The sequence below is a fragment of the Paraburkholderia sp. D15 genome, from assembly GCF_029910215.1.
Taxonomy (GTDB): domain Bacteria; phylum Pseudomonadota; class Gammaproteobacteria; order Burkholderiales; family Burkholderiaceae; genus Paraburkholderia.
Genome location: NZ_CP110396.1, coordinates 2,863,841 through 2,979,183 on the forward strand (window position 1 = coordinate 2,863,841; position 115,343 = coordinate 2,979,183).

Genomic DNA, 115,343 nt, shown 5'->3' on the forward strand with positions numbered 1-115,343 from the left:
CGCGGACGTGGCGATCAACTACTGGGGCGACAACGACGCATCGTACGGACGCCGTTCCGCCGTCGCGGAAGTGGTCGAGCAGATCGAGGCGCTCGGGCGGCGCGTGATCGCGGTGGAAGGCAATGTCGCCGCCCGCGAGACGGGCCAGCAACTGGTGCGCCATGCGGTGGAAGCGTTCGGCAAGGTCGACGTGCTCGCGAGCAACGCGGGCATCTGTCCGTTCCACGCGTTTCTCGACATGCCGCCGGAGGTGCTGGAATCGACGGTCGCGGTCAATCTGAACGGCGCGTTCTATGTCACGCAAGCGGTCGCGCAGCAGATGAAGGCGCAGGGCAACGGCGGCGCGATCGTCGCGACCAGTTCGATCAGCGCGCTGGTGGGCGGCGGCATGCAGACGCATTACACGCCGACCAAGGCGGGCGTGCATTCGCTGATGCAGTCGTGCGCGGTTGCATTGGGGCCGTACGGCATTCGCTGCAACTCGGTCATGCCCGGCACCATCGCGACGGATCTGAATGCGGAAGATCTCGCCGACGAAGCGAAGAAAGCCTACTTCGAAAAGCGCATTCCGCTGGGGCGTCTCGGCCGTCCGGAAGATGTCGCCGATTGCGTGGTGTTTCTCGCGTCGGAGCGTGCGCGCTATGTGACCGGCGCCGCGTTGCTGGTGGACGGCGGTTTGTTCGTCAACCTGCAATAACCACACGACGACCGCGCGATGCCGCTGTCAATTCACCTGAGCGGAACTCGACGCGGCAACCGCCGCTGGTGCCGCTGCCGGCGCACTCGCGGCAGGCAACGCCGCATCGTCGCGCGCGAGCTTGCGCGAGAAACCGCGCAACAGGTCGATGAAACGCAGCGCCGGTTCGGCGAGCGCTTCTTCCTTGCGCGTGAGAATGCCGAAGCCCGCGAGACTTTTCCCGATTTCCAGCGGCAACGCGACCAGCAGCTTGCCGCGCAGATGATCGCGTACGACGGACTCCGGCAGCATCGCCACCGCGTCGTAATTCTCCAGCAATTGCAGCGTCGCGAAGATCGACGCGCATTCGGTCAGATTCACCGGCGTGGCCAGCCCCGCGCGTGCCAGTTCCTCTTCGAACAGCACGCGCGCCGGACTGGTCACCGGTTGCGCGACCCACGGCCAGTCGATCAGTTCGGCGAGCGTGATGCGCGTGCGCCCGGCCAGCGGATGCACGGCACGCACCACCAGCAGCAGGGTCTCGCGCGCCAGCGGCTCGAAACTGAAATCGTTGTGCTGGAGAGGATTGGTCAGACGCCCGAGCGCCAGATCGACTTCGCGGCGATGCAGCAACTGCACCACCTGGTCGCTGGTCTCGCCGAGAATGCGCACGTTCAGCAGCGGGCTCTCGGTTTTCAGCGCGGCGACCGACATGGCGAGCAGATCCGGCGCGGCGCCCATGATCGCGCCGACGGTCAACTGACCGTGTCCGCCGCGGCGTTTCACGTCGAGATCTTCGGCGAAGCGGGTCAACTCGGCGAGCGCGCGGCGCGCGTAGGCGAGGGTGACGACACCGAGCGGCGTGGGCGTCATGCCGCGCGCGTTGCGCTCGAACAGCAGGAAGCCGAAGGCCTCCTCGATGTCGCCGAGCATGCGGCTCGCGCTCGGCTGCGCGACGTTGACGGCCTCGGCGGCCTGGTGGAGATTGCGGGCGTCGTCGAGGGCGACGAGCAGGGCAAGATGCTTGAATTTGAGCCGGTTGACGAGTGCGACGGCAGCGGAGTGTTGGCTCATGGCTCGCTCGGTGCGATTCGGTTTGTGGATCGCCCAATCCCAACAACGGATTGATGCTATCGACGCAGGAATTATAGTCGCATCAGACGCTTGAACGCTTCGCAGCAAAAGCGCCCGACAGACGACGGGAGACAGGCCGCAATGGAGACAATCGCTTTCCGGATGGTGCTCAACCCCGGCATGCGCGAGGAATACGAACGACGTCATGCGCAAATCTGGCCGGAACTGGTTGACGCATTGCACAACGCCGGCGTGCGCGACTACCGGATCTTCTTCGACGAAGACTCGCATCATCTGTTCGCCGTGCTCACGCGCACGAGCGAGCACACCATGGATGAACTGCCGCGGCTCGACGTGATGCGCAAATGGTGGGATTACATGGCCGACATCATGCAGACCACGCCCGATCACACGCCGCGGCAACAGCCGCTCGAACCCGTGTTTCATCTGAACTCGATGAGCTGAACTCGATGAGCTGACGCGCGCGCGTCGTCCGACGCGCCCGCAACGATCTTCACCGGACGGAGGATGTCGCATGCAGGTGGTCGATTCACATATCCATTTGTGGGATCTGAAGACGCATCGCTATCCGTGGCTGGACAACCCCGGGGTGTCCTTCGTCGGCGATGCGCGCGACCTCAAGCACGACTATCTGCTCGACGATCTCCTGAACGAAGCGGGCGACATCGAGGTGCTGAAGCTGGTGCACGTCGAGGCCAATCACGATCCCGCCGATCCGGTCGAGGAAACCCGCTGGTTGCAATCCGTCGCGCAGCGCGCCGGGTCGCGCGGCATGCCGAACGCGATCGTCGCGGCGGTGGATCTGTCCGCGCCGGATGCGCCCGCGCTGCTCGAAGCGCACGCGGGATTCGCCAACACGCGCGGCATCCGCCAGATTCTCAATGTGCACGCCACCAGACTGTTCGATTACGTCGGCCGCCATTACATGCGCGAGCCGCGCTGGCGCGAGCATTTCGCGCTGCTGCGCCGCTACGGCATGTCGTTCGATCTGCAGCTTTATCCGTCGCAGATGGAAGAGGCCGCCGCGCTCGCACGCGCGCACGGCGACACGCTGCTGATCGTCAATCACGCGGGGATGTTCGTGGACCGCGACAGCGTCGCCGGTTATCGGGCGTGGCGCGACGGCATGCGCATGCTGGCCGCCTGCCCGAACGTGGCCGTCAAGATCAGCGGTCTCGCGATGTTCGATCATCGCTGGACGATAGAAAGCCTGCGTCCGTACGTGCTCGAAACGATCGACACATTCGGCGTTGAGCGCGCCATGTTCGCGTCGAACTTTCCGGTCGACCGGTTGTTCGGTTCGTACGCCGACCTGTGGCATGCGTATGCGGCGATCGTCGGTGGCGCGAGCGACGCGGAGAAGGACGCGCTGTTCCGGCGCAACGCGGAACGTTGCTACCGCATCTGACGCCGCGCGGTGTTGACGCAAGTGTTGTCGAAAAATCAGGGAGACACGCAGTGCAGGAATCTTCATCCGCGGTGCCGAGGCTCGAATTGCGGCGGGCGAGCAAATCGTTCGGGCGGGTTCGCGCGCTGTCCGAAGGCGATCTGTCGTTGTGGCCGGGCGAAGTGCATGCGCTGCTCGGCGAAAACGGCGCGGGCAAATCCACGCTCGTGAAGATCCTCGCCGGCGTGCATCAGCCCGACAGCGGCGAACTGCTGGTGGACGGCGTGGCGCGCCGCTTCGCGACACCCGCCGAGGCGCGCGATGCCGGACTCGCGGTGATCTATCAGGAACCCACGCTGTTCTTCGATCTGTCGATCGCCGAGAACATCTTCATGGGACGGCAGCCGGTGGACCGCATCGGCCGCATTCAGTACGACGCGATGCGCGGCGAGGTGGATGGGCTGCTCGCGTCGCTCGGTGTCGACTTGCGCGCCGACCAGCTGGTGCGCGGACTGTCGATCGCGGACCAGCAGGTGATCGAAATCGCCAAGGCGTTGTCGCTGAACGCGAACGTGCTGATCATGGACGAACCGACCGCCGCGTTGTCGCTGCCCGAAGTGGAGCGGCTGTTCGCGATCGTGCGCAAGCTGCGCGAACGCGATGTGGCGATCCTGTTCATCACGCACCGACTCGACGAAGTGTTTGCGCTGACGCAACGCGTGACGATCATGCGCGACGGCGCGAAAGTGTTCGACGGTCTGACCGCCGATCTCACCACCGAGGCGATCGTCGCGAAGATGGTGGGCCGCGATCTGGAGACCTTCTACCCGAAGGCCGACCGGCCGCCTGGCGAGGTGCGTCTGTCGGTACGCGGGTTGACGCGCGTCGGCGTATTCAAGGACATTTCCTTCGACGTACGGGCCGGCGAGATCGTCGCGCTCGCGGGTCTGGTGGGCGCGGGGCGCAGCGAGGTGGCGCGGGCGATCTTCGGCATCGATCCGCTCGATGCGGGCGAGATCTGGATCGCGGGTGAACGTCTTGCCGCGGGCCGGCCGGCCGCCGCGGTGCGCGCGGGTCTCGCGCTGGTGCCGGAAGATCGTCGTCAGCAAGGGCTCGCGCTGGAGCTGAGCATCGCGCGCAATGCCTCGATGACGGTGCTCGGTCGCCTCGTCAAACACGGGCTGATTTCGACGCGCAGCGAGACGCGGCTCGCCGAGCAATGGGGTTCGCGTCTGCGTCTGAAGGCGGGCGATCCGAATGCGCCGGTCGGCACGCTGTCGGGCGGCAACCAGCAGAAGGTCGTGCTCGGCAAATGGCTCGCCACCGGGCCGAAGGTGCTGATCATCGACGAACCCACGCGCGGCATCGACGTCGGCGCGAAGGCGGAGGTCTACGGCGCGCTCGCGGAACTGGTGCGCGACGGCATGGCGGTGTTGATGATTTCGAGCGAACTGCCGGAAGTGCTCGGCATGGCGGACCGTGTGCTGGTGATGCACGAAGGACGGATCAGCGCGGACATCGCGCGTGCCGATGCGGACGAGGAACGCATCATGGGCGCGGCGCTTGGCCAGATGGCGCCGCTGGGGAACGCAGCATGATGCGCCACTCGTCCACTCATCCCGCGCCGGTGCAGCCGGGCATCGTCAAACGCAACGGCGGCACGCCTGGCGGTTTCGTCGCGGGCCTTGCGAAGAGCCGCGAGACGACGCTGTTCGTCGTGCTGATTCTGCTGATCGCCGGTACCGGGCTCGCGAAGCCGCAGTTTCTGAATCTGCAGAATCTGCGCGACGTATTGCTCAACGTGTCGATCATCAGTCTGTTGACCGCCGGCATGACGGTCGTGATCCTGATGCGCCACATCGATCTCTCGGTGGGCTCGACGGTCGGCATCAGCGCGTACGCGGTCGGTAGTCTGTACGTCGCGTTTCCGCATATGCCGGTCGTCGTCGCGCTGGGCGCGGGTCTCGCGATCGGCCTCGTGGCGGGCAGCATCAATGCGCTGCTGGTCGCGGTGGGGCGTGTGCCGTCACTGGTCGCGACGCTCTCCACGCTGTACATCTTTCGCGGCGCCGACTATGCATGGGTGCACGGCGGCCAGATCAACGCCACCAGTCTGCCCGACGCCTACTCGCGGCTCGCGACCGGCACCTTGCTCGGCATACCGACGCTCGCGCTGATCGCGATCGTCGTGCTGCTCGGTCTCGCGATGTATCTGAAGCAGTTTCGCGGCGGCCGCGAGCATTACGCGATCGGTTCGAACCCGGAGGCGGCGCGGCTCGCCGGCGTGAATGTCGAGCGCCGTGTGATGGCCGGTTTTCTGCTGTCCGGCGCGATTGCCGGCTTCGCCGGCGCGCTGTGGCTCGCGCGTTTCGGCACCGTCGACGCGAGCACCGCGAAGGGCATCGAATTGCAGGTGGTCGCCGCGGCGGTGGTGGGCAGCGTCGCGATTACCGGCGGCGTGGGCACGATACTCGGCGCCACGCTCGGCGCGCTGGTGCTCGGCGTGATCAGCATCGCGCTGGTCGTGCTGCACGTGTCGCCGTTCTGGGAGCAGGCGATTCAAGGCGCGCTGATCGTCGCGGCGATTACCGCCGACACGCTGCTCGCGCGCTCCGTCGCCAAACGCATGATGAGGAAACGCGACCATGGCTAAACCCGATTCCGCGCTGCTCACGCGCAAACGCGAAACCCCGCTGCAGTGGGAAGTGCTGCTGGTGATCGTGCTGATTCTGTCGCTGGTGCTTGGCCGGGTGTTGTCGCCGGTGTTTCTGACGGGAGCGAACCTGAGCAACGTGCTTGCCGATCTGACCGAGATCGCGTTGATGGCATTGCCGATGACGTTGATCATCGTCGCGGCCGAGATCGATCTGTCGGTGGCGTCGGTGCTCGGCGCGTCGAGCGCGTTGATGGGCGTGCTGTGGCACATGGGTTTGCCGATGCCGGTGGTGATCGTGCTCGTGCTGATCGCGGGCGCGTTGGCCGGGTTGCTGAACGGGCTCGTGATCGTCAAGCTCAATCTCCCTTCGCTCGCGGTCACCATCGGCACGCTCGCGCTGTTTCGCGGGCTTGCCTATGTGCTGCTCGGCGATCAGGCGGTCGCGGATTTCCCGGCGGCGTACACGGCGTTCGGCATGGATACGGTCGGCGCGAGCTTCATTCCGTTGCCGTTCGCGATCGTGATCGTCGGCGCGGTTCTGTTTACCGTGCTGCTGCAGGCCACCGCGTTCGGCCGCAGCCTGTATGCGATCGGCGCGAATCCGACCGCCGCCGCGTTCTCCGGCATCGAAACCGCCAAACTGCGTTTGCGGCTCTTCGTGCTGTCCGGCGCGATGAGCGCGCTGGCCGGAGTCGTCTATACGCTGCGGTTCACCAGCGCGCGCGGCGACAACGGCGAGGGCTTCGAGTTGTCGGTGATCGCGGCGGTGCTGTTTGGCGGCGTCAGCATTTTCGGCGGACGCGGTTCGATGATCGGCGTGCTGCTGTCGCTGCTGATCATCGGCGTGCTGAAAAACGCGTTGACACTCGACGACGTGTCCAGCGAAACGCTGACCATCGTCACCGGCGTGCTGCTGCTGGCCTCGGTGCTGATTCCGAATCTGGTGGCGCGCTGGCGCGCGGCGCGCGACCGGCGCTTCATCGCGCGGTCCGCTTCTTCCGGTTAACGTTTTATCCCTGTCTGCGAAAACAACGTCTTACGACCGATAACCCGGACACCGTCACGTCCAACAACAAGCAGGAGACACGTCATGCTCAAACCTCTACGTCACACCGGCGCGGCCGCGCTTTGCGTCGCGCTGCTCGCGATCAGTTGCGCGGCCTCCGCCGCCGGGCTGAAGAGCAACCTGAAGATCGCCTTCGTGCCGAAGCAGATCAACAACCCGTACGAAGTGATCGCCGACGACGGCGGCATGGCCGCGATCAAGGAATTCGGCGGCGTGGGCAAGGTGGTGGGGCCGTCGGATGCGGGCGCGTCGTCGCAGGTGCAATACATCAACACGTTGATTACGCAACGGCAGGACGCGATCGTGATCGCGGCCAACGACGCGAATGCGGTCGTGCCGTATCTGAAGAAGGCGATGTCGCAAGGCATCAAGGTCGTCACCTTCGACTCGGACACGGCGCCGGAGGGACGCCAGCTGTTCGTCAATCAGGCGAACGCGGAGGGCATCGGCCGCGGGCAGATTCAGCTCGTGTCGAAACTGATGGGCGGCGAGGGCGAATTCGCGATTCTGTCGGCCACGCCGAACGCGACCAATCAGAACACCTGGATCAAGTGGATGCAGGAGGAACTGAAGAAGCCCGAGTACGCGAAGATCAAGCTCGTGAAGATCGCCTACGGCAATGACGACGATCAGAAATCCTTCGTGGAAACGCAGGGCTTGTTGCAGGCGTATCCGAACCTGAAGGCGATCGTCGCGCCGACCACGGTGGGGATCGCGGCGGCGGCGCGTTATATCTCGTCGTCGTCGAGCAAGGGCAAGGTCGCGGTGACGGGGCTCGGCACGCCGAACCAGATGCGGGCGTTCGTGAAGAACGGCACGGTGAAGGCGTTCCAGTTGTGGGACCCGAACCAGCTCGGCTATCTGGCGGCGTACGCGGCGGCGGCGTTGGCGTCGGGCACGATCACCGGCAAGGAAGGCGAATCGTTCGATGCGGGCAAGCTCGGCAAACGGACCATTGGCGCGCAAGGCGAAATCATTCTTGGACCGCCGACGACGTTCGATTCGAGCAATATCGACAACTTCAATTTCTGATGTCGGTGTGATGCGCTGAAGGGCAGGTTGCAAGACAAAGCGTGCCGGGCGAGAGACTGCCCGGCACGCTTTGTTCTTTCCGGAAAGACGATGCGCCGGCGGCGACGCGTGTCTCTCCCGTCGTCGCACGCCATCAGAACCGGTGCTGAATCCCCGCCGTCACGCCGGTCTGCGTATCCGCCGCGCCGGTCAGATCGCGCGACAGACTCACGGCATTGTCGTGCTTCGCCATCGCGTAGCCGCCCGCGACGTAAAGCACCGTCCGCTTGGACAACGCGTATTGCCCGCGCAACGAGAACAGCGTCGGATCGGCGTCGCTCGCGTCCTTGATGTCCTGGTGATACACCGCCGCGAACACCGAGATAAACGGCGTCACGTCGTACTGCCCGCCCAGCCAGTACATGTCGCTGCGCTGCGTCGGCGCGGCGCTGTGGAACGTGCGCCGGTAATTCCGGTACCCCGCCATCGCCTTGACCGCGCCGAAGTCGTAGCTCAAGCCGGCGTGAATCCCCTGAATGTAGTTCGTCGAATCGATCGGCGTGACGCTGTTGCCCGCGCCGTTTTGCCGGTCGAACGTGACGACGCCGGCAAACGGACCATTCTCGTAGCCGAGACCGAAGTCGTACTTCGAACTCGTCTTCATGCTGCCCGGCACATTGCCGAACCCATACATCGCGCCGATCTTCACGCCGGAGAACATGCCGTCGTAACGCACTGCATTCGACGAGCGCGAGAACAGGCCGTCCTTGCGGCCGCCGGTCGCGGTGGAGGAGCTGGCCCACGAATAATTCGGCGCGTAACCCATCGGGTCGAACTGCAGCATGTAGTCGTAGGTGGTGGTGAAATTGCGGCCCAGCGTGATCTGCCCGAAGCGGTTCTTCAGCCCGATCGTCGCGCGGCGGTCGAAGATCGCGCCGGCGCTGTCGTCGAACTGGCCGTTCGCGATGTTGATGCCGCTCTCCAGCTGGAAGATCGCCTTCAGTCCGCCGCCGAGATCTTCGACGCCGCGCAGGCCCCAGCGCGACGTGTTCTTGCCGCCCGACACCATCCGCGCCGCGCCGCCGTCGGCGCTCGCGTGGTTCACATATTCGACGCCCGCATCGACGATGCCGTACAAGGTCACGCTCGATTGCGCGTGAGCGTTCGCCGCGAAACCGGCCAGACCGGCTATTCCCGCCATACCCGCCAATCCGGCAAGGCTCGCGCGGGCCGCGCCGAACGTCGTCTTCCTGATACTCCACTTCATCAACAGTCTCCTGTGGTTGGTTTTCTGTGTTGCGGTCATGCGCGCGTTCGCGCGTTCGCGCGTTCGCACGTTCGCACGCGACCTGCGTGTCAGCTCGCCTGGGCGAATGCCCAGCAGTCGTTGGCGGGGAACTCGATCCAGTGACGGCCCGCCGCGCGCGGCACGTGGCCGAACGCGCGCAGGCGCAGATCGCCGCAATGGAACAGGTATTCCCAGCGGTCGCCGAGATACATCGAGGTGACGAGTTCGGCTTCGAGACGATTCGCGCCGGGACCGTCGGCGACCTGCACGCGCTCGAGCCGGATCACCGCCTGCGCGGCCTGCCCCGCGCTCAGCGTTTCGCGTGCGTGGGCCTGCAGTTGCCAGCCGTCGCCCGCGAGCGTCACGCGCTCGCCGTCCACCGACGCGACACGCGCGTCGATGCGGTTGTTGCTGCCCATGAATTCCGCGGTGTAGAGCGAGCGGGGCGCGCCGTAGAGTTCGGCCGGCGTGCCTTCCTGTTCGATGCGGCCGTTGCGCAACAACAGGATGCGGTCGGACATCGCCATCGCCTCGGTCTGGTCGTGCGTGACGCACAACGCGGACAGACCCAGCGACACGATCAGCTCGCGCAACCACGCACGCGCTTCCTCGCGCAGCTTGGCGTCGAGATTCGACAAGGGCTCGTCGAGCAGAATCACCGGCGGGTTGTAGACCAGCGCGCGCGCAATCGCGACGCGCTGTTGCTGTCCACCCGACAACTGATACGGATAGCGCGCGGCAAGATGACCGAGGCCGAGTTGATCGAGCGCATCCTGCACGCGCTTTTTCTGTTCGGCGGAGGAAACGCGCCGCAGCTTGAGCCCGTAACCGACGTTCTGCGCCACCGTGCGATGCGGCCACAGCGCGTACGACTGAAACACGAGCCCGAGCGAACGTTGCTCGACCGGCAGATCGACGCGCTGCGCGCCGTCGAAAAATGCCTTGCCGTCCAGCGTAATGCGCCCCGACGACGGCTGTTCGAGGCCGGCCACCGCGCGCAGCAACGTGGTCTTGCCGCTGCCGGACGCGCCAAGCAGACACACCACTTCGCCGGGATTCAGATCGAACGACACGCCCTTGAGAATCGGGTTGTCGCCATAGCTCAGAAAGAGGTTGTCGACCGAGAGCTTATCCATGCAATTTCACTCCGAAGCGCAGCGCGACGCCGAGTCCGGCGCCGACCATCGCGATGTTGATGACAGAAAGCGCCGCGACCTGATCGACCGCGCCGGTCGCCCACAGCGACACGAGCAGCGCGCCGATCACTTCGGTGCCGGGCGAGAGTAGATAGACGGCGGTCGAGTACTCGCGCTCGAAGATCATGAAGATCAGCAGCCATGCGGCGAGCAGACCGAAACGCACGAGCGGCAGCGTCACGTCGAGACTGACGCGCGAGCGCGTGGCGCCGACGCTGCGTCCCGCTTCCTCGAGTTCGGGGCCGACCTGCAGCAACGCGCTCTGAATCAGCCGCATGCCATACGCGAGCCACACCACCGTGTACGCGATCCAGATGCTCCACATCGAGTTCTTCAGTTCCTTCAGGCCGGGCACGAACAGGAAGATCCACAGGAACGCGAGACCGGCGAGCAGGCCCGGCACCGCGCGCGGCAGCAGCACGAGGTAATCGAGCAGACGGGTCGCCCAGTCGTTGCGGCGATGTCCCGCGAACGCCACCAGCGCATAGAAGCCCACCGCCAGCGCGCCTCCCAACACACCGATGCCGAGCGTGTTGAGAATCGCGCGCACCAGGTTGTCCTGCTCGAACAGCTCGGTGAAGTTGGCGAGCGTCAGCACGTCGGCGAGAGGCACGCCTTCGCCCCAGTGGGTGACGAACGCGCGCAGCGTGATGCCGGAGAGCGGCACGAACACGGTGAGCAGCAGCCACAGCGCGACGATCGCGAGCGCGACCCAGCGCCACGCGCCGAGCGGCAACACGGTTTGACGTCCCGCCTTGCCCTTGACGGTGACGAAGCGGTTCGCGCTTTTCAGCAGACGGCGTTGCAGCAGCACCAGCGGAAAAGTGATCGCGACGATGCACACCGCGACCGCGGCCATCAGGTGATACGAAGGCACGCCGAGCTTGTTGGTGAGCTTGTACAGATACGTGGCGAGCACGAGGTGCCCTTCGGGGTCGCCCAACACGAGCGGCAGGCCGAACACCTCGAAGCCGAGGAAGAACACCAGCACGCCGGCGAACAGCAGCGCGGGCAGGGTCATCGGCAGGCTGACGTCGAGCGCGACGCGCAACGGCCGCGCGCCGGCCACGCGCGCCGCTTCCTCCACGTCCGAGCCGAGATTGCGCAGCGCCGCCGACGAATACAGGTACACGTGCGGCACATGCGTGAGGCCGACGATCACCGTGATCGCGAGAATCGAGTAGACGGTCCACGGCGCCTCGGCCGTGCCGAACAGCTCCTTCCACCACACCGAGTAGAAGCCGACCGGTCCGGCCGCGACCACGTAGCCGAACGCGAGCACCATCGGCGACACGAACACGGGTGTGAGCAGCAGCGGTTCGAGCCAGCGGCGCCCGGGCAGGTCGGTGCGCACCATCAGGAACGCGAGAATGCCGCCGAGTGGAATCGAAATGAACAGCATCCCCGCCGCGATCACGAACGAGTTTTTCAGCGCGGACCAGAAATCCGGGTCGGTGAAAATGAATTCGAAACCGGCGAGGCCGAGCGTGCGTTTCGCGTCGAAGAACGGCGCGCTCAACACGCTTTGAAGCAGGATGAAGCCGAGCGGCAGCGCCACCGCGATGGTCAGTACCGCGACGACGAGCCAGCGCAGCAATCCCGCGAACGGTTGCAACGAAGCGCGCGGCAGCGTGCCGGTCGAGCGGCCGTCGGCCGCGCGCGTCGCGGCGTCGCGCGGCCCGGTTGCGCTAGTGGAAAGCATGAGTGTCCCCCTGCGGCTGAAGCGCCGCATATCGACAGGAAGTGATGGAAATGAACGCGGGCGCGGCGGCCGCGCGGGTCGGCGCGCCCGCGACGATCACGCGCGCGGGTTTAGCGCTTGATCGACTGCTGCCACTGCTTGAGGAATTCGAGCCGCTTGGACTGGTCGAGATAGACCAGCAGGCCGGCGCCGATCGGAATCGGTTTGAGCGAATCGCCGAGCTGTCTGGTCAGACCCGCCATCGAGGTTTCGCCGTCGACGTCCGAGCGGATCGAGAACAGCGCCGCCTGATTCGCGAGCAAGGTCTGGCCGCGTTGCGACAGCAGATAATCGACCCACAGCTTCGCGGCATTCGGGCTTTGCGCCTTCTTCGAAATCGTCACGAGACGGCTCACCACCAGCGTGTAGTCCTTCGGGTACACATAGCCGATCGACGGATCTTTCTTCGCCTTGGTGAGCGCGTACGAGCCGAGGATGTTGTAGCCGATCAGGTTCTCGCCCGACGAGATGCGCTCCATCATCGCGCCGGTGCTCGACTGCAGTTTCGGCCCGGTGGCGCCCATCGCCTTCACGAGATCCCACGTGACCTGCGGGTTCACGCGCGCGTCCTGCGTCAGATAGTTGAAGCCGACGCCCGACTTTTCGATGTCGTAGGTCGTGACCTTGCCCTTGAATTGCTCGGGCTTGCCTTGCAGCAGCTTGATCAGATCGGCGCGCGTTTGCGGCACTTCGCCGGCCGGCACGAGACGCTTGTTGTAGACGATCGCGAGCGGTTCGTAGGTCGTGCCGTAGGCCTGCTTCTGATACTGCGCCCATTGCGGCAGATGCTTCGCTTCGGGCGATTCGTACGAGGCCATCAAACCGTCGTTGACGAGCTTGACCTGCAGGTCCATCGCCGAGCTCCACAGCACGTCGGCGCTGGTGCTGCTCGCCGCGTTCTCGCTGATGTAGCGGTTGTACAGCTCGGTGCTGTTCATGTCGTTGTACTCGACCTTGATGCCGTACAGGCTTTCAAAATCCTTGATGAGCGGGCGCACCAGCGCGGTGTCCGTGACCGAGTAGACGATCAGCTTGCCTTCCTTTTTCGCGCCGTCGACGGTGCTCTGATAGTCGCCCGGGTAACCGGACGGAATGGCCGCCCAGGCTGCGTTTGCCGCGAACGCGGCGAATGGGATGGCAATGGCGAGCGCCTTGAATGGGTTGTGCACGTCTTCCTCCAGAAAACATCGTGTTGGTTTTGTGTAGGCGAATGGTAAGAGACGGGCGCTTTCTGAACGCTTTCATTTTTTAAGCGATTTGCGTCACAATGGCCGGATTCGCCTCATGGATTTCCCTGGGATTCTGGTCATGCGTGTGCTGCTCGTCGAAGACAATCCGGTTCTTTCCCGCTCGCTGACCGACGCGCTGACAGGCGCGAAACTCACGGTGGATTGCATGCACGACGGCGAATCCGCCGATCACGTGCTGCGCACCCAGGACTACGCGCTGGTGATTCTCGACATCGGCCTGCCCAAACTCGACGGTCTCGAAGTGCTGCGGCGTTTGCGCGCGCGGCGCAACGCCGTGCCGGTATTGATGCTGACCGCGCATGGGTCGGTGGAAGAGCGGGTGCGCGGTCTCGACCTCGGTGCGGACGACTATCTCGCCAAGCCGTTCGCGCTCACCGAACTCGAAGCGCGCGCCCGCGCGCTGCTGCGCCGCAGTCACGGGCAGGAACCGCAGCGCGCGCAGTGTGGCACCTTGCAGTACGACAGCGTGGATCGCGGCTTCACGCTCGACGGCGAAGCGCTCGCGCTCACGCCGCGCGAACGCTCGGTGCTGGAGGTGCTGATCCTGCGCAACGGCCGTGCGATCAACAAAGACACCTTGTCCGAGAAAATCTTCGGGCTCGACGAATCGGTGAACGCCGACGCGATCGAGATCTACGTGCACCGTCTGCGCAAGAAGCTCGAACGCAGTTCGGTCGGCATCGTCACGCTGCGCGGTCTCGGCTATCTGCTGGAGGCGCGCGGCGCATGACGCAGCCGAATCTGCGCGTTCGGGTGGCGTTGTGGTTGTTGCTGCCGCTGCTGCTGTTGCTCGCGCTCGACGCGTGGCTCACCTATCAACGCGCGATGAACGCCGCGCACGACGCGTTCGATCGCACGCTGGAGTTTTCGCTGCGCTCGATCCGCGACGGCATCCGCCTGCGCGACGGCGCGATCGAAGTGGATCTGCCGTATCTCGCGCTGGAGATGTTCGAATCGAACGGCGGCGGCAACATCTACTATCAGATTCGCGAGGAGGGCGGGCGCGTGGTAACCGGTTATCCCGATCTGCCGGAACCGCGCAAGCTGCCGGGCGAACCTTATAGCGTGCGCTTCTACGACGACGAGTTTCGCGGCCGGCCGCTGCGCGTCGCGATGCTGAGGCTGCCGGTGCACGACGTGCCGAGCGCGCAGACGCGGGTCGTGCTGGTGCGCGTCGGCGAAACGATCGAGCCGCGTCAGGCGCTCGCGCGCGAGATTCTGACCGGCTCGTTGCTGCAGGAAGGATTGCTGGTGGTGCTGGCGCTCGGCATCGTCTGGCTCGGTGTCGCACGGGGTTTGCGGCCGTTGAACCGCCTGTCGGCGAAAGTGGCGGCGCGTGCCGAGGACGATCCGATGCCGCTCGACACGGCCGGTCTGCCGAGCGAGGTCACGCCGCTGGTCGATGCGATCAATCAGTACATTGGCCGCACGCAGCTGATGCAGTCCTCGCGCAGGCGTTTCTTCAACGACGCCGCGCATCAATTGAAAACGCCGCTGGCGGTGATTCAGGCCGAGTCGGAACTGGCGTTGCGCGATATCGACGGCGGGGGCGAGCCGGAGCTCAGCGCCGGCCATCGCCGGCAAGGCGTGCATCTGCGGCGTCTGAACGGCGCGGTGCAGCAGGCGGTGCGCATCGTGCAGCAGTTGCTGTCGTTGTCGCGGCTCGACGCGGACAGCGGCTACACGGTCAGACACGCCGCGCTGCCGTTGCACAAGCTGGCGCGCAGCGTGACGCTCGACTGGTCGCCGGTGGCGCGCTCGCGCGGCATCGACCTGGGCTTCGAACAGGACACGCGCATCGAGGTGATGGGTCAGGTGGATCTGCTCGCGGAACTGGTGGGCAATCTGATCGACAACGCGATCCGTTATGCGGGCGACGGCGCGGTGATCACCGTGCGTATCGCGAGCGAAGGCGGGCAGGCGTTGCTGCAGGTGATCGATAACGGGCCGGGGATCGCGGTTGCCGAACGCGATGCGGTGTTCGAGCGCTTCTATCGCAGTGAAGCGACGCAGGCGGTGGAAGGCAGCGGGCTCGGTTTGTCGATCGTGCGGGAAATCGCGCGCGTGCATGGCGCGTTGATCGCGTTGAGCGATGCGCCCGGTGGCGGGCTGGTGGTCAGCGTGTTGTTTCCGCAAGCCGAGCGGATGCCGCAAGCTTCGCGCTTGCATGGCGAGCCGATGTGAGGTGCGGGGCGTGGCTGCCTACTTCGGCATGACGCGCCGCATTTCCGCCGACGGAATCGCAACGCCCACGCGCGCGGCGGCTTCGCGATACAACTGCGTTTGATTGATCTGCGCGGCGATGGCGTGATAGTCGGTGCGCGCGTCGATCATGCCCCAGCGTTCGAATTGTTCGAGGAACCACGCACCTTCGACAGGGTGGGGATAGTTCACCGCGCCGTCGTCGAAAAAACGCACGGGCAGTCGAGTCGAAGCAGACGCGGATTCACGCGCAAATGCAGACGCGGACGCGGATGCCCCACCATCGCCACCCAGCCGCGCGGCGATCAACGCCGCATCGATCCCGATGTAATCCGGCCGCGCAAGCCAGCGCGCAATCTCGTCGCGATGCCCCGCGCCGTCGAGCCAGCGGCTCGCTTCGAGCACGGTCTGCACGAGCGCACGCGCGGTATTCGGATAGCGGTCGACGAAATCGCGCCGGCACGCCAGCACTTTCTCCGGATGATCCGGCCAGACCTCGCTCGTATAAGCCACCGTTTCGCCGACGCCTTCGGCTTCCGCCTGCGTATTCCATGGCTCGCCGACGCACAGGCCGTCGAGTTTGTCGCCGGCGAGCGCGGCGACCATTTGCGGCGGCGGAATCGCGACGCTGTCGATATCGCGCAATGGGTCCACGCCCTGCGCGGCGAGCCAGTGATACAGCCACATCGCATGCGTGCCGGTCGGGAAGGTCTGCGCGAACACGGGTTTGCGGCCGAGCGTAGCGAGGGCTGCCGGCAGCGTGCGCTGTTCGGCGAGCGCGGCGGCGAGCCGCTTCGATAAGGTGATCGCCTGACCGTTGCGGTTGAGCACCATCAGCACGGCCATGTCGGTTCGCGGACCGCCCAGCCCCAGTTGCACGCCGTAGACGAGGCCGTACAGCGCATGGGCCGCGTCGAGATCGCCGGACAGCAGTTTGTCACGCACGGCGGCCCACGACGGCTGCCGGCAGAGTTCGAGCGTCAGTCCGTGCGCATGGCCGAATTCGAGCAGCTTCGCGGCGATCAGCGGCGCGGCGTCGGCAAGCGCGACGAAACCGAGCCGCAGATGCGTCTTCTCGAGAGCCGGCGACGCTGCGCCAGAAGGAAGGAGAGAGTTCATAGGCGGCGCTTCATTGGGACGTATCGGCCGACGCGAGCATCGCACGGGCGACCTCGGCGAGTTTGACGCCCTGATTCATCGCGCGTTTGCGCAGCGTGGCGTAGGCGGCGTGTTCGGTGAGGTTCTGCTGATCCATCAGCAGACGTTTGGCGCGGTCGATCAGCTTGCGTTCGGCCAGTTCGTTTTCGGCATGCGCGAGGCGCTCGCGTAATTGCGATTCCTGCGCGAAGCGCGCGAGCGCGACTTCGAGGATCGGCGCGAGCCGTTCGGTCGCGAGTCCTTCGACCAGATACGCGGTGACGCCCGCGCCGACCGCGTCGCGGATCAATTGCTGATTGGCGTCGTGACTGAACATCAGCACCGGACGCGGCGCGGTCGCGTTCATCACCGCGAGTTGTTCGAGCGTGTCGCGCGACGGCGATTCCGTATCGACGATGATCACGTCGGGCCGCTCGCTTTCCACCGCGCGATGCAGTGCTTGCGGCGTCGCCGTGCCGGCCAGCATCTGGTAGCCGAGGCGGGCAAGGGTGTCGCGGAGATCGCCTATCGGCTTATCGGTATCGGTGACGAGAAGAACACGCAGCATGGGGGAGGTTGGGCGACGACTGGTAGCTGTAAAGCAACTGGCATGCCAATGAGTGGGTGGTCGTGAAGCGGGTGCCGTTACGACGGCTTGGGTGTTTGCGATAGGGTTTGCGCCGGTTTTTTTGCTGCTGCCTGCCCTGTAGCTCGCGTTGCTGGCGGCCTCGGCGCTTGAGGCGCCTCAAGCGTATCGAGCGTATCGAGCGTATCGAGCGTATCGAGCGTATCGAGCGGGGCGTCCTGCGTTGTTGTCTGCACCTGCTCGGGGCATGCGGACGGCGTGCACCGAAGCGGCGCATCGCGCCACGCGTGAAGCGCTTCGATCACCTCGTCGATCACCGGCGCCCACGTGCCCGGTTCGCGCGCGCGGAACAGACGCATCGACGGATACCAGGGGCTGTCGCTGCGCCCCGCAAGCCAGCGCCATTCGCCGTACGCGGGTATCAGCGTCCACACCGGCAAACCGGCCGCGCCCGCCAGATGAGCGACCGAGGTGTCGACGGTGATCAGCAGATCGAGCGAATGCAGGATCGCGAGCGTGTCCGCGAAGTCGTGGATGACCGGCCCGAGCATGCACAGATGGCGATACGTGCAAGCCGTCATATCGTTTTCCTGTGGGCCTTTTTGCAGCGAGAACCACGCGACGTCGTCCACGCATTCGAAGAGCGGTTTCAACGTGTCAGGATGCAGCGAGCGAAAACGATCGAGCGGATGCGCGGCATTGCCGGCCCAGACAATCCCGATGCGTATGCGCCAGGCGTTCGTGCCGCGCGGCGCGATCGCTTCGAGACGTGTGTGCCACTTGCGCTGCTTGCGCGGATTCACGGCGATGTACGGCATCGCGATGGGCAGCATCGCGCATTCGAGTCGCATGCGCTGCGGCATTTTCAGCATGTGGCACCCGTAGTCGTACGGACCGGGCGGCAGCGTGGTGAAGACGGTCCGCACGCCGCTCATGCCCGACGCGAGCGCGGCGACCGGCTGACTGACCAGCACGTCGACCGTCGCGCCTTGCCGATGCAACCACGCGGCGAAACGCAGGCACTGGATCTCATCACCGCGTCCCTGTTCGCCGACGAGCAGGAAGCGGGTGCCGGCGACCGTCTCGCCTTGCCACTCGGGAAACGGCGCATGCACACGCTGGCGAGACGAACCGGGCAGCGCGTAGAACCATCGATACCGCTCCCAGCCCGCTGCGAAATCGCCGAGGCCGAGTTGTACGCCAGCCAGATGAAACTGCAGATGCGCGTTATCCGGCAACAGCCTGGCCGCTTCGAGACTGTGCGGCAACGCGTCGGCGAGTTCGCCGTGCATGCTGAGTGCGCTCGCCGCGTTGTGATGCAGCAGCGCGTGATGGGGATCGACGGCGAGTCCTTGTCTCGCGACGCTGAGCGCGTCGCGGAAACGGTCGTGATTGTTCAGCACGACCGCGAGCGATTTCAGCGACTCGGCGTCGCCGGCGAAACGAACGCGGAGCCGCGCGAGAACGTCGGCGAATTCGTTGTCGCGTTGCGCGTCGATCAGCGCCGCAACGAGGGCGAGGCCGTCTTGCGCCGCGGATGAATCGAGCGCCCATGCACGCAGCCAGTAGCCGGCGGCTTCGTCGTGCAGGCCAAGTTGCGTGCAGAGCCGCGCGGCGGCGCGTAACGAGTGATGCGCATGATGTGCGTGGTGCGCATGATTGGGGTGATGCGCATGGGTCAGGCGCGGTTCGATTTCGAGCGCTCGCCTGTAATGACCGAGCGCATCCGCAAGCTTCCCCGCGATACGCAAACTATCCGCGAGATTGCGATGCAGCGACGCTGTGTCGCCGCCTGCATGCAGCGCGCGTCGGTAATACAGTGCGGCGGTCGCGTGATCGTTTTGCAGCGCGGCGACGAGGCCCGCGTGTTCCCATGACGCGGCGCGTTCCGGCGCGGCGCTCAAGGCCCGCTCCAAAAAATAGCGCGCACGATCGAGCTCGCCGGTATGCACGCAAGCGAGGCCCATGCGATGCAACGCATGCGCGTAGCGCGGGAACAGGACCAGCACCTCCGCGTAGGCACGCATCGCCGCCTGCATGCGTTGCGCGGCGAAATGCGTGTCCGCGTTGGCGACCAGCGTGTCGAGTTTCAGTAGCGCTGCATCGTCGTGAACGGGAGAAATGCGTTGTTTCAACACGTCGTCTCCGTACTGCGTGAGTGCAGCTGTGGGATGAATGGCGATGGCGATCGACTGGTTCGGTTGCACGCGCATCGATCCCGTTCCCGCGTTTCTGCATCGCTGCATTTCTTCATGCGCGGGAACGGGATTCGATTCAGGCTCTTGCGGCGTGCAGCGTGCTTAGGGGAAGTAAGACTCCATGACCGCCTTGATCGACACGTTGCCGATCGGCGCCGGGGAACTGACCATCACGTAGTACGTGCCCGAAGTCGGCCGTGCCGCCGTGCAGACCGCCGCCTGTCCGCCCGCCATGACGGAGGTGCACGCCGGATTGACCATCGACGCGGTGCCGAACTTCATCGACAAGGTCGCGACGTCACGCGCGTTATCGGGCGCCAGCGTGAACGTGAGACTCTTCGCGCCCACCAGCACCATCTTGCTGAACGGCTGGGGCGGAACCGACACCGAGAAATACTGCTTGTCCGATGCATTCATCGGGAAACGCACGCTGTCGAAGGCGTCGGTGATGTCGGTCACCAGCATCGGCGCAACGTCGACGCGGCGGGTCACCTTGCTCACGAATCCGTTCGCGTCCGTTACCGTCAGCGTGAATTCATAGGTGCCCGGCTGCTCGAAATCGAGTTCGGGGTTGGTCGACTTCGTCGACGCGGTATCTCCGCCCGGTGCGCCGAAGTTCCAGACCCACGAACGGATCGGCGCGCCGCGCGCGCTGGACAGATCCGTGCAGGACACGTGCATCAGTTGACTGCTCTGCCTGCAACTGAAGTTCGCCGCGGCCGGAATCCGGCCTTGCCGGGCGGCGACGACGGCCGCGGTCGCGTCCAGAATGCCCGTGCCGATCGGCTGGTCCAGTTTGCCGATAAACGGCTGCACGTTCTGCGTGAGCAACGTTCGCAGTTCGGCGGGCGTCAGCGGCGTCGGCGCGACGGACTGGATCAGCGCGATCACGCCGCTTACCGCCGGCGCGGACATCGAGGTGCCCGAGGCGAACGCATAACCTTCGGTTCCAGGCGTGCGGGTGCCGTTGTTATACGTCGACCAGATCGAATCGCCGGGCGCGGCAAGATCGACCGTCGGCCCGAAGTTCGAATCGACCCAGCGCGACCCCCAGCGATTGCTGCCGCCGACGCTGATTACATTGCGGCAGTTGGCCGGCGAGAAGTTGGTCGCGCTGGTCGCGTTGTTGCCGGCTGCCGCGACCACGGTGACGCCACGCGAGGCGGCGAAGTCGAGCGCGTTCTGCAACGTGGTTTCGCAGCCGCCGAGGCCGCCCAGGCTCAGGTTGATGACCTTGGCCGGATTCGCGTTGACGGGCGCGCCGGACACCGTGCCGCCCGCCGCCCATACGATGCCGTCGGCAATGTCGGACGTGTAGCCGCGCCCGCACGCGTTCATCACGCGCACGGGCAGCACTTTCGCGTTCGGCGCGACCCCGGCGATGCCGTAGCCGTTGTTCGTCAGCGCGGCCGCAATGCCGGCAACGTGTGTGCCGTGCCAGTCGACCACGCAGGTTTCCGTGGTGACGCCGGGGTTGGTGCCGTTGCCGCCGCGATTGGGCGACAGGAAGTCGAAACCGGGCAGCATGTTCGGATTCAGATCGCCGTGGCTGGTCACGCCGTTATCGACGACCGCGATCACCGAGCCCGCGCCGTTGGCGAGATCCCATGCGCCTTCCGCGCGAATGCCGGGATAGCTGTTGCCGGCTTTCTGGTTCGAGCTCAGGCTCCATTGCTTCGTGTAGTCCGGATCGTTCGGCGCCATCGCGGTCGACATCTCGCGGTCCGCCTCGATATATTCGACGTTCGGGTCCGAGGCGATCGCGCGCATGAACGCTTTCGCGTCCTTCATGTTCAGCTTGCGTTCGGTGGTGAGCACATCGGCGCCGACGCCGGTGCGGCGCACATGCCGCGCCTTCGACGGAAAAGCCGCCGACAGCCGTTGCAAACGCGATTGCACCGCCGAGGTCGAGCCGCCTTCCGCACTGCCGCTGCGATACTTGACGATGAAACGGCCGTTGCTGGCATTGGTTTCGAGCCCGTCGGTGTTCATCTTCAGCGACAGCGCGAGCGGCACCGTGGCCGATTGCGCGGCGAGCGTCGCGGCCTCGACATCCGCGTGCGCCTCGGGCGAACTGGTTTCGACGCCGCTGTCGCTCGCTTCGCCGATGCTGCCGCCGCCGCACGCGCCGAGGGCGAGCGCGAGCGATAGCGATAGCGACAGCGCGGTGGCGCCGGCGAACGCCCGGCGTGGCGTGGTGATCGAGGTGATCGAGCCGATCATGGTGCTTGGACGCAGCGTGCGATGCGCTGCGTGGGTGTGGCGGATGGTCTCCCGCGCGTTCCGTTGTGTGTTGTCGTGCATCTGTCTTGAACCCCTGGTTACCGATGGCAATGCATGCGCTGCCCGACGTCTTCGCGATGTCATCGATTCGCGTGCACATCAGGATGGCTAACTAATCACTGCCGGTAACTTCCGCGACGGAGGCTCTCTTCAGTCTGCATGGAAGGTCACAGCGCGCAACGAAACAATCCGTTCGCGGTGACAGGAGGCCGTTGCAGGGAAGTCGCCAGGCAGTGGATGATTTAGCTTGATCAGGAGATTAAATTTCCTGGCGACGATAAGCAATCAGGCGTTTCTATTTGTGTGTAGGAGAAATCGCCGGATGTGTAGGAAGGCGCGTGATGCGCCCTCGCGAAGTCGAAACGGAGCCGGCCGATGCGTGCCGCTCAATGCCACCGCGTATAGCTGCGCGGCGAAAACACCAGGCTGAGCGCGAGCATCGCGACCACGCAGGCCGCGAGCATGATCCATGCGCCGCCGAAACCGCCGTTCCACGTGCGCACCATGCCGGCCACCATCGGCGCGAGCGCGGCGACCACGAACCCGACGCCTTGCGTGAAGGCGACCAGCTTGCCGGCCAGGCGATGGTCGGCGGCATGGTCCATCGCGGTGACGAGCGTCAGCGAAAACGTGCCGCCGAGCCCGGCGCCCGCGATGCCGACCCAGAACCACGCGGCCGTGTCGGGGCACAGGATCAGGCCGAGCAGCCCGGTCAACTGCGCGGACAGGCCGAGCGCGAGCCACGGACGACGGTCGCGGAACGGCGCGGCCGCCAGCGGCAGCAGCAAGGCCGCCGCGGCCTGGAACACCGTCATGCCGGCCAGCAACGCGCCGCTGGCCGCGACGCCGACGCCGCGCTGCTGATAGAACGCCGGCAGCCACGCGACCAGACTCGTGTATCCGCCGTTGACGATGCCGAAGAACAGCCCGAGCGTCCACGCGCGGCGCGTGCGCCAGAGCGGCACGGCAGCGTTGGCGCTGCTGTTCGCGCTGCTGTTGGCGCTGGCATTGACGCTGGTGTTGACGTGGGCAGGCGCCATCGTGGCCCGGTGCGGCGCCTGTCCCGCCTGCACCGGCAGGGTCCGGTTCAAGACCAGCCAGCCAATCAGCGCGACGATCGCGGGCAGCGCCCACACAGCGAGGCCCGCATGCCACGATCCCAGCGCGGCGCTGACGCGCGGGCTCACGCTCGCGCCGAGCCCGCCGCCGCCCATGATCGACGCGGAAAACACGCCCATCGCGAGCGGCACGCGTGCATGAAAACGCTGCTTCATCACGGCCGGCAGCAGCGCCTGTACCGCCGCGACGCCGATGCCCGCGAGCCCGGCCGTCATCAGCAGCGCGGCGCCGCTGGCGGTGGCCCAGCGCGCGCCGCAGGCCAGCGCGATCGCCAGCAGACCGAGCGCGACGCCGCGCGTCTCGCCGAGCACGCGGGTCAACACGCCCGCGCCGAATGCGCCGATGCCCATCGCGATCACCGGCAAACTGGTCAGCAGCGACGCGCCGTAAAAGCTCAAGCCGGTGGCGGCGCGGATCGTGCCCATCAACGGACTGATCGACGTCAGCAATGGCCGCAGATTCACGCCGATCACGACGATCGCGCCCAGCCACAGCAGATCCCGCAAGCTGAGCGCGCGGGCGGCGTCGTTCACGGGAGGGGAGGCGGGGGAGGCCGGGCGGCTGCGGGAGGGCGAATTCACGATGGACCTTGAACGGGGAGTGCGATTTTTGGTCAACCATATTAACTTAAAATGGTTAACCATTTTTGCAATGTCCGGTATAGCGCGAGGCATCGGCGAAAGACGCCGGCGAACGGTGCGGATGAATGGCGCGCGGCGCGCGCCGCCGCTAGAATGCCGGGCGATGCCTGTGCGTGTTTTCAGATGTTTTCAGGTGCTCGCACGCATCCGCGCGCTTACTCCCAGTCACGCACCACTCGAACCATGGCCTCACGCTCCCCGCGTTCTTCATCCCAGGGCACGTCAACGCCCGCACCCCGCAGCAGCCCGATCGACGACGACGGCGGCGTCGAGGCACGTATTTATGCGTCGATCACCGCGGCCTTGCTGCAGGGGCGTTTGCGGCCGGGCGCGCAACTCGTCGAACGGGATCTGGCGGCCGCGTTCGGCTGCACGCGCGGCGCGTTGCGCAAGGTGCTGGCGCGGCTGGGTTTCGAGGGCAAGCTGGTGCTGGAGGCGAATCGCGGCGCGTTCGTGCCGTCGCCGTCGGAGGACGACATCCGCCAGGTGTATCGGGCGCGGCAGATCGTCGAGGCGGGCATCGTCGCGGCGCTGTGTGGCGAGCTGAGCGCCGCGCACAAGCGTCGTCTGCGCGCGCACGTGCGCGCCGAGGAAAAGGCGTCGAAAACCGGCGCGGTCGATGAATCGGTGCGCCTGGCCGGCCAGTTTCACGTGCTGCTGACGGAACTGGCGGGCGGCACGGAACTGCTCGGGCTGGTCGGGCAACTCGTCGCGAAGACCGAGCTTTACAAGGCGCTGTTCGATCCGTCGAAGGGGTCGGCCTGTTCCGCGGACGAGCATCTGCGCATCATCGAGGCGCTCGACGCGGGCGATCTGCCGGTGGCGCTCGCCGCGATGCGCGAGCATCTGGCGGAACTGGAGGAGCGGGTAGTCGCGCAGGTGCGCAGAAGCGCCGCCGGTGACGATCTTGGGGCGGTGTTCGGGGAGTGAGGCAGTGCGGGCCGCATGAGCCGCATGAGCGAAGCGGCCGCGCGGAAATGCAAAACGCCGGTGCCGCTAAAAAACGGGACCACCGGCGAATCGGTAAAGCGGCAAATCGACGCGGTAAATCGATGCGGCAAATCAATGACGCGGGGACGTCAACGCCCCGTCAACCGTGCATCAACGCCGTATCAACGCCGACGAGCCTGTGCGGGACGTGCCCCGCCGCCGCCGCTTGCGCGTTCGTCTTTATGACGGAAGTTGATCCGGCCCTTGGTCAGATCGTAGACCGACAGTTCCAGCGTCACGCGGTCGCCTGCGAGGATACGAATGTGATTCTTGCGCATGCGTCCGGACGCGTAAGCGCCAACCACGACGCCGTTGTCGAGCGTCACGCGGTAACGGCTGTCCGGAAGTACTTCGTCGACGATACCGTCAAGTTCAAGCAGTTCTTCTTTCGCCATGCATAACTCCTGGTCGATGGGATAACGGTTGCTGGTCCACCGGCGACGCCGGGCGGCACAGCGGGAAATTCGGCGGCAGCTAACGCGTGGGTTCGCTGCCAGCGGCATCGGCATTCACGCCGATGACCGCGCTTACAGTCTTTACAGATCGGCGACGGACTGACCGTCCACGCGACCGTCGATCAATTGCTGGGCGTGGGCCATGCACGCGATGCGCGCCTTGCCCGTGCCGTCGAACGGAAACAGGTACTGCAGGCGGAACACCCGGCCGTCGGCCGCCGCATTGGCGCCCACGCGGCAGATGCGCACCGACGCGTCGTAGCCCGCATCCGCGTTCCGGCTCGTCTGGCCGTCCGCCGGACGGCGCGGATAGACGAGCGGATGAATTTCATAACCCTTGTACGTCTTGACAGCTGAAATCATGAGACACATGTCCTGTATTACGTGGCCGGCATGTCACGCGTGTTAAGCGCGGCATGGCGGGCCGGGCGGCGCAGCACCCTCGGGGCGCGCCGCCATGGAAAAAGGTTGGCACAGGCCCGGTGGCAAGGGCTTGAGCGCGCCGCGCAAAATCGCGGATTCGATGGAGAAGAAACGCGCTGATGTCGCTCAGACCGTGGGCGCGTAAAAGCTGAACACTCAGCTGCACAACTCGCGACGGCGAATGCAGGCGGCGCATTGCCGGAGTGACGGGATCGCCGGAAAGCGGCGGTCGAACAGTCGGGGGTGGTGCGGAGATACGGGGTTGAAACTGCCCGGGACTGCCTGATCTTGCCTCGGCCGATGCTGCCCGGGGTGCTATCTGGATGTGACCTGCGCTTGTTGCGCCGCGCACTGCATGGTATCGGCTACCGCTGCCACCGAACTTATAGGCCGCAGCTATTCCAATATGATGCCCTAAATGGGCCGGATTGGATAGCAAAAACTTCCGCGCGAAGGCAAGTGCCCCGTCTGGCGGGGCTTTGCGGGGATGCGGGGCAGTGCGCGCCAGGCGCCTTGCATGGACGGCACGCCGCATCGGGCGGGTTCGCCTCGTTGCGCACGAATCGCGGCCCAACGGGGCGCGCGCGGCACCGGTCTGCCCGGCGGCGCCTCAGCGTGACGATTCGGCCACGCGCTTCTGCAATTCGCGCGACGCCGCGAGCGGAATGCGGGCGTCGTCCCAGACGGCCAGCCATTCGACTTCCTTCGCGGTGAAAATCTGACCGTGGTTGCGCAGCGTGTACTGCAACGAATCGATGATGTGATTGCGGATGATTTCGGGCGTGCCTTCGTCGTCGAGCACGGCGCGAAACGCTTCGAGCGTGGCCATCGGTTGCTCCGTGAAATGGTAGAGCCTGTTATCGCACGAAAAAAATCGGCTTGCCACGCGGTCAAAAATCGCCGCCGGGGGAGGGCGGGGAGAGGGCGTTGAAAGGGCAATTCGCGGCCCCGGGGCCGGATGGCTACAATGGCGAGTTGCCGCGCGAGGCCGCCGGCCTTTTCCGTTCCTCAGCCACGTTTCCATGCGCAAGACAACCGAGTCTCCTGTCAAAGATCTGCTGCTGCAGCGCTACGCGCCCATCGCCGACGGCATTGCGGCGCTGTTCTATCCGTGCGCCGAGGTGGTGATCCACGATCTGCGCGATCAGACCATCGTGTATCTCGTGAACAATCTGTCGAAGCTGGAAGTCGGCGGTCCGTCGGTGCTCGACGAGGTGCACTACGCGGCGCGCGGCCAGACCATCGGGCCGTACGAGAAGCTGAACTGGGACGGGCGGCGCATGCGTTGCGTGAGCAACATCCTGTTCGACGACGCGGGCAAGCCCGCGGGCATGCTGTCCATCAACTTCAACATCGCCGTGTTCGAGGATGTGCGTTCGACGCTCGATCTGTTCATCAAGGGCGGCACGCTGAGCGACGCGCCGGCGGAAGATCTGTTCCGCGACGACTGGCAGGACCGCATCAACACGTATCTGCACACGTGGCTGCGCGAGCGGCAGATCGGCATCAATGCGCTCACGCGCGAGCACAAGCGCGAGATCGTCGAGGCGTTGCACGCGCAAGGCGCGTTTCGCGGACGCAGTTCCGCGAACTACGTGGCGGCCGTGCTGACGATGGGACGCGCTACCGTCTACAAGATTCTGAAGCAGATGAAAGAGGGCGGTTGAACCTCAGGCATGCGCCGCGCGGCCGGTAACGGCAAGCGGCCGGCAATCGTCAACCGGCAACATCAGATACCACACGCCAACAAGGAATCCCCGAACAATGCATTACCGGCACTACAAAGGCGGCCTCTACGAACGGGTCTGCGAGGCGACGCTGGAGTCCGATCCCAGCGTCACGATGATCGTGTACAAAGCGGCCAACGGCACGATCTGGACGCGTCCGGCGTCGGTGTTTTTCGAACTCGTCGAGGTCGACGGCGTGAAGGTGCCGCGCTTCGCGGCGATCGACTGAACGCGCGCCTTCATCGCGTCCTTCATCGCGCCCGTCGTCATGCTCGTCGTCATGCATCCCCCACGCTAATCGTTACCCGTCAACAAAAAAGGAATTCCGAATGCGTCTCCTGCTCGCCATCATCCTGCCGTGGTTCCAGTTCTTCACGATCGGCCGTCCCATCGCCGGGATCATCTGCCTGATTCTGCAGCTCACGGTGATCGGCTGGATTCCGGCCGCGATCTGGTCGGTCTATGCGCTGAGCCAGTACACCACCGACAAGAAAATCGCCGCGGCCATGCGCAATTCGCGCTAACGCGGCGTCGATTCGACCGCGTCGGGCACGTCGATCACCAGGTCGGTTTCCGCGATCGCCACGCACGGCAGGATGTAGCCCTCGGCCTTTTCCTCGCGGCTGAGGCCGGGCCATTCGATCGTGTAGCGCACGCGTCCGGCGGTCAGCCGGCACATGCACGTGCGGCACGTGCCGTTGCGGCACGAACGCGGCAGGCGCAGATTCGCGAAGCCGGCGGCTTCGAGGAGAGTCAGCGAATCGGGCGCTTCGAAACGTTGGCCGAGCGGTTCGACGAGCACCATCGGCGGGCGGGTTGAATCGGACATCGTGCGGGTCTGTGACGGGGTGCGTCACACTTTACACGGTGCGCGCGCCATGCAGCGCTTCGATGCGCGGTACTCGACGTGGCGCTTGAACGAACCGCTTCGGCGGATCGCTTCTGTAAGTCGGTTCAACGAAGCGCTTTAAAAACAGCGCCTCATTGAACCGTGCCGCCGCGTCGCAAATACCGGTACACCGTATTACGCGCCAATCCCAACTCGCGGGCGGCCGCCGACACGTTGCCGTCGAGCCGCGCGAGCGTCTGCGCGATCAACGTGGCCTGCCAGTCCTCCATCCTTCCAGGAGTCGTCGCCGCAGCCGCAGCCGCGGCAGACACCGGCGACACCGCATCGTCGCAATCCTGCAGAAAATCCTCGGGCAGATCGTCGAGTTCGATCTGCTCCGCGCCCTCGGCCATGATGCTCGCGGTACGCAGCACGTTGGCCATCTGCCGCAGATTGCCCGGCCAGCGGCATTGCGCGAAACGTTCGAGCACCGCCGCCGACACCCGCCGCGGCAAACGCTCCGCCTCCGGTTGCAAGGCGAGCATCCGCGCGACGAGGGCCGCGAGGTCGCTGCGCTCGCGCAGCGCCGGCAGCGTCACGACGAGTCCGTTGATCCGGTAGTACAGATCCTCGCGGAAGGTGCCCGCCTCGATCATCTCCCGCAGGTTGCGGTGGGTCGCGCAGACGATCCGCAGATCGACCGGAATCGCGCGTGTGCCGCCGAGCGGGACCACCGTGCGCTCCTGCAGCACGCGCATCAGCCGCACCTGCTGCGCCAGCGGCATGTCGCCGATTTCATCGAGAAATAGCGTGCCGCCGTCCGCCTGCACGATCTTGCCGACGCTGCCGCGTTTCTTCGCCCCCGTGAACGCGCCGTCTTCGTAACCGAACAGTTCCGCTTCGATCAGCGTATCCGGCAGCGACGCGCAATTCAGCGCGACGAACGGCGCGCTACGCCGCGGCGAATCGTGATGGATCGCACGTGCGAGCCACTCCTTGCCCGTGCCGGTTTTGCCGAGCACGAGAATCGGAATATCGCGGCCGCGCAGTTTGGCCACGCGGCGAAGGACCGCGGCCATCTGGGCGTCGCCGGTATCGAGCGTGTCGAGCGTCGCAAGGGGGGCGGGCGGAGCGGGTTCGCCGCGCGACTGCGCCAGCGCCGCAGCTGGCGAGCTCGACGACGCACCCGCGCCGGATCCGCGCGATGCGCCCAATCCCGCCGTCGCGACATCGTCCAGCGACCCCACATAGCGCGGCGCCGCATACTCGCCGCGCGCCACCACGCGCACGCCGCTCGGTAACGTCAGTTCGATGTTGTCGCCGGGCGCGCGCGTAATGCGCTGCATCAGCTTCGGGAACGCGATGCCGAACAGTGCGTCGATCGGCTGGCGTTGCAGTTCGGCCAGCGGCTGGCCGAATTGAAACAGCGCGCTGCGATTGGCCGACAGGAATGTGCCGTCCGGCGCGAACGCCGCGAGCCCTTCGAACAGCGTGCCGATGAATTCCGTGCGCGCGTGAAAATGGACGCGGATCGCATCGGCGAATTGATTGGAGAACAGATGATTCTCGATCATCTGCGCGGACATCCTGACGAGCGCCAGCGTGTGTTTGTGAAAGCCGCGCGTGTCGCCGCTCACGTCGAGCGCGCCGATCGCGCGGCCGAACGGATCGGCGATCGGCGCGCACGAGCAGGTGAGAATCCGGTTCGCATGCAGAAAGTGTTCGCCGCCGTGCACGACGGTCGGCTGACCGTCGACCAGCGCGGTGCCGATCGCATTGGTGCCGCGATCCGCCTCGGCCCATGACACGCCCGGACACAGCGCGACGCGATTGGCCTTCTCGACGAAGTCGCTGTCGCCGAGGCTATGCAGGATCACACCCTGGCTGTCGGTGAGCAGCACCATGCTCTGCGTGTCGACGATCTGCGCGTGCAGCGTCTCCATCACCGGCAACGCGTGCGTGTACAACGACTGATTGCGTTCGACCAGCTCACGCAACGCGAGCTGGCGCAGCGGATGGAAGTCCGGCGTTTCCGACGCGCGCAGCCCGATCTCGAGCGAGCGCGCGTGAGCTTGCGCGATGACGTCTGGCCGGCCGATGCTGGCCGGCGAGGCAGGGCGATGGGTCAAAGCTTGTCTCCGGTAATCGGATTCGACGGGTGCGTTGCCCGCGATCGGTGCCGCAACGCAACATGGCATGCCGCGGCTCAAGACCGATATTACAGGACGAAGCGGATTGCGCGCGGCGAAGAAAAACCTTGCACGGGCCGCGCGGCACACCGCAAAAAAACCGCGCCTCGCACCAGAAGCAGGCACGCGGCAGGCACGCAGCAGGCACGCGGCAAGCAAACGGCAACCTGACAACTAGCGCTCGATCAACCCAACGACAAGGAAAACTTGCGCCGCGCCAGAACTCGTCTAGAGTGAATCAAATCACCTTTCGCAAGCCGCGCAGCGCGCGGCGGACATCGTCAGGTGATCAGCCCGCGTCGCTCGCATTGGACAAGGAGGAAGCAGCGGCAGGCGCGATCAGTCGCAACCGGCATGCGCATAACCCGGCGATATTCATGCGCGGCGCCCAACCTTGCAGGTGACTCCCATGCAGATCCTGTTCCCGAACGAATCTCCCGAATATTCCGGCCGCGAACTCACGCTGGCTTTCCCGGCCATGGTCGATGGGCAAAGGGTGGAATGCATGATCACCGCTGAAGCGCTGGAGGACCATTTCGGCGCCGCATCGCCACGACTCGAAGACATGGTCGGCGCATTCGACGCGCATCGCGCGCGGATCGAAGCCGCCACGCGGCGTCTGCTGTCGGAAACGCGCGCGCAGTGCCTCGTGCTGAGAAGCGGCTACGTGCGCTTCTACGAGGCGAACTGGCGGAACTGAAGCCGGCCCTCGAAACCGGCGCCCGGAATCATCGCGGGAACGGGCCGGCCTGGAGCGGACCCGGACGGCGCGAGCGTCAGATCATGCGCCGCAGCGTCCGGTCCTTGAAGATCGCGTGATGCGCGATCGCGGCCAGCGCGTGCAGGCCGATCACCCAGTAGAACGCATTGCCGAGCCATTCATGCGCGCCCTTGAGCAAGGGCCGCGCGGCCGGGTCCGCGCCGATCAGCGTGTAACTCACGTTGACCCACGCGAGCGTGACCGGATGGCCGCCCGCATTGATCATCAAGATACCGAGCAGCGGCTGCGCGAAGATAAACACGTACAGCGCGAGATGCGCCGCGCGCGCCAGAAACGCGAGCAGCCGGTTAGTGTCGATCTCGGCGGGCGCGCCGGCCCACAGACGCCATAACAGCCGCAGCACGGCAAGGCCGAGCACGAGATTGCCGGCGCAGAAATGCACGTTGCTCCAGAACACGCGGCTGTCGCTGCCTTTCGGGCCACGGATTTCGATCGCCAGATAGGCGAGCGCGACGAGCAGAAAAATCGCCCAGTGAAAGAAGATGGCGGGCTTTGTATAGCGATCCGTTTCGCGCGGATAGGGCATGCGGGGCTCCTGGGTGCGGGGCGAGCGTTTTTATCGATCGTCGGATGATAAACGGCGCCCGTGTCAAACGGGCGCCGCCCAAAAAAAGCTCGCGGATGCAGGTGGGAGCGCGCTGCTTTGGCGGCACGTCTTCGGCGCGCGTCGAACGGCGCGGCGCGCTGACGGCCTGACGCGCTGGCTAATCGCTCACTCGCTTATTCCTTACCCGCTCACTCGCTGCCGAGATAGAAATAACGGAACAGGAAGATCACGGCGATGATCCACACCACCAGCTTGACCTTGCGCGCCTGACCCGTCAGCAGCTTCAGGCCCGCGTACGAGATGAAGCCGAACGCGACGCCGTTGGCGATCGAGTAGGTGAACGGCATCAGCAAGGCGGTCAGCGCGGCCGGGACGACTTCGGTCGCATCGTCCCACGGCAGGTCGAGCATTTCGCGCAGCATCAGGCACGACACGTAGAGCAGCGCCGGTGCCGTCGCGTAGCCGGGCACCACGCCCGCCAGCGGCGCGAAGAACAGCGCCGCGAGAAACAGCACCGCGACGGTCAGCGCGGTGACGCCGGTGCGGCCGCCCGCCTGCACGCCCGACGCGCTTTCGATATACGCGGTGGTCGACGAGGTGCCGAGCATCGAGCCGGCGAGAATCGCGGTACTGTCGGCCAGCAGCGCGCGGTTCAGGCGGTGCATCTTGCCTTCCACCAGCAGCCCCGCGCGATTGGCGACACCCATCAGCGTGCCGGTCGCATCGAACAGTTCGACGAGGAAGAACACCAGGATCACGTTCAGCACGCCGCTCGACAGCGCGCCGCGAATGTCGAGCTGGAACAGCGTCGGCGAGATGGACGGCGGCGCGGAGACGATCCCGTTGAAGTGATTGCCGCCGAAGAAAAAGCTCAGCACCGTCACGCCGACGATGCCGATCAGGATCGCGCCGCGCACGCGCAGATAGTCGAGCGTGACGATCGCGAAGAAGCCGATCACCGCGAGAATCACATGCGGGTTGTGCAGATCGCCGAGGGTCACGAGGGTGGCCGGATTGCCGACCACCACGCCGGCCGTCTTCAGCGAGATGATCGCGAGAAAGAGGCCGATACCGCCGGTGATGGCGATCCGTATCGAATGCGGAATGCCGTTGACGATCACCTCGCGCACGCGGAACAGCGTGACGATCAGGAACAGGCAGCCGGAGATGAACACCGCGCCGAGCGCGGCCTGCCACGTGAAGCCCATGCCCTTGACCACCGTGTACGCGAAGTACGCGTTCAGACCCATGCCGGGCGCGAGCGCGATCGGGTAATTGGCATACAGACCCATGATCACCGAGGCCAGCGCGGCCACGATGCAGGTCGCGACGAACACCGCCTCTTTCGGCATGCCGGCGTCGCCGAGAATCGCCGGGTTGACGAAGATGATGTAGGCCATCGTCAGGAAGGTGGTGAACCCTGCGAGCACTTCGGTGCGCAGGTTGGTGCCGGCGGCTTCGAAGCCGAAGTAGCGTTTGATGGCGTCCATGTGGCGAGTCTCTCGTCGTTCGGAAAGCGTTTGTTGTGGTTGGGACGAAGGCGGTGGCCCTCTGCGGGGCATGCCGGAGGGGCGAGATGATACCTTGCCAGCGCGAGGGGCGGCGCGGCAAGTGGATTTACGAAGTTGTGGGCGGGGTGTTGAAAGGAACGCGCGCGTACCGGCGCGACCACCGCGTGGCCGGCACGCGGCGGTTGCCCGATTGCGGTATGCCTACCGAGTGCCTATCGCGTGCCGACCGCGTGCCGACCGCGTGCCTACCGCGCGATCACTGCGTCACCGTCGCGCCGGCCGCTTGCGCACGGCGCGCGGCGACGATGCGTCCCGCGCGCTGGGCATTGCTCGGGTAGTCGATCCAGTCGAGCGGATCGTAGCCGGCGGCGAGCCAGTCGGCGAGATCGGCCTTGACCTCCGCGCGCGTTTTCGGCGCCGACGGGTCGTTCGAATGCGCCGGCGTTTGCGCGAAGGCGATGTTCATGCTCATGGCGGTCAACAACGCGCCGAGTCCAGCGAGGGATGCGATTTTCATGACGAGCTCCCGGGGAGCGTTAAAAATAATGCCGCATTCTAGTTTTTGCCCTACAGGTCGAGTAATGCGGCCCGAAGCAATGCACTGTTTCCGACGCTGGATCAATTCATCCCACGTCAATGCGACGCCTATGCCACGCCGATGCGCGCGTTCGATCCGCCGAGGCTCACGCGGGCGGCGGCCGGCTGAAGCGGTCCAGCACCGCGCTCAGCAGATCGATCGGCAGCGGAAACACGATCGTCGAATTCTTGTCGGCGGCGATCGTCGTGAGCGTCTGCAGATAGCGCAACTGCATCGCCTGCGGCTGCCTCGCCAGCGTCTGCGCGGCTTCCAGCAGATGCTGCGAGGCCTGCAGTTCGCCTTCCGCGTGAATCACCTTGGCGCGCCGCTCGCGCTCCGCTTCCGCCTGACGGGCGATCGCGCGGATCATCGTTTCGTTGATGTCCACGTGCTTGATCTCGACGATCGATACCTTGATGCCCCACGCGTCGGTCTGCGCGTCGAGCACCTTCTGGATGTCGGCGTTCAACTGTTCGCGGTCGGCCAGCAGTTCGTCGAGTTCGTGCTTGCCGAGCACCGCGCGCAGCGTCGTTTGCGACAACTGGCTGGTCGCCTCGAAATAGCGCGCCACCTGGATCACCGCCTTTTCCGGATCGACGACGCGGAAGTACACCACCGCGTTGACCTTCACCGACACGTTGTCGCGCGTGATCACGTCCTGCGGCGGCACGTCGAACACGACGGTGCGCAGATCCATGCGCACGGCCTGCTGCACGACCGGGATGATCAGCACGAGGCCCGGGCCCTTGACCTTCCAGAAGCGTCCGAGCATGAAGACGACGCCGCGTTCGTACTCGCGGAAAATCCGGATCGACGAGGCAATCAGCGCGGCGACCAGCAGAATGAGAATGCTGCTGAAGCCGAAGGTGAAACCGATCATGAGCGTTCTCCCGATGGGTGGGCTGCCTGTCGTTGTTCGTTTCGTTGTTCGTTTCGTTGTTCGTTTCGTTGTTCGCGTCGTTGTTCGTGCCGTTCCGCTGGCCGTTGCGGTTGTCGTTCTTCCGGCACCACGGTCAGCGTCAGGCCACGCCGCGCGGTCACGCGCACCGCGTGGCCCGCCGCGAGCGGCGTTGCGCAGCAGACGCGCCAGCGCTCGCCGTGCACCTGCGCCCAGCCGGAGAGCGGCGCCGCGAACGGCGGCGAATCCGGCGCCGACGGCGCTAGCGGCAGCGGAAGCCGGTCCAAACCCCGGTCCCAACCCCGGCCCGAACCCGGGTCCGCATCGACAGGCGCGGCGGCCCCGTCATCCTCCGCGGTCAAGCCGCCGTCGAGCACCACGCCGACGCTTCCGATCAGCGCCTCGCCGCCCGTCACCACCGGCCGTCGACGGGCACGCAGCGCGAGCCGCGAGACCCCAAGCACGAAGAACACGCTGAATGCGACGACGGCGGCGATCATCGGCAGCGGAATGCCGTAGCCGGGCACGTCGGTGTCGATCAGCATCAGCGCGCCGATCACGAACGCGACCACGCCGCCGAAGCCGAGCGAGCCGAAGGTCGGCAGGAAGGCCTCGCCGATCAGGAACGCGATGCCGAGAAAGATCAGGCCGAGGCCGACGTAGTTGACCGGCAGCATCTGCATCGCGAACAGGCCGACCAGCAGGCTGATCGCGCCGGCCACGCCGGGCAGCAGGAAACCGGGATTGGCGAATTCGAAGAAGAGTCCGTACATGCCGATCATCAGCAAGACCAGGGCCACGTTGGGATCGGTGATCACCGCGAGGAAGCGGCTGCGCCAGTCGGCTTCGAGCACGACAAGCGGCGCGTGAACGGTGGCGAGCGTGATGTCGCCGGCGGCGGTCGTCACGGTGCGGCCGTCGAGCTGGCGCAGCAGGTCGGGGACGTCGCGCGCGTTCAGATCGACGACGTGTTGCGCCAACGCTTCGCCGGCCGACAGGCTGACGGCTTCGCGCACCGCGCGCTCGGCCCAGTCGGCGTTGCGCCCGCGTAGCTGCGCAAGGCCGCGGAGGTAGGCGGCCGCATCGTGGACCTGCTTGCGCAGTTCGGTCGACTGGGTGTCGAGCGGAAGTGTACCCGGCGCCCCCGGCATGCTGCTGCCCGCCGGCGGTTGTGCGCCGCCCATCGCGATCTGGATCGGCGTCGCCGCGCCGAGGTTCGTGCCGGGCGCCATCGCCGCGATGTGGCTCGCATAGACGATATACGTGCCGGCGCTCGCGGCCCGCGCGCCGCTCGGCGCGATGAACGTCGCGACCGGCACCGGCGACGCGAGGATCGCCTTGATGATCTGCCGCATCGAGGTATCGAGGCCGCCGGGCGTATCGAGTTGCAGCACGGCAAGTTGCGCGCGCTGATCGGCGGCGCGCTGCAGGCTGCGGACGATGAAGTCGGCGCTGGCCGGACCGATCGCTCCGTCCACGGGGATCACCACGACGCGGCGCGGCGCGGCCGGCACGCTCGCCGTCGTTGTTGTTGTTGCCGACGCCACCCCGACCACGACGACCTTTAAGGCTTCAACCGTCTCCGCTCGCTGCGCCGCCTCCGCTTCGCACCACGCGAACGCAACAGCCAAAAGCACGCCGAGCGCGGTCAAGCCGCGCATCAACCGGCCCGCGACGCCACCGCGGATCAGCGGCACGCGCACGCCGGACTGCCGGAACGGGAGACGTAATGACGTGCTCATCGCTGACGGCCGCCGCGCCGCGCCGACGGGAAGCCGGACGGCGCGGGCCGCACCCTCTGGAAAGGCAGGCCTGCTCGTTACAGCTTAGTCCGATTCCACCGATTCCGCGCGCCGCGTAAGCTCGCCGCGCACGGCGGCGGGGCGGTAGTCGGTCGGCCGCATGCCGGTCCACTTGCGGAAGGCGCGATGGAACGCGCTCGGCTCGGCGAAGCCGACCGACGCGGCGATGTCGGCGATCGTGCGGTCGGTGTCCTGCAACTCGCCGATCGCGATGTCGCGCCGCAGATCGTCCTTGATCGACTGATACGTATAGCCTTCCTGCTTCAGATGGCGGCGCATCGTCGCCTCGGCCACGTTCAAACGTTCCGCCATGCGATCGGCGGCGGGCCAGCCGGACATCGGCAGCGCGCGCAGCAGCTTGCGCACGCGGGCGGCCAGCGAACCGGCATTGCGGTACTTGACGATGAAACTGGCCGGCGCGTCGCGCAAAAACGGCTTGACCGACTTGGCGGTCTGGATCACGGGCAGCGCGAGAAACGCGGGCGACAGATCCACGTACGACTCGGCCTGATCGAAGTGCATCTGGTCGCAGAAAATCAGTTGGTACTCGCGCGCGGAGGGCGGCTCGGCGCAGCGAAAGCGCGCTTCGAACAGCGGAATGCGGCGCCCGACCAGCCAGCACAGCAAGCCATAAACCAGAATGAACCACGTCGCATAGGCAAACATGGCGGGCGGCTTCGCGCCGTCGCGCACGACGAACCTGAGCCGCACCCGTTGCGCATCGATGTCGATCTGCGCGCCGAGGTCGTCGAGCACCAGCTGCATGAAACCGACCGCGCGCTTGAGCGCCTGCTCGCCGTTGCGCGCGGTGAGCGCGGTGCGCGTCATCGCGACGAAGCTGCCGCTTTTCATGCGATGCGAATCCTGGCCGAAGAACTCGTCGTCGAGCGCGCGTGCGATGCCGGCCCACAGCGCGCCGTATTGCGCGGCCGACACGCGGCTTTTCGGCGACGCCAGCATGGGCGCGGCGATGCCGGCCGCCTCGGCGAGCGGCGTCGCGTCGAAGCCGCTGGCCCGCGCGAGCGCGAGGGTTTCCCCGACCATGCCGACCGAAATCGTGCCCTTGTCGTTTTTCATCGGATACAGGTCAATCTGGCAAAAGCGCTCAACGTTTTCCTTGTGATGTCTTGTTGCAATGCGCCAAACCCTTATATGAACGGCATGAAGCGGTTTCGCATGGTATCAGTATGGCAAATGCGCTCAGCCAGAATGATCGGGCTGAGCATCGAACCTGTCCAGCGGCTTGCCTACACTTATCGATCAGGGAAACGCGAAAGGATCGAGCGCCATGGACAGCCTTTACACCGACGAACAACGCATGATCCGCGACGCCGCGCGCGACTTCGCGACAGAGCAACTCGCGCCGCACGCCGCGCAGTGGGATCGCGACGGGCGCCTGCCCGACGAAGTGGTCGCGCAGATGGGCGAACTCGGCCTGCTCGGCATGATCGTGCCCGCGCAATGGGGCGGCTCGTACACCGACTACGTCGCGTATGCGCTCGCCATCGAAGAGGTCGCGGCCGGCTGCGCATCGTGCGCGACCATGATGAGCGTGCACAATTCGGTCGGCTGCGGGCCGATCCTGAATTTCGGCAGCCAGGCGCAGCAGGACCGCTATCTGCACGATCTCGCCAGCGGCCGCAGCATCGGCGCGTTCTGTCTGACCGAGCCGCAGGCGGGCTCGGAAGCCAATAATCTGCGCACCCGCGCGGTGCTGCGGGACGGCAAATGGATCATCAACGGCAGCAAGCAGTTCGTGACCAACGGCGCGCGCGCCGACATCGCGATCGTGTTCGCCGTCACCGACCCGGAGCGCGGCAAGCGCGGGCTGTCGGCCTTCATCGTGCCGACCGGTACGCCGGGCTTCAACGTCGGCAAGCCGGAGCACAAGCTCGGCATTCGCGCGTCCGATACCTGCCCGATTTCGCTCGACGATTGCGCGGTGCCCGAGGATCACCTGCTCGGCGAACCGGGCGACGGCTTGCGGATCGCGCTGTCGAATCTCGAGGGCGGCCGGATCGGCATCGCCGCGCAGGCGGTCGGCATCGCGCGGGCCGCGTTCGATGCGGCACGCGTGTACGCGAGCGAACGCGTGCAGTTCGGCAAGGCGATCAAGGAACATCAGAGCGTCGCCAATATGCTGGCGGACATGACCACGCAACTGAATGCCGCGCGGCTGCTCGTGCATCACGCGGCGCGCTTGCGCACCGAAGGGCTGCCGTGTCTTTCCGAGGCGTCGCAGGCGAAGCTGTTCGCGTCGGAGGCGGCCGAGGCGATCTGCTCGAAGGCGATCCAGATTCACGGCGGCTATGGCTATCTGGAGGACTACGCGGTCGAGCGGCATTACCGCGACGCGCGCATCACGCAGATCTATGAGGGAACCAGCGAAGTGCAGCGCATGGTGATTGCGCGTAATGTTTAAACCTCGGTTTAAACCCCGGTTTGAACCCCGGTTTGAACGGCGGTCGGCATAGCGGGTTTGACCGTTGCCGCGCCGGCACGCGCGGATGCGGAGGCGAAATGTCAACGCAGACGCGAATGCACGCGGCACGGCACGGGGCAGCGATAAAGCAAAAAACTGGAGACGACGATGACAGCAGCGAAAGGTTTTTTCGACGCGCGCGACTTCCTGTTGCGCCATCGAACCGACTATGACCGGGCATACCGCGAGTTCACGTGGCCGGCGTTGGGCGAATTCAACTGGGCGCTCGACTACTTCGACGTGATCGCACGCGAGAATCACAACCCGGCGCTGTGGATCGTCGACGACCCGGCCGGCGACGGCCTGCGTCTGTCGTACATGCAGATGTCGGAGCGCTCGTCGCGCATGGCCAACTTCCTGCGCAGCGTCGGCGTGGGGCGCGGCGACCGTCTGCTGCTGATGCTGCCGAACCGCGTCGAACTGTGGGACGTGATGCTTGCCGCGATGAAGCTGGGCGCGATCGTGCTGCCCGCCACCACCCAGCTTTCCGCCGACGACGTGCGCGACCGCGTGCAGATCGGCGGCGCGAAATTCGTCGTGGTCGACAGCGCCGAGCTGGCCAAATTCGACTCGCTCGATGTGCCGCTCACGCGCATCTCGGTCGGCACGCCGCATAACGACTGGCTCGATATCGGCGCCGCCTACGAGATGTCGCCCGAGTTCGTGCCCGACGGCATCACCCTCGCCACCGATCCGCTGCTGCTTTACTTCACGTCGGGCACCACGTCGAAGCCGAAGCTCGTCGAGCACACGCATCAAAGCTATCCGGTCGGGCATCTGTCGACGATGTACTGGATCGGCCTGCAACCGGACGACATTCATTGGAACATCAGCTCGCCGGGCTGGGCCAAGCACGCGTGGAGCTGCTTCTTCGCGCCGTGGAACGCGCAGGCCTGCGTGTTCGTGTTCAACTTCCCGCGCTTCGTGCCGAAAGACACGCTCGACGTGCTGGTGCGCTTCAACGTCACCACGCTGTGCGCGCCGCCCACCGTGTGGCGCATGCTGGTGCAGGAACCGCTCGCCGACTATCCGGTGAAGCTGCGCGAGATCGTCGGGGCGGGCGAGCCGCTGAACCCCGAGATCATCGAACGCGTGAAGCACGCGTGGGGCATCACGATCCGCGACGGTTTCGGCCAGACCGAAACCACCTGCCAGATCGGCAATCCGCCGGGTCAACCGGTGGTGGCCGGATCGATGGGCCGTCCGCTGCCCGGTTACCGGATCGAACTGCTCGATGCCGACGATCAACCCGTCACCGAGGGCGAGATCGCGTTGCCGCTGAACGGCGCGCGTCCGCTCGGCCTGATGACCGGCTACGCGAACAATGCCGACGCCACCGCGCACGCCATGCGTAACGGTTTCTACCGTACGTCGGACGTCGCGCTGCGTCGCGACGACGGTTACTACGTGTACGTGGGCCGCGCCGACGACGTCTTCAAATCGTCCGACTATCGCCTGAGCCCGTTCGAACTGGAAAGCGTGCTGATCGAGCACGAGGCGATCGGCGAGGCGGCGGTGGTGCCGAGCGCCGACGCGCTGCGGTTGTCCGTGCCGAAGGCCTTCGTCACCGTGCGCCACGGCTACGAAGCCGGCCCCGAACTCGCGCGTGCGGTGTTCGCGTTCTCGCGCGAAAAACTCGCGCCGTACAAGCGGATCCGGCGGCTGCAGTTCAGCGATCTGCCCAAGACCATCTCCGGCAAGATTCGCCGCGTCGAGTTGCGGCGCCGCGAAATGGAGCGCGCCGCGGAACCCGCGCGCCTGCCTGGCGAGTACTGGGAAGAAGATTTCCCGGACCTGCGCTGAGTTCGTCGCTGAGTCCTTCGTCGGTTCCTTCGTTCCCAGCCATTTTCGATTGTCCGATTGTCTGATTGTCCGGCCGCCGCGCGGCCATCGCACAGGAGTTTCAGCATGAACGCAACTGCTTCGAACCAGGCGGGGCAACACGCTGCCACCGTCAAGCTGCTGATCAACGGCGAGTTCGTCGAATCGAAGAGCGCCGAGTGGCGCGACATCGTCAACCCGGCCACGCAGGAAGTGCTCGCGCGCGTGCCGTTCGCGACCGCGGAGGAAGTGAACGAAGCGATCAACGCCGCGCACGCCGCCTTCAAGACGTGGAAGGACACGCCGATCGGCGCGCGCATGCGCATCATGCTCAAGTACCAGGCGCTGATCCGCGAGCACATGCCGCGCATCGCGAAGACGCTGAGCGCCGAGCAGGGCAAGACCATTCCGGATGCCGAGGGCGACATTTTCCGCGGTCTCGAAGTGGTCGAGCACGCGTGCTCGATCGGTACCCTGCAGCAGGGCGAATTCGCGGAGAACGTCGCGGGCGGCGTCGATACGTACACGCTGCGTCAGCCGATCGGCGTGTGCGCCGGCATCACGCCGTTCAATTTCCCCGCGATGATTCCGTTGTGGATGTTCCCGATGGCGATCGTCTGCGGCAACACCTTCGTGCTCAAGCCGTCCGAACAGGACCCGATGTCGACCATGCAACTGGTCGAACTGGCGCTCGAAGCCGGCGTGCCGAAGGGCGTGCTGAACGTCGTGCACGGCGGCAAGGAAGTCGTCGACGCGCTGTGCACGCATGAGCTGGTCAAGGCGGTGTCGTTCGTCGGGTCGACGGCGGTCGGCACGCATGTGTACCGCCTCGGCAGCGAACACGGCAAGCGCGTGCAATCGATGATGGGCGCGAAAAACCACGCGGTGGTGCTGCCCGACGCGAACCGCGAGCAGGCGTTGAACGCATTGGCGGGGGCCGGCTTCGGCGCGGCCGGACAGCGCTGCATGGCGACCTCGGTGGTGGTGCTGGTGGGCGCCGCGCAGCAGTGGGTGCCGGACATCGTCGCGAAGGCGAAGACGCTCAAGGTCAACGCGGGCAGCGAGCCGAACACGGACATCGGGCCGGTGGTGTCGCGCGCGGCGAAGCAACGCATTCTCGGCCTGATCGAAGCGGGTGTGAAGGAAGGCGCGACGCTTGCGCTGGACGGCCGCGACGTGAAGGTGCCGGGCTACGAGCAGGGCAACTTCATCGGCCCGACGGTGTTCACCGACGTCACGACCGAAATGGAAATCTACCGCACCGAAATCTTCGGGCCGGTGCTGGTGGTGCTGAGCGTCGCCACGCTCGACGAGGCGATCGCGCTCGTCAACCGCAATCCGTTCGGCAACGGCGTGGGTCTGTTCACGCAGAGCGGCGCGGCGGCGCGCAAGTTCCAGAGCGAGATCGATATCGGCCAGGTCGGCATCAACATTCCGATTCCGGTGCCCGTGCCGTTCTTCAGCTTCACCGGTTCGCGCGGCTCGAAACTCGGCGACCTCGGTCCGTACGGCAAACAGGTCGTGCAGTTCTACACGCAGACCAAGACCGTCACCGCGCGCTGGTTCGACGACGACACCGTCAACGACGGCGTGAACACGACCATCAGCCTGCGCTGATCGCGTGATCCGAACGGCCCGCCACAACATAGAGACGACATCATGAAAATCGGTTTCATCGGACTCGGCAACATGGGCGCGCCGATGGCGCACAACCTGCTCAAGGCCGGCCACGCGGTCAACGTGTTCGACCTGAACGCGCAAGCGGTGCAGGCGCTGGTCGACGCGGGCGCGCAGGCGGCGGCTTCACCGCGGGCAGCGGTGAGCAACGTGGAATGCGTGATCACCATGCTGCCGGCCGCCGCGCACGTGCGCAGCGTGCTGAGCGCTGACGACGGCGTGCTGGCCGGCATTGCCAAAGGCGTGACGATCATCGATTCGAGCACCATCGATCCCGTCAGCGTGAAGGCCTTCGCCGAACTCGCGGCGCAACACGGCAACACCTTCGTCGATGCGCCTGTCTCGGGCGGCACCGGCGGCGCCGCGGCCGGCACGCTGACCTTCATGGTGGGCGGCAGCGCGAGCGCGTACGAACAGGTCAAGCCGGTGCTCTCCGCGATGGGCAAGAACATTGTGCATTGCGGCGACACCGGGACCGGCCAGGTCGCCAAGATCTGCAACAACCTCGTGCTCGGCATCACGATGGCGGGCGTGGCCGAGGCGATGTCGCTCGGCGAGGCGCTCGGCATCGACGCGAAGGTGCTGGGCGGCATCATCAATACGTCGACGGGGCGCTGCTGGAGTTCGGACACGTATAACCCGATGCCGGGCGTGATCGAGACCGCGCCGTCCACGCGCGGCTATACCGGTGGCTTCGGCACCGACCTGATGCTCAAGGATCTGGGCCTCGCCACCGATGCCGCGAAAAGCGCGCGTCAACCGGTCTATCTCGGCGCGCTCGCCCAGCAGCTCTATCAGACGATGAGCACGAAGGGCGCGGGACGTCTCGACTTTTCGGCGGTGATCAAGCTGTATCGTCAGGACGGCAAGGACGGGACCGCGTGATGATCGAACTCGACTACGCGCATGACGGCGCGCTCGCGCTGCTCACGCTCAGGCGGCCGCCCGCGAACGCGTTCACGCCCGAGGGTTTGCTGCAGCTTCAGCAGACCGTTGAACAGCTGAACAACGAGCCGCGCGTGCGCGCCATCGTGATCACCGGCGATGGGCCGAAGTTCTTCAGCGCGGGTGCCGATCTGAACACGTTCGCCGACGGCGACCGCGACGTCGCGCGCGTGGCGGCGGCGCGTTTCGGTGCGGCGTTCGAGGCGTTGCAGAACGCGCGGCCGGTGGTGATCGCGGCGATCAACGGCTACGCGATGGGCGGCGGTCTCGAATGCGCGCTGGCGTGCGACATCCGGATCGCCGAGCAGCACGCGCTGCTGGCGCTGCCGGAGACGGCGGTCGGGTTGCTGCCCTGCGGCTGCGGCACGCAGACGCTGCCGTGGCTGGTCGGCGAAGGCTGGGCCAAGCGGATGATCCTGACCGGCGAGCGGGTCGACGCGGCGACCGCGCTGCGCATCGGCCTCGTCGAGGAAGTGGTCGAGAAGGGCGCGGCGCGCGAGGCTGCGCTGACCATGGCCGCGCGGGTCGCGACGCTCAGCCCGCAGGCGGTCGGCTTCAGCAAGACACTGATTCATCAGGCGCGCAACGGCGTGCCGCGCGGTGCGGCGCTGGCGCTGGAGCGCGAGCGCTTCGTCGATCTGTTCGACGGCGCCGATCAGCGCGAAGGCGTCAACGCGTTCCTGGAAAAACGCGCGCCGCGCTGGCAGGTGGCGCAGGGCGCGCAATCGGCACAACCCGCCCACTCCGCCCACTCCGCTGCCGCCGGCCAGGAGCCCACGCGATGAGCGCCGTGCCCAATGTCATCAATGTCATCGCCAAAGCCGCTGCGCACGCCGGCGCGCCCGCCGAAGCCGAGCGCGAGATCCTGTTTCGCGTGGTCAATCGCGTCGCGATCGTCACGCTGAACCGGCCGGCCGTGCTGAACGCGTTGTCGCACGCGATGGTGCGCGAACTCGCGGTGCTGGTCGAACACTGCCGTCAGGACGACGGCATCGTCGCGCTGGTGCTCCGGGGCGCGGGCGAGAAAGGCTTCTGCGCGGGCGGCGACGTGCGCGAGGTGCAACGGCTCGCGAAGAACGCGGACGCCCGCTGGCTCGCGTTTTTCGTCGACGAATACCGGCTCGATTACGCGCTGCACACGTTTCCGAAGTCGGTGGTCGCGCTGCTCGACGGCGTGACGATGGGCGGCGGCATGGGGCTCGGCCAGGCGGCGCGGCTGCGCATCGTCACCGAGCGCAGCAAGATCGCGATGCCGGAGACGCGCATCGGCTTTCTGCCCGATGTCGGCGCGACGCGTTTTCTCGGCGTGATGCCGGCGGAACTCGAACTGTATGTCGGTCTGACCGGCGCGACCCTGTCCGGCGCCGATGCGCTGCGCCTGCAGCTTGCCGATCTGTGCGTGCCGGCCGACTGGCTCGCGAGCTTCGAGGAACGCCTGCAACGCATGCCGCACGACGGCGACCTGCTCGCCGCGTTGCGCGGCGTGTTCGAGCCGCCGTGCAACATCGTGCCGCACGCGGCGCTCGGGCCGTTCACGCAATTGATCCTGCGGCACTTCGACCGGCGTTCGAGCGTCGAGCGGATCGTCGCGACGCTGCGTCACGATCTCGAACGCGATCCGCCGCGCGAAGTCCGTCAATGGCTGCAATTCGCGTACGACGCGTTGACCGGTCACTCGCCGACCATGCTCTACGTGACGCGCGAGGCGCTGCTGCGCGGCCGCCAGATGTCGCTCGCCGAATGCTTCCGGATGGAACTCGGCGTGGTCCAGCGCGTGATCGAGGAGGGCGACTTCTGCGAAGGCGTGCGCGCGCAGTTGATCGACAAGGACCGCAAGCCCCGTTGGGCACCCGCGACGCTCGCGGAGGTGCGGCCCGAGCGGGTCCGGCATTTCCTCGCGTCGCCGTGGAAGCGGGATGCGCACCCGCTCGCCGGATTGGGCGCTTGAGGCACGCGGAGGACCACGCGCTCGCCGTGGTCCTCTGCGCAGTACTTTTTACCGGATAAGACCGCCTTGATCGGTCATCCGGTCGCACGAAAGCGAGAAGTTTGCCGACTTCCCGATGGGGCCGATCTGGCCCGTTTTGCACATGGTGCACTTGCATCAGCCCAACTGGTGCATTGGCGATTGGCGCAACGCCGCGATTTCAGCGATTCTTCGGTCTGGACAGGCTTTTGCGCCCGGCTCGGGCGTGCACAATCAGACAATGACCGACACGACTTCCGCTGCACCGGATCCCCTGGTGCAATCTCCCACCACCGACGAGGCCCCGCCGCCCGACGACAAAGTGCTGCGCTCGCAGACCGACCGTCGTCAGTTGCAGCAGATCATTACCGGCCTCACCGAGGGAGTGATTCTGGTCGAACCGGACCAGACTATCGTGTGGGCCAACCAGGCCGCGCTGGACATGCACGGCATCGACGACATCGCGCAACTCGGCGCCGACGTCACCGAATACCGCGAGCGCTTTCGCCTGCGTTACCGCAACAACCATCCGCTGCCGGAAGGCAGTTATCCGATCGAACGCGTGGTCGCGGGCGAGTGCTTCAGCGACGTGGTGGTCGAAGTCTTTCCCGCGCACGACGACGAAGTGAACTGGGTGCATCGCGTGCGCAGCCTCGTGCTGACCAATGCGCGCGGCGAACCCGACTGTCTCGCGCTGATCCTGCACGACGCGAGCGAATGGGCGAGCGCGGAGAAGCGCTTCGAAAAAGCCTTCAGCGCGAATCCCGCGCCGGCGGTGATCTGCCGTTTGAGCGACCAGCGCTACATCAAGGTCAACCAGGGCTTTCTGGAAATGACCGGCTATGCGCGCGACGACGTGATCGGCCGCTCGGTGTACGAACTCGACGTGTTCGAAGGCTCGGAGACGCGCGAGCTGGCGGTCGAGCGTCTTAGCCAGGGTGCGACGATTCCGCAGATGGAGGCCTTGCTGCGCCTGCCCGATGGCGGCAACAAGTTCGTGATCGTGGCCGGCCAGCCGATCGACATCGGCGAAGAAGCCTGCATGCTGTTCACGTTCATGGATCTGGAGCCGCGCAAACGCGCGGAAAGCGCGTTGCGGCAGAGCGAGGAGCGCTTCGAGAAGTCGTTCCGCATGACGCCGGTGGCCACCGCGCTGTTCGTCGCCGACGACTACACCACGCTCGACATCAACGACGCCTTTACGGTGACGACCGGCTTCGGCTCCGAGGAATTGATCGGCAAGCCGCTCGATCAGAGTCCGTTGTGGACCGACGACGCCTGCGCGCGCATCAGCGAAGCGCTGGAGGAGTCGGGCAGCATACGCAACGTGGAGTTCTCGGTGCGCAGTCACGGCGGCGAATCGCTGAACTGTCTGGTGTCGGCGGAAGCGGTGAGCATCCACGGCAAGGACTGCGTGCTGATGACGCTGCTCGACATCACCGAGCGCAAGCGCTCCGAGATGGAACTGGTGAACGCGATCGAAACGGTCATGCAGGACGCCTCGTGGTTCAGCCAGACGCTGATCGAAAAGCTCGTCAACGTGCGCCGCGCGAATGCGCCGGACGCGGGCGGTCATCTCGCCGATCTGACCGCGCGGGAGCGCGACGTGTTCGCCTGTCTGTGCAACGGACTCGCGGACAAGGAAATCGCCCGCGAACTGGGGCTCGCGCCGAACACGGTGCGCAACCATGTCGCCACGATCTACGCGAAGCTCGACGTGCATAGCCGTGGCGAGGCGATCGTGTGGGCGCAGACTCGCGGACATTTCGGTCTCACGCCCGGCAGCGCGCCGCGCCGCAAGGGGACCAGGTCGAAGTAACGGTGTCCTTCCCCTGTTTGTGGCGACGCTTTCCTTCAGGCGTTGCTCATAGGGTGGCGACGGCGAGGGTGGCGACGGCGGCACCAGCGCCCCGGGAACGAACCGTGCTGACGAAGTCTGGGTTGGACTCCAACCCAACCACGGGCAACCCCGCTTTTACAAGGAAACCGTCATGGACAAGAATCGTGTCGAAGGTGCGGCCAAGCAGGTCAAGGGCTCCGTCAAGGAAGCCATCGGCAAGGTCACCGGCAATCGCACCACGCAAGCCGAAGGCGCGGCGGAAAAGCTCGCCGGCAAGGTGCAGTCGAAGGCCGGCGAGGTCGCGGATGCGGTGCGTGACCGGATGAAACGCTGAGCCGGTGGCGGCGCCTGGCGGCTACGGATAAAGCGCTAAGCGCCTGAAGCACCGGGGTCGAGGCGCCGGCCTTTGAATGCACGTCGCTGCACGTCGCCGGCGCCGGTTCGATCCGACGGATATCGTTGTCCGATGCTCCCGGCGCAGGCGAGGCGCCGGATCTCATCGTCTATTCGAGGAAGCTTCATGCTGGGATTCGATGTCACCACCGCCAGGAAAGTCTGGACCGCGCTACTGATCGCGCTGCTGTTCTTTGTCATCTATACCGCTTCATCCACCGTGCTGGTGGTTGTCTTCGCGGTGTTCTTCAGTTACCTGATCTATCCGATGGTGCAGCTCGTCGAGCGGGTCCGGCCGCGTCGCGTGCCCCGGGTCGCGTCGATCGCGCTGGTGTTCATCGTGGTGGTCGCGGTGATCGCGGTGGTCGGCTCGCTGTTCGGCGTGCAGTTGCAGGATCAGGCCACGCATCTGCTCGCGCAGTTGCCGCAACTGATGAAGTCCGACGTGCCCAATCGCATTCCGCTGCCGCATTTTCTCGAACCGTTGCGCGAGCGGATCGTCGATTTCGTGCGCGAGCAGATCGAGACCGGGTCCGACAAGGCGGTGCCGATGGCACGCAGCGTCGGCCTGGGCGTCGTGCATGCGGCGAGCAATCTGATCTACCTGGTGCTGATTCCGATCCTGAGCTTTCTGCTGATCAAGGAAGGCCCGCAGATGCGCGACTCGTTTCTCGCGCTGCTGACGGACCGGCATCGCGTGCTGTGGGCGGAGATCGTGACGGACCTGAACGTGCTGCTGTCGAAGTACGTGCGCGCGTTGCTGTTCCTCTCGCTCGCGACGCTGATCTGCTACGGCGTCGCGTTCACGCTGCTCGGTGTGCCGTACGCGTTTCTGCTCGCGGTCAGCGCGGGTCTGCTGGAATTCGTGCCGTTCGCCGGGCCGCTCGGCGCGGTGGCGATCACGCTGGTGGTTGCCGTGTTCAGCGGCTATGCGCATCTGCTGTGGCTGGTGATCTTCATCGCGCTGTACCGGCTGTTCCAGGACTACGTGCTCAATCCGTATCTGATGAGCGAAGGCGTGGAGGTGAGTCCGTTCCTCGTGATCGTCGGCCTGCTGGCCGGTGATCAGCTCGGCGGCGTCGCGGGGATTTTTCTCGCGGTGCCGGTGATCGCGATGCTGAAGATCGTGATTGGCCGGGCGTGGGTGTTCTACTCGGCGTCGCATGCGAAAGGCGAGGCCGCGCGGCAGGCGTTGACGGGGAAGACGGATTGATTCGAGGCTTCGCGCTGGCGTTTCGGTTCGAAGCACTGGCTTCCCGCTTTTAGCGGCTTCGGCCAAGCAAAAAAACGGTGCTGCAAAATCGCAGCACCGTTCGATGAAGCCATTCAACTGTCTGCCTGTTTAACCTTCTCCAACCACCTCCGCGGGCATCGCGCTAGCAGGCGGCGCATCGTTTCTCGCACCGCGCACCCGCGCCACCCACCACAACCCGATCGACGCGATGCCGACCGCGACCCAGCCGACGGTTCCGTATCCCTCGATCTGTCCCGTCGCCGAATTGCTCAGCATCAAGCCGCCGATCCACGCGCCGCAACCCGTGCCGAGCGCCTGCAATGCGCTGTTCGCGCTGAGGAAGGCGCCGCGCCGGCTCGGTTCGGGCACGGTGGTCAACAGGGCCTGCATCGGCACCATCCGCCCCGACAGCAGCACCATGAAGAACGGGAAGAAGATCACCAGCGCGTAAAACGGCAGCGCCGGCAGATGCGTGACGAACAGCACCGGCAGGAACGACAGTACCGCGAAGATCCGGAACACGCGCCGCGTGCCGTGACGGTCAGCGAGCCGGCCCACCCGGCGCGAGGTGAAGAAAGTCGCCGCGCCGCCCGCCATGTACAGCCACGACAGTTGCTCGGGGCGCACGCCGTGATTCGCGACCAGCACCGGCGAAATGAACGGAATCACCAGCATGTGCGCGACCATCATCATGAAGGTCAGCGCGAACGCATTCAGATGGCGCGGATTGCTCAGCAGCCGCCACAAGTCCGGCAGTACTTCGGCGAGCGGCGGCGGACGCCGGCTCAAGTGCTGCGCCAGCGAAGGCACCTGGCTGAAACCCACCAGCCATACGACGAGCGAGAGCGCCACCAGCAGGAAGAACGGCGCGGCCCAGTTGAAATGCGCGCCGAGCATCACGCCGGCCGGCACGCCGGCGATCGCCGCGAGCGAGAAGGCCGTCATGATCGTGCCGGTCGCGGCGCCCCGGCGATGCACGGGAATCACGTCGCTGACGATCGCCATGATCACCGAGCCGAGCACGCCGCCGGTCAGGCCCGCGAAGGCGCGCGCCGCGAGCAGCAGGGGAAAGCTGTTCGCGAGGGCGCACGCGAGATTCGACAACGCGAACAACGCATACACGGTGAGCAGCAGACGACGCCGGTCGAAGCGGTCGATATAGGTCGCCGCGAACAGTCCGGACAGACCCGAACACCATGAATACGCGGATACGGCGGTGGCGAATGCCGCCGGCGTGATCGCGAAGGTGTGCATGATCTGCGGACCGAGCGGCATCATCACCATGAAATCCATGATGATGGTGAACTGCGTCAGCGCGAGCAGCCATAACAGATGGCGCTCGTGTCGATTGCTGAGTGAGTACATCGATTGATGTCCTTTGATGAGGGTTCGAAACGCGCCGCAACCGTGTCGTCTCGCGCCGCGCAATACAGTGTGCGCGGCGCGTGGTGCGGCGGCTCAGTCGTCGAGTGTTTCGTGGACGGCGGCGGCGCCCTGTTTCCAGTAGCTCGCCGCGCGAATGCGCGACTTGTCGACGCCGCGTTCGGTGCACAGGTGATAGCGCACCGCGCGCATCGTCGCGCTTTCGCCTGCGGCCCACACGTAGCCTTCGCCGTCCTCGGGCAGATAGGTTTCGCGCACCGCCTGCAGCAGCGGTTCGCCGCGATAGCCGGTGTCGTTGCGATAGCACCAGACCAGATGCAGCTCGGCGCGCGTGTCGAATTCGATGCGCGCCGACGCGTCGGCCACTTCGATCACGGCGGCGGCGCGCGTGCCGGGCGGCAGTTCTTCCAGACGACGGGCGATGGCCGGCAACGCGGTGTCGTCGCCGATCAGCAGATGCCAGTCGAAGCCGGTCGGAATGACGAGCGAGCCGCGCGGGCCGCCCACGCCGAGATATTGACCGGGCTTGGCCTGCGCCGCCCACGTGGCGGCGGGACCGGCTTCGTGCATCGCGAATTCGATGTCGAGCTCGCGCGCTTCGCGATCGAAACGTCGTGGCGTGAAATCGCGCGCGACCGGACGCTGGCCTGCCGGGAACACGGGACCGTCGGGTCCGGCTTCCGGCAACGCCGGTTTGTCCGCACCGGGTTCGGGGAAGAACACCTTCATGTGGTCGTCGAACGACGCGGAAACGAAGTCGTGCAGGTCGTCACCGGTGAAGGTGACGCGAATCAGATGCGGCGTCAGCGCCTGCACCTGTTTGACCTGCAGCAGGCGGAACTTCAGCGGATGCCGTACGCGCTGGACGGCCAGGTCGGTTCGGTGATCATGAGTCTGCATAGGGTGATGCTCCTGTTGGTTGGCGTGGCGCCCGTGGGCGCCTGACTGCGTTCCCCCGGCGCGAATGCGCGCGGGGACGGGTGGCGCGATGTCAGGGCTTCGGTGCTGCGTCGCCTGGCTCGCCGCTCGGGTCGTGACTGCCGGTATTGGGGGTGTCGGGGTTGGCGGGGTTGGGATGGCTTTCGATTTCCCGTGCCGCGCGCATCAGGATCACGGCGATACGCCGTTGTTCTTCCGCCGGTGCGTTGCCTCGGAGCACCAGCAGATTCTTCAGCTTGCGGCGCGCTTCGGTCAGCTCGGGCAGCCAGCCGCCTTCGCTGATGTCGGCCGGTTCTTCACCGGCAAAGGCGCGGCGCACCGAATCCATCTTGCGGGCGAAGTGATTCAGCTTCGCGAACATCAGTTCGACGCGATCGCGGTTCGTGCTCAGATAGTCGCGGCCCGTTTCCGACAATGCGTAGCGCTTGCGATTGCCTTCGAGCTGGACCGTCACGTAGCCGATTTCCTCCAGATACGTGAGCGCCGGGTAGACCATGCCGGGGCTCGGCGTGTAGAAGCCGTTCGAGCGCGTTTCGAGCGCCTTGATCAATTCGTAGCCGTGGCTCGGCTGGGCGTCGATCAGGGAAAGCAGCAGCAGTTGCAGGTCGTCGGACGTGAATTTGCGGCCGCGCGGGAAACCTTCGCCGTCGCCGTTGAAACCGCCGCCACCGCCGCCGCCGAAGCGCCCGCCACGGTCGCCGCCGCGATGCTCGTGATGGCGGCCGATCGCATGCCAAAGCGCGTGCAGCGAGAAGCGGTCGTGGCCGTGACGGCCGTGGGGGTGGGCGTCGCCGTGCGAGTCAGCATGGCCGCGGCGGCCGTGGTGATCCGCGTGGTCATGAAACGCGTGACGGCCACGCGGGCCGCGCGAACCGTCCGAACCGGCGAAGTCGGCATCACGCATGAACGCGTGCCACAGCGCATGCAACGACGCGCGTTGGGGATGGCCGTGGAAGCTGTCGTCCGAATGGTGCGAGCGGGAAAAACGATGGTGGTGACGCATCTTGAGTGCTCCATGTATGTCTTAAGATGCATCGTAAGATATATATCTAAAGATAGTTTGTCAAAGTTTTTTTCGCGATACCCGGCGATGCACCGAAGCTTTCCGAAACGTAAGAATCGGCATCCGGACGTGACAAAGCGAGCGGCCACCGCATCCGGTGGCCGCTCCAAAGCGTGAAATCGATTGGGTTCGTGTTACCTGGCGTTCGAGGATGAACGGCGTTGCATCAACCGCGCGATGAGTTCACGCAACGGACGAAGCCGATGGCGGTTCCGATTCCGCGCGTCGAAGCGATCGGAACGCTTCCGGCTCCCACGCTCGCGCAGTCAGAAGCAGCGCAGTCCCACGCCGGTCGGCAAGCGGTGCATCGACGGATTGATCGTGCAGCGCCGAGAACCGCGCGCGCAGCTTGCGCATCTCGATCTGCAACTGCTCGTACGCGCTCTGCGTCAACATGCCGTGAGCGAATCCCATGACTTCGCCGGGCACATCGAAGCGGCTTTTCATGAAGTCCGGCAACGCCTGCTGAAGGAAGAAATTCCGGATCGGCCCATCGGGAAGCCAGTCGAAATCTCGCGCCACGCGCAGCCGGATGCGGTTGCCGGGTTTCAGTTCGATGATCTCCATGCGGTCCAGCACGAGCAGGTACTTCACGCACTCCGCTTCCGACAACCGGTAGGCCGAAACGATATCGTCGATCGACCAGTGACTGAGCGCGCATACCGTGACGAGCAGCTGCTTTTCGCTCGCGACCAGCGCGGCTTCCTGATCGGCGCTCAGTCCATGAAGCAGTGTGACCGGCGCCTCGGCTTCCATCAGCAACTCCGACATGGTCATGGACAGCAATTCGGAGAATTGCGCGAGCCGATCGACGGTCAGACGTCCCTCGGACAGCAGCCGCTTGATGCTCGGCTCGGACAGATCGAGTGCCTGCGCAACATCCCGATAGGTCAGGCCGGCCGCCTTGAGCTTGCGTTTGATGGTGGCGATCAGCCGGGTGACCTCGGTCATAGGTATCGGGATTCGAAATGGGATGCCCGATTCTATTCAAAAAGCGGCCTGGCAACCGGTTGCCTGGTGTTCGCGGGGCGAAAAATTCGTGGGCTATCGGCTGAAGGAATTGCGCGGTTCGGCCCTGCGGCGAAGCTGAACCGATAGCACCGATAGCACCGAGACCACAGCGCTGGTCGGCGCCTATCGATGATGCCAGCGCGACCGGTCGCAGATCGCGCCGTAGTCGCTGACCGTCGGCGCGTCGCCGTCGCCGAAGCTCGTCAGGTTCAACTCGATGTTGCCTTTGCGGTAGTAGTAGCTGCAGAACGCGAATCCCGTTCCAGCACAATCGCTGACTTCGACGATTCCGCTTGCGCGCAGCTCTTTCGCGAGCGGGTCGCTGGCTGTCGATCTGACCGGCGTCCATCCCTGCGCGATCAGTGTCTTGCGAGCCTGACGCACTGATTGCCCGTACACGTTCGGCGCTGCGCCGCGGCCATCGCAAATCGGATCTTCAGCGGGCAGCGGATCGACCTCGATCGCGTTGCCGCCCGCAAGCCGCAGATCGGCGACCGGCATCGGCACGAGATCGCCGTCGAGAATGCGGATGCCGCCGTTGACCGGACTGGTCACGATATTGCTGATGGTCTGTTTCGAATGACTGGCCGCATAGACGAGCGCCACGAGTTGACGTCCGCGGAAAAGCGCGACGTTGCCCGCATCGATATCGCACGACCCGCTGGTGCCCGCCTCGAATTTGCCCGCGAAGCTGACCACGTCATAGCTGCCGAGTCTTGTTTCGCCGGTGACACCCCAGCCTTGGGCGTCGGCGATCTTTCCGCCTTCGCTTTTGAGCCTGGTCAGCGTTTGGCAATCGCGCCGCGACGATGCCGAAGCCGGCGCTTTGGGCAAGGCCGAAAGCTTCGCGATCTCGATGCCCGGCACTTTCGACGCGACGCTTGGCGAAGCGTCACCGTCCGCGCCTTGCTGTGCGAAGACGGGCGTATTCAGCGCGGCAATGCACAGTGCGGGAATGGCAAAACGGCAATATCGGCGGAATGAGGAAAGCAGGGGTTGAGTAATCATTGGGACGAGCGGGTTGGAGTAATGGATCGACGCGGCAAAACAGATAAATTAATCGTCTCTTCACGTGGGACGCGCGCTCGATTCGAATGACACTTCCTTAATTCATGGCGCGACCCGCGTAAATCCAGATTCAATGCCTGAACACCGCGGCGATGATAGTACAGCGATCAAATGCCGGAAAGATCAAGCCGATAGCGTCGACTGCCGATACGTCCGGTATCGCGTTCCGATACCGGATCGAAAGCCGATCGGCATAACTGGTCAAGCCGCCGGGACATGGTCATAATGCGGTTGCATTCAATCCGGGTTATCGATCCCGTCGATCGAGAAAAAAAGAACTTCGCGCGACAACCGCGCCAGGGGGTATTTCAATGACCACGATTCCCGAAGCAATAACGATCAAAAGACCGGTTTCGCTGACCATCGTCGGATGGCTGTTAATCGTGCTGGATGCGGCGAATCTCATTTTTGTGCCGCTGATGCTGTCAAACCCGATAACGCTCGCTGTGCTCAGCGAATACCGCGTGCCGCCCGGCGTGACGATTCTGATCGGATTGATCGTTTCGGTGCTCTGCATCGTCGCGGGAATCGCCGTTCTCAAGGGCCGGCAGTGGGGACGTACCTTGTATGTGGGCGCGACGCTGGCCGGTTACATCATTTCTCTGGCAACCATGCCCTCGCACTCGCTGGTGCCGCTTTTGCCGTCGTTTCTCGTCTTCGTGCTGTTCGCCTTTCTGCTGTTCCGGCGACCCGCCACTGCGTATTTCCGCCGCGCGAAAGCGTGAATACATGAATGTATGAATGCGTGAATGACTAACCGGACCTGAATCCCCCGTCACGATGCGATACCTTCCTCTTCTTTCGGCTTTCTTCCTCCCGCATGGCCGCATCACGCGAGGCGAGTGGTTGACGCGCGTCGTCATCGCGGCGCTCGTCTGCACGGCATTCGGCACGCTGGCCGGCGAATCGTTCGGCGCGGCCGGCTCGGGGCTCTTCGCGCTGCTGTTCATCTGGATCGCCATCGCGCTCGCCACCCAGCGGCTTCACGACATCGGCCGGCGCGGCAATGCGCTGTTCGCGGCGATCGTGCCCGTGATCGGTCCGCTCTGGGTGCTGGTGCAACTGCTCAAACGCGGCGCCGATCATCCGAACCGTTTCGGTGCCGATCCGTCGAGCCGCGCCGATTATCTCCAGGTCAACATCGCCGGATGACACGCGCCATGACGACAGTCAACGACGTTACGCAACTCAACCGTATTCCGGTCCTGTCCATCGTGACGCCGAACTCGACGCAGGACGTGGTCGACGTGTTCACCCGCACGGACCTGCCGGTGTCGGTCGGCGGCGGGCACTTCAGCATGGGCGGCCATACGGCCAGCCCCGGCACGCTGCATCTCGACATGCGGCAGATGAACCGCGTGCTGCGCTTCGACCCGCAGGCCGGTCTGATCCGCGTGCAGGCGGGCATCCGCTGGAGCGATATCCAGCGCTTCGTGGATCCGCATGGCTTCGCGGTGAAGATCATGCAGACCTACGCGAACTTCACGGTCGGCGGCGCGCTGTCGGTGAATGCGCATGGGCGCTACATGGGGCTCGGCCCGGTCGTGCTCTCGGTGCGTTCGATCACGCTGGTGCTGGCGAGCGGCGAAGTCGTCGAAGCGTCGCCCACGCACAATGCGCGGTTTTTCAGCGCGGCGATCGGCGGTTACGGCGGCATCGGCGTGATCGTCGAGGCGGAGCTCGAACTCGCGTCGAACACGCGGGTCGCGCGCAGCGACCGGAAGATGAACACGGTCCAGTACAAGGCGTGGTTCGACGCCAATGTGCGCGGTCACGAGGACGTGGTGTTTCACAACTTCGACCTGTACCCGCCGCATTACACCCATGGCCGCGCGGTGAGCTGGACCGTGACCGACGCCCCGGCCACCGCACCGCGGCTGCAACCGCTCTCGCGAGGTTTCTGGATCGCGAAATACCTGCTCTGGGCGATCACCGAAACGCCGCTCGGCAAGTTCCGCCGCGAGTATCTGTACGATCCGCTGCTGCATCTCGGCACCAAGGTGCACTGGCGCAACTACGAAGCCGGCTACGATGTCGCGGAGCTCGAACCCGTCGGACGTTCGCGCCGTACGTACGTGTTGCAGGAGTACTTCGTGCCGGCCGATGCGGTCGGCGATTTCGCGCGGACAATGGGCGCGATCCTCGCGAAGCATCGGGTGAATGTCGTCAATATTTCGGTGCGTCATGCACTCGGCGACGACCGCACGGTGATGGCGTGGGCGCGCGGCGAGACCTTCGCGTTCGTGCTGTATTACAAGCAACGTACGCGTGAAAGCGCGAAGGCGCGCGTGGCCGTGTGGACTCGCGAACTTATCGACGCGGTGCTGGCCGCGGGCGGGACCTACTACCTGCCGTATCAGTTGCATGCGACCGGCGCGCAGTTTCATCGCGCGTATCCGCGCGCGCGAGAGATGTTCGCGCTGAAGGCCGAACTGGACCCGCGGTACCGGCTGCGCGGTGCGTTGTGGGACCGGTATTACGCGCCGGTTTTTGCGGGCGCATCGAATGCATCGGCCACGTCGAATGCATCGGCCTTGGCGACGGCACCGAGCGTCGCGCACGATACGATCTCGCTTCTGGCATCCACGCACGCATCCACTCACGCGGCCTGCACACCCGCCACCTCGCTCTTCGCCACCATCTACCGCGACGAGCGCGAGGCCGACCGCTTCTACGCGTTCCTGCAGAACATCTTTCACGTGCTGCCCGAGGATCGTCTGCACATGCTGATCGGCCAGGAGACCGACCGGCACGCGGACAATGACGAGGCGATCTACCGGGGCATCCAGACCGGTCTGAAGTCGATCACGCCGCCGCTGGCGATGCTCACGCACGCACTGCCGTCGCTCGCGACGCAGAAGGCCGAGATGGGCCGCCAGGCCGCCACGCTGATCGGCGACAAGGCGTTGCGCGACTATGTCGAGATCGGCACGACCGGACGTTACGTGCGGGCGATGAAGAAACATCTGCGTCTGACCGGCAGCGTCACCCTCGTCAACGATGTTTCGCCCGGCATGAGCCCTGTCGATATCGTCGAGCGCGGACAGTTGCGCGGCATCGGCGATTGCGTGCCGCTCAACGACTACGCGCCCATTGCGTTGCCGGCCCAGAGCGCGGATCTGGTCAGTTGTTTCGTCGGCCTGCATCACATGGCGCCGGAACGGCTCATGCCGTTTCTCGAATCGATCGCGCGCATCACGCGGCCGGGCGGCTATTTCATCGTGCGCGACCACGACGTGACGACGCCCGCCATGGACGCATTCGTCGCGCTCGCCCATACGGTGTTCAATGCCGGCCTGGGCGAATCGTGGGAGACCAACCGCAAGGAGTTGCGCCATTTCGCCAGCGTCGACGAGTGGATCGCGCGTATCGAGGCGGCGGGTTTCCGTCATACCGGCTTGCGCCTCGCGCAGGAAGGCGACCCCTCGGACAATCTGCTGCTTGCGTTCGTGCGTCACGGAGAGCCGGCATGACGCGCACCCTTGCACGCAAGGCCGCCGCGCTGATCGCGATGCTGCTGGCGAGCGTATCCGCTTTCATTTTCGCGGTTGCCCTTGCTTTCGCGGAGGCGCCGCAAAACGGCAGCGTGGTGCCGCCCGACGCGCGGCGCGACGTCGAACAAACCCTGCTGACTTTCCCCGAGTGGTATCTGGTCCATAGTCCCGCCGAATACGCGCGCATCGTCCAACGCGAACCGGCGCACGCGTTTCCGTTCATCGGGCAGATCGGCCAGCTCTGGTCCAGCTACCGCACGGTCACCACGGAGCAACTTCACGATCGCTATCCGCTGAACCTCGGCTATCACGTGATGATTCTCGTGATCGCGACCAGCACCACGGTCGAATACGCGCTGCGGGCCGTGTACGAAAACACGCTCGGACGGGCGAGCTGGCTGCTCGACGGCGGCCGGCTCACCGACGAGGACCGGTTCGGTGCGCAGGCGGCGCAGGACTACGTCGACTTCATCCGCCAGGAGCCCTGGTACCTGTTCGATTTCGGCTCGCGGCTCCGGCATCTGTGGACCGACGTGCCGTTCTGGGGCCCGGGCCTCGTGCGCAAGTGGGAGCGGCGGTATGCGCTCACGAGCGAATACGCGGTCAAGGCGGTGTACGGCAAGCTGATCGAAAAGGCGACCCGCGCGGCCTACACGCCGGCATTGATGACCACCGACGTGGTGGTCGATCGCCTGCCGGACGGCTGGACGCCGCCCGCGCGCGTCAGCGTGCTGCGACGTCTGCCCGATGGGCGCGCGCTGCTGGCGCTGCCGCGCTACTTCGATTTCCGCATCGCGGCCACGGCGCTGGCGCAGCAAGGCGTGACGATCGACGACATCGCCGGCAACGGCGCATCGGCACCGGTTCTCGTCACCGTCTGGGTGGGCGACGGCACGAAGCTGCCGGCCGATGCCGGGCGCGTGCTGTTCGAGCAAGCGCTCACGATGCCCGCCGCGACGCGGCGCGTGGCCTTGCTGACGCCGGTCGGCCGGTTGTCGAAGCTGCTGGCGCAAGCGCCCGCGATGGGGCTGACGGTCGAGCACGTGTATGACTACTGATGGCGGCGGGGGCGCGTATCGTTCAGCTTCGCGATGCCATGACGCAATGACTTGATGGCATTAAACAAATGACATTCATGCTCTCGTGAAATACCGTCGATACGCCGAGAATGCAGGCCAACGCGGCATCGGCCGTATTCGAGGAGTAGCGAACATGTATGCGATCACGGGTGTGACAGGGCAGGTTGGCGGTGCGGCGGCGCGTGCGCTGCTGGCCGCAGGGCATGCGGTGCGCGCGGTGCTGCGCGATCCGGCCAAGGCTGCGCAGTGGCGGGAGCGCGGCGCCGAGGTCGCCATCGCGTCGTTCGAGGATGCCGATGCGCTCGGCGCTGCATTCGCGGACACGTCAGGCGTGTTCGTGATGGTCGCGCCGAATTTCGCGCCGCAGCCGGGCTATCCGAATGCGCACGCGACGGCCAGGGTGCTGAAGGAAGCGCTGACCCAGGCAAAGCCCGCGCGGGTGGCGGCGTTGTCGTCGATCGGCGGACAGCGGGAGTCGGGGCTCGGCCTCATCACGCAGGTGCATATTCTCGAGCAGGCGCTCGCCGGACTGCCGGCGCCGATCGCGACCGCGATCATGCGGCCGGCGTGGTTCATGGAGAACTCGCTGTGGGACATCGCGCCCGCGCGCGAAACCGGTGCGATGCCGGGTTTCCTGCAACCGCTGGAGCGCGCTTACCCGATGGTGGCGACCGCGGATATCGGCAAGGCGATTGCCGACACGCTGGTTCAATCGTGGCAGGGGCGCCGCATCATCGAGATCGAGGGGCCGCGGCGTTATTCGCAGCACGACATTGCCGCTTTGCTCGCCGACGTGCTCGGCCGCGAGGTGAGCGTTCGACCGGTGCCGCGCGAGCAGTGGGAAGCGGCGTTCCAGGCACAGGGCGCGACGTGGCCGGCGCCGCGCATCGAGATGCTCGACGGCTTCAACGCGGGCTGGATCGATTTCGAAGACGGCGCGCACGAGCGCGTGATTGGCACGACGGAATTTCGCAGCGTGCTGGCGGAACTGGCGACGCGGGTAGCGTAAGCGGCCGCGGCATCGAACGGAAGTCGACGCCTGCAACGCGACCGTGAGTGGCCGCGTTGCAGGTCGATGCCGGACAATGCAGCTCGATGCAGGTTGGCGCGACGACGGAAACGATAACGTTGCACAATGCGATGGTCGAGACAACCATCCATGCGGGCGCCCGCGCTTCACATACCGGGACGCCCGCCAACCTGACCGGCCGCGTGCCGCCACACTGGCTGCAGGCCGCCGGCTTCCGACGGAGAGAGACGATGAACGAGTCCCATGGCCGCCGCGCAAAGCATCTGCGCTCGCAGGAGTGGTTCGACAACCCGGGCAATCCGGGCATGACGGCCATCTACCTGGAACGCTATCTGAACTTCGGGCTGACGCGCGCGGAGTTGCAGGCCGGCAAACCGATCATCGGCATCGCGCAGACGGGCTCGGATCTGTCGCCGTGCAACCGTCATCATCTGGAACTCGCGAAGCGCGTGCGTGACGGCATCGTGGCGGCCGGCGGCGTGCCGCTCGAATTCCCCGTTCATCCGATTCAGGAAACCGGCAAGCGCCCCGGCGCCGCGCTGGACCGTAACCTCGCGTATCTCGGCCTCGTCGAATTGCTGTTCGGCTATCCGATCGACGGCGTCGTGCTGACCATCGGCTGCGACAAGACCACGCCGGCGATGCTGATGGGCGCCTCGACCGTCAACATTCCCGCGATCGCGCTGTCGGTCGGGCCGATGCTGAACGGCTGGCATCGCGGCGAACGCACCGGGTCGGGCACCATCGTGTGGAAGTCGCGCGAGCGCTTCGCTGCCGGCGAAATCGACTACGACGAGTTCATGGACGCGGTGGCGTCGTCGGCGCCGTCCGTGGGGTATTGCAACACCATGGGCACCGCGTCGACGATGAACTCGCTTGCCGAAGCGCTCGGCATGGAACTGCCGGGCGGCGCGGCGATTCCCGCGCCGTACCGCGAGCGCGGCCAGCTTGCGTTCGAAACCGGCAAGCGGATCGTGCAGATGGTGCGCGACGATCTGAAGCCGTCCGACGTGATGACGCGCGCGGCGTTCGAGAACGCCATCGTCGTGAATTCGGCGATCGGCGGCTCGACCAATGCGCCGATTCATCTGAACGCGATCGCGCGGCATCTCGGCATCGAGCTCACCAACGACGACTGGCAGCAGGTCGGCTACGACGTGCCCTTGCTGCTCAATCTGCAACCCGCCGGCGAATATCTCGGTGAAGATTATTTCCACGCGGGCGGCGTGCCGGCCGTGGTGGCCGAACTGATGAAGGCCGGCCGGCTGCCGCATCCGGATGCGGTCACCGTCAACGGAAAAAGCATCGGCGAGAACTGCGCGGCCGCGGAAAATCTGGACCCGAAGGTGATTTATCCGTTCGACGCGCCGCTCTTGCGTAAAGCCGGTTTCATCAATCTGCGCGGCAATCTGTTCGACAGCGCGATCATGAAGACGAGCGTGATCTCGGACGAATTCCGTAACCGCTATCTGTCGAATCCCGACGATCCCGAGGCGTTCGAAGGCCGCGTCGAAGTGTTCGACGGTCCCGAGGACTATCACGCGCGCATCGACGATGCCGCGCTCGCGCTGGACGAACACACGATTCTCGTGATGCGCGGCGCGGGCCCGATCGGCTATCCCGGCGCGGCCGAGGTGGTCAACATGCAGCCGCCCGCGTATCTGATCAAGCGCGGCGTTCATACGCTGCCGTGTCTGGGCGACGGCCGTCAATCGGGCACGTCGGGCTCGCCTTCCATCCTGAATGCGTCACCGGAGGCGGCGGTGGGTGGTGGTTTGGCGCTGCTCAGATCGGGCGACCGCGTGCGCATCGACCTGGCGCGCGGCACCGCCGATGTATTGATCGATGCCGCCGAGCTGGAGCAGCGCCGCGCCGCGCTGGCCGCTGCCGGCGGGTATCGGTTTCCGGCCAGTCAGACGCCGTGGCAGGAGATGCAGCGCGCGATGGTGGGGCAACTCGCGCAGGGCATGGTGCTGGAGCCCGCGCTCAAGTATCAGCAGGTCGCGCAGAAGGTCGGGGTGCCGCGCGATAACCATTGAGTGGTGAGGGGGATGAAGACGGGGCGGCTTGGATAAGACGCCCCGTTGCGGCAACGCGCAGCAAATCGCAGTAGCGCGCGGCACCTTTGCAGCGACTCGCAGCCGTCAGCGCCGAGCCGACTCGCGGGCCGCTTCGTCGATCAGCGCCGCGACTTCGGCCGGCATCGACGCTAGCGACGCGTGGCTCGCCGCAAGCGTGATCACCTTTTTCGCGCCGAGCCGCGCGGACATCCTCTGCTCGTTCTCCGGCGCGATCATCCGGTCCTCGCTGGAGATCTGATACCACGACGGTTTTTTCTTCCACGCCGGCGCCGTGATCGTGTCGCCGAACGTGCTGGCAAGCGGCGCCTTCTGCGTGACCGCCATCACCAGCGCTTCGTCCGGCGTGAGATCCTGGCAGAAGCTCTCGTGAAACTTGTCGGGCTTGATCCACAGGTAGCCGTCGCTGTCCGGCGCGAGATTGGCTGCCGCGGCCGGAAGATGCTGCTGGGTGATGCCGCCGGGGCTTTCACCCGCATCGGGCGCGAAGGCGGCAATATAGACGAGCCCGGCCACGTTCGGCTGATCGCCTGCTTCCGTGATGACGGCGCCGCCGTACGAGTGACCGACCAGCAGGACAGGCCCCTGTTGCTGCGCGATCATCTTGCGGGTGCGCCCGGCGTCGTCGGCTAGCGACGTCAATGGCAATTCGACCGCGTGAATCGACGTGTAGCCCTTGCGCGCCAGTTCGACGATGACCTTCGCCCAGTGCGCCGCGCCACCCCAGAAACCGTGTACCAGAACCACTGCAGGTTTATCGCTCATGCTTGACTCCCGGTTGAACCGTCCCGCCGGCGCAGATGCGATTCGATAGCCTGCCGGCGTAAGGGCTATTGACGACACGAAGCCGAAACCAGAAACCATCGTAGGACATTCGACCAGGCTTTGAGCGCCGTTCCGAAGCGTGAGCGTGTCGCGCGCGGACGGCCTGGCCGTCAGAAAATCGACTGCCCCGTCAACGTAGTCAACTGCTCCAACGCACGCGCGCCGGCCAGCGAATTGCCGTTCGCGTCGAGTCCCGGCGACCACACGCACACCGCCATCTCGCCCGGCAGCACCGCGACGATCCCGCCGCCCACGCCGCTTTTCGCCGGCAAGCCGACGCGATAGACGAAGTCGCCGGCGGCGTCGTAGGTGCCGCAGGTGAGCATCAACGCGGAGAGCCGCTTGGCCGAACTGGTGTCCAGGATCCGCTCGCCGGTGGCGGGCGCCACGCCGTGATTCGTCAGAAACAACGCCGCCTTGGCCAGCTCGACACAACTCATCGAGATCGCGCATTGACGGCAGTAGGCGTCGACCACCACTTCCGGCGGCATCTCCATGTTGCCGAAGCTCGCCATGAAATGCGCCATCGCGCGGTTGCGGTGCGCGTGCTGCAACTCCGATTGCGCGACACGCAGGTCGTAGTCGATCGTGATCTCGCCGGTCAGCCGCCGCATGAATTCGACCAGCGCGGTTTCGGCCTGCACGAAGCGGCGGCACAGCACGTCGGTGACGACCAGCGCGCCCGCGTTGATGAACGGATTGCGCGGCTTGCCGTGCTCCGCTTCGAGTTGCACCAGCGAGTTGAACGCGTTGCCCGACGGCTCGCGTCCCACGCGTTGCCAGAGTGCGTCGCCGAGCAGGCGGAACGCCATCGTGCAGGCGAACAGCTTGGAAATGCTCTGGATCGAGAAGCGCGTATCGGCCTGGCCGGTGCGGAACACCTCGCCCGCGGCCGTGACGATCGCCATGCCGAAACTGTCGGCGGGGACGTTCGCGAGTTCGGGGATGTAGTCGGCGACCTTGCCGGTGCCCAGATAAGGCCGCAGATCGCGGTGAATCTGTTCGAGGATGGATGCGTAGTTCATGGGCTCGGACCGTTGAAGGCGCGATTCTACTGGCAAGCGGCGGCAAATGGCACATCGCGCGGGCGGTGGCCGGATGGGGTCGACGCAGAAGGGGCCAGGTCCGCCGATATGCTAATCTCGCTGCCTTTCCATCAATAACCGGGCAAAACGGACACCGAATGGCAGGCCCCGATCCAGACTTCGTCGGCAACACGCCGTTTGTCATCCGCGAGAGCCATGACGCGCTCGATGAACCCTGGCGTGCGTATCGGCGCGCGCGGCTGATCCACGCCGGCGCGGGCGTGTTGACGGTGCGCACCGAGACGCAGCGCTGGGTCGTGCCGTCCGGGCACGCGGTCTGGCTGGCGCCGGGCGTGCTGCACTGTCTGCATGCGGGCGGGCCGGTGCGCTTCGATTCCTTGTATGCCGGCGACGAGGCGGCATCGATGCCGCTGCCGCCGCCCGGCTCGTCGGCGGAGCAAAACGGCGCGCTGGTTATCGATCCGCTGGTGGACGCGTTATTGGCCGCTGCCGCCGAGATTCCCCACGATCGACCCTTCGACGCGCCCGCCGAGCGTCTGCTGCATGTGCTGCTGGATCGCCTCGCGCATCTGCGCGCCGCGCCGTTAGGGCTGAACTGGCCACGCGATTCGCGCATCCGGCAGATCGCCGATACGCTCGGCAGCGATCCGGCGCAGTCCGCGGTGCTCGACGATCTGGCGGCGGGCGCGGGCGTGACGTCGCGCACGGCGGCGCGTCTGTTCGTCAAGGAGACAGGGCAGACCTTCGGTCAATGGCGTCAGCAATTGCGCCTGCTGGTTGCGCTGGAGCGGCTTGGTGCCGGGGCGAGCGTCACGCAGGTGGCGCTCGAGGTCGGCTATCAGGACGTGTCGTCGTTTATCGCGGTGTTTCGCGATGCGTTCGGCGACACGCCCGCGCGGTATTTCCGCTAATGCGCGCCCGCCGCATCGGGTCCGCCGCCGCCTTTGGCCGGTCGTGTGATCCAGATTAGCGGAATGATCAGCACGAAAATAATCGCCGACACGAAGAAGATGTCGTTCAGTCCCATCATCGCGGCTTGCGTGTTGACGGTGAAATCGAACAGCGCGTGCGCCGATTGCGTATTCAGATGCAGCAGCGACTGGGTCGAATCGATCTGCTGATTGAACAACGGATTGGTCACGCTGGCCTGTTCGGTGAGCCGTGCATGATGCAGCACGGTGCGGTTATTCCACTCGTTGCCGGCGATCGACGTGCCCACCGCGCCGCAGAAGACCCGCGCGAAATTCGACAGACCGGCGGCCGCCGGAATCCGGTTCGGCGGCTGACCCGACAGAATGATCGAGGTCAGCGGCACGAAGAACAGCGCCATCGGAATGCCTTGCAGCAGCGTCGGCAGCACGAGGTGCCACGTGTCGATCTCGATCACGTACTTCGAGCGCATGTAGAACACGATCGCGAAGCCGACGAAGGCCAGCGTCGCGATCACGCGCGCGTCCGAGCGCGGCAGCACGCGGCCCATGACCGGCGCGAGCAGCACCGCGAACACACCGAGCGGCGCGGTGACGAGACCGGCATCGACCGAACGGTAGTTCAGGTACTCCTGCATCCATTGCGGCAGCAGCACGAGGTTGCCGAAGAACACGCCGTACGCGACCGAAATCGCGATCGTGCCGCCGAGAAAATTGCGCTGCTGGAACAGCCGCAGATCGACGATCGGATTCTCCTCGGTCAATTCCCACACGAGGAAGAACGCAAAACTGATCAGCGCGGTAATGCCCAGGATCACGATCACCGGCGAGGAAAACCAGTCGAGGTCCTTGCCCTTGTCGAGCATGATCTGCAGCGACGCGACCCAGGTGATCAGCAGGCCGAGGCCGACCACGTCGATCGGCGGTTTGCGGGTGGGGGATTCGCGGGTGCGGTAGATCATCCACGTGACGCCGGCCGCGAAGATGCCGACCGGTATGTTGATGTAGAAGATCCACGACCAGCTGTAGCTGTCCGTGATCCAGCCGCCGAGCGCCGGGCCCGCGATCGGGCCGACGGTCGCGGTCATCGCCCACAGCGCGAGCGCGGTCGACGATTTCTCCTTCGGATACGAGCCGAGCAGAATGGCCTGCGAGAGCGGAATCAGCGGACCGGCCACCGCGCCCTGGAAGATCCGCGCGAGCAGCAGAATGGGCAGCGTCGGCGCGATCCCGCACAGCCACGAGGCCAGCACGAACGAGAGAATCGCACCGACGAACAGCTTCACCTGGCCGATGCGCTGCGTGAGCCAGCCGGTCAACGGAATCGAGACGGCATTGGCGGCGGCGAATACGGTGATGACCCACGTGCCTTCATCGACGGAGACGCCGAGGTTGCCCGAGATGGTCGGGATCGCGACGTTCGCGATCGACGTGTCGAGCACGTTCATGAAGGTGGCGAGCGCGACGGCGATGGTGGCCAGCACCAGTTGACCGCCTTGCAGCGGTGGCGGCGGCGCGGGCGGTGCAGGTGGGGCGGCGGGCGAGGACGAGGCGGCGGGCGCTGACGGGGGCTGGCTCAACGGACTCTCCAGTTCGAGGTGCGGCGACGAAGTGCAACGGCCCGGCGGGGCGACCGCATGCTGGTCAAAGGATACCTGCAATCATTCGCGGGTGTCGGCGGGGCGGGCAGGTGGAGCGGGCAGGGGCGAAACAGAAGCGGCGAGAACGAAGCGGCGAGAACGAAGCGGCGAAATCCTGTCCGCCAGCGTATGCTCGCGGCTGAAGCAGAATGCGTACGCCGTAAGCACCGCAAGCGTCACATGCCGAGGGCCACGCGCTGCATGCACACGCTCCAGTGGCATATAAAAAACAACCAACGAACAACCACGATTCATCAACCACACAAAGGACGCGACATGACCTGGGAGCAATTCGAACATGGCTGGCGGCGCGCACCGCTCACGGCGCCGGCGAAAGGGCTCGTCGTGCTGCTGCACGGCGTCGGCAGCAATGCGCGCGATCTGATGCCGCTCGCCGACATCTGGAGCGAGAGTCTGCCGGACGTCGCGTTCGCATCGCTGGACGGCACCGATCCGTTCGACGGCGGCTTCGGCGGCCGTCAATGGTTCAGCCTGCGCGATGTCGACGAGAGCAACCGCGTGGCCCGCGTGAGCGCGGCCTATCCGGCGCTGCGCGCGGTGCTCGACGCCGAACTGGCGCGTTACGCGCTAGCTTTCGACCGGCTTGCGCTGGTGGGCTTTTCGCAAGGTTCGATCATGTCGCTGCACCACGTGGCGGCTAGCGCGGAAGGCGCGGCCGGCGTGGTCGCCTACTCGGGGCGGCTCGCCTCGACGATCGTCGCGCGCAACGGCACGCCGCTCACGCTGATCCACGGCGAAGACGACGAAGTGATTCCGGTACGCGAACTCGAACACGCGGCGGACGCCTTCAATGCCGCCGGCTACCCGGTCGACGCGTACGCGTTGCCCGGCATTGGTCATACGATAAACGCGGACGGCGTCGCGCTCGGTCACGAGGCGCTGGAGCGCGCGCTGGGCGCGCGAAGCCCGTTGTCGCGCGGCTGACACGGCCCCGATTGAAAAGTGGCCCTAAAGAATCCTGTCTGCTTGCCGTTAACTGCTCATTAGCATGAAAATCACCCCCGCCGCGCGGACCGCATCACGTCCTCAAGGGCGTGCCAGCTGGCTCGGGTGACCGGGGGCGCACTTTCAGACTGCCCGGAATGGGCGGATAACGACACAACAGAGCCTTCCTATGGCCAAACCGACGCCGCATTACCCGCTTTTCGATCGACTGTTCCGTCATTCCGTGGCGGTGGACCTCGGCACGGCCAACACCCTGATCTATACCGACGACGGCGGCATCGTGCTCAACGAGCCCTCGGTCGTCTGCTTCGAGAAAGACCCCACGGCCGGACCCAAGCGCGTCGCGGCGGTCGGCACCGAGGCGCGTCAACTGCTCGGCCGCGCGCCGCGCAACCTCGAAGCCGTGCGGCCGATGCGCCACGGCGTCATCGCCAACTTCTCCGCCGCCGAACACATGATCCGGCAATTCGTCGACATGGCGCGGCCGCGGCCGCTGTTCAGCCGGCGTGCCGCGTTCACGCTGTGCGTGCCGGCCGGCGCGACCCAGGTCGAGCGGCGTGCGATCAAGGAAGCGGCCGTCGCGGCTGGCGCGTGGAAGGTGAGTCTGATCGGCGAATCGCTGGCGTCGGCGGTCGGCGCGGGGTTGCCGGTGTCGGAAGCGACCGGGTCGATGGTGGTGGACATCGGCGGCGGCACCACCGAAGTCGGCGTGATCGCGCTCGGCGGCATGGCGTACAACGGCTCGATCCGCGTCGGCGGCGACGCGTTCGACATGGCGATCGTCAGCTACGTGCGCAATCTGTACGGCGTGCTGCTCGGCGAGCAGACCGCCGAGCACGTGAAGAAGAACATCGGCTCGGCCGTGCGCGACGTGCCGCACGAGCATATGAATGCCACCGGCCGCAGCGTCGACGATGGGCTGCCGCGCACGGTCCAGTTGAGCAACCACGATATCGCCGACGCGATCGAGGGCCCGCTGCGCCAGGTGATCGGCGCGGTGAAGCGCGGCCTCGAACAGGCGCCGGCCGAACTGGTGACGGACATCGCGCACAACGGCATCGTGCTGACGGGCGGCGGTTCGTTGCTTGGCAACCTGAGCCGCCGGCTCAGCGATGAAATCGGTCTCGACGTGCGCGTGGCCGACGAACCGCTGACCTGCGCGGTACGTGGTGCGGGCGCGGCCGCAAGCGCCGGTCTGCTCGACGAACTCGCGTACGAGTGAGGCTGAAGTTGAATGCCCACTGACCTCGTCTGACGTTCCCTGAAGTCCAAACCGCGAGTTGGCGGCATCACGGGCCGCCACGCGCTTTCAACGGCTGTGTGACAATACGCCACGCGTCCCATTTGCAGGGACGCGAGCGCGTTCCCGACGCGTTCCTTTTTTCAATTCAATTTTGAAGCCGGCCATGCCCTCTGTGCGTGCCGCCGCGCTGTCCGTGAACCACCCGTGAATCAATCCGTTTCCGCTTCGCCCCCGTCGTCGTTTTCCTTTATCGAACTGCAAAGCGGTTTGCGCATGCCTTACGTCGAAGCCGGCGAAGGCGAATTGCTGTTGTTCGTGCATGGCTCGCTGTGCGATTACCGTTACTGGCAACCGCAACTCGCGGGCTTGTCGAAGCACTATCGTTGCGTGGCGGTCAGCCTCACGCATTACTGGCCGGTGACCGATACCGAAGCCGGTTTGCCGTTCAGCTGGAGCGAGCATGCGGATGAAGTGGCCGAATTCATCGAACGCTTCGGCATGGGGCCGGCGCATGTCGTCGGTCATTCGCGCGGCGGTTGTGTCGCCTATCATTTCGCGCGGCGTCATCCCGCGCAGGTGCGGACCTTGACGCTTGCCGATCCGGGTGGTCCGTTGCAGATCGCCGGGCGCCCGCCCGCGAGTCTGCCGGAAACGGTCAACGCGTTACGCGCCAAAGCCGCGCAGCTGATCGAAACGGGCGAGGTGGAAGCGGGCTTGCAGCTATTCGTCGATTCGGTGAGCCGGCCGGGTTTCTGGGCGATGAGCACGCCGGGTTTCCGGCAGATGGCGACCGACAACGCGCACACGCTCGCGCGGCAATTCCGCGATCCGTTGCCGGCTTATGTGCAGGAAGATGCCAGTGCGGTTCGCTGCCCGGTGCTGCTGATCGACGGCGAGAAGAGTCCGCTGATGTTTCGTCGCGCGGCGGACGCGCTCCAGCAGTGGCTGCCGGATGCGCGCCGCGAAACGGTGCGCGGCGCGTCGCATGGGATGAACCTCGCGCATCCGTCGGCGTTCAATCGCTTCGTTCACGAGTTCATCGGCGCGACGAACGCCGGCTGAGTTCAGGCCTTGCGGTGCGCGTCCTTGTCGAGCGCGAGTTCCGCCGCTTCGCCGACGAGGCCGTGATAGTACAGATGCACGCCGATCGCGAGCGAATCGTTGCGGATCTCGTGAAACGCTTTCCACGCTTTCACGGGGTCCTTGAACAGCAGGTAATGCGCTTCCTGCGCGATCAGATCGGCGACTTCGTGCAGGCCGTGACCATGCAGCACGTCGACCAGCATGTCGAGGCTGCGATGCGTGCGCGCATCGGTGCGCGGATAGAGCATGTGCAAAACCGCCACGTCCTGCGTCTTCAGCGCCGCCGATAACGCGACCACGATGTCCTGATGATTCAGCGCGGAGACGACGTTGTCTTCGCTATGGACGTGGTCGGGAAACAGCGTTTCGAGAGAGGCGTTCATCGGGTCCTTCCTTTGTTCTGGCTGATTAAAAAGGCCCACCGTATGCCGGTGGGCCAAAGACAGCATTGTGTTCAGCAGGGGAAGCAAAACACGAGAGCCAGTATCTCAGATGGATCTCGCCGCCGCAGCCCGGGCGCCGCAAAACATTGTTGCAGCAGGCGCTCTAACTTTCATTTGGCTGGCAGTCGTGCGGTTATTGCACGAAGCTTGCGCGTGCAACCATGGAGCGGGTGTTGGAGCGGATCGGCAGGCAACGAATGTTGCGCCAGCGGAGATGGATTGTTGCGGCCAATCGTCGCAATCGCACGGGCGCTGGACCTTAGAATGCGAAGCGGAGCCTGAGCATGCCAACCCGTTCGTATCACGTTATGACGATCGCGCATGCCGGCACGTGTGCGATGTGAAAGTAAAAGGAACGTCTAGATGAACTCGAAGACACACGCAACGCTGAGCTTTTCCGACAGCGACCAGACGATCGAACTACCGATCTATCAAGGCTCGCTCGGGCCGGATGTGATCGACATCCGCAAGCTGTACGGCCAGACCGGCAAGTTCACGTACGACCCGGGCTTCATGTCGACGGCGGCCTGCAATTCGGAAATCACGTATATCGACGGCGACAAGGGCGAGCTGCTGTATCGCGGTTATCCGATCGACAATCTGGCGCAGAACGCCGACTTCCTCGAAACCTGCTATCTGCTGCTGAAGGGCGAACTGCCGAACGCGCAGCAGAAAGAAGAGTTCGTCAAGACCGTCACGCAGCACACGATGGTGCATGACCAGATGCACTTCTTCTTCCGCGGCTTCCGTCGCGACGCACATCCGATGGCGATCCTGGTCGCGGCAGTCGGCGCATTGTCGGCGTTCTATCACGACTCGCTCGACATCAACAACGCGCAGCACCGCGATATCTCCGCGGTCCGGATGATCGCGAAGCTGCCGACGCTGGTGGCGATGGCGTACAAGTACACGGTCGGTCAGCCGTTCGTCTATCCGAAGAACGATCTGTCGTACAGCGCGAACTTCATGCGCATGATGTTCGCCAATCCGGCCGAGGAGTACAAGGTCAACGACGTGCTGGTGCGAGCGCTCGACCGTATCCTGATCCTGCACGCGGACCACGAGCAGAACGCGTCGACTTCCACCGTGCGTCTCGCGGGTTCGTCGGGCGCGAATCCGTTCGCGTGTATCGCGGCCGGTATCGCGTGTCTGTGGGGCCCGGCGCACGGCGGCGCGAACGAAGCCGCGCTGAACATGCTGGAAGAAATCGGCTCGGTCGACAACATCCCCGAGTTCATCGCGAAGGTGAAGGACAAGAACTCCGGCGTGAAGCTGATGGGCTTCGGCCACCGCGTGTACAAGAACTACGATCCGCGCGCGAAGCTGATGCGCGAAACCTGCCACGAAGTGCTGGAAGAACTGGGCCTGCACGACGACCCGCTGTTCAAGCTGGCGATGGCGCTGGAAAAGATCGCGCTGGAAGACGAGTACTTCGTGTCGCGCAAGCTGTACCCGAACGTCGATTTCTATTCGGGCATCGTGCAACGCGCGCTCGGTATTCCGACCGCGATGTTCACCTGCATCTTCGCGATGGCACGCACGGTCGGCTGGATCGCGCAGTGGAACGAAATGATCGCCGATCCGGAACAGAAGATTGGCCGTCCGCGTCAGCTGTTCGTCGGCGAAACGCAGCGTGAGGCGAAGCCGTTGGCGAAGCGTTAAAAACGCACGGCGACGAGCCGATAAAACATGTCGCTTGCTGCTTCGTTTAACGGAGAAGGCAAGCGGGCAGAAAGGGCGCGAGCAATCGCGCCTTTTTCATTTGCGCGTCACAGCGGACCACGACAGGCCACGGTGGCCTGGACCCAGCGCACTCTGCATGTCCCATGCCACGGAAAATAATCCGAAACTCCGCGGCGATAAGTTCGTCTGACGCGGGCAGACCCTCTACAATCGGAAGCGATCGGGCAGTACCAGCGGTATCCGAATGTGACACTGAACGCACAAGCGAATCCATAGGAGTGACTCTGATGCAGCAGCCAGAAGCCCTCGGCGGCCTGTCGGGCGGAATCGATCATCACGAATCCGAGCCGGACGGCGCATTCATCCCGACGGAAAACCTCAACGTCGCGAGCGCGGCCCAGCATGTGCTGAAGTCCGGCGACACCTTCATCGTCAACGATCCCCTCGGCGACATCACCGGTCATGACGACGGCCTGTTCGTCAACGACACCCGCGTGCTGTCGCAACTGCGCCTGACCTTCGGCGGGCGCGCGCCGTCGCTGCTCTCGGGCAGCGTCAGCAGCGACAACACGTCGTTCACCGCGCATCTGACCAACCGTCCGTTGCCGCCGCTCGGCGGCGACAGCACGCCCGAGGGCGTGATTCACGTCGAGCGCGTGCGCGTGCTGTCGGGCACGGTGCTCAACGAAGCGATCGAACTCACCAACTACGGCACCAGCGACGCCGTCGTGCCGCTGTCCATTTCGTTCGCCAGCGACTTCCGCGACATGTTCGAAGTGCGCGGCCTGAAGCGCGACAAGCAGGGGCGGGTCGAACCCGCGCGCGTCGAGAACCGCGAGGTGCTGCTCAACTACATCGGCCTCGACGAAGTGGCGCGCCACGTGCAGATCGCGTTCTCGCCCGAGCCCGACAAACTGTTCGCCGATCGCGCGGACTATACGGTGAAGCTGCCCGCGCAGGCGTGCGTGTCGATCTATCTGTCGGTGGCGGTGAAGGTCGTACCGCAAACCGACAAACCTGCCGCCGACGTCTCGCAGCCCATGCATGCGCTGAGCGAGGCGCATCTGTCGCAGATCGATGCGGAGCGTCCGCGGGTGGGCCGCGCGGCGGTGCGCGCGGCGCTCGTCGACGCGCATCTGGTGATGCGCGAGCGCCGTCGCGTGACGGCGCGCGTGCGTTCGAGCAATCCGCTGTTCAACGCGTGGATCGACCGTTCGCTCGCCGATCTCGGGCTGTTGACCACGGACCTTGCCACTGGCCCGTATCCGTACGCGGGCATTCCGTGGTTCTCCACGCCGTTCGGCCGCGACGCCGTGATCACGTCGTTGCAGACCTTGTGGCTGCAGCCGCAACTGGCCGCCGGCGTGCTGCGTTTTCTCGCCGAACATCAGGCGCGCGAGAACTCGCCGTTCCGCGACGCCGCGCCCGGCAAGATCATGCACGAGATGCGCAAGGGCGAAATGGCCGCCACCGGCGAGGTGCCGTTCGCGCTGTACTACGGCGGCGTCGACACCACGCCGCTGTTCATCGTGCTGGCAGGCGCTTATGTGGGCCGCACCGGCGACCTCGCGCTGATCGACGAATTGTGGCCGGCGCTGGAGCGCGCGGCGGCGTGGGTCGCGGGCGTCTGCGACAAGAACCGCTTCGGCCTGCTCGACTACCAGCGCGAGTCGGACGGCGGTCTCGCGAATCAGGGCTGGAAAGACAGTCACGACTCCGTGTTTCATGCCGACGGCCGCTTTCCCGACGGGCCGATCGCGCTCGTCGAAGTGCAGGCCTACGCGAGCGCCGCGTTCGACACGATGGCGCACTTCGCGAAGCTGCGCGGCCTGCACGACCCGGCCGACCAGTACCGCGAACGCGCGAAGAAGATCCGCCAGTGCGTCGAGGAAAAGTACTGGATGGAAGAGTCCGGCTTCTACGGCATCGCGCTCGACGGCCACGGCGAGTTGTGCCGCGTGATGGCGTCGAATGCGGGGCATCTGCTGGCGTTCGGACTGCCGGCCCGCGAGCGTGGCGAAGCGGTGGTGCGCGCGCTCGATTCCACCTTGTTCCACACCGGCTGGGGCGTGCGCACGCTGGCCGCAAGCCAGGCGCGCTTCAATCCGATGGCGTATCACAACGGCTCGGTCTGGCCGCACGACAACGCGCTGTGCGCGCGCGGCCTGTCGCGTTACGGCGGCAAGGCGGCGGCCGTGCGGCTTTTGCAGGCGCTGTTCCAGGCGGCCGTGAACTTCGATATGCGTCTGCCCGAGCTGTTCTGCGGCTTCCCGCGCCGGCGCGGCGAGCCGCCCACCGCGTATCCGGTCGCGTGCCTGCCGCAGGCATGGGCGGCGGGTTCGCCGTTCATGATGCTCGAAGCCTGCCTCGGCATCACGATCGACGCCGAACGGCGCGAGGTGCTGATCGAACAGCCGATGCTGCCCGAAGGCATCGACTGGCTCGAAGTGGGCGATCTGCGCGTCGGCGACGCGTCGGTGACGATCACGTTCCGGCGGATTGGCGAGAAGGTGGTGGCCTCGGCCGAGCAGGGGGACGTGCGCGTCGTCGCGCTGCTTTGATGGCTGCGGCGGCGAGATTTGCAACCGGTTTGGATTTAAGCGTATGATTTATCATAAATTTCGGCTAAAAATTATGATATGTCATTCCTGCCCCAGATTAAATTGCTGCTGAGCGAGCGCGCGATATCGACAACCGCCTTGGGCGAGTTGCTCGGCATCGCGCGTTCTAACCTGTCCGCGACGCTCGCCGGCAAGCACGACGCCCGCAGTTCGACGCTGGAAGCGCTGGCCGCCGGGCTGGAGGCGGAGTGGGTGCTGGTGCCGAAGGAGCATCTGGCGGCGGTCACGCAGGTGCTGGAGGGCAAGGGCGCCGGCCCGGATCTCGACGCGAAGAGCGCCGCTGAGCTATTCCTGCAGGGGCGCAAGTGAACAGCGCGCCGCGTCCCCGCTATCTGGAAGTTCTGCTGTACGGCCAGCTTTGCGGCTATCTGTGCGAGCTTGGCGGACACTGCCGGTTCGTGCCGTCCGAGGCGTTCAAGGCCGCGGATGCGGAGCCGACGTTGTCCCTGTCGATGGCCGTGCCGGGCTCGCCGGCCATTGCGGCCGAAATTTTCGCGAATCCGTTTCATCCCGCGCTTTACAACACGGGCGGCAGGCTGCCGCCGTTTTTTGCCGGACTGCTTCCCGAAAGCGAGCTGCGTCAGCGGCTCGAAGCGACACGCCATAACCCCGAAGATCGCGACGACTTCGGCGTGTTGTCCGCAGCGGGCGAGGATCTGCCTGGCGCGGTGGTCGTGCGGCCGCCGCGCGATCCGTACGATATCCCCGAGTACGCGCGCACGTTCGGCGTAACCGGCGGCGCCGACAATGTCGAGATGAGTGTGATCGAAGGCGCGGCCGAGGGCGCGGCATCGGTCTCCGGCGTGCAGAACAAGCTCGCGCTATCCACCGTGCAGAAGGGCAAGCGCTACACGATGCCGGGACACGGCACGCTCTCCGATGTGATCGCGAAGCTGCCCGCGCGTAACGACGACTCGCAGGTGTTCAACGAATACGTGGCCATGCAGCTCGCGAAGGCGGCGGGTGTGGATGTGGCCGCGTGCGAGCCGATGCCGTTGTCGGCGATCGCGATCGACGGGCTGGCGGAGGTCGCGGGCAGTGCCACATCGTTTCTCGCGGTCGAGCGTTACGACCGGCGCGCTAACGAACGCATTCACGTGGAGGATGCGTGTCAGATGCTCGGGCGCATGCCGAGCGCCAAATATGCGAAGGCGGATCAATACCAGGTGCTGGTGCGTTTTCTCAAGGCGTTGAGTCCGCGCGGTGCGCGTGACATCCGTGAGTTTTTCGTGCGGCAGACGGTGAATACGCTGATCGGCAATAGCGATGCGCATCTGAAGAACTTTTCGGTGCTGTATGCGGATCGCTTGCATCCGCAATTGACGCCGGCTTACGACATCGTTTGCGTGTCGGCGTTGCCGGGGTTCGCGACGTACGGCACGAATGTCGCGATCGACCAGGCTCAGCGTGTGCAGACGCTCGATGACTACAAGGCGATGGCGCGCGCGGCGGGGGTGGCGGAGCGGATTGCTACGGCCGCGGTGAAGGCGGCGGTCGAGGCGGCGAAGGAGCGTTGGCCGGCGATGCTCGATGATCTGCCGGCGCCGCGTGGGATGAAGGGGATTGTGCTGGAGAGGTTGGGGAGTTTGCCGCTGGCGAGGGGATAGCGAAGGGTGAAAACGGGTGCTAACCCTTGTTGGCACCAACACCCCCAGTGGTAACATTTGTTGTCATCTCATTCTTAACCGCCGCCACGGAAAACCCGCATGCCAGACAGTTTCGACCAGCTCGCCGCCGTGATCCGCGCCCGCTTCTCCGAACTGAGTCCGCAGTTCCAGATGGGCGCGGGATTCCTGCTCGATCATCCCGACGAAGTCGCGGTGTCGTCCATGCGCAAGGTGGCCGAACGCGCGCAGGTGCAACCGGCTTCGCTCGTGCGACTGTCGCAGCAACTCGGTTTTCCCGGCTGGAACGAACTGCGCGATCTGTTCGTCGCGCGCGTGCGCACGCGGCCCGAACCGCTGACCAATCGCGCCCGCTCGCTGGTCAAGTCGAAGGACGCGCTGGCGAACGATCTGCTGGCCGCGCAACAACACAATCTCGACGTCACCGCCGCGCACAACGGCCGCATGATCGTGGACGCCGCGCGCGTGCTGCGTCGTGCGCCCCACGTGCATGTCGCGGGTTTCCGTTCGTGCTACGCGGTCGCGTTCGGCTTCGTCTACGAATACCGGCTGTTCCGTTCGTCCGTGTCGTTGATCAACGGCGAGGCGGGCACGCTGGAAATGCAGTTGCGCTCGATCGAACGCGACAGTGCAACCGTCGTTGTCAGCTTCGCGCCGTATTCGGTCGAGGCGGCGCGCGTGGCCGAAGCCGCGCAGGAAAAAGGCAGCAAGCTGATCGCGATCACCGACAGCGCCGTGTCGCCGATCGCGCTGAATGCCGACAAGGTGCTGATCTTCTCGCACGAGAGTCCGTCGTTCTTTCCGTCGCTGGTGGCGGCGACCGCGATCACTGAGTCGCTGGTTGCGCATTTGTTGGCGCTGGAAGGCAGCGATGCGGTCGAGCAGCTTGCGATTGCCGAGCAGTCGTTGCATGCGAAGGGTGCTTACGTCGCCTGATTGTTGTGTTCGCTGGCGTTGCATGCATCTGAGTCAGCCTGGCGCTGAACGCCGAAATCTCGCCTGATCACCGAACCGAGTTCCGCGGTGGAGCACAACCGCTCCGTCCGTATCACACACACGCCATTTGACAACAAATGTTGTATTGACGTATAAATACGTATCGATTGTTGAATGGATGCAAACCGTGGTGTCGAAGCAGGATGCAAAAGTAATTCAGGTCAGCGGCACGCCCTATGAAATCGGCCGTCAGTTGGGCGAACTCGCCCGTCCAGTTTTCGACGACTACATGGACCAAAGCCGCGCATGGCGCGAAGTACGGCGCTGGCGTGGCGCATCGTTCGTACAGCGCTTGCGCGATGCGTCACACGCGCATTGCCCCGCATTGCTGGATGAACTCGACGGCATGGCCTCGGCGTTGAGCTGGCCGGCCGAAGACCTGTTTCTATGGAACTGCCGCGGCGAACTGATCCACAACGCGCCGGACGGTTGCACCACACTCGCGGCCAACCTGAACAACACGCGCTTCATCGCGCACAACGAAGACGGCGATCCGTTTCTACGCGAGCGCTGCGTGCTGGTCGACGTGCAACCCGCCGGCAAACCCGGCTTCGTCAGCTTCTACTATCCGGGCTCGCTGCCGGGACATACCTTCGCGGTCAATCGCGCCGGCATCGTGCAGGCCATCAACAATCTACGTATCCGTGTGCCGACGGCCGGCGTGCCGCGCATGCTGCTCGCGCGTGCGGTGCTCGATTGCGGTTCGCTCGACGAAGCGCTCATGCTGTTGCGCGATACACCGAAAGCGAGCGGCTTCCATCACACGCTCGGCGGCGCGGGCGATCCGCGACTCTTCAGTGTCGAGGCAAGCGCGCGGCGTTGTTCGGTGCAACCCGTAGAACCGCTGACCGTGACCGGTCACGCAAATCATTTGATTCATCCGGGCTGCGCGGCCGAAGCGCAGATCGTCACGGACTCGTCGCGCGACCGGCAACATCGTGTGGATGCGTTGGTGTCTTCGCTGAACCGTCCCGTGCAACCGGCGGCGCTGCTCGACGTATTGCACGATCGCGCGCCGTCGGGTTTGCCGATCTATCGCGACGACCCGCACGATCCCGACGACGAAAACACCCTCGCCACCGCGCTATTCGACATCCGCGAAGACGGCGTTGCGATGAAGGTCTATCGGCAGGCGCAGGGCGAGTTCGAGACTTTTGTCGCTCGCTCCAGGATTGCCGCCGCTGCCACTCGATCCGCTGACCGCGGCGCCGGAACCGCTAGCTGAACCCACAACCGAATCCAGAACTGAATCCAGGCCCGAAGCTCCACTCCCCACCAGGAACCCGATCACCATGTCCACCGTCTTTCATCGCTCGCCGAAACAGTCGCTGCCGATCGCCGTCGCGGGCGACGGCATCGAGATCATCGATTCCACCGGCAAGCGCTATATCGACGCCTCCGGCGGCGCCGCGGTCTCGTGTCTCGGTCACAGCAACCAGCGCGTGATCGACGCGATCAAGCGGCAGTCGCAGCAATTGCCGTACGCGCACACGTCGTTCTTCACGACGGAGGCGGCGGAGGAACTCGCCGCCCGTCTGGTCGACGGCGCGCCGGCCGGGCTGGAGCACGTGTACTTCGTGTCGGGCGGATCGGAGGCGATCGAGGCGGCGCTGAAACTCGCGCGTCAGTACTTCGTCGAGAAGGGCGAGCCGCAGCGCCGGCATTTCATCGCGCGTCGGCAGAGCTATCACGGCAATACGCTGGGCGCGCTGGCGATCGGCGGCAATGCATGGCGCCGCGAGCCGTTCCTGCCGATCCTGATCGAAGCGCATCACGTGAGTCCGTGTTACGCGTATCGCGAGCAGCGCGCCGATGAAACCGAAGAAGCCTTCGCGCAGCGTCTCGCGGACGAACTCGAACAGAAGATCCTCGAACTCGGCGCCGGCTCGGTGGCCGCCTTCGTCGCGGAGACGGTGGTGGGCGCCACGGCCGGCGCGGTGCCGCCGGTGCGCGAGTATTTCCGCAAGATCCGCGCGGTGTGCGACCGCCATGGCGTGCTGCTGATTCTCGACGAGATCATGTCGGGCATGGGCCGCACCGGCTATCTGTACGCGTGCGAGGAGGACGGCGTGGCGCCGGATCTGCTGACCATCGCGAAGGGGCTCGGCGCCGGCTATCAGCCCATCGGCGCGACGCTGGTGAGCGAGCGGATCTACCGGACGATCGTCGACGGTTCGGGTTTCTTCCAGCACGGGCACACCTATATCGGCCACGCAACCGCGTGCGCGGCGGCGCTCGAAGTGCAGCGCGTGATCGCCGACGAGCATCTGCTGCCCAACGTGCTCGCACGCGGCGAGCAGTTGCGTGGCCGCCTGCGCGAGCATTACGCGCAGCATCCGCATATCGGCGACGTGCGTGGACGCGGGCTGTTCGTCGGTGTCGAACTGGTCAAGGATCGCGCGAGCAAGACACCGTTCGACGCGGGCCTGAAACTGCACGGGGCGATCCGTCGCGAGGCCTTTGCGCGTGGCCTGATGGTGTATCCGATGGGCGGCACGGTCGACGGCAAGATCGGCGATCATGTGCTGCTCGCGCCGCCGTTCATCTGCACGGCAAGCGATATCGACGAAATCGCCGGGCGGTTGACGGATGCGATCGGCGCGGCACTGGCAGGCGCTTGATGTTGCCGATGTCGCTTATCGCTCTCACCGCCGCTGCCGCGCTTTCCACGCACGCCACTCCGCCACTCCAACCCACGCCACGACCCACGCCACGACCCACGCCATGACCGACCGCCTCCCTCCGTTCGACCCCACGAACGCCACGCCCGAACAGAAAGCCGTGCTCGACGAGATCCTGTCTGGTCCGCGCGGCAATCTGAACGGCCCGTTTCTCGGCTGGATCCACAGTCCCGAACTCGCCCAGCAGGCGCAGCGGCTGGGCGCATTCTGCCGCTACCAGACCGGCCTGCCGCTGCGCCTGTCGGAACTGGCGATTCTGGTGACCGCCGCGCGCTGGCAGGCGCAGGCGGAGTGGTACATCCACTATCCGATCGCGCTGCAGGCCGGCGTGCGCGAGGCGGATGCCGAGGCGCTCCGCGCGGGCAAGCGTCCCGAATTCGCCGACGCCGACGACGCGTTGATCCACGATTTCGCGAGCGAGTTGTACGACTCGAAGCGTGTGTCGGACGCGACGTACGCGCAGGCAGTCGAGCGTTTTGGACATACGGTGGTGATCAATCTCGTCGGCCTGCTTGGCTATTACGCGCTGGTGGCGATGACGCTGAACGTGTTCGGTATGCGGGCGATCGGGCAGGAGAATTTGCCGTTCGCCGAGCCGTCCGCGGACTAGGCGCAGCACCTTTTACGTCATACGAACACAGCCGCGCCTCACCGCACCCGTCGACGCGCTTCAAGTTGTGGCACTTCACGACACCATCACACGGAAGCGCCTATGATGAAGTCCGTTTCCCGCCCGCGGCATGGGCACTAACCGCAACGACGTTGCATGGGAGAAAGACGATGAAGCGCAAGGCATCGGCAGTTTGGCAAGGCGGTCTGCAGGACGGCAAGGGCACGATTTCGAGCGACAGCGGCGTCCTTAAAGACACGCAGTATTCGTTCGCGACGCGTTTCGCGGACGGCATCGGCACGAATCCGGAAGAACTGATCGCGGCCGCGCATGCGGGGTGTTTCTCGATGGCGCTGTCGGCGGAACTCGGCAAGGCCGGCATCACGCCGGAACGCATCGCCACCACGGCGGCCCTCACGCTCGACAAGGACGGCGGCGGCTTTTCGATCACCGCGGTGCACCTCGACGTGACGGTGAAGATTCCCGGCGGCGACAAGGCCGCGTTCGAGAAGGCGGCCGCCGACGCCAAGGCGGGTTGTCCGGTTTCGAAAGTGCTGAAGGCCGACATCACGATGGACGCGAAACTCGAAACCTGAGTTCACGCATTCAGCCGCGCTGTCATAATGACAAGCCGGCGAGCGGGCATTGCCCGCCGCCGGCTTTTTGTTGTTCCGCTTTTCGTTGTACAGCTTGTCCACCCAACGATTCACCGCCGCGCCGCGGTCATGTCTGCCGGGCCGGCGGTCTTGCATGGAACCGTCAATGACAACGCAATCCGACAAAGCACGGCAATTCCAGTCGTATCACGCCGCCGGCGAATCCTTCATCATCCCCAATCCGTACGACATCGGCACCGCGCGCCTGCTCGCGCTCGCCGGTTTCAAAGCGCTCGCCACCAGCAGCGCCGGCTACGCATTCACGCGTGGCCTGCCCGACAACGCCATCGGCCGCGAGCAGATGATGGTGCATCTCGCCGAGATCGTCGGCGCCACCGATCTGCCCGTGAGCGCGGATCTGGAAAACGGTTTTGGCGACTCGCCCGAAGCTTGCGCGGAAACCATCCGCCAGGCGGCGGCGGCGGGCGTGGTCGGCGGCTCGATCGAGGACGCGACCAACCGCGCCGACGCCCCGATCTATTCGCTGGACGCTGCGGTGGAACGCGTGCGCGCTGCCGTCGAAGCGGCTCGGGCGCTGCCGTTTCCGTTCACGCTGACCGCGCGCGCGGAAAACTATCTGAACGGCCGCCCGGATATCGACGACACGATCCGCCGCCTGCAGGCGTTCCAGGAAGCGGGCGCGGACGTCCTGTACGCGCCGGGCCTGAAGACTCGCGACGAGATCGCGGCGGTCGTCAACGCGCTGGACAAGCCGGTCAACGTGCTGATGGGCCTGCAAGGCGTGGTGTTGAGCTTCGACGAGCTGCGCACGCTCGGCGTGCGGCGGGTCAGCGTGGGCGGGTCGCTGGCGCGCGCGGCGCTGGGCGCATTTCTGCGTGCCGCGAACGAATTGCATGACCATGGCACGTTCGGCTACACGAAAGACGCGGCGAGCGGCAACGAGCTCAATCAGTCGTTTGCCGGGGCGGAGCAGAAGTGGGGCAAGCAAGGCTAAGCCGTGCGGCTTATCGCCTGGCTCGCAGGCGGCCGGATCTCGCGCCGCCTGATCTACGAAAACTCGCTGCTGAAGACCTGCTACGAAAACTCGCCCTTGATTTCTTGAACGGGTAGTCATAATATTCGCTGCATGAAGCAACCCGGCAATCCCAATCAATCGGCGAAGAAGGGCGGCGTGTGTCCGCGGGGCCGGCCGCGCGAGTTCGATACCGGAACGGTGTTGGCGAGCGCGAGCCAGGTGTTCTGGAACCACGGCTATCACGCCACCTCGATCGACGACCTCTGCAAGGCCACCGGCCTCCTGCGCGGCAGTCTGTACGGCGTGTTCGGCGACAAGCACGGCATTCTGCTGGCCGCGCTCGACCATTACGCGGAAGGTTCGGTCGCGCGGCTCGCCGAGCGCCTGAACGCGCCGGTGCCGGCCGACGAGGCGCTGCGCAACGCTTTGCTGCACTACGCGCGGGTCGCCTGCGCGCTGAACGGTCAGCGGAGCTGCTTCATCACCAACACCGCGCTGGAGATGCAGCAGGACGACGAGGAAACGCGTACCCGTGTCGCCGCGATCCACCGGCGCATGGCCACGTTGCTGGCGGCGTCCGTGATTCGCGGGCAGGCCAGCGGCGTCTTCAATTCCACGCTCGACGAAAAAGCGGTCGGCGATTTCCTGCTGTGCATCATGCAAGGGCTGCGTGTGATGGGCCGGGTCGCGCATGAGGAAGACGCGCTGGAACGCATCGTCGATGTTGCGATGCGCGCCGTCGTCTAAATTTTTTTGCCTAATTTTTGAACGGTTAGTCATGAATAGCGAAGCGATCAAGTCCGCTCCGGCGGTATTGGACAAGGCGAAGGGCGGGCATCAGGGGCTCGCGCTGGCCGTGCTGTTCGTCGGCGCGTTTCTCGCACCGCTGGATTACTTCATCGTCAATCTCGCGCTGCCGTCCATCCACACCGGCCTGAACGCGACCGACGCGCAGTTGCAGCTCGTCGTCTCCGCCTATGCGTCGGCGTACGCGGTGCTGCTGATCACGGGCGGCCGCCTCGGCGACCTGTACGGCCGGCGCCGCATGTTCATGACCGGCATGGCCGCGTTCGTGGTCGCGTCGGCGTTGTGCGGCTTCGCCACCAGCGGCCATATGCTGGTGATTTCGCGGATCGTGCAGGGCATCGCCGCCGCGGTGATGGCGCCGCAGGTGCTCGCCACCGTCCGCGCGGTCGTGCCCGTGCATCGGCAAACCAAGGTGATGAGCCTGTATGGCTTCATGTTCGGCTTGTCGTCGATCGTCGGGCAACTGGGCGGCGGCGCGTTGATCACCTATCACCCGTTCGGGCTCGACTGGCGGATCATTTTCCTGCTCAACATTCCGATCGGCATCGTGGCGTTCATCGGCACGTGGAAGTTCGTGCCGGAGAATCAGCCGGCCACGCGGGCGGCCATCGACCTGAAGGGCTCGGCGCTGCTCTCGGCGGTGCTGTTGCTGATCATTTACCCGATGACGCACGGCCGCGAAGCGGGATGGCCGGCCTGGACCTTCGTGATGTTCGCGCTCGCGGTGCCGGTGTTCGCGCTGTTCATCGCCACCGAGCGGCGCGTGGAGCGCAAGGGCGGCGATCCGCTGGTGGATCTGCAATTGTTCCGTAATCCGGCGTTCGCACTCGGGCTCGTGCTGGCGTTCCTGTTCTACTGCAACAGCGCGTTTTTCCTGACCTACGGCATCTTTCTGCAAACCGGCCTGCACTGGAGCCCGCTCGCGTCCGGCATCGCGATCATGCCGTTCGCGCTGGGGTTCGTCGCCGGGCCGCTGACGTCGCCGGCGGTGGTCAAGCGCATCGGCAGTCATGTGCTGACGCTCGGCTTCTCGATGATGGCGGTCGGCTTCGCGATCATCGGCTGGTCGTCCGTGCAGTCCGTCACGCCGGCGTTGCCGTTTTACTGCGGGCTGGTGCTCGCGGGCATCGGGCAAGGACTGTTGCTGCCGTCGATCGTGCGTATCGTGTTGCTCGAGGTGGTGCCGGAGAAGGCGGGGCTGGCGTCCGGCGTGGTGTCGTCGACCTTGCAGATCGGCTCGGCGTTCGGCACCGCGGCGATCAGCGGCGCGTTCTTCGCCGCGATCGGCAGCCGTTCGACGGCAAGCGCCTACGCGCACGGCTTCCAGTTCAGCCTTGCGATCAACGCGCTGCTGATGGTGGTATGCATCGGCCTGAGCGTGTTGCTGGTGCGGCATCAGCAGCATGCGTTGCGGCGCGTCGCGCAGCCGGCTTGAAAATCATGCGCGAGTAATCGTTTTCAATGAGCGTTTTCAGTGAGCGTTTTCATCAGGCATTCCCAGCGAACGGGTGAAGGCCGAACCTATCCGCCAGCTTATTGTGGATTTTAAAAACCATAATTGCGCGTAGCGTGAATTTACCGATGAGCGTTGCGTTCATAGGTAATCTCGGCATGCAGGTTGACGTGGGTCATAAATAAACGCCGAATAAATCCTGTAAGCGTTTTAAATATGATGAAAGACAACCCGCATTTTCTACTGCAAACCAGGGTAATCGACAGTAACTCTTTCGATCATGCGGTGCCGCATAAGGGTCATGCCTGGCGGGCGATTGAAGGGTTTTCCCTGCTTTATGTGCGGTAACGCGCCATGCGAAACCTATTGCAGTTCCACTGAAAACGATGTCATTAAAAAGCACTTGCTTCGAATAAATTCGATTGTTAATCTGGCCGGACTTTAGAGGCTTCCCTCAGTAAGTTGCACATGAGAAACCCGGTGCAGCGACTGAATACCGCTCAACGGTTCCCAAGGGATTGAATATGCTCACCGCTACCATTGAGGCACTCGATATTCCGCCCGCCGCCAGTTTTGCTGTCGGCGACGTCGTGACGTTGAAGGAAGGCGGCTCGCGCATGACGGTGACGTACGCGGGGCCGGTGGCGCTCAATCCGGGCGACTGGCTGATCTGCGAGTGGTTCGACGATCACGGCGAACTGCGCCGCGAGATGTTCGCGCCGTCCAGCGTGCGCGCCGAACCGCGTTCGATCCCGGCCGCGTCCGTGCAATGGAACCGCGTGGGACGCCGCGCGGCTTGAATCTGCCGGTCATGAACGGACATGGCCGCGTCGGAACGCGTGCCGCGTTCTCGTGACAGTTGCACCGAGCCTTCTCACACCGCTCCGGTTTTACTTCTCGCTGTACTCGCCTCTAACGCTTCACTTCTTCACACCGTCCCGCGCTGTCGCCCGTCTCTGCACGCGTGCGAGCAGCGCGCTCGAAAACGCCTTCATCCGCACGATCTTGCGTGTCGCGACGACCTCGCCGGCGATGTTTTTCGGCGGATTGGGTTGCAGCGACCAGTACAGCGCCAGCAGCCAGCCGAAACCGGTCCAGCCGAGGCACGCGTTGAAGAGCGCGAGCGTCAGCACGTCGTGGCGCTTGCGCCGGTCCGCGAGAACGGCCGGCAGAAAATAGAGCGTCAGCGCGAGTACGGCCGCGACGATCTGCACGACAACATTGCCCGCCATGGGCTGCTCCTTACCTGCCACGTAAGCCACGATTGTCGCGCGATTGCGCGGGGCGCGCAGCAATTGCGCGAGGATCGGATGAAGGCTGTGCGATGGCCGCGCGGACATCGTTCGCCATCGCGGTGAATGACCAGGGCGTCCGTCCGTCTGGATGCCGCCAGGGGTTCAGCGTATCCCGCATCGGGACTATCATGTCCGTTTCGACCGACCAGATCCGCCACGGACGCCATCATGATCTCCGACGATACGACCCAACCGACCGAAACGACCCCACACATCGACCACGACAAGCTCCGCGAATTCGTCGACCGTAAATGGAACGACGAGATCGTGCCCGCGCTGACCGACTACATCGCGGTGCCGGCCAAGAGTCCGGCGTTCGATCCCGAGTGGGTCAAGCACGGCTATCTGGAACGCGTGATCACCGACGCCGCGCAGTGGGCCGAGCAGCAGGCCGTGCGCGGTCTCAAGCTCGAAGTGATCCGCCTGCCGGGCCGCACGCCGGTGATCTTCTTCGAAACGCCCGCTACTCGTTCCGGCAGCGACGAAACCATCGTGCTGTACGGTCACCTCGACAAGCAGCCCGAGTTCGACGGCTGGCGCAACGACCTCGGTCCGTGGACGCCGAAGCTCGAAAACGACAAGCTCTACGGCCGTGGCGGTGCCGACGACGGTTACGCGATCTACGCGAGCATCACCGCGCTCGCGGCGCTGGATACGCAAGGCGTCGAACGTCCGCGCTGCGTCGGTCTGATCGAAACCTGCGAGGAGTCGGGCAGCTACGATCTGCTGCCGTACGTCGATGCGTTGCGCGAACGTCTCGGCAAGGTCGGACTCGTCGTGTGTCTCGACTCGGGCGCGGGCAATTACGACCAGCTTTGGCTGACCACCTCGCTGCGCGGCCTCGTCGCCGGCGACCTCGAAGTGCAGGTGCTCGACGAAGGCATTCACTCGGGCGGTTACGGCGGCATCGCGCCATCGAGCTTCCGCATCATGCGGCAACTGTTCGACCGTCTCGAAGACTCGGCGAACGGCACGCTGCTGCCGAAGGGTTTCCACGTCGACATTCCGGCCGACCGTCTGCGCGAAGCGGAAGCCACCGCGAAGATTCTCGGCGACGACGTCTGGAAGAAACTGCCGTGGGCCTGCGGGCAGGAGGGTCGTCAGGTGCTGCCCACCACCACCGATCCGCGCGAGGCGCTGCTCAACTCGACGTGGCGTCCGTCGCTGTCGGTGACGGGCGCGGCCGGCATGCCCGCACTCGCCGATGCGGGCAACGTGCTGCGTCCGCGCACCGCATTCAAGCTGTCGCTGCGTCTGCCGCCGATGGTCGAGGCGGAGAAGGCCGTCGCCGACCTGAAGGCGCTGCTCGAAGTCGATCCGCCGTACAACGCGAAGGTGACGTTCAAACCGGACGCGGGCGCGGCGAGCGGCTGGAGCGCGCCCGATCTCGCGCCGTGGCTGTCCACGGCGTTGAACGACGCGTCGCGTCAACACTTCGGCGCCGACGTCGCCTACATGGGGCAGGGCGGCACGATTCCGTTGATGAACGTGTTGAAGGCGGGCTTCCCGAGCTCGCAGTTCATGGTGTGCGGCGTACTGGGACCGAAGTCGAACGCGCACGGCCCGAACGAGTTCCTGCATGTGCCGTACGGCAAGAAGCTGACGGCGGCGGTGGCCGACGTCATCGCCGCCGCGCCGTGACGATCTACGCGGCGCGTCGGGCATGACCGCGCCGCGTCAGCATGACCGCGGCGCTTAACGATTCAATTTGAATAGCTTATCCGCTGCGCCGCCATTCGAAATTCGAAATTCGAGCGCCCGCCAGTCACCATTTTCGAATGGATGACTTAAGCGGGCGCTCTTTCTTTTTCACTCCCATTCGGCCAGGGCATGGCCTTTTTGTCTTTTGCCCTTTGTCTTTTTGCCCTCCGCCTGTTCCGCGCTCGATTCGCGGCGCGACGCTCATCGGCGGTGCAACGTCGCCCATCTTCCGTGCGCAATCGTTTTGCGCGTTCGTCATCGTGCGTGGACCGTGCACGTCGTCGGCCAGACGCCATCTTCCGTAAATTCAATAGACGACTGCATTCATCTGTTGGTAACGCCGCACCCATCCGCTTCAGGTCTGCTTTAGGCTCGCATTGCATTACCAGTGTTTAACCTTAAAGGACCGCTCAAAATGAATCTGCATAGCCACCACGCCTGCCGGCCGTTCATCGAAGCCGGCAACCTGTCGCAAATCTCGGCGTACTACGAAGAAGGACGCAACGTCATGTGGATGATGTTGCGCGCGCAACCACGACCCTGCTTCAACCTCGATCTGGTGCACGACATTCTCGGTCTCGCGCAGGCGGCACGAGAGTCGGGATTGCAGATCGATTTCTGGGTGACAGGCTCACTGATTCCGTCGATGTACAACGTCGGCGGCGACCTCGATTTTTTCGCGGAGACGATCCGCGCCGGCCGGCGTCAGGCGCTGGTGGCCTATGCGCGCGCCTGTGTCGATTGCGTGCATGCGGCGGCGCGCGGCTTCGACACCGGTGCGATATCGATCGCGATGGTCGAGGGCACCGCGCTCGGCGGGGGCTTCGAGGCGGCGCTCGCGCATCACTTCCTGCTCGCGCAAAGCGATGCGCGTCTGGGTTTCCCGGAGATCGCGTTTAACCTGTTTCCCGGCATGGGCGGGTATTCGCTGGTCGCGCGCAAGGCCGGCATGCGGCTCGCCGAGGAACTGATCGGCGTGGGGGAATCGCATACGGCGGAATGGCACTACGCCAAGGGTCTCGTCGATCAGGTGTTCGAACCCGGCGACGCTTATCTGGCCACGCGCACCTTCATCGATACGCTCAAGCCGAAAATGAACGGCATCCGCGCGATGCTGCGCGCGCGTCAGCGCGTGCTGCAACTCTCGCGGGCGGAATTGATGGAGATTACCGAGGACTGGGTGGACGCCGCCTTCACGATCGAGGAGAAGGACCTCGCGTTCATGGAGCGGCTGGTGACGCTGCAAAACCGGCGCACGTCGAATCTGCGGCAGACGGCTTCGAGCGCGGCGAACTTTGCCTGAAACGCGGCGGAAGCTCAGGCGATCAACCTGAGCTTCTGCCGGTCCTGCAGCCAGCGTTCGAATTCGGCGGCCGGCATGGCCTGACCGTACATGAAGCCCTGCACGTAGTCGACGCCGAGCCCTTTCATGAACACCTCTTCCGCTTCATTCTCGATGCCTTCGGCGACCACCTTCAGGTTCAGCTCCTGAGCCACCGCGACCATCGAACGCACCAGCGCCTGCGCCTTGGTGTCCGTGTTGATGGAGCGCACGAAACTGCGGTCGAGTTTGATCAGGTCGAGCGGAATCCGGCCCAGTTGCGACAGCGACGAATAGCCGGTGCCGAAGTCGTCCAGATGCACCTGCGCGCCGAGCAGCCGGAACTGCTTGATGAGTTCGAGCGCCGCCGCTTCGTCTTCGATCAGGCAGCTTTCGGTCAGTTCGAGATCGATCAGGCACGGGTCGAGATCGGCGTTGCGCAGCGCCTCGGTGAAGTGGCGCACCACGGCGGTGTCCGCCAGTTGCCGCGCCGACACGTTGATCGCGATACGCAGATTGAAGCCGGCCGCTTTCCATTGCGCGGCCTGTTTGGCGGCGGTATTCATGACCCAGCGGCCGAGCACGCCGATCAGCCCGGATTCCTCGGCATACCGGATGAATTCCGTCGGCATGATCTGCCCGCGTTCCGGTGAATTCCAGCGCACCAGCGCCTCGGCCCCTTGCACGACGCCGGTGGCGAGCGAGAGCTTCGGCTGGTAATGCAAGGTCAGCTGGCCTTCGTCGAGCCCGCGCCGCAGATTGGTGTCGAGCCACATGAACTCGGCGACGCGGCGGTTCATGTCCGGCGAGAACACGCGATGCGTGCGTTTGCCTTCGTCCTTGGCGACGTACATCGCGGTGTCGGCGGAACGGATCAGCGATTCGAGACTGTCGCCATGCTCCGGATAGCGGGCGATGCCGATCGAACAGCCGGTGTAGACCTCGATGAGCCCCAGCGCGAACGGCGTGCGCAGACGTTCGAGAATGCGCTGCGCGGTGCCTTCGAGTTCGTGCGCGGTGCCTTTGGCCGCCAGCACGATGAACTCGTCGCCGCCGAGACGCGCGAGCACGTCGCCCTCGTTCAGGCAGGTGGCGATGGCCGAGGACACGTCCTGGATCAGCCGGTCGCCGAACACGTGACCGTAGTGGTCGTTGACCTTCTTGAAGTTGTCGAGATCGAGGAACAGGATGCCGACTTCCTCGCCGGGCGCCGTTTCCTCGATCGCGACGCGGATCTTGTCCTGGATCGCGTTGCGATTCGCGAGACCGGTGAGCCCGTCGGTATTGGCCAGTTCGATCAGACGTTCCTGCGCGAGCCGTTCCTCGGTGATGTCCGTGCCCGAGCAGATGAGGAATTGTTCCTCGACGCCGCTGCCGCTATGCACGAACTTATTGCGGAACAGAAACAGCCGTTCGCCGTGCACCGTTTTAACTTTGCGTTCGACTTCATACGACACGCCGCGATTGAAGAAACCGGCAATGTTCTGGCTGGAGGCCGCGCCGTCTTCACTGGACATGAACAGCGCCCACACGTTGCGGCCGACGATCTGTTCTTCCTTGACGCCCGTGAGTTCTTCGGCGAGCCGATTGAAACGCTGTATCCGGCCGTGCTTATCGACGATCACGACGACCGAATTCACTTCGGACACGACCTGTTCCGCGAACGACAGGCCGTGCATCAGATCGCGCGCGACCGATTCGGTGTCGTCGTACGCGCAGGCCGTACCGGCCCAGGTATTGCCGCTGATTTTCTTGCCGACCAGATGCAGACGCAACGGTTCGCCGAACAGGCGCACGTCGACCACCATATGCGAGGTAATGCCGGTCAGGCAGCGGATTTGCGACGCTTGTTGAGGATTCAGCGGAATGGCGACATTGGCGGGCACTTCGCCGGTGACGGGCGTGAGTTCGAGCGCGTTGCTGTCGGTCGACAGACGCCAGCATGGGCTGCTTGTGCCGAACTGCGCAAAAAGCACCTGGTCGTGTTGGTCGTCATTCATGTGATCCCCGGGCGATGTGTGCCGGTGGCCGCGTGAAGGCGGGAGGCGGCATACAGTCTTCATCATACTTAAGACTGGCCTCATTGTAGCGAAGCGGCTGCTATTCGGGCTTATAAACAATAACGGGCTAATGGTCCATCGTCTTTAGGCTTGCTTCAAAATTGCTTCGATGTTTTATGCGACGTCCTGGCAAGGCGGTCCATGAAATCTAGAACTTCCTCGCTAGCCAGCTGCGTGCCCGCTCCCGCTCGACCGGGTCGTCCGCCAGCGGCGGTGCGAACCAGAAGGCGCCCGCCACCAGCGTCGCGACCACGATGCCGTCGCGATACAGCACGCGATTGCCGGCCACGGCCGGCACGCGTTCGCCGACGAGCAAAGTCCCAGCCAGATTCAACGGATCGGTGCCGGCGACACACATAAAAGCACCATCGTTCGCATGACGGCGCGTTTCCCTTAAGACGGGAATGGCCTCGGGCAATGCAAATTGTTCGCCCGCAAGGCCGTTCACGAAGCGGCCGCCGCGAATCACGCCGCGCGCTTCGAGCCGTTGCAGCACGCGCAGCAGATCGCGCCATGGCGGCAGCCAGTCGGCTTCGCGTTCGAGCAGACGCCAGAACACCACGCCGTAGCGGCGCAGCAAGGTCATCGCGACGTGTTCGAGCACGTCGGGCGGCAATTGCCGGCGGCGTTCCGGGGTGGGCGGCAGTGGGGTCGTCCCGGGGCGGCTCACCAGCGCCCAGCGCCCCGCATCGTCCATTCCTCCGATCAATGCGCTCGCGCGTGAGCGCCGGTTGCTCGCGAACGCGTGGCGTTTCGCGACCGGCTTCAGCAACGCGCGCAAGCCGGCAAAGCTATCCGAATTCACCAGGCCGGCCGCGACGAGTTCGCCTAATGCGTTCTCCAGTTCCATGCGCAGCACACGGACTTCGCTCAGCAATTCGTCGAAGAACATCGCGCCGTGCCGGGCGAGTGCGTCGTACACGCTTTGCGCGCGCGCCGACAGTTCCATCGGTTTCGATCCGTCGATCAGCGCGCTCCAGACGCGCACCTGCGCGCGCGGCAGCAGCACGATCGGCGTGCTGCGCACGGGACCGGCGGCGCTGCGGGGCCGGTCGGTCAGACGGGTCCAGACGATCTTGCCGGCGCGGCATAGTTCGTCGAGCGAAGTGTTGGAATAGGCCTTCACGCGTGCGGGCAGCAGGTCGTCTTCCCACGCGCCGGCGGCGGCCTGGAAACCTTCCATCTGTTCGAGCACGGCGGCCAGCGCGTCGCGGCCTTCGCCGCGCGTGTCCGGCGTCAGATGCTGCCAGGCGAACAGGAAGCGCATGAAATCGTGTCGTTCCACCGGCTCGATTTCACGGCGCAGCCGTTTCACCGTGTAGCGATGAATCCGCGCGAGCAGGTGGCGTTCGCACCATTCGTCGTTGCCGGCATGCGGCGTGAAGCGGCCGCGCATCACATAGCCTTCCGCTTCGAGACGAACGAGCGCGCGTTCGACCGACGCCGCCGGCAAACCCAAGGGCTTCGCGATGGTCTCGACCGGTAGCGGGCCGAAGCCGGTCAGGCGGGCGCGCAGGACGTCGACGAGCGCGTCGTCGGCGGTCCATGTGTCGGCAAAGCCTTTGGGTGCGGCGATGGAGGGCGTGTAGCGGGTCGCATCCGCGTCGGGGTAGAGCGCCTGGAAGCAGGTCAGGCGCTCGGCGGGCAGCCAGAGGGCGGTGTCCGCATCGACCTGAAGACGTGTCGCGCGGCCCGATGCGGCTAGCGAAGCGAGCCATGCGGGCCACTGCGCCTGCGTGTTTGCCTCGGCGTCCGTCGTAGTGTCGGTTTTGGTTTCGGTTTCGGCTTCGGCCTCGGTCACGCACGCGAGACCCGTCAACGCCTCGTGCATTTCGTCGAGGCTGCGCGCTTGCGGCCATGCTTCGTCGCGCACGCTGTCGATCGCGTCGGGGTCGAGCGCGCCAAGGTCGCCGGCGCTTTCCGGATCGCTCCAGCGGCGATTCTGCACGGCCTGCGTGCGGCGCTCCTCGATCGGTGCGTCGTCGAGATACGCGTACGGTTTCGCGGTGAGGATTTCGGCGGCGAGCGGCGACGGCGCGGGCAGGTCGCGCGCGATCAGCCGCACGTCGCCCTGTTCGATACGGCGCAGCAGCGCGAGCCACGTGTCGCTGTCCATCGCCTCGTGCAGGCAATCGTCGACCGTCTGGTCGACTAATGGATGGCGCGGCAATTCGCGTTCGCCGACGATGTTCTCCAGACACGCGGCCTGCTCCGGAAACACGCTCGCGAGCAGATCCTCGCTGCGCATGCGTTGCAACTGCGGCGCGGTTTTATGGCCGCCCGTGTAACGCGGCAGGCCCAGCGCGGTGGTCGCGTTCCAGCGCCAGCGCACGCCGAACAGCGGCGCGTCGAGCAGCGCCTGGATCAGCAGATATTCGGCGCTGTTCGAATGCAGATAGCGCCACACGTCGTCGAGCACGAACGAATGGCTGCCGGTCAGCGAGAGCACGATCGCGTCTTCGGTGGCGGCCGCCTGCAGCTCGAAATTGAAGGTGCGGCAGAAGCGCTTGCGCAGCGCGAGTCCCCACGCGCGGTTCACGCGACTGCCGAACGGCGCATGAATCACGAGCTGGGTGCCGCCGGATTCGTCGAAGAAGCGCTCCATCACCAGGGCGTTTTGAGTCGGCAGGACGCCGAGCGCGGACCGGGCGCGGGCGAGGTAATCGACAATCTGTTGCGCGGCGTCCGTGTTCAGACCGAGCGCGGTTTCGAGCCAATGGATCGCGCGGTCGAGAGAAGTGGGTTGCGGGGCGGTTGCTTCGTTCGCGTCTTCTACGTTGCCCGGCACATCCAGCAGCCCATCGATCTGTTCCCGCAGCCGCGCGACGCCGAACGACAATTCGTCGCTGCGTCCCGGCGCTTCGCCGAGCCAGAACGGGATGTTCGGCGGTTGGCCTTGCGCGTCCTCGACGCGCACGCGGCCGCTCTCGATCCGCAGAATTCGATACGACGCGTTGCCGAGCTGGAACACGTCGCCGGCGAGACTTTCGACCGCGAAGTCTTCGTTGACCGTGCCGATGTTGAGCGCCTGCGGTTCGAGCACCACCGCGTAATCCGCGTTTTCGGGGATCGTGCCGCCCGACGTGACGGCGACCAGCTTGCCGCCGCGCCGGCCGCGCAGCGTGCCGCTCACCACGTCGCGGTGCACGTAGGCGCCGCGCGGGCCGTTGCGGCCCGTGTAGCCCTCGGCGAGCATGCGCAGCACGGCGTCGTACTGGTCGCGCGCGAGGTCCGCGTAGGGCGCGGCGCGGCGGATCAGGTCGAACAGCGCGTCTTCGCTCCATTCGGCGTTCGACACTTCGGCGACGATCTGCTGCGCGAGCACGTCGAGCGGTGCGCGCGGGATTCGCAGCGCGTCGAGTTCGCCGCGCCGCACGCAGTCGAGCAGCGCCGCGCATTCGATCAGATCGTCGCGCGAGGTCGGAAACAGCCGCCCCTTCGGCATGCCGCCGACGTGATGGCCCGAGCGTCCAACGCGTTGCAGGAACGGCGCGATCGCGCGCGGCGAACCCATCTGGCAGACCAGATCGACGTCGCCGATATCGATGCCCAGTTCCAGCGAGGCCGTCGCAATCAGCACGCGCAGCTCGCCGCGCTTCAGACGCTGTTCCGCGTCGAAGCGATGTTCCTTCGCGAGGCTGCCGTGGTGCGCGGCGACCGCTTCCTTGCCGAGCCGCTCGGTCAGATGACGCGCGGCGCGTTCTGCCATGCGGCGCGTGTTGACGAAGATCAGCGTGGTGCGATGCATCGCGACGAGTTCGGCGAGACGGTCGTAGACGCGCTCCCACACTTCGTTGGGCATCACCGCTTCGAGCGGCACGGGCGGCAGTTCCAGCGCGAGATCGCGTTCGCGGACATGGCCGACATCGACGATCGCGCAATCGGCTTGCTGGTCGCTGTCGAGGCTCGCGCCGCCGACGAGGAAACGCGCGACCGCGCTCACGGGCTTCTGCGTGGCCGACAGGCCGATGCGCGGCAGACGGCGGCCGCATAACGCGTCGAGCCGTTCGAGCGTGAGCGCGAGATGGCTGCCGCGTTTGCTGTTCGCGAGCGCGTGGATTTCATCGACGATCACCGTGCGCGCCGTCGAGAGCATGCGGCGGCCGGAGTCCGAACCGAGCAGCACGTACAGCGATTCGGGCGTGGTGACGAGGATGTGCGGCGCGCGTTTTCTGATCGCGTTGCGTTCCTGCTGGGTCGTGTCGCCGGTACGGACCGCGGTGCGGATGTCGAGCGGCGGCAGGCCGAGCGCGGCGAGTTCGGCGGCGATACCTGCCAGCGGCGTTTGCAGGTTGATGCGGATGTCGTTGGAGAGCGCCTTCAGCGGGGAGACGTAGACCACCAGGGTTTCGTCGGGTAGGGCGCCGCCGTGGGCGAGGCCTTGCTGGACGAGGTCGTCGAGCGCCGAGAGGAAGGCGGTGAGGGTTTTGCCGGAGCCGGTCGGGGCGGCGACCAGGGTCGAGCGGCCGTGACGGATGGGAGGCCATGCGGCGGCCTGCGCACCGGTGGGGGCTGGGAAGGTTTTCAGGAACCAGTTGGCGACGGCGGGGTGGAAGGTGTCGAGCGCTGCGGTGGCGGTGGGGGCGGCTACTGTGGCTACCGCGGCTAGCGTGGTTAAGGGCGCGGACATGCCCGCCGCCGACGCCGCCTTGCGCGGCTTCTTGCGGGTTCTGGCCGCGTCGGGCGCGGCGGTGGTCGGTTCCGAAGTCATGCCTGCGTAGATGGGGGCTCGGCGTGGCATATCCAGAGTCGCTGGACGGTTGGCGTGGGGTGGTGGTGTTGGGGGCAGTCTGGCAGATTTTCTTGGGGGCGTGTTTGGGAAGCGGGAACAGGGTTTTAACGAACTGTCGCCGGCTGCCGCGCTCCCTGCCGACTTGCATCAATTGCAGTACTCTCTACGCCTCACCCATCCCCCAACCACGATGGAGTTCGACGATGCGTTACAACCAGTTAGGCCGTACCGGGATTTTTGTTTCAGAACTGTGTCTGGGCACGATGACGTTCGGTGGCGGCGACGGCATCTGGAAACAGATCGGCGATCTCCAGCAAGCCGACGCGGAGCGGCTGGTCGGCCGCTCGCTCGACGCGGGCATCAATTTCATCGATACCGCCGACGTGTATGCCGGCGGTCTCTCCGAACAGATCACCGGTCAGGCGCTGAAAAACCTGAAAGTGCCGCGCGACCAGGTTGTGGTCGCCACCAAGGTGTTCGGCCAGACCGGCGAGTTTGCGAACGCGCGCGGTGCGTCGCGCTATCACATCATCGACGGCGTGAAGGCGAGTCTGCAACGTCTGCAACTCGATCACGTCGACCTGTATCAGATCCACGGTTTCGATCCGGCGACGCCGATCGAGGAAACCGTGCGTGCGCTCGACACGCTGGTGCAGCACGGGCACGTGCGTTACGTCGGCGTATCGAACTGGGCTGCGTGGCAGATCGTCAAGGCGCTCGGTATCGCAGAGCGGCTGGGCGCGGCGCGGTTCGAAACGCTGCAGGCGTATTACACGCTGGCGGGGCGCGACCTCGAACGCGAACTCGTGCCGATGCTGCAAAGCGAAGGGCTCGGGTTGATGGTCTGGAGTCCGCTCGCGGGCGGGCTATTGAGCGGCAAGTATGGACGTGAGCAACAGGGCGAGGCGGGTAGCCGTCGCACGACGTTCGACTTTCCGCCGGTCAACCGCGAGCGCGCGTATGACTGCATCGACGTGATGCGCGAGATCGCTGAAGCGAAGCGCGTCTCGGTCGCGCAGATCGCGCTTGCGTGGTTGTTGCATCAGCCGGTGGTGACGTCGGTGATCGTCGGCGCGAAGAAGGTCGAACAGCTCGACGACAATATCGCGGCCACGTCGGTCGAACTGTCCGCCGATGAGCTGACGAAACTCGATCGGGTCAGCACGTTGCCGGCGGAGTATCCGGGGTGGATGCTGGAGCGGCAGGGGGAAGTGCGGCGCAAGCAGCTGGAGGAAGCGCGGCACGGGAGTTGAGGATGGTGAGGGAGAAGCTGCGGGTGCGTGCGGCTTCTCCTGTGAGATTAGTCTCCCGATGATTAACTTTTTCGCTCGCGTGCACGGCGAAACGCACGTATCGCAATGGGCGCGCTCCACACTGCCAGCACTGCGATGGCAAAACTCAAAACCAGCATGACTAGCACGAGGGGATCGTCGGCGCGCTCGCCGTCGACCAGATCGAATGGTCTCGACGCCTGGGCGAGTACCCAATGTCCTGCTGGGCTTTGCGCAAGTGCCCAGAACCAGTCAAAGAAGCCTAGCGTCCAGCCAATCGGGATGGTCAACGCGACGGATAGAACGAGTTTGATCAGGAAGGATTTCATCGCACGTTGACTGTTCCGTAATAGCTGATGTTAGTTCCAGGAATAACGGCCCGTGGTTGTGACTTCAGAAATGTTCTAAGTTTTTCAAATTGAAATCGGTTGTGCACCGTTATACATCCCTTGCTTTGGTTAGTGCGGCCGGCAGGATGCAGACGAAACTCTCCACGCAGAACGCCGTTGATATATGTGTAGTCGTCGATCAGACCGTCGTTTCGATAAAGGGCGAACCACCCGCTACGGCTGGTATGTGTAAAAGTATTCGCAATCGTATCGCGCAACCAACCTAAACGGCCGCCGCTCTCCCTGTCGACGATGAAATAAGTTCCGGCTGGAAGCGGCCCCTCATCTTTTTTCGCTGTCGCGCTCGGGTCGTCAACATAGATGCCGTCACCTGAGAAAGCAGCGATTCCACCAAGACCTGGGCAGAGTAAGACAGACATGCGTTGACCGTTGAGACGGAAAGAGCAGGACACCGGCATGGGTTGCCTCCAAAGGATCAGGAGGAGGCGATTCCAGGCAATTGAATCGAACCGTCTATACGCTGTGGGTCGTGTTAACTGAGGATATGCGCTGTCGGTCGTGGGTCCTTATGTGTTGAGGCACTTCACTTCCGCGGAGAAGTCCGACCACAACGGACTCGCGTCACTTTGTCGACCACGAGAAAATGGATGCGACAATTCGCGCTTGTCGCACCGCAAACCGTCAACAACCGTCACAAACGAAAACGGTCGCGTGCCTTATCAGACACGCGACCGTTCCTGGCAGAAAATCCCAATTTCCAGCACTAACGGCGGCCGGCTACTTCACCGCTTCCACCGCATCCTGCGCATAAGCCGCCACCGCATCCATCGTCCGCGCCGAATAAACCATCGCCGCGCCCGCATTGATCGCCACCGCGACGCCCAGCGCCTCGGCGATTTCCTCGCGCGTCGCGCCGTGCTTCAGCGCCTCGGCGGTGTGCACGGAAATACAACCGTCACAGCGCAAACTCACCGCGGCGGCCAGCGCAATCAACTCGCGCGTCTTCGCGCCGAGCAGGTTGGTTTTCTGACCGGCGCCCGACATCGTTTGATACGCCTTGAGCGTATCCGGCGACAGCTTGCCGATCTCGCCGATACGGCCGAACAATTCCTTGCGATACTCGATCCAGTTCAACATGGCAGTGCTCCTTGGTCTGTTGCGCGTCGGCGGGTGCCGGCGTCGTGAGACAAGTATTGCGCCGCGCCGCGATATCCTGAATACTCGTTTCGCTCAACTTTTAGCGGGATCGTCTCATGGACATGCTTAGCCGACTGCTCGATCTGGCCCGGCCGCAGGCAAGCCTGGACTTGCGCTGCCTGCTGTCGGGCGGCTTCGACATCGATCACGGGCCGCTTGAGGCGGGCATCGCGCCGTTTCATCTGGTGCTCGGCGGCGCCTGTCTGATCGAGGCCGACGACGGCACGGAGTTGCCCTTGCGTACTGGCGATTTCGTGCTGTTTCCACGCGGCGCCGCGCATCGCGTGCGGGACGTGGCGAGGTCCAGCGTGACGACGCCGATCACGCAGAGTCACGACGGCATGCTGCCGGTGCGGCAAAGCGGTAACGGTAAAAGCAACGGCAACTCAAAAGCCAGCGCCAACCATGAAACCACCAACACTCGCGCGGCCGATGTCGACCTCCTGTGTGGCCGCTTTCTCTACGCGCCAGGCTCATCCGCGTTGCTGCTGAACGCGTTGCCCGATCCATTCCACGTCTCGCTCGAAGGCACGCAAGCGCTGGACTCGTTGCAAACCGTGACGGACCTGATGCGCACCGAAGCGGAACGACGGCAACCCGGCGCGCTCGCCATCGTCACCGCATTGAGCCACGCGCTGTTCACCATGGCCTTGCGTGTGCACGGCGAACGCAACGCGTCGGGCTCCGGCGTGTTGACGCTGCTCGCCGACGCACGTCTGGGCGCGTCGGTGCAAAGCATGCTGAACGCGCCGGAACGCGCATGGACCATCGCGGAACTGGGGGACGTCGCGGCAATGTCGCGTGCGACCTACGCGCGTCACTTCAACGAGCGCGCGGGCATGACGGTGATGGATTTCCTCACGCAGATCCGCATGACGATCGCGTGCGATCTTCTGCGCCGCACGCAGCGCAGCGCGGCCGAGGTCGGCGAGATGGTCGGCTATCAGTCGGAAGCGGCGTTCGGCAAGGCGTTTCAGCAGAGCGTCGGCGTGACGCCTGGGCGGTATCGGCGTCGGCGGGAGGAGGGGGACGAAAAGGGGCAAAGCGAGTGAGCCGGACGCAACCACTCGAATCAACGATGACCAGACAAATCACCATCAAACTATTACTGATCGCAGTGCTGGTGGTCATCGCCGTGATTGGCGGATGGTATCTGACCTGTCTCTTCAGCCTGTTGCCGTTCAACATGCCCGATTTCATCGACAGCTTCATACGCTTCGCGTTGTCGATCACCGGTAACGACGATCTGGCGAATCCGGACGATATGGAAATGCTGTCTTTCCTTCTTTACTGGCTGGTTTTCACCATCCTGACCGGAACTCTCACCTTCTTCGGTTACCGCACCTTCCGTCATTACCGGCAAACTGTTCCGCGTTGAGCGGCGTGCGCGTCAATTCTTAACGTCCTCCACCTCCCCAAACCACTTCCGCCCAACCTTCCCCATCGCCCACGCCATCAACAGCGCGCACACCGTTCCCAAGGTCACTTCCCCCAACCGCAGCAGCGCCTTGTCCCAAGGCGGCCCCATCCCGGGCACCAGCAGCATGATGGTCGCGGTGATACCACCGAGCCGCGCCGCGCTGCCCACGTTCAACACCCAGCACACGACGATCGCCACGCCGACCGTCGCCGCATAAGCCGCGAAATATCCGCCGCCGGCCAACGCGCCCACGAGCCCGCACAGTCCGCCGACCATCGCGCCGATGAACTGGTCGCGCGACAGATTGCGCGTGTCGATATAGCTATGTTGACTGACCGCGATCGCGGTAATCGCGGCCCAGAACGCCTGCTCGGTATGCAGCGCGCGGCCGATCGCGAAGGCGAGACTGGCGCCGGCCACCGCCTGCACGGCCATGAGGCCGCCCTCAATCAGCCGCTCGCCGAGCGGCAATGCCTTCAGAAAAGCGAACAGCGAGTTGGCCGCGCTCGTCCGCGCGCGATGGGTCGAACGGGGTGTCGAAGTGCGGGGCGAATTATCGGGTGGTGTCATCGCGAGAAGCAGACCTCAAAGCCGCCCTCACTGGAGCATGAAGGTCTCGTATTCTAGCGACTCCAATTTACGATCCAGCAGATACAGGCTCGCCAGCACGACCACCAGCAACGCGCCCGCAAATCCATAGCCATAGAAAGCCGGATTCAACGCCAGCGTCATCGCCGTGAAAATCACGTTCAGCGCGACGAAGCCCGCCACCAGACACAGCACGATCTTGCGCTTGTCGAGATAGAAGAACACGTTGATCGTGCCCATGAACACGACCTGCATGCTGGCGGCGATCACGTCGATATACAGCAGCGGCAGATACAGCGTCGATATCTTCAGCCACGACAGCAGCACGGTGCCGGCGGCGAACAGCATCATCGCGGCGATGGTCTGCACCTTGATGATCTCCCAGATGCCGTTACGCAGCGCCTCCACCATCGCGTTGCGCATGCGTTCAATATGCTGCAGCGACGCGCCTTCGCGCACCGCATCGTAGAACGCGTCGTAATACTCGACGAAGTCGGTCTCGATGCGCATCAGAAACACCGCCATGCCCGGAATGATCGCGAGGTACGCGAGAAACACGGGAATGTCGTAAATGATCGACGCACGCAACGGCCCGATCACCGGCTGACCCGTCCCCGGCGAGTACCAGAACATGAACTTGTCGACCCAGATCCCGAGGTTGTACAGCAAGCCGGTCAACATCAGCGACGGATAACGGTATCGCTTCCAGAACACCTCGAACGAAATGAAATGATCGCTGCGGTAGTCGCGATAGATCAGCGAGAGCAGGCCGACCAGCAGGATCGTCTGGCCGCTCACGAAGCCCGACAGCAGCCCCGTCAATCCATAGCGGTTCAGCGCGAGCGCGGCAATCGTCGTGAACGAGTAGCCGATAAAGAACACGACGATGATCGACACATACTGCTTCATGCCCGACAGAAAAATCGTCGCGATCCAGATGTTGCTCATCACCACGAAGCCGGCCAGCATCAGCAGGCGGTAGGCGACGGTCTGCTGCGGAAACAGCAGCACGACGGCGAGCGCGCCGAGCACCGCCGAGGCCACCGTGACGACGAACGCCACCGCGTGATAGTTCGGCAGCACGAGGTCGTCGCGCTTCTCGAACAGACGGTCGGACGTGAAGCGCGTGTATGCGAGCTGCAAGGGGCCGGTCAGAATCAGCGACAGCGAAATCAGATACGTGACCGACACCTGGAACTGCGTGATAAGCCCCGTGGGCAGCACGAACGGCAGACTGAGCACGCCGATCAGCAGAATCCCGACGATCGACAGCACCCAGGGGCCCGCGCCGATCAGCCCCGCGTACGTATAAGCCTGCATCAGCCCCAGCAGCGTATTGCGGCGGAGCATCTTGCGCAGTTCGAACCCGATTCCGGCCATGGCAATGCGTTCCGTTTGTAAAGCGTTTGACTGGCGTGTTGCGTTTAGCGTGTGTATTGCGTCGAATCAGCGGCGTTCCACGCACGCGCACGCACACGCACACGCACAGGTCGCGGTTCGACCGCGCGGCCGTGTCACGACGCGGCCGGAGCCGCCGGCGCCGCACTTTGCGCCGCATCGTCGAGATCGGCCTGCGCGGTGAGCCGCGCATACAGCTCGCGATACGAACCGACCATCTGATCCTGCGTGTAAAACCGCTCGACGCGTGCGATCCCCGCTTTCTGCGCGGCGTGCCAGTTGTCCTCGTCGAGCAGATCGAGCGCGGCCTCGGCGAGCGCGCGCGGATCGGCAATCTGCACCACGCGGCCGGCCGCGCCGAGCGCCGCGTCTTCGCCATCGAGACCGTAGATCAACTGACGGCACGAACCGACATCCGTCGTCACCGACGGCACGCCCGCCGCGAAACCTTCGAGCACGACGAGCGGCAGCGCCTCGGAAATCGAACTCAGCACCAGCACGCCGCACCTGGGCAGCAATTCGTCGATCTTCTGGAAGCCGAGAAACTTCACCTTGTCCTGCAAGCCCAGACTCTCGACCAGCGCGCGGCATTCGTTCGCGTACGACTCGTCCTCGTCCTCGGGGCCGGCGATCCACGCTTCGGCCTCGGGCATCTGGCGCACCACGGTCAGCATCGCGCGGATGAAGGTCTTGATGTCCTTGATCGGCACCACGCGGCCGATCAGGCACAGCGTCTTCGGCACCTGCGCGCCGCGTTGCGCGCGCAACGGCGCGAGCCGCGGCAGGTTTACGCCGTTCGGAATATTGGCGGTCTTGTATTCGGGCGCGCCGTCGACGATCTGCCGCCGCCGGTTGCCTTCGTACAGGGCGATGATGTCCTCGGCTGCGTCGTAGCACACGTGGCCGAGCGTTTCGAAGAAGCGCACCCACAGGTCGCGGAAATAGCCGATCTGCGAGACGTCGCGCTCGAAAATGCTGCGGTTGTCGCGAATCCACTGGCTCTGGAACAAATCGATCTTGCGTTCCTTCGTGTAGATGCCGTGTTCGGAGACGAGCAGCGGACGCCCGTGCCGATAGCGCAGCAGCGCACCGAGAAAACCCGCGTAACCGGTCGATACCGTATGGAACATCTTCACCGTGGGCAGCCCCTCGGCGATCCGCGCCAGTTGCCACAGCGGCTTGTGCATGATGCGCACGGTCCAGAAATAATCGACGAACGACGGGTCCGTGCAGAACTGCCGGTACTGGTCGGTCAGATAGGTCCACGACTCCTTCGAATACAGGAATGCTTCTTCGCCGAGTGCGCCGCCGGGGCGCAGATCGTCGAGCATGTCCTTGAGCATGCGGCCGGCCGCCTGACGCATGGCCGGATTGCGCAGCTTGTCGTGCATCTGGCCGGCCTGCATGAAGGCGGCGGGGTCGCCCGCCTGGTGATGGATCAGCGGCGGCGGCGCGAAGTCGTACAGGTAGTGATTCTCCAGATGCACGACGTTGTCGGGCAGCGCGTACGACATCTTCGGATAGTCCTGCGGGCGGCTGCCGAGAAAGCACAGCGCGAACGAGTACTCCGGAAACGCGCGGATGATCTGGTTGACCCAGCTCGACACGCCGCCGCTTACATACGGAAACGTGCCTTCGAGCAGCAGCGCGATATCGGCGCGCGCGGCGCGCGGTAGCTTGATCGAGGTTGGCGAGGCCGCAACGTTGGTGTTCGCGTTGGTGTTCTGAGCCGCGGGATTCGCGGTTCTGGATGCAGTCATGATGAGCGTCTCGACGAGGAGCCTGACGGCGGCGTGCCGTCGCGCGCGGCGCGGGATGCATCGCCGGTCTTCGGCGCGTGGGCGCCGGTAGCGGTAGCAGAAGCGGAAGCGGATCGAGCAGCGCCGCCGTGCGCCAGTTCGGCCACTTGCAGCACGCGCGGATCGGGGGCGTCGCGCGATTCGCGTCCCTGCCAGAACGCCAGCACCGCGTGCAGCGTCGAGCCGCCCGCATGGCTGTCCATCTCGCCGAGCAACCGACGCACGCGTGCAAAATCGCGGCGCAGATAGGCGGCTTCGGCGAGATACGGCAGCATCCGTTCGCGCGGGAACCCGCAGTCGATCGCGCGTTGCAGCATCGTGTCGGCGTCGTCGAGTTCGCGCCGGTCGAGCGCGAGGCGGCCACGCAGACGCCACAGCGACGCGTCGTCGGGATCGGCGTCGAGCGCCGCGACGGCGAAACCGTCGGCCTGATCGGCGGCGTTGCGGTAGACGTCACCGGTCACGAGGTGTTCGTAGATCAGTTCGCTGTACAACTCGGCGAGCGTCTTGTTCGCGCGGCGGCGGTCGCTGTCGTTCAGCTCGGGGTGCAGCTTGCGATCGAGCTTCGGCCGCTCGACGAGAATCCGCTGCGTGAGCGCCTTCTCGCGGTTGTCGAGAATGCCGTACGCGAGCAGGCGGATGTCGTCCAGCGGATCGGCCAGCATGCCTTGCAGCAACGGCGAGACGGTGCGCGCGGGCATCGACTGCATGGCGAGCAATGCGGTCATGCGAAACGCGGTGCCGGCGTCGGCGTTCTGCAACTCGGCCTTCAGACGCGCGCCGCGGCCGTACGACACGTTGCCGATCAGGTTGGCGGCGAACTCGGGCTCCTCGACCTGAACCACCGGCGGGCGATCGGCGGGGCGCGGCAGAATCCGCGCGACGGCCAGCGCGCCAAGCGTGCACGCGACGCCGCCGACCGGCACCGCGAAGTTCAGGAACCACAGCGCGGCGAACAGGCCACGACGCGGCGCGCGATAGCGCGGCGGCATCGCACGCGCGATGGCGAACGAGATGAGCAACGCGGCGAGAGCCTGCACAAGCAGGCAGAGCAGCAGCGTGTGCGTGTTCAGATGCGCGGCGTCGCTGGAGGGGGCGTCCGTCGCCAGCGTGCCGAGCCATTGCGCGGACGGATCTGGCGCGCCGCGCGTGGCGAGTGCGAACACCGCGATTTGCAGCGCGATGCCGCAGAGTGCGGCGAGGGCCGCGAGCAGCGCGGACAACGCACGAGCGCCGGAGGCGTGCGGACGGGAGTCACCGGAGGCCGGGCCGGAGCCGTTGCCCGAACCCGATCCCTCCACGCGCGCCGCGTCTGCGTCGCCCGCCGGCCGTGCGGCGTTGGCGTTCGCGTCAGACGCGCGCATCGCAGCGCTCCAGCAGATTCCGCAACGCGGCCACCGGTTCCGCGTCGGCGATCACCATCGCATGCACGGCGATCCGCGCCGACTCGAAGTCGACACCGTATTGCGCGCGCAGATTGTCTTCGATCCGCAGCAGATAACCGTCGATCGATCCCTCGCCGGACAGCGGCATCAGCGTCAGGATCGCGCGCTGACCGCCGTGATGACGCGCCCACTGCACGTCGAGCGCGCGCCGCGTGCGCAGCACGTGTTCGTACCAGGTGGTGCTGGTCGTGCGGTCGTCGAACACCAGCGCGACCAGCGACGAGCGCACCTTCGTATCGCGATGCAGATGCACGAGCCGCGCGTAATCCAGCGCGAAGTCGTACGGGCAATCGGGGAACGCCTGCAAGGTGTCGCGCGTGACTTCGGCGTGCTGCACGCCGTCCGCGTAGTAGTTGCACAGCACCAGCAGGAACTGCAGGTTGTCACGCGTCAATGCAAGGAACGGCATGCGTTCGATCACCAGCAAACCGACCGGCTGCTTCAGCGCATCGATCAACGGCACGCACGCGATGTAGCGGCTTTGCGCGGCCTGCTGCTGGGTCGGCGATTCGATGTGAACCAGCGTGCGCGCTTCGAGCGCTTCGCGCACCAGCGGGTCCTGTGCATCGAGTTCGAATGCGGTGCCGATCCAGGCGGCCGCTTCGGCGTGCGGCGCGCCGTCGCGCCACGCGTAGAGGCGCGCGCCTTCGAGCTGGCACGCCTGCGCGGCGGTATCGAGAAACTGCTGCGCGCCGCGCAGATCGACCACGCCGCGCTGCGCGTTGCCGGGGTCCTGCGTCAGCGTGACCGCGCGCATGCGGCCGAGCGTATCGCGCAGCGTCGCGGGGCGGCCGAGCAGATCCTGTTCGAGACGCTCGTGCGAGAGCCGCAGCAGGAACTGGTTGCGCGTGAGGATCGAGAGCCGTTCGGCGAGGTAGTCGTTGGCCATGCGCGCCTGGCCCAGGCGCGTGATCCAGACATCGCCGAACTGTCCACACAAGAGCGTGAACACGAAGCCGCCGAAGAAGAAACCGACCGGAAACGGCTGCGTCTGCGCCTGCGGCTCGGCGAGCGTGTGCGCGATCGAACCGAGCGTGGCCGGATCGGCGCCCGGATAGAGCACGTACCACGCGGCCAGCAGGATCAGCCCCGAGAACGTGCCGGCGATCGACCCGTAGCGCAGCGCGAGGATCATCGGCACGATCCAGATCCACACGAAGCCGACGTGGATCAGCAGCGGGTTATGCGGCCGGAACAGCCAGCACAGGCCGATCGCGAGCAGCGTCGCGAGGATCGATTCGAGCGTGGTGACGGCGCGCCGGCGCACCGAGCCGCGCGGCGGCGCGACGAGGCGCGCCCACCACGAGCCCGCGCCGACGCTTTGCGCCTGGCGGCGTTTGTGCCGCGACGGCGACGCCAGTTGATCCGGAGCACGCGTGTTCATGGCGAAGGCTTCCTGATGTCGAAGGACAAACCGTTAGCGCGCCAGCGGGCTCAGCAACTCGCGTTCGAGTTTCTGCGCCACGCCGGACACCGCGTCGCGGCTCCAGCCGGTGCGGCTGCCGGTGCCGGTCCACACCACCTTGCCGCTTTGCACGTCGAGCACTTCGAGCGTGATGCCGACGGCCGGCTCGCCGTCCACGCCGACCTTGTAGCGCCACTCGTTGACCGCGCCGGTCAGCGCGTAGTGGGCGTTCTGCTGCCGTGCCCAGTTCAACGCGTTCTGCTGCGCGTCGGGCTTGGCCGGATCGAACAGCGTTTCGTCGTCGGGGCTGGCGGGGTAGCGCGTGAGATTCGCGTAACCGTATGCGCTCAGCAGGCTTTGCGCGATCGACGCGGCACGCTGGCCCGCCTGCGGCGTCTCGGTGTTGTTGGCGATCGGCAGGATCGCCCACGTGTCGCTCTTCGAGAACGCGGGCGCGGTGCTGCGGTCGATCACCGAGCAACCGCCGAGCGTCGCGCCCAGCGCAGCGCCGAGCACGATCGACAGCAACGCGGCACGCAGGCGCGGCCGCTGGGTTCTGCGACTCTGTTTTGCTTGATCCATCTTGCTCTCCAGTCCTCTAGTACAGCCATTGATAACGCGCGCCGAGTTCCTTCACCGAGGTCGAATGATTCGACGACGCGCCTTGATACAAACCGTAGATCAGCACCTGATCGCCGCCGAACAGACTGCCGACCAGGCCGGCCATCACCTGGCCCGACCAGCCGGCGCGCGAGTCGCGCAGCGGCCCGGCGGAGAACATCGGCCGCCAGCCCTTCGAGTAGTTCTCCGGCAGGTCGTCGCCGAACGAGAACAGCAGGCCGCCCTGCGTGAAGGTCTGCGGCATGAAGGCCTGCGCGTTGAAGCTCGTGCCGGCCGGCAGAATGTTCTGCAGCGCGGCGCCCGGCGTGCCGTCGGCGCTGTACTGACCGTGCGAGAACACCACGCGGACGGTGTAGTCCGGATAATCGGCCTTGATCTTGTAGCCGGCGTTCAACTCGACCAGGTGACCGTCGCCGAGCGACGAGCGGTCCTGGCCGTGGAAACGGTCGTATTCGTAACGGCCGCCGCCGAACCAGTGCGAGTCGAGCCGGTAATTGAAGCCGACCGAAGCAAGATCCTTCACGCCCGCCACCGTCAGCTGCGTGGTTTCGGTGGCCGCCTGGTTGTAACCCGCCGCATAGGTCAGCGTGAGTTTCGGGTTCACTGCATAAGTGCCTTCCACGCGCGCGGTCACGAAGTCCTTCAACGCCTCGCGGCGGCCGACGATCACGTGCTCCTCGTCGTATTGCCCCTTGTGCGAATACACGCCTTCGAGCAGGCGGTCGTGCTTTGGCGCGTTGGGCAGCGAGCCGGCGTCGGTGGTCTGATCGCGTTCCCGATAACGCAGTTGCAACGCCTGAGATGGCGTGAGCCGCACGCCGCCGGTGATCGATTCCTCGCTGAAGCGCAACGGCCCCTGGTCGCTGTAGCGCACCGAGGGCGCGACCGACTGCGCGTTGCTCAGCAGACGGTCGTGCAGCTGGCCGTGCATCACGCTGTCGTTGGGCAGGTTGGTGAGCGAGTCGAACGCGGTGGTCTGCGCATCGGCATTGCGGCCGGTCAGCGTTTGCGCATCGACCTTGTTCTGCCGCGGAATCAGATCGGGCAAGGTATCGAGCAGACGCGACAGTTCGTTGACGTCGCCTTCGTTGATTGCCAGTTGCGCTTCGGCATACACCGGCCGCGTGCTGCGCTGGATGTACTGTTTCTCCAGCCACGCGCGTTCCATGTCGGACGCGTCCTGCACCTGTGCCCACGAGATCGCCGCCTCGCGCGCGATGGCGGTGTAGACGAGACGTTCCTTCCTGATCGCATCCTGCTTCGCGGGCGGCAGCATGCCGATGTCGCCGAGTTCGGAGGTGGCCGCCGTCTGCGGGTCCGTTTGCCCCGCGCGGTCGGCGCGCAGCATCTCGATCAGCACCGCGCGCGAGCGGTCGCCGTTGTCGAACAGCGTGGTCAGCGCGACGTAGCGGCCGCGCAGATCGTCCTGCTCGGCGGCGGGCAGCGCGGGCGCGTGCTGCGGATCGCGGCGGCGGCGCGCGAGTTCGAGCCATACGTTGCGGCGCAATTGCCACGCTTCGTCGATGCGGCCGTTCAACTCCAGTGCATCCGCGTAGGTCAGACGCCAGAGCGGACTCTGCGCGGCCTGCGCCGATTGCCTGTGCAGATAGTGCAGCGCCGCGCGGCCGTCGCCGAGACGCATCGATGCCGCCGCGTAGGGCGCCCACAGTTGCGGGTCGTTGTCGGCGTCGCCGCCGTACGCACGCATCGCGTTGCGCAGATCGTAGTCGGTGCCGCGATCGATCAGCATCCACAGATACGCGGCGCGGGCCTCGGTGCTGTCGGGCGCGAGCGTGGCCGCTCGTTTGATGTCGCGCGCGGCGTCGTCGATCGAACCGGTCTGCCGTTCGTAGTCGGCGCGCGCCAGCAGGAAGGTCGCGGACTGTTCCGCCGCTTTGAGTTCGTCCGGCGACAGCGACGCGAGCAGCGCGCGAATCCGGCCCCACGCGCGGGCCCGCTGATAGTTGTAGAGCGCCTGCGGCAACGCGCGCGGCGGGCCGCCGTGACGGTACGCGAATTCGGCGAGGCGGCCGGCGTCGAGCGGCGAATCGCTGTAGAAGCCGGTCATCGCTTCGTAGTCGTCGGCATCGGCCTTGCCGCCGGCGATCAGTTCGCGATAGCCCTGGTTCGCCTCGTGCGGATGCTGGACCGTGTTGGCGAGCAGCGCGTAGAACCGCCAGAAGTCGCCGTCGGTGTTGGGTGCCGCGGGCTTCGCTTCGTTCATCGCGGCGAGCGCGGCATCGAACTGCGTGCGCGTGTAGAGCAGGGTGGCGATCTTCAGGCCATACGCGCCGTTGGGACCGTACTCGCGTTCGAGATCGCGCCATGAGCGCAGCGCGAGGTCGTCGTCGCCCTTGCGTTCGGCGAGCAGCGCGTAGCGTTCCATCACCGCGCGCCGTTGCGCGCCGTGCATGCGCGCTTGCAGGAAACGCAGCGCGCTGTCCGGATCGGCGAGCTGTTCGTACGAGAACACCACGGCGTCGATCAGTTTCAGGTTGTCAGGCTGCTGTTCCGACTGGTGCAGCGTGACGGCCAGTACGGCCGCGTTGTCGTTCAGGCCGGGCGCGAGCCGCGCGACCTGCTGCCATGCATTGGCGTCGCCGCCGGTCTGCGCGAGCGCGAGGTAATTGCGCAGCGCCACCTGCGGCTGATGATTCCATTCCGCGACCTGCGCGAGACGGCCGCGCCAGAGCGCCGATCGCGGGTCCTGGTCGAGCGCGGCCTGGGCGATGCGCTGCGCGTTCGCGACGTCGCCGTTGGCGAGGAACACGCGGTACGCGAGTTCGTGGTCGGTTTCGGCGGGGGCGGCCGAGGCCGGGTTCGAGGCGGTGGCGGGAGCGGGAGCGGGTGGCGTCGCCGACGGTGTTGTTGCCGATGTCGTTGTCGCCGGCGTGGGCGACGTGGTGCTCGCTGCGATCCGGATGAAACGGCCGCGCTCGCTCAGCGTATCGGACGGCCTATAGCTCAGCACGGCGTGGCGCAATTCACGCGCGCGATGCGCGGGCCCGGGCCCAAGCCGATACCATGCCGCGCGCTGCCAGACGCCGTGCGTGCCGCGATAGTCGACCGTGGCGCCGTCGGCCAGCGTCGTGGGTGACTCGCTCCTCAGCAATGCGGCTGATGGGCCGGTGGCAACACGCGCAGCCGAATCCCCCTTCGATTTCATTGCCGTTAGCCGCAGCCCTTCCGGCGCCACCGCCGACATCTTGAGCAGGCGCTTCACATACTGCTCGGCGAGATCCGGCCGCCCGGCGGCCAGCGCCAGATTGGCCAGATAGCGCAGCGTGGCGGGATCGTCGGCAAGGTCGCCGAGATGCGCATTCGCGGCCTGAATCGCGGCAACCGGATCGTTGCCGGCCTGCAAGGCCTTCACCCCGGCGATGAAACGTGCGCGCCGCTCGTCGAGGTCGCCGGCGTGGCGTTGCGCGTCGAACCACGCGTCGGCGGCCAGCGCGTAGCGGCCGCTACCGAGCTCCGTCTGCGCGAGGTCGACCAGCCAGCCGCTCGCATGCGCCGGGTCGCGTTGCACCAGTTGCCGGTAATAACGCGCGGCCAGGTCGCTGTCGTTCAGCCCGCGCGCCTGACGCGCGAGCAGCGCAAGCTGCTCGTTGTCCCATCTGTAATCGACCGCCTCGCGCAGCAACGCGTCGAGCTCGCGCATGCGGGCCGCGCGCGCGGGGTCGTCGTTCTTCAGCGCGTACAGGCGCTGCTGTGCGATCGATACGCGAATCGCCAGTGCGCCTTGCCGCGCGGCGGGATCGCGCGATTGCTGCAGACGGTCGAGAATCCGCGACGCTTCCGCGATCCGCTGCCCCTTCAGGTACTCGCGCGTGAGTTCGGACAGCACGTCGGCATTGTCGGGATCGATGCGCAGCCACGCTTCCAGATAAGCGATGGTCAGGCCGTCGGCATTCACGCCGCCGAGCAGGCGCGCCTCCAGCTTCTCGCGCGGATAGGCGAGCACCAGCATCAGCGCCGTCAAGGCGCCGAGCACGAGGATCACGGCTGGAGAAAACAGCCGTTGGCGTTCAGGTGTCGCAGGCGACGTCGACATGCAGGTGGTGGGCGTCGTTGGAAAGAGGTCGGCGGCTCACGCGGCAGGCGCCCGCATTGGCGAGGCGGTATTGCGGCGCGATCCGCGAATGCAGGTCGAACGAAAAGCCGCCGGGCGTGCGCTCGAAATGATCGAGGCGGCCGTTGGCGTCGGCGAGATAGGGCACGCGCGGCGCGGCGGCCGCGTCGATCACGGCGAAGCTGGCCTCGCCGCCGGTCAGATGCACGTAGGTGCCGCCCGGTCCGGGCAGATAGCCGGCCACGCCGGTCGCGCTCGCCATGTCCGGCACCTTGCCGGCCGGCAGACGCACGGTGCGCAGTTGACCGGCGTCGCGCACCACCCAGCGCGAGCCGTCGCGCGCGATGCTCATGTCGAGAAAGTCCAGCACCTTGCGCGCGTATTCGGAGGTGAACACCGGATTGACCGGCTGGCGCAGCACTGCGTCGAAGATCTGCTGCAACGCCTGGGCCGACGCGAACTTGGTACCGGAGAACATGTGGTAGTAGATGTCCATCGGCTTGAAGCGGATCGGCTGATCGGTCATCGCGAAGGTTTCGAGCACGCGCGTGAAGCCGTAGTACGGTCCATGCCACAGGTCGGTGTACAGCTCTTCGTTCTGGTTCGGCGCGAACACCTGGAAGTAGCCGTCCTTCATCACGCCGAGCGGCGCGATCGCGGTCCAGCTCGGGTAGCTCTTCGTCATCAGCGTGTCGCCGCCGTTCATGTTCAGCACGCCGGCTTCGTACGCGGCCTTCAGCACCGGCGCGGGCACCTGGCAGTCGCCGCTCCACAGCACCATGCGCACCGGCTTGGCGGCGGTGGACACCTGTTTGTCGAGGTAGCCGATCGAGCCGCCGATCTCGCGGTCGATGCTGAAGCGGTAGCCCGGAATGTCGATCGACAGGCCGGTGCTGCTGGTCTGGCTGCCGCCCTCGGTCGGCACGTCCTTGTCGTTCGAGATGCCGAGGCCGGTCACGCGCATCCATTGCAGCGGGTGCGTGTAGGTGTGGGTCGCCACTTCCACGTTCGGCAGTTCGAAGATGCGCCGGCCGAGCGTGCGCAGATGCGCGGCGAACGCCTTGTACGGTCCTTCGTCGCTGACTTCGCCTTCGATCAGCGATACCGTGGTCGGCATGCCCGAATCGCGCAGCAGCCGGTACAGCACGTCGCCGGAATATTGCGGCGACGCGTCGGTGTTCGGCGTGCCGTGATCGACGAACTCCGAGCGCGACGCGAAACCGTCGCCGTCGATATGCGACATCAGCAGGCGGCGGCCGTTTTCCGTGGTGGTGTCGGGCACCGGCATGTCGGCGGGCAGGCGCAGCGCCGCTTGCAGGAACGCGATGGGTTGCGTGACCCAGCGCGCCTGATTGACCGCGCCGAGATCGAACACGCCGAACGGCCGCATCGCGTAGCCGCCCCACGGCGTGAGCGCCGCGCCATCGATCACGAAGTCGCCGGAGCGCAGCCGCAGCAGCGAGCGGCTATGCGGCCCGACGCGCACCGCGGTGTAGTCGTGCGGGTCCGGGCGCGGCTTCATCTCGAAGCCCATCAGCTTTGGGTCGAACGATTCGACTTCGAGCTTGCCGTTGGCTGGCTGCCCCGGTACGACCTGCAGGTCGAGCTTCTGCGCGAGCGCGGGATCGAGCTGCGCGCCGAACGACGTGAACACGGCGATCGGCATGCCCGCGTCGACCTGGGCTGAGAGCCACGCGCGATAGTCGTTGGCGCGCGGCACGTCGTTGTTCATCCACAGCACGATGCCGGCGTAGCGCTCGCGCAGATCGCCCTGCGGCAGCGGCGCGCGCGCGTCGGCGTAGTCGATGCGGTAGCCGAGATAGTTCAGCGGCATCGCCAGAAAACGCACGCCGGGCGATACGTTCAGATCGGTGCGCGCGGGCGGGTCCTGGATCACGAGGATGCGGCGCTTCACCGGTTCGACCGCGCTCACGCCGACGGTGGCGAGCGCCCCGTCCGTCACGTACGGCACGATGCCTTGCGCGCGGATTTTCGTCACGGCGTCGTGGGTGCACGCGCGGTCGGCGGGCGGGCAATAGTCGATCGAGATCGCCGGCAGTCCATATTGCTCGCGGATCGTTTTCGCCTGACCGAGCAGCCAGTCGCGATCGGCCTGCGGGACTTCGACATAGCGTTGCTGAGCCTGATTCCAGCCGCGATATAAAGACTCGAATGCGACCGCATAAGCGAGGTCGTGAATTTGCGGCAGAATTTCGAAGCCGCGATTCAGGATCAGTCTGGCATCCGGATAACGCTGTTTTATCGCGCGGATCACGGCGATCAGGCCGGCTTGCTGAGTCGCGCGATCCGCGTCCGTTTTGGCGACCAGTTGATAAGAGTCGAGCGTGTCGAGGAAAAAGCCGCGATAGCCTTTATTCCACAACGGCGCGATCACGTGCTCCACATACCAGGCGGGCCATTCGGGCTGGCTCTGATCGATCACGCGCGAAGCCCACGCCTCGTTGTGACCCGCGAGCCAGGTCTTCGGCAACGCCGCGTAGTAGTCGCGCGAGGGCAATACCTCGCCGACGCTCGCGTAGGCGAACCAGGTGGTGTGCGGCAGCGCGTGCGCGAGCGGATTGAAACCGCTGTCGGGTTCGACCACGACGGCGTCGTACGCAGACAGCAATTCGACCGGCGGATTCTTGCCGTAGTAGAGCGCGAAGGAGGGTTGATGCGGTGTCGCGGCGGGGGCGGCAGTGCTGCCGCTCGCGGTTGTGGTCGTGACTGTGGTTATCGCACTCGCGGCATTCGCCGCATTCGCCGCATTCGCCGCATTCGCCGCATTCGCCACGCCGATCGTCAGCGAGACGGCGGCGATCAACGCGCTAAGCGCGATGCATGCCGGTACGCACGCGGCAAGCCGCGACGACCCGGGCCACGATCCGTCATTTATACGTGGCATTCGTTGTGGACGGAAAAAATGACCCGGCACTTTCGCATCGATGACGTCGCGCTCTCGGCAATGAGGTTGCGGCTATCTTAGATAAGAACGCCTGAAGCGACTAGCCTCGCTTTTGGGTTTTTTCGTATTCAGCTAATACGGCGTGGTGACTCATTTTTTCACCAATGCGTAACGCATCGGCATTCGCATTTGTATGCGAATGTTTAAGCCGTTGGTTTGAAACGGAATTGAGGTCGACTTACATTGACTCGCAATGGCGCATGCACATTGCATTGCGGCCTGCATAAGCGCCCGTGGGCGTTCGCTGGCGTGCCGCAATGCCGTGCGTTTCAATTCAATTGTCGCGCTTACGCAACTGGTGATACCAATTCATTAGCGGCGTGGCCGATACACCATGAATTACTACAGATGCGGCAATTACCGCGAGCGTCAATGGCACGAGCGGGGTGACGTCGGCGGCGGGACCGTTTTCGAGCGCATAGGCGAGGTAATAGAAAGAGCCGATGCCGCGTATGCCGAACCAGCTCATCAGCCGGCGTTGCGTGTGGGTCGCATTCGACCCGAGCAGCGACAATTCCACCGATGCCGGCCGCACGACGACGAACAGCGCGACCGTGAGCGCGACCGTTTGCCATGTGAAGAGCGGCACCTGGAGATTCGCGAGCACGTTGCCGACCATCGCCATCACCGCGACTTCGGCGATGCGTTCCAGTTCGATCGTGAAGCCGAGCACCGACTCGGTCATGTACGCGTGGGCCTTGCTGGGATGTGCGGCGGTCGCGTCGACATCTTCGGGATCGAGTGTGCCGATCGCCTTGCGCGCCGATACGCCGCCGCTCGCGCGGTGCTCGACGCGGCGCATCGCGACGCCGGCCGCGAACACCGCGAGAAAGCCGTAGGTGTGCGCGAGTTGCGCGGCGCCGAACGACAACTCGATCAGGCCGAGCGCGAAGAAACCTTCGAGGCCTAAGGCCTGCGCGTGGCGGGTGCGCAGCCAGGTCACCGCGTGCGTGGTCGCCCAGCCGAGCAACCCGCCGATCGCGATCGCGCCCGCCACGCCCCCCACGATGCTACCGGCGAGCTCGACGCTCAGCAGCGAGGCGGCATGGCCGCGCGGCGCCGCGCAGACGGCGAGGCCGAGCAGCGCGAACGGCAGCGCGATGCCGTCGTTCAGACCGCCTTCGCCGGAGAGCGCGAAGCGCAGCAGATCGTGGTCGCCGGGATCGTGCACCTGCACGTCGTGCGCGAGCACGGGATCGGTCGGCGCGAGGATCGCGGCGAGCAGTAGCGCGGGCCCCCAGTCGAGACGCAATACGTAGACGCCGAACAGCGTCAGCAGCGGAATGGTCGCGAGCATCGCGAGGAAGCCGAGGCGCAGCGGCACGGTCCAGAGCCGCTCGAAAACACCCAGTCGCAGACGCAGGCCGATCGCGAACAGCGACACGAGCAATGCGACCTCGGTGATGATGCGTAGCAGTCGCGCGTCTTCCACCATGTCGAGATGGAGCAGGCCGATGCCGGGCGCGCCGAGCAGGTAGCCGGTCAGCAGGTAGAACATCGCGGCGCTCACGGGCAGGCGCCGCAGGGTCGTCGCGGCGAGGCCCATGAAAACGAGTACCGCGCCGACGATCAGAAACCACAAAGTTTCGTGCATGAGTATCTGGTGAGGGCCGGCGTGCGGGTGATGTGCACGCGTGGCCGGTTGGAGGAGAGGGC

At 65.3% G+C, this 115,343-nt stretch carries 96 protein-coding genes (1 of these 96 cut by a window edge); 51 read left to right on the forward strand and 45 right to left on the reverse strand.

Going from position 1 to position 115,343, the window contains the following annotated elements:
• On the forward strand, nucleotides 1–697 hold the 3' portion of the coding sequence (locus LFL96_RS32580; RefSeq protein ID WP_281002004.1) for an SDR family NAD(P)-dependent oxidoreductase. 86 nt of this gene lie to the left of the window's left edge; 697 of the gene's 783 nt are visible here — the last part of the coding sequence; its start codon lies off the left edge, out of view; its stop codon occupies nucleotides 695–697.
• Nucleotides 698–724: 27 nt separating this feature from the next.
• Here LFL96_RS32580 and LFL96_RS32585 read toward each other — a convergent pair whose 3' ends face one another.
• Nucleotides 725–1,750 carry a LysR family transcriptional regulator gene (locus LFL96_RS32585; protein WP_281002005.1) on the reverse strand — a complete coding sequence of 342 codons (1,026 nt, stop codon included), beginning with the start codon at nucleotides 1,748–1,750 and terminating at the stop codon, nucleotides 725–727.
• Between the two features lie 141 nt (nucleotides 1,751–1,891).
• On the opposite strand from LFL96_RS32585, the gene rhaM reads away from it, so the two are divergent.
• The 6 genes from rhaM to rhaS all read left to right on the forward strand — a co-directional run bounded on the left by rhaM (nucleotide 1,892) and on the right by rhaS (nucleotide 7,912).
• Nucleotides 1,892–2,215 (forward strand): L-rhamnose mutarotase, encoded by a 324-nt coding sequence (rhaM, locus tag LFL96_RS32590; RefSeq protein WP_281002006.1) that lies wholly within the window; start codon nucleotides 1,892–1,894, stop codon nucleotides 2,213–2,215.
• A 70-nt stretch (nucleotides 2,216–2,285) separates the two neighbouring features.
• Nucleotides 2,286–3,179: an amidohydrolase family protein gene (locus LFL96_RS32595; RefSeq protein ID WP_281002007.1), complete on the forward strand. Its 894-nt coding sequence runs from the start codon at nucleotides 2,286–2,288 to the stop codon at nucleotides 3,177–3,179.
• 50 nt (nucleotides 3,180–3,229) lie between these two features.
• Nucleotides 3,230–4,756, forward strand: coding sequence for a sugar ABC transporter ATP-binding protein (locus tag LFL96_RS32600; RefSeq protein ID WP_281002008.1), 1,527 nt, complete (start codon nucleotides 3,230–3,232; stop codon nucleotides 4,754–4,756).
• Nucleotides 4,753–5,811 carry an ABC transporter permease gene (locus tag LFL96_RS32605; protein ID WP_281002009.1) on the forward strand — a complete coding sequence of 353 codons (1,059 nt, stop codon included), beginning with the start codon at nucleotides 4,753–4,755 and terminating at the stop codon, nucleotides 5,809–5,811. Before LFL96_RS32600 ends, LFL96_RS32605 begins: the two co-directional genes overlap by 4 nt.
• Nucleotides 5,804–6,820: an ABC transporter permease gene (locus LFL96_RS32610; RefSeq protein ID WP_281002010.1), complete on the forward strand. Its 1,017-nt coding sequence runs from the start codon at nucleotides 5,804–5,806 to the stop codon at nucleotides 6,818–6,820. Before LFL96_RS32605 ends, LFL96_RS32610 begins: the two co-directional genes overlap by 8 nt.
• Before the next feature lie 84 nt (nucleotides 6,821–6,904).
• Nucleotides 6,905–7,912, forward strand: coding sequence for a rhamnose ABC transporter substrate-binding protein (gene rhaS, locus LFL96_RS32615; RefSeq protein ID WP_281002011.1), 1,008 nt, complete (start codon nucleotides 6,905–6,907; stop codon nucleotides 7,910–7,912).
• Nucleotides 7,913–8,045: 133 nt separating this feature from the next.
• On the opposite strand, the gene LFL96_RS32620 is transcribed toward rhaS, so the two are convergent.
• The 4 genes from LFL96_RS32620 to LFL96_RS32635 form a co-directional block, all read right to left on the reverse strand.
• A complete protein-coding gene (locus tag LFL96_RS32620) occupies nucleotides 8,046–9,092 on the reverse strand; it encodes a porin (RefSeq protein ID WP_281003923.1) in 1,047 nt (348 codons plus the stop codon).
• Nucleotides 9,093–9,247: 155 nt separating this feature from the next.
• Entirely contained in the window at nucleotides 9,248–10,315 is a 1,068-nt protein-coding gene (locus tag LFL96_RS32625; RefSeq protein WP_281002012.1) for an ABC transporter ATP-binding protein, read from the reverse strand.
• Nucleotides 10,308–12,077 carry an iron ABC transporter permease gene (locus LFL96_RS32630; protein WP_281002013.1) on the reverse strand — a complete coding sequence of 590 codons (1,770 nt, stop codon included), beginning with the start codon at nucleotides 12,075–12,077 and terminating at the stop codon, nucleotides 10,308–10,310. The genes LFL96_RS32625 and LFL96_RS32630 overlap by 8 nt, the downstream gene beginning before the upstream one ends.
• A 110-nt stretch (nucleotides 12,078–12,187) precedes the next feature.
• Nucleotides 12,188–13,285 carry an ABC transporter substrate-binding protein gene (locus LFL96_RS32635; protein ID WP_281002014.1) on the reverse strand — a complete coding sequence of 366 codons (1,098 nt, stop codon included), beginning with the start codon at nucleotides 13,283–13,285 and terminating at the stop codon, nucleotides 12,188–12,190.
• 115 nt (nucleotides 13,286–13,400) lie between these two features.
• On the opposite strand from LFL96_RS32635, the gene LFL96_RS32640 reads away from it, so the two are divergent.
• Entirely contained in the window at nucleotides 13,401–14,096 is a 696-nt protein-coding gene (locus LFL96_RS32640) for a response regulator (RefSeq protein WP_281002015.1), read from the forward strand.
• Nucleotides 14,093–15,550 carry a sensor histidine kinase gene (locus tag LFL96_RS32645; protein WP_281002016.1) on the forward strand — a complete coding sequence of 486 codons (1,458 nt, stop codon included), beginning with the start codon at nucleotides 14,093–14,095 and terminating at the stop codon, nucleotides 15,548–15,550. Before LFL96_RS32640 ends, LFL96_RS32645 begins: the two co-directional genes overlap by 4 nt.
• Nucleotides 15,551–15,568: 18 nt before the next feature.
• Here LFL96_RS32645 and LFL96_RS32650 read toward each other — a convergent pair whose 3' ends face one another.
• The 5 genes from LFL96_RS32650 to LFL96_RS32670 form a co-directional block, all read right to left on the reverse strand.
• The gene (locus tag LFL96_RS32650; protein ID WP_281002017.1) at nucleotides 15,569–16,687 is read right to left on the reverse strand and encodes a CmpA/NrtA family ABC transporter substrate-binding protein; all 1,119 of its coding nucleotides are present in this window, start codon (nucleotides 16,685–16,687) and stop codon (nucleotides 15,569–15,571) included.
• Nucleotides 16,688–16,697: 10 nt separating this feature from the next.
• Nucleotides 16,698–17,273 (reverse strand): ANTAR domain-containing protein, encoded by a 576-nt coding sequence (locus LFL96_RS32655; protein ID WP_281002018.1) that lies wholly within the window; start codon nucleotides 17,271–17,273, stop codon nucleotides 16,698–16,700.
• 77 nt (nucleotides 17,274–17,350) lie between these two features.
• Nucleotides 17,351–19,504, reverse strand: a complete 2,154-nt coding sequence (locus LFL96_RS32660) for a tetratricopeptide repeat-containing glycosyltransferase family protein (protein WP_281002019.1) — start codon at nucleotides 19,502–19,504, stop codon at nucleotides 17,351–17,353.
• 87 nt (nucleotides 19,505–19,591) lie between these two features.
• The gene (locus tag LFL96_RS32665; protein ID WP_281002020.1) at nucleotides 19,592–21,793 is read right to left on the reverse strand and encodes a S8 family serine peptidase; all 2,202 of its coding nucleotides are present in this window, start codon (nucleotides 21,791–21,793) and stop codon (nucleotides 19,592–19,594) included.
• A 365-nt stretch (nucleotides 21,794–22,158) separates the two neighbouring features.
• Entirely contained in the window at nucleotides 22,159–23,424 is a 1,266-nt protein-coding gene (locus LFL96_RS32670; RefSeq protein WP_281002021.1) for an MFS transporter, read from the reverse strand.
• A gap of 291 nt (nucleotides 23,425–23,715) precedes the next feature.
• On the opposite strand from LFL96_RS32670, the gene LFL96_RS32675 reads away from it, so the two are divergent.
• Complete coding sequence (locus tag LFL96_RS32675; RefSeq protein WP_281002022.1) at nucleotides 23,716–24,462, forward strand: GntR family transcriptional regulator; 747 nt, start codon at nucleotides 23,716–23,718, stop codon at nucleotides 24,460–24,462.
• Nucleotides 24,463–24,644: 182 nt separating this feature from the next.
• Here the strand turns inward: LFL96_RS32675 and infA are convergent, their stop codons facing one another.
• The 3 genes from infA to LFL96_RS32690 form a co-directional block, all read right to left on the reverse strand.
• Nucleotides 24,645–24,917: a translation initiation factor IF-1 gene (gene infA, locus LFL96_RS32680; protein ID WP_281002023.1), complete on the reverse strand. Its 273-nt coding sequence runs from the start codon at nucleotides 24,915–24,917 to the stop codon at nucleotides 24,645–24,647.
• A gap of 141 nt (nucleotides 24,918–25,058) precedes the next feature.
• Complete coding sequence (locus LFL96_RS32685; RefSeq protein ID WP_281002024.1) at nucleotides 25,059–25,340, reverse strand: hypothetical protein; 282 nt, start codon at nucleotides 25,338–25,340, stop codon at nucleotides 25,059–25,061.
• Nucleotides 25,341–26,010: 670 nt separating this feature from the next.
• Nucleotides 26,011–26,229, reverse strand: coding sequence for a hypothetical protein (locus LFL96_RS32690; RefSeq protein WP_281002025.1), 219 nt, complete (start codon nucleotides 26,227–26,229; stop codon nucleotides 26,011–26,013).
• Nucleotides 26,230–26,422: 193 nt separating this feature from the next.
• Between LFL96_RS32690 and LFL96_RS32695 the strand changes: the two genes are divergently transcribed.
• The 3 genes from LFL96_RS32695 (at nucleotide 26,423) to LFL96_RS32705 (ending at nucleotide 27,651) form a co-directional block, all read left to right on the forward strand.
• Nucleotides 26,423–27,067 (forward strand): PAS domain-containing protein, encoded by a 645-nt coding sequence (locus tag LFL96_RS32695; protein ID WP_281002026.1) that lies wholly within the window; start codon nucleotides 26,423–26,425, stop codon nucleotides 27,065–27,067.
• 97 nt (nucleotides 27,068–27,164) lie between these two features.
• Nucleotides 27,165–27,356: a DUF1653 domain-containing protein gene (locus tag LFL96_RS32700; protein WP_281002027.1), complete on the forward strand. Its 192-nt coding sequence runs from the start codon at nucleotides 27,165–27,167 to the stop codon at nucleotides 27,354–27,356.
• A 100-nt stretch (nucleotides 27,357–27,456) separates the two neighbouring features.
• Nucleotides 27,457–27,651 (forward strand): YqaE/Pmp3 family membrane protein, encoded by a 195-nt coding sequence (locus tag LFL96_RS32705; RefSeq protein WP_281002028.1) that lies wholly within the window; start codon nucleotides 27,457–27,459, stop codon nucleotides 27,649–27,651.
• Here the strand turns inward: LFL96_RS32705 and LFL96_RS32710 are convergent.
• Both LFL96_RS32710 and LFL96_RS32715 read right to left on the reverse strand, forming a co-directional pair.
• On the reverse strand, nucleotides 27,648–27,956 hold the full coding sequence (locus LFL96_RS32710) for a 2Fe-2S iron-sulfur cluster-binding protein (RefSeq protein ID WP_281002029.1): 309 nt from the start codon (nucleotides 27,954–27,956) through the stop codon (nucleotides 27,648–27,650). The genes LFL96_RS32705 and LFL96_RS32710 overlap by 4 nt on opposite strands.
• A gap of 152 nt (nucleotides 27,957–28,108) precedes the next feature.
• A complete protein-coding gene (locus tag LFL96_RS32715) occupies nucleotides 28,109–30,085 on the reverse strand; it encodes a sigma-54-dependent Fis family transcriptional regulator (RefSeq protein ID WP_281002030.1) in 1,977 nt (658 codons plus the stop codon).
• A 469-nt stretch (nucleotides 30,086–30,554) separates the two neighbouring features.
• Between LFL96_RS32715 and LFL96_RS32720 the strand changes: the two genes are divergently transcribed.
• Nucleotides 30,555–30,845, forward strand: a complete 291-nt coding sequence (locus LFL96_RS32720; protein ID WP_281002031.1) for a DUF1488 domain-containing protein — start codon at nucleotides 30,555–30,557, stop codon at nucleotides 30,843–30,845.
• A 76-nt stretch (nucleotides 30,846–30,921) separates the two neighbouring features.
• Here the strand turns inward: LFL96_RS32720 and LFL96_RS32725 are convergent, their stop codons facing one another.
• The 6 genes from LFL96_RS32725 to LFL96_RS32750 form a co-directional block, all read right to left on the reverse strand.
• Nucleotides 30,922–31,452, reverse strand: coding sequence for a cytochrome b/b6 domain-containing protein (locus LFL96_RS32725; RefSeq protein WP_281002032.1), 531 nt, complete (start codon nucleotides 31,450–31,452; stop codon nucleotides 30,922–30,924).
• A gap of 209 nt (nucleotides 31,453–31,661) precedes the next feature.
• Complete coding sequence (locus LFL96_RS32730) at nucleotides 31,662–32,963, reverse strand: NCS2 family permease (protein WP_281002033.1); 1,302 nt, start codon at nucleotides 32,961–32,963, stop codon at nucleotides 31,662–31,664.
• 277 nt (nucleotides 32,964–33,240) lie between these two features.
• Nucleotides 33,241–33,501, reverse strand: coding sequence for a DUF4148 domain-containing protein (locus LFL96_RS32735; RefSeq protein ID WP_281002034.1), 261 nt, complete (start codon nucleotides 33,499–33,501; stop codon nucleotides 33,241–33,243).
• Nucleotides 33,502–33,667: 166 nt separating this feature from the next.
• On the reverse strand, nucleotides 33,668–34,441 hold the full coding sequence (locus tag LFL96_RS32740) for a slipin family protein (RefSeq protein ID WP_281002035.1): 774 nt from the start codon (nucleotides 34,439–34,441) through the stop codon (nucleotides 33,668–33,670).
• A complete protein-coding gene (locus LFL96_RS32745; protein ID WP_281002036.1) occupies nucleotides 34,438–36,201 on the reverse strand; it encodes a nodulation protein NfeD in 1,764 nt (587 codons plus the stop codon). The genes LFL96_RS32740 and LFL96_RS32745 overlap by 4 nt, the downstream gene beginning before the upstream one ends.
• A gap of 84 nt (nucleotides 36,202–36,285) precedes the next feature.
• Nucleotides 36,286–37,338 (reverse strand): AraC family transcriptional regulator, encoded by a 1,053-nt coding sequence (locus tag LFL96_RS32750; RefSeq protein WP_281002037.1) that lies wholly within the window; start codon nucleotides 37,336–37,338, stop codon nucleotides 36,286–36,288.
• A 211-nt stretch (nucleotides 37,339–37,549) separates the two neighbouring features.
• Between LFL96_RS32750 and LFL96_RS32755 the strand changes: the two genes are divergently transcribed.
• From LFL96_RS32755 to LFL96_RS32795, 9 genes are all read left to right on the forward strand, one after another.
• A complete protein-coding gene (locus LFL96_RS32755; protein WP_281002038.1) occupies nucleotides 37,550–38,683 on the forward strand; it encodes an acyl-CoA dehydrogenase in 1,134 nt (377 codons plus the stop codon).
• A 168-nt stretch (nucleotides 38,684–38,851) separates the two neighbouring features.
• On the forward strand, nucleotides 38,852–40,546 hold the full coding sequence (locus LFL96_RS32760; RefSeq protein WP_281002039.1) for an AMP-binding protein: 1,695 nt from the start codon (nucleotides 38,852–38,854) through the stop codon (nucleotides 40,544–40,546).
• Nucleotides 40,547–40,651: 105 nt separating this feature from the next.
• Nucleotides 40,652–42,181 carry a CoA-acylating methylmalonate-semialdehyde dehydrogenase gene (locus LFL96_RS32765; protein WP_281002040.1) on the forward strand — a complete coding sequence of 510 codons (1,530 nt, stop codon included), beginning with the start codon at nucleotides 40,652–40,654 and terminating at the stop codon, nucleotides 42,179–42,181.
• A gap of 42 nt (nucleotides 42,182–42,223) precedes the next feature.
• The gene (gene mmsB, locus LFL96_RS32770) at nucleotides 42,224–43,126 is read left to right on the forward strand and encodes a 3-hydroxyisobutyrate dehydrogenase (protein WP_281002041.1); all 903 of its coding nucleotides are present in this window, start codon (nucleotides 42,224–42,226) and stop codon (nucleotides 43,124–43,126) included.
• Entirely contained in the window at nucleotides 43,126–43,971 is an 846-nt protein-coding gene (locus LFL96_RS32775; RefSeq protein WP_281003924.1) for an enoyl-CoA hydratase, read from the forward strand. The genes mmsB and LFL96_RS32775 overlap by 1 nt, the downstream gene beginning before the upstream one ends.
• The gene (locus tag LFL96_RS32780) at nucleotides 43,968–45,134 is read left to right on the forward strand and encodes an enoyl-CoA hydratase/isomerase family protein (RefSeq protein WP_281002042.1); all 1,167 of its coding nucleotides are present in this window, start codon (nucleotides 43,968–43,970) and stop codon (nucleotides 45,132–45,134) included. The genes LFL96_RS32775 and LFL96_RS32780 overlap by 4 nt, the downstream gene beginning before the upstream one ends.
• Nucleotides 45,135–45,429: 295 nt before the next feature.
• On the forward strand, nucleotides 45,430–46,971 hold the full coding sequence (locus LFL96_RS32785) for a helix-turn-helix transcriptional regulator (RefSeq protein ID WP_281002043.1): 1,542 nt from the start codon (nucleotides 45,430–45,432) through the stop codon (nucleotides 46,969–46,971).
• A 172-nt stretch (nucleotides 46,972–47,143) separates the two neighbouring features.
• Entirely contained in the window at nucleotides 47,144–47,326 is a 183-nt protein-coding gene (locus LFL96_RS32790) for a CsbD family protein (RefSeq protein ID WP_281002044.1), read from the forward strand.
• Between the two features lie 186 nt (nucleotides 47,327–47,512).
• Nucleotides 47,513–48,598, forward strand: coding sequence for an AI-2E family transporter (locus LFL96_RS32795; RefSeq protein WP_281002045.1), 1,086 nt, complete (start codon nucleotides 47,513–47,515; stop codon nucleotides 48,596–48,598).
• A gap of 129 nt (nucleotides 48,599–48,727) precedes the next feature.
• On the opposite strand, the gene LFL96_RS32800 is transcribed toward LFL96_RS32795, so the two are convergent.
• From LFL96_RS32800 to LFL96_RS32820, 5 genes are all read right to left on the reverse strand, one after another.
• The gene (locus LFL96_RS32800; protein WP_281002046.1) at nucleotides 48,728–49,984 is read right to left on the reverse strand and encodes an MFS transporter; all 1,257 of its coding nucleotides are present in this window, start codon (nucleotides 49,982–49,984) and stop codon (nucleotides 48,728–48,730) included.
• Nucleotides 49,985–50,077: 93 nt separating this feature from the next.
• Nucleotides 50,078–50,902, reverse strand: coding sequence for a siderophore-interacting protein (locus tag LFL96_RS32805; RefSeq protein ID WP_281002047.1), 825 nt, complete (start codon nucleotides 50,900–50,902; stop codon nucleotides 50,078–50,080).
• A gap of 91 nt (nucleotides 50,903–50,993) precedes the next feature.
• On the reverse strand, nucleotides 50,994–51,944 hold the full coding sequence (locus tag LFL96_RS32810; protein WP_281002048.1) for a PadR family transcriptional regulator: 951 nt from the start codon (nucleotides 51,942–51,944) through the stop codon (nucleotides 50,994–50,996).
• 243 nt (nucleotides 51,945–52,187) lie between these two features.
• Nucleotides 52,188–52,955: a helix-turn-helix transcriptional regulator gene (locus tag LFL96_RS32815; protein ID WP_281002049.1), complete on the reverse strand. Its 768-nt coding sequence runs from the start codon at nucleotides 52,953–52,955 to the stop codon at nucleotides 52,188–52,190.
• A 183-nt stretch (nucleotides 52,956–53,138) separates the two neighbouring features.
• Nucleotides 53,139–54,023 (reverse strand): hypothetical protein, encoded by an 885-nt coding sequence (locus LFL96_RS32820; protein ID WP_281002050.1) that lies wholly within the window; start codon nucleotides 54,021–54,023, stop codon nucleotides 53,139–53,141.
• 371 nt (nucleotides 54,024–54,394) lie between these two features.
• On the opposite strand from LFL96_RS32820, the gene LFL96_RS32825 reads away from it, so the two are divergent.
• The 6 genes from LFL96_RS32825 to LFL96_RS32850 all read left to right on the forward strand — a co-directional run bounded on the left by LFL96_RS32825 (nucleotide 54,395) and on the right by LFL96_RS32850 (nucleotide 61,725).
• Complete coding sequence (locus tag LFL96_RS32825) at nucleotides 54,395–54,808, forward strand: hypothetical protein (RefSeq protein ID WP_281002051.1); 414 nt, start codon at nucleotides 54,395–54,397, stop codon at nucleotides 54,806–54,808.
• 55 nt (nucleotides 54,809–54,863) lie between these two features.
• Nucleotides 54,864–55,235, forward strand: a complete 372-nt coding sequence (locus LFL96_RS32830; RefSeq protein ID WP_281002052.1) for a DUF805 domain-containing protein — start codon at nucleotides 54,864–54,866, stop codon at nucleotides 55,233–55,235.
• An 8-nt stretch (nucleotides 55,236–55,243) separates the two neighbouring features.
• A complete protein-coding gene (locus LFL96_RS32835; protein WP_281002053.1) occupies nucleotides 55,244–57,556 on the forward strand; it encodes an FAD-binding protein in 2,313 nt (770 codons plus the stop codon).
• On the forward strand, nucleotides 57,553–58,635 hold the full coding sequence (locus LFL96_RS32840; protein ID WP_281002054.1) for a hypothetical protein: 1,083 nt from the start codon (nucleotides 57,553–57,555) through the stop codon (nucleotides 58,633–58,635). The genes LFL96_RS32835 and LFL96_RS32840 overlap by 4 nt, the downstream gene beginning before the upstream one ends.
• A gap of 154 nt (nucleotides 58,636–58,789) precedes the next feature.
• The gene (locus LFL96_RS32845) at nucleotides 58,790–59,665 is read left to right on the forward strand and encodes an NAD(P)H-binding protein (RefSeq protein WP_281002055.1); all 876 of its coding nucleotides are present in this window, start codon (nucleotides 58,790–58,792) and stop codon (nucleotides 59,663–59,665) included.
• A 251-nt stretch (nucleotides 59,666–59,916) separates the two neighbouring features.
• Nucleotides 59,917–61,725, forward strand: a complete 1,809-nt coding sequence (locus LFL96_RS32850) for an IlvD/Edd family dehydratase (protein WP_281002056.1) — start codon at nucleotides 59,917–59,919, stop codon at nucleotides 61,723–61,725.
• A 105-nt stretch (nucleotides 61,726–61,830) separates the two neighbouring features.
• Here the strand turns inward: LFL96_RS32850 and LFL96_RS32855 are convergent, their stop codons facing one another.
• Together LFL96_RS32855 and LFL96_RS32860 are read right to left on the reverse strand one after the other, a co-directional pair.
• Nucleotides 61,831–62,529, reverse strand: a complete 699-nt coding sequence (locus LFL96_RS32855; RefSeq protein WP_281002057.1) for an alpha/beta hydrolase — start codon at nucleotides 62,527–62,529, stop codon at nucleotides 61,831–61,833.
• A gap of 170 nt (nucleotides 62,530–62,699) precedes the next feature.
• Nucleotides 62,700–63,614, reverse strand: a complete 915-nt coding sequence (locus LFL96_RS32860) for a glutaminase (RefSeq protein WP_281002058.1) — start codon at nucleotides 63,612–63,614, stop codon at nucleotides 62,700–62,702.
• Between the two features lie 158 nt (nucleotides 63,615–63,772).
• On the opposite strand from LFL96_RS32860, the gene LFL96_RS32865 reads away from it, so the two are divergent.
• Entirely contained in the window at nucleotides 63,773–64,546 is a 774-nt protein-coding gene (locus LFL96_RS32865; RefSeq protein ID WP_281002059.1) for an AraC family transcriptional regulator, read from the forward strand.
• Here the strand turns inward: LFL96_RS32865 and LFL96_RS32870 are convergent.
• Nucleotides 64,543–66,144, reverse strand: coding sequence for a DHA2 family efflux MFS transporter permease subunit (locus LFL96_RS32870; RefSeq protein WP_281002060.1), 1,602 nt, complete (start codon nucleotides 66,142–66,144; stop codon nucleotides 64,543–64,545). The genes LFL96_RS32865 and LFL96_RS32870 overlap by 4 nt on opposite strands.
• A gap of 336 nt (nucleotides 66,145–66,480) precedes the next feature.
• On the opposite strand from LFL96_RS32870, the gene LFL96_RS32875 reads away from it, so the two are divergent.
• The 3 genes from LFL96_RS32875 to LFL96_RS32885 all read left to right on the forward strand — a co-directional run bounded on the left by LFL96_RS32875 (nucleotide 66,481) and on the right by LFL96_RS32885 (nucleotide 69,475).
• Nucleotides 66,481–67,149 (forward strand): dienelactone hydrolase family protein, encoded by a 669-nt coding sequence (locus LFL96_RS32875; protein WP_281002061.1) that lies wholly within the window; start codon nucleotides 66,481–66,483, stop codon nucleotides 67,147–67,149.
• Between the two features lie 190 nt (nucleotides 67,150–67,339).
• A complete protein-coding gene (locus LFL96_RS32880; protein ID WP_281002062.1) occupies nucleotides 67,340–68,392 on the forward strand; it encodes a rod shape-determining protein in 1,053 nt (350 codons plus the stop codon).
• A 294-nt stretch (nucleotides 68,393–68,686) separates the two neighbouring features.
• A complete protein-coding gene (locus LFL96_RS32885) occupies nucleotides 68,687–69,475 on the forward strand; it encodes an alpha/beta hydrolase (protein WP_281003925.1) in 789 nt (262 codons plus the stop codon).
• Nucleotides 69,476–69,477: 2 nt separating this feature from the next.
• Here the strand turns inward: LFL96_RS32885 and LFL96_RS32890 are convergent, their stop codons facing one another.
• Nucleotides 69,478–69,879: a hypothetical protein gene (locus LFL96_RS32890; RefSeq protein WP_281002063.1), complete on the reverse strand. Its 402-nt coding sequence runs from the start codon at nucleotides 69,877–69,879 to the stop codon at nucleotides 69,478–69,480.
• A gap of 423 nt (nucleotides 69,880–70,302) precedes the next feature.
• On the opposite strand from LFL96_RS32890, the gene gltA reads away from it, so the two are divergent.
• The 13 genes from gltA (at nucleotide 70,303) to LFL96_RS32955 (ending at nucleotide 84,847) form a co-directional block, all read left to right on the forward strand.
• Nucleotides 70,303–71,601 carry a citrate synthase gene (gltA, locus tag LFL96_RS32895; RefSeq protein WP_281002064.1) on the forward strand — a complete coding sequence of 433 codons (1,299 nt, stop codon included), beginning with the start codon at nucleotides 70,303–70,305 and terminating at the stop codon, nucleotides 71,599–71,601.
• Nucleotides 71,602–71,909: 308 nt separating this feature from the next.
• A complete protein-coding gene (locus LFL96_RS32900) occupies nucleotides 71,910–74,183 on the forward strand; it encodes an amylo-alpha-1,6-glucosidase (RefSeq protein WP_281002065.1) in 2,274 nt (757 codons plus the stop codon).
• Between the two features lie 78 nt (nucleotides 74,184–74,261).
• Complete coding sequence (locus tag LFL96_RS32905; RefSeq protein ID WP_281002066.1) at nucleotides 74,262–74,552, forward strand: transcriptional regulator; 291 nt, start codon at nucleotides 74,262–74,264, stop codon at nucleotides 74,550–74,552.
• Nucleotides 74,549–75,850 carry a HipA domain-containing protein gene (locus LFL96_RS32910; protein WP_281002067.1) on the forward strand — a complete coding sequence of 434 codons (1,302 nt, stop codon included), beginning with the start codon at nucleotides 74,549–74,551 and terminating at the stop codon, nucleotides 75,848–75,850. The genes LFL96_RS32905 and LFL96_RS32910 overlap by 4 nt, the downstream gene beginning before the upstream one ends.
• A gap of 99 nt (nucleotides 75,851–75,949) precedes the next feature.
• Nucleotides 75,950–76,804 (forward strand): MurR/RpiR family transcriptional regulator, encoded by an 855-nt coding sequence (locus LFL96_RS32915; protein WP_281002068.1) that lies wholly within the window; start codon nucleotides 75,950–75,952, stop codon nucleotides 76,802–76,804.
• Nucleotides 76,805–76,982: 178 nt separating this feature from the next.
• A complete protein-coding gene (locus LFL96_RS32920; RefSeq protein ID WP_281002069.1) occupies nucleotides 76,983–78,089 on the forward strand; it encodes a C45 family peptidase in 1,107 nt (368 codons plus the stop codon).
• Nucleotides 78,090–78,156: 67 nt separating this feature from the next.
• Entirely contained in the window at nucleotides 78,157–79,485 is a 1,329-nt protein-coding gene (locus LFL96_RS32925) for an aspartate aminotransferase family protein (protein ID WP_281002070.1), read from the forward strand.
• Nucleotides 79,486–79,588: 103 nt separating this feature from the next.
• Nucleotides 79,589–80,155, forward strand: coding sequence for a carboxymuconolactone decarboxylase family protein (locus tag LFL96_RS32930; protein WP_281002071.1), 567 nt, complete (start codon nucleotides 79,589–79,591; stop codon nucleotides 80,153–80,155).
• A gap of 170 nt (nucleotides 80,156–80,325) precedes the next feature.
• The gene (locus LFL96_RS32935) at nucleotides 80,326–80,751 is read left to right on the forward strand and encodes an OsmC family protein (protein ID WP_281002072.1); all 426 of its coding nucleotides are present in this window, start codon (nucleotides 80,326–80,328) and stop codon (nucleotides 80,749–80,751) included.
• 166 nt (nucleotides 80,752–80,917) lie between these two features.
• Nucleotides 80,918–81,766 (forward strand): isocitrate lyase/phosphoenolpyruvate mutase family protein, encoded by an 849-nt coding sequence (locus LFL96_RS32940; protein ID WP_281002073.1) that lies wholly within the window; start codon nucleotides 80,918–80,920, stop codon nucleotides 81,764–81,766.
• Nucleotides 81,767–81,898: 132 nt separating this feature from the next.
• A complete protein-coding gene (locus tag LFL96_RS32945; protein WP_281002074.1) occupies nucleotides 81,899–82,534 on the forward strand; it encodes a TetR/AcrR family transcriptional regulator in 636 nt (211 codons plus the stop codon).
• A gap of 31 nt (nucleotides 82,535–82,565) precedes the next feature.
• On the forward strand, nucleotides 82,566–84,029 hold the full coding sequence (locus LFL96_RS32950) for an MFS transporter (RefSeq protein ID WP_281002075.1): 1,464 nt from the start codon (nucleotides 82,566–82,568) through the stop codon (nucleotides 84,027–84,029).
• 542 nt (nucleotides 84,030–84,571) lie between these two features.
• Complete coding sequence (locus LFL96_RS32955; protein ID WP_281002076.1) at nucleotides 84,572–84,847, forward strand: YodC family protein; 276 nt, start codon at nucleotides 84,572–84,574, stop codon at nucleotides 84,845–84,847.
• 120 nt (nucleotides 84,848–84,967) lie between these two features.
• Here LFL96_RS32955 and LFL96_RS32960 read toward each other — a convergent pair whose 3' ends face one another.
• Nucleotides 84,968–85,279, reverse strand: coding sequence for a superinfection immunity protein (locus LFL96_RS32960; RefSeq protein WP_281002077.1), 312 nt, complete (start codon nucleotides 85,277–85,279; stop codon nucleotides 84,968–84,970).
• A gap of 231 nt (nucleotides 85,280–85,510) precedes the next feature.
• On the opposite strand from LFL96_RS32960, the gene LFL96_RS32965 reads away from it, so the two are divergent.
• Together LFL96_RS32965 and LFL96_RS32970 are read left to right on the forward strand one after the other, a co-directional pair.
• A complete protein-coding gene (locus tag LFL96_RS32965) occupies nucleotides 85,511–86,983 on the forward strand; it encodes a M20 family metallopeptidase (RefSeq protein ID WP_281002078.1) in 1,473 nt (490 codons plus the stop codon).
• 475 nt (nucleotides 86,984–87,458) lie between these two features.
• Nucleotides 87,459–88,346, forward strand: a complete 888-nt coding sequence (locus tag LFL96_RS32970; protein WP_281002079.1) for a crotonase/enoyl-CoA hydratase family protein — start codon at nucleotides 87,459–87,461, stop codon at nucleotides 88,344–88,346.
• A gap of 14 nt (nucleotides 88,347–88,360) precedes the next feature.
• On the opposite strand, the gene pdeR is transcribed toward LFL96_RS32970, so the two are convergent.
• Nucleotides 88,361–90,364, reverse strand: a complete 2,004-nt coding sequence (gene pdeR, locus LFL96_RS32975; protein WP_281002080.1) for a cyclic di-GMP phosphodiesterase — start codon at nucleotides 90,362–90,364, stop codon at nucleotides 88,361–88,363.
• A 208-nt stretch (nucleotides 90,365–90,572) separates the two neighbouring features.
• Nucleotides 90,573–95,135 (reverse strand): DEAD/DEAH box helicase, encoded by a 4,563-nt coding sequence (locus LFL96_RS32980; protein ID WP_281002081.1) that lies wholly within the window; start codon nucleotides 95,133–95,135, stop codon nucleotides 90,573–90,575.
• A 224-nt stretch (nucleotides 95,136–95,359) separates the two neighbouring features.
• On the opposite strand from LFL96_RS32980, the gene LFL96_RS32985 reads away from it, so the two are divergent.
• Nucleotides 95,360–96,409: an aldo/keto reductase gene (locus LFL96_RS32985; RefSeq protein ID WP_281002082.1), complete on the forward strand. Its 1,050-nt coding sequence runs from the start codon at nucleotides 95,360–95,362 to the stop codon at nucleotides 96,407–96,409.
• A gap of 62 nt (nucleotides 96,410–96,471) precedes the next feature.
• Here LFL96_RS32985 and LFL96_RS32990 read toward each other — a convergent pair whose 3' ends face one another.
• From LFL96_RS32990 to LFL96_RS33000, 3 genes are all read right to left on the reverse strand, one after another.
• Nucleotides 96,472–96,756, reverse strand: a complete 285-nt coding sequence (locus LFL96_RS32990; RefSeq protein ID WP_281002083.1) for a hypothetical protein — start codon at nucleotides 96,754–96,756, stop codon at nucleotides 96,472–96,474.
• On the reverse strand, nucleotides 96,753–97,235 hold the full coding sequence (locus tag LFL96_RS32995) for a DUF2778 domain-containing protein (protein ID WP_281002084.1): 483 nt from the start codon (nucleotides 97,233–97,235) through the stop codon (nucleotides 96,753–96,755). Before LFL96_RS32995 ends, LFL96_RS32990 begins: the two co-directional genes overlap by 4 nt.
• 319 nt (nucleotides 97,236–97,554) lie before the next feature.
• Complete coding sequence (locus LFL96_RS33000) at nucleotides 97,555–97,914, reverse strand: carboxymuconolactone decarboxylase family protein (protein ID WP_281002085.1); 360 nt, start codon at nucleotides 97,912–97,914, stop codon at nucleotides 97,555–97,557.
• Nucleotides 97,915–98,030: 116 nt separating this feature from the next.
• Between LFL96_RS33000 and LFL96_RS33005 the strand changes: the two genes are divergently transcribed.
• Together LFL96_RS33005 and LFL96_RS33010 are read left to right on the forward strand one after the other, a co-directional pair.
• Entirely contained in the window at nucleotides 98,031–99,026 is a 996-nt protein-coding gene (locus LFL96_RS33005) for an AraC family transcriptional regulator (protein WP_281002086.1), read from the forward strand.
• A gap of 26 nt (nucleotides 99,027–99,052) precedes the next feature.
• Nucleotides 99,053–99,352, forward strand: coding sequence for a hypothetical protein (locus tag LFL96_RS33010; protein WP_281002087.1), 300 nt, complete (start codon nucleotides 99,053–99,055; stop codon nucleotides 99,350–99,352).
• 12 nt (nucleotides 99,353–99,364) lie between these two features.
• Here LFL96_RS33010 and LFL96_RS33015 read toward each other — a convergent pair whose 3' ends face one another.
• From LFL96_RS33015 to LFL96_RS33055, 9 genes are all read right to left on the reverse strand, one after another.
• Complete coding sequence (locus tag LFL96_RS33015) at nucleotides 99,365–99,964, reverse strand: FUSC family protein (protein WP_281002088.1); 600 nt, start codon at nucleotides 99,962–99,964, stop codon at nucleotides 99,365–99,367.
• A gap of 27 nt (nucleotides 99,965–99,991) precedes the next feature.
• Nucleotides 99,992–101,362, reverse strand: coding sequence for an exopolysaccharide Pel transporter PelG (gene pelG / locus LFL96_RS33020; RefSeq protein WP_281002089.1), 1,371 nt, complete (start codon nucleotides 101,360–101,362; stop codon nucleotides 99,992–99,994).
• A gap of 134 nt (nucleotides 101,363–101,496) precedes the next feature.
• Nucleotides 101,497–103,140 carry a GT4 family glycosyltransferase PelF gene (gene pelF / locus LFL96_RS33025; RefSeq protein ID WP_281002090.1) on the reverse strand — a complete coding sequence of 548 codons (1,644 nt, stop codon included), beginning with the start codon at nucleotides 103,138–103,140 and terminating at the stop codon, nucleotides 101,497–101,499.
• Entirely contained in the window at nucleotides 103,137–104,543 is a 1,407-nt protein-coding gene (locus LFL96_RS33030) for a sugar ABC transporter permease (protein WP_281002091.1), read from the reverse strand. Before LFL96_RS33030 ends, pelF begins: the two co-directional genes overlap by 4 nt.
• Complete coding sequence (locus LFL96_RS33035) at nucleotides 104,530–106,008, reverse strand: PelD GGDEF domain-containing protein (RefSeq protein ID WP_281002092.1); 1,479 nt, start codon at nucleotides 106,006–106,008, stop codon at nucleotides 104,530–104,532. The genes LFL96_RS33030 and LFL96_RS33035 overlap by 14 nt, the downstream gene beginning before the upstream one ends.
• 33 nt (nucleotides 106,009–106,041) lie before the next feature.
• Nucleotides 106,042–106,611, reverse strand: a complete 570-nt coding sequence (locus tag LFL96_RS33040; protein WP_281002093.1) for a penicillin-binding protein activator LpoB — start codon at nucleotides 106,609–106,611, stop codon at nucleotides 106,042–106,044.
• 16 nt (nucleotides 106,612–106,627) lie between these two features.
• Nucleotides 106,628–110,704: a tetratricopeptide repeat protein gene (locus tag LFL96_RS33045; protein ID WP_281002094.1), complete on the reverse strand. Its 4,077-nt coding sequence runs from the start codon at nucleotides 110,702–110,704 to the stop codon at nucleotides 106,628–106,630.
• On the reverse strand, nucleotides 110,679–113,546 hold the full coding sequence (locus LFL96_RS33050; RefSeq protein ID WP_281002095.1) for a bifunctional glycoside hydrolase 114/ polysaccharide deacetylase family protein: 2,868 nt from the start codon (nucleotides 113,544–113,546) through the stop codon (nucleotides 110,679–110,681). Before LFL96_RS33050 ends, LFL96_RS33045 begins: the two co-directional genes overlap by 26 nt.
• Before the next feature lie 415 nt (nucleotides 113,547–113,961).
• The gene (locus LFL96_RS33055; RefSeq protein ID WP_281002096.1) at nucleotides 113,962–115,281 is read right to left on the reverse strand and encodes a cation:proton antiporter; all 1,320 of its coding nucleotides are present in this window, start codon (nucleotides 115,279–115,281) and stop codon (nucleotides 113,962–113,964) included.
• Nucleotides 115,282–115,343 lie beyond the last annotated feature (62 nt).

Coding starts and splice junctions, on each gene's coding strand:
- LFL96_RS32585 (WP_281002005.1), bottom strand. CDS start 1,750: ATGAGCCAACACTCCGCTGCCGTCGCACTCGTCAACCGGCTCAAATTC.
- LFL96_RS32620 (WP_281003923.1), bottom strand. CDS start 9,092: ATGGCGGGAATAGCCGGTCTGGCCGGTTTCGCGGCGAACGCTCACGCG.
- LFL96_RS32645 (WP_281002016.1), top strand. CDS start 14,093: ATGACGCAGCCGAATCTGCGCGTTCGGGTGGCGTTGTGGTTGTTGCTG.
- rhaM (WP_281002006.1), top strand. CDS start 1,892: ATGGAGACAATCGCTTTCCGGATGGTGCTCAACCCCGGCATGCGCGAG.
- LFL96_RS33015 (WP_281002088.1), bottom strand. CDS start 99,964: ATGACACCACCCGATAATTCGCCCCGCACTTCGACACCCCGTTCGACC.
- LFL96_RS33005 (WP_281002086.1), top strand. CDS start 98,031: ATGGACATGCTTAGCCGACTGCTCGATCTGGCCCGGCCGCAGGCAAGC.
- LFL96_RS32765 (WP_281002040.1), top strand. CDS start 40,652: ATGAACGCAACTGCTTCGAACCAGGCGGGGCAACACGCTGCCACCGTC.
- LFL96_RS32830 (WP_281002052.1), top strand. CDS start 54,864: ATGCGATACCTTCCTCTTCTTTCGGCTTTCTTCCTCCCGCATGGCCGC.
- LFL96_RS32655 (WP_281002018.1), bottom strand. CDS start 17,273: ATGCTGCGTGTTCTTCTCGTCACCGATACCGATAAGCCGATAGGCGAT.
- LFL96_RS32905 (WP_281002066.1), top strand. CDS start 74,262: ATGTCATTCCTGCCCCAGATTAAATTGCTGCTGAGCGAGCGCGCGATA.
- LFL96_RS32835 (WP_281002053.1), top strand. CDS start 55,244: ATGACGACAGTCAACGACGTTACGCAACTCAACCGTATTCCGGTCCTG.
- LFL96_RS32695 (WP_281002026.1), top strand. CDS start 26,423: ATGCGCAAGACAACCGAGTCTCCTGTCAAAGATCTGCTGCTGCAGCGC.
- LFL96_RS32885 (WP_281003925.1), top strand. CDS start 68,687: ATGCCTTACGTCGAAGCCGGCGAAGGCGAATTGCTGTTGTTCGTGCAT.
- LFL96_RS32610 (WP_281002010.1), top strand. CDS start 5,804: ATGGCTAAACCCGATTCCGCGCTGCTCACGCGCAAACGCGAAACCCCG.
- gltA (WP_281002064.1), top strand. CDS start 70,303: ATGAACTCGAAGACACACGCAACGCTGAGCTTTTCCGACAGCGACCAG.
- LFL96_RS32900 (WP_281002065.1), top strand. CDS start 71,910: ATGCAGCAGCCAGAAGCCCTCGGCGGCCTGTCGGGCGGAATCGATCAT.
- pdeR (WP_281002080.1), bottom strand. CDS start 90,364: ATGAATGACGACCAACACGACCAGGTGCTTTTTGCGCAGTTCGGCACA.
- LFL96_RS32640 (WP_281002015.1), top strand. CDS start 13,401: ATGGATTTCCCTGGGATTCTGGTCATGCGTGTGCTGCTCGTCGAAGAC.
- rhaS (WP_281002011.1), top strand. CDS start 6,905: ATGCTCAAACCTCTACGTCACACCGGCGCGGCCGCGCTTTGCGTCGCG.
- LFL96_RS32755 (WP_281002038.1), top strand. CDS start 37,550: ATGGACAGCCTTTACACCGACGAACAACGCATGATCCGCGACGCCGCG.
- LFL96_RS32965 (WP_281002078.1), top strand. CDS start 85,511: ATGATCTCCGACGATACGACCCAACCGACCGAAACGACCCCACACATC.
- LFL96_RS32675 (WP_281002022.1), top strand. CDS start 23,716: ATGGCCTCACGCTCCCCGCGTTCTTCATCCCAGGGCACGTCAACGCCC.
- LFL96_RS32805 (WP_281002047.1), bottom strand. CDS start 50,902: ATGCAGACTCATGATCACCGAACCGACCTGGCCGTCCAGCGCGTACGG.
- LFL96_RS32720 (WP_281002031.1), top strand. CDS start 30,555: ATGCAGATCCTGTTCCCGAACGAATCTCCCGAATATTCCGGCCGCGAA.
- LFL96_RS32630 (WP_281002013.1), bottom strand. CDS start 12,077: ATGCTTTCCACTAGCGCAACCGGGCCGCGCGACGCCGCGACGCGCGCG.
- LFL96_RS32825 (WP_281002051.1), top strand. CDS start 54,395: ATGACCACGATTCCCGAAGCAATAACGATCAAAAGACCGGTTTCGCTG.
- LFL96_RS32735 (WP_281002034.1), bottom strand. CDS start 33,501: ATGAAAATCGCATCCCTCGCTGGACTCGGCGCGTTGTTGACCGCCATG.
- LFL96_RS32790 (WP_281002044.1), top strand. CDS start 47,144: ATGGACAAGAATCGTGTCGAAGGTGCGGCCAAGCAGGTCAAGGGCTCC.
- LFL96_RS32845 (WP_281002055.1), top strand. CDS start 58,790: ATGTATGCGATCACGGGTGTGACAGGGCAGGTTGGCGGTGCGGCGGCG.
- LFL96_RS32945 (WP_281002074.1), top strand. CDS start 81,899: ATGAAGCAACCCGGCAATCCCAATCAATCGGCGAAGAAGGGCGGCGTG.
- LFL96_RS32760 (WP_281002039.1), top strand. CDS start 38,852: ATGACAGCAGCGAAAGGTTTTTTCGACGCGCGCGACTTCCTGTTGCGC.
- LFL96_RS32840 (WP_281002054.1), top strand. CDS start 57,553: ATGACGCGCACCCTTGCACGCAAGGCCGCCGCGCTGATCGCGATGCTG.
- LFL96_RS32915 (WP_281002068.1), top strand. CDS start 75,950: ATGCCAGACAGTTTCGACCAGCTCGCCGCCGTGATCCGCGCCCGCTTC.
- LFL96_RS32985 (WP_281002082.1), top strand. CDS start 95,360: ATGCGTTACAACCAGTTAGGCCGTACCGGGATTTTTGTTTCAGAACTG.
- LFL96_RS32815 (WP_281002049.1), bottom strand. CDS start 52,955: ATGACCGAGGTCACCCGGCTGATCGCCACCATCAAACGCAAGCTCAAG.
- pelF (WP_281002090.1), bottom strand. CDS start 103,140: ATGACTGCATCCAGAACCGCGAATCCCGCGGCTCAGAACACCAACGCG.
- LFL96_RS33055 (WP_281002096.1), bottom strand. CDS start 115,281: ATGCACGAAACTTTGTGGTTTCTGATCGTCGGCGCGGTACTCGTTTTC.
- LFL96_RS32710 (WP_281002029.1), bottom strand. CDS start 27,956: ATGTCCGATTCAACCCGCCCGCCGATGGTGCTCGTCGAACCGCTCGGC.
- LFL96_RS32930 (WP_281002071.1), top strand. CDS start 79,589: ATGACCGACCGCCTCCCTCCGTTCGACCCCACGAACGCCACGCCCGAA.
- LFL96_RS33010 (WP_281002087.1), top strand. CDS start 99,053: ATGACCAGACAAATCACCATCAAACTATTACTGATCGCAGTGCTGGTG.
- LFL96_RS32595 (WP_281002007.1), top strand. CDS start 2,286: ATGCAGGTGGTCGATTCACATATCCATTTGTGGGATCTGAAGACGCAT.
- LFL96_RS32780 (WP_281002042.1), top strand. CDS start 43,968: ATGAGCGCCGTGCCCAATGTCATCAATGTCATCGCCAAAGCCGCTGCG.
- LFL96_RS32970 (WP_281002079.1), top strand. CDS start 87,459: ATGAATCTGCATAGCCACCACGCCTGCCGGCCGTTCATCGAAGCCGGC.
- LFL96_RS32700 (WP_281002027.1), top strand. CDS start 27,165: ATGCATTACCGGCACTACAAAGGCGGCCTCTACGAACGGGTCTGCGAG.
- LFL96_RS32725 (WP_281002032.1), bottom strand. CDS start 31,452: ATGCCCTATCCGCGCGAAACGGATCGCTATACAAAGCCCGCCATCTTC.
- LFL96_RS32745 (WP_281002036.1), bottom strand. CDS start 36,201: ATGAGCACGTCATTACGTCTCCCGTTCCGGCAGTCCGGCGTGCGCGTG.
- LFL96_RS32880 (WP_281002062.1), top strand. CDS start 67,340: ATGGCCAAACCGACGCCGCATTACCCGCTTTTCGATCGACTGTTCCGT.
- mmsB (WP_281002041.1), top strand. CDS start 42,224: ATGAAAATCGGTTTCATCGGACTCGGCAACATGGGCGCGCCGATGGCG.
- LFL96_RS32685 (WP_281002024.1), bottom strand. CDS start 25,340: ATGATTTCAGCTGTCAAGACGTACAAGGGTTATGAAATTCATCCGCTC.
- LFL96_RS32650 (WP_281002017.1), bottom strand. CDS start 16,687: ATGAACTCTCTCCTTCCTTCTGGCGCAGCGTCGCCGGCTCTCGAGAAG.
- LFL96_RS33035 (WP_281002092.1), bottom strand. CDS start 106,008: ATGAACACGCGTGCTCCGGATCAACTGGCGTCGCCGTCGCGGCACAAA.
- LFL96_RS32605 (WP_281002009.1), top strand. CDS start 4,753: ATGATGCGCCACTCGTCCACTCATCCCGCGCCGGTGCAGCCGGGCATC.
- LFL96_RS32925 (WP_281002070.1), top strand. CDS start 78,157: ATGTCCACCGTCTTTCATCGCTCGCCGAAACAGTCGCTGCCGATCGCC.
- LFL96_RS33030 (WP_281002091.1), bottom strand. CDS start 104,543: ATGCGCGCGTCTGACGCGAACGCCAACGCCGCACGGCCGGCGGGCGAC.
- LFL96_RS32875 (WP_281002061.1), top strand. CDS start 66,481: ATGACCTGGGAGCAATTCGAACATGGCTGGCGGCGCGCACCGCTCACG.
- LFL96_RS32850 (WP_281002056.1), top strand. CDS start 59,917: ATGAACGAGTCCCATGGCCGCCGCGCAAAGCATCTGCGCTCGCAGGAG.
- LFL96_RS32740 (WP_281002035.1), bottom strand. CDS start 34,441: ATGATCGGTTTCACCTTCGGCTTCAGCAGCATTCTCATTCTGCTGGTC.
- LFL96_RS33045 (WP_281002094.1), bottom strand. CDS start 110,704: ATGTCGACGTCGCCTGCGACACCTGAACGCCAACGGCTGTTTTCTCCA.
- LFL96_RS32955 (WP_281002076.1), top strand. CDS start 84,572: ATGCTCACCGCTACCATTGAGGCACTCGATATTCCGCCCGCCGCCAGT.
- LFL96_RS32705 (WP_281002028.1), top strand. CDS start 27,457: ATGCGTCTCCTGCTCGCCATCATCCTGCCGTGGTTCCAGTTCTTCACG.
- LFL96_RS33000 (WP_281002085.1), bottom strand. CDS start 97,914: ATGTTGAACTGGATCGAGTATCGCAAGGAATTGTTCGGCCGTATCGGC.
- LFL96_RS32860 (WP_281002058.1), bottom strand. CDS start 63,614: ATGAACTACGCATCCATCCTCGAACAGATTCACCGCGATCTGCGGCCT.
- LFL96_RS32865 (WP_281002059.1), top strand. CDS start 63,773: ATGGCAGGCCCCGATCCAGACTTCGTCGGCAACACGCCGTTTGTCATC.
- LFL96_RS32995 (WP_281002084.1), bottom strand. CDS start 97,235: ATGCCGGTGTCCTGCTCTTTCCGTCTCAACGGTCAACGCATGTCTGTC.
- LFL96_RS32820 (WP_281002050.1), bottom strand. CDS start 54,023: ATGATTACTCAACCCCTGCTTTCCTCATTCCGCCGATATTGCCGTTTT.
- LFL96_RS32665 (WP_281002020.1), bottom strand. CDS start 21,793: ATGCACGACAACACACAACGGAACGCGCGGGAGACCATCCGCCACACC.
- LFL96_RS32855 (WP_281002057.1), bottom strand. CDS start 62,529: ATGAGCGATAAACCTGCAGTGGTTCTGGTACACGGTTTCTGGGGTGGC.
- LFL96_RS32690 (WP_281002025.1), bottom strand. CDS start 26,229: ATGGCCACGCTCGAAGCGTTTCGCGCCGTGCTCGACGACGAAGGCACG.
- LFL96_RS32940 (WP_281002073.1), top strand. CDS start 80,918: ATGACAACGCAATCCGACAAAGCACGGCAATTCCAGTCGTATCACGCC.
- LFL96_RS32795 (WP_281002045.1), top strand. CDS start 47,513: ATGCTGGGATTCGATGTCACCACCGCCAGGAAAGTCTGGACCGCGCTA.
- LFL96_RS32920 (WP_281002069.1), top strand. CDS start 76,983: ATGCAAACCGTGGTGTCGAAGCAGGATGCAAAAGTAATTCAGGTCAGC.
- pelG (WP_281002089.1), bottom strand. CDS start 101,362: ATGGCCGGAATCGGGTTCGAACTGCGCAAGATGCTCCGCCGCAATACG.
- LFL96_RS32660 (WP_281002019.1), bottom strand. CDS start 19,504: ATGCGCGTGCAACCGAACCAGTCGATCGCCATCGCCATTCATCCCACA.
- LFL96_RS32950 (WP_281002075.1), top strand. CDS start 82,566: ATGAATAGCGAAGCGATCAAGTCCGCTCCGGCGGTATTGGACAAGGCG.
- LFL96_RS32625 (WP_281002012.1), bottom strand. CDS start 10,315: ATGGATAAGCTCTCGGTCGACAACCTCTTTCTGAGCTATGGCGACAAC.
- LFL96_RS32935 (WP_281002072.1), top strand. CDS start 80,326: ATGAAGCGCAAGGCATCGGCAGTTTGGCAAGGCGGTCTGCAGGACGGC.
- infA (WP_281002023.1), bottom strand. CDS start 24,917: ATGGCGAAAGAAGAACTGCTTGAACTTGACGGTATCGTCGACGAAGTA.
- LFL96_RS33040 (WP_281002093.1), bottom strand. CDS start 106,611: ATGGATCAAGCAAAACAGAGTCGCAGAACCCAGCGGCCGCGCCTGCGT.
- LFL96_RS32980 (WP_281002081.1), bottom strand. CDS start 95,135: ATGACTTCGGAACCGACCACCGCCGCGCCCGACGCGGCCAGAACCCGC.
- LFL96_RS32890 (WP_281002063.1), bottom strand. CDS start 69,879: ATGAACGCCTCTCTCGAAACGCTGTTTCCCGACCACGTCCATAGCGAA.
- LFL96_RS32730 (WP_281002033.1), bottom strand. CDS start 32,963: ATGGACGCCATCAAACGCTACTTCGGCTTCGAAGCCGCCGGCACCAAC.
- LFL96_RS32960 (WP_281002077.1), bottom strand. CDS start 85,279: ATGGCGGGCAATGTTGTCGTGCAGATCGTCGCGGCCGTACTCGCGCTG.
- LFL96_RS32800 (WP_281002046.1), bottom strand. CDS start 49,984: ATGTACTCACTCAGCAATCGACACGAGCGCCATCTGTTATGGCTGCTC.
- LFL96_RS32810 (WP_281002048.1), bottom strand. CDS start 51,944: ATGCGTCACCACCATCGTTTTTCCCGCTCGCACCATTCGGACGACAGC.
- LFL96_RS32750 (WP_281002037.1), bottom strand. CDS start 37,338: ATGAAAAACGACAAGGGCACGATTTCGGTCGGCATGGTCGGGGAAACC.
- LFL96_RS32775 (WP_281003924.1), top strand. CDS start 43,126: ATGATCGAACTCGACTACGCGCATGACGGCGCGCTCGCGCTGCTCACG.
- LFL96_RS32990 (WP_281002083.1), bottom strand. CDS start 96,756: ATGAAATCCTTCCTGATCAAACTCGTTCTATCCGTCGCGTTGACCATC.